Source organism: Methylobacterium nodulans ORS 2060 (assembly GCF_000022085.1).
Classification (GTDB): domain Bacteria; phylum Pseudomonadota; class Alphaproteobacteria; order Rhizobiales; family Beijerinckiaceae; genus Methylobacterium; species Methylobacterium nodulans.
Genome location: NC_011887.1, coordinates 171,122 through 284,926, shown reverse-complemented (window position 1 = coordinate 284,926; position 113,805 = coordinate 171,122). Strand labels below are relative to the sequence as shown.

General features: G+C 65.8%; 103 protein-coding genes and 8 pseudogenes (2 of these 111 only partly in view). 73 read left to right on the top strand and 38 right to left on the bottom strand.

Annotation, left to right across the window (positions count from 1 at the left end; translation table 11 throughout):
- From panB to MNOD_RS39725, 5 genes are all read right to left on the bottom strand, one after another.
- Positions 1-336, bottom strand: the 5' end (the start) of a protein-coding gene (gene panB, locus MNOD_RS39750; protein WP_012631254.1) for a 3-methyl-2-oxobutanoate hydroxymethyltransferase. It extends 576 nt beyond the left edge of the window; only the first 336 of its 912 coding nucleotides appear in the window; its start codon is at positions 334-336; its stop codon lies beyond the left edge, outside the window.
- A 58-nt stretch (positions 337-394) separates the two neighbouring features.
- Positions 395-685, bottom strand: coding sequence for a DUF6166 domain-containing protein (locus MNOD_RS39745; RefSeq protein WP_012631253.1), 291 nt, complete (start codon positions 683-685; stop codon positions 395-397).
- Positions 686-928: 243 nt separating this feature from the next.
- Positions 929-1,315: a hypothetical protein gene (locus tag MNOD_RS39735; protein ID WP_012631251.1), complete on the bottom strand. Its 387-nt coding sequence runs from the start codon at positions 1,313-1,315 to the stop codon at positions 929-931.
- Between the two features lie 225 nt (positions 1,316-1,540).
- Positions 1,541-2,332, bottom strand: coding sequence for a sterol desaturase family protein (locus MNOD_RS39730; protein WP_012631250.1), 792 nt, complete (start codon positions 2,330-2,332; stop codon positions 1,541-1,543).
- Between the two features lie 289 nt (positions 2,333-2,621).
- Positions 2,622-4,034, bottom strand: coding sequence for an MFS transporter (locus MNOD_RS39725; protein ID WP_043754025.1), 1,413 nt, complete (start codon positions 4,032-4,034; stop codon positions 2,622-2,624).
- Between the two features lie 166 nt (positions 4,035-4,200).
- On the opposite strand from MNOD_RS39725, the gene MNOD_RS39720 reads away from it, so the two are divergent.
- Positions 4,201-4,953, top strand: coding sequence for a GntR family transcriptional regulator (locus MNOD_RS39720; protein ID WP_012631248.1), 753 nt, complete (start codon positions 4,201-4,203; stop codon positions 4,951-4,953).
- A gap of 175 nt (positions 4,954-5,128) precedes the next feature.
- Positions 5,129-5,320, top strand: a pseudogene (locus MNOD_RS45305) (transposase); the annotation flags it as partial.
- 128 nt (positions 5,321-5,448) lie between these two features.
- Here MNOD_RS45305 and MNOD_RS39715 read toward each other — a convergent pair.
- The 7 genes from MNOD_RS39715 to MNOD_RS39685 all read right to left on the bottom strand — a co-directional run bounded on the left by MNOD_RS39715 (position 5,449) and on the right by MNOD_RS39685 (position 12,722).
- A complete protein-coding gene (locus MNOD_RS39715) occupies positions 5,449-6,444 on the bottom strand; it encodes a branched-chain amino acid ABC transporter permease (RefSeq protein ID WP_012631247.1) in 996 nt (331 codons plus the stop codon).
- A 42-nt stretch (positions 6,445-6,486) separates the two neighbouring features.
- Complete coding sequence (locus MNOD_RS39710) at positions 6,487-7,374, bottom strand: branched-chain amino acid ABC transporter permease (RefSeq protein ID WP_043754015.1); 888 nt, start codon at positions 7,372-7,374, stop codon at positions 6,487-6,489.
- 3 nt (positions 7,375-7,377) lie between these two features.
- Positions 7,378-8,112 (bottom strand): ABC transporter ATP-binding protein, encoded by a 735-nt coding sequence (locus MNOD_RS39705; RefSeq protein ID WP_012631245.1) that lies wholly within the window; start codon positions 8,110-8,112, stop codon positions 7,378-7,380.
- Positions 8,105-8,890, bottom strand: coding sequence for an ABC transporter ATP-binding protein (locus MNOD_RS39700; RefSeq protein ID WP_012631244.1), 786 nt, complete (start codon positions 8,888-8,890; stop codon positions 8,105-8,107). Before MNOD_RS39700 ends, MNOD_RS39705 begins: the two co-directional genes overlap by 8 nt.
- A 98-nt stretch (positions 8,891-8,988) precedes the next feature.
- Entirely contained in the window at positions 8,989-10,581 is a 1,593-nt protein-coding gene (locus MNOD_RS39695; protein ID WP_012631243.1) for an acyl CoA:acetate/3-ketoacid CoA transferase, read from the bottom strand.
- Positions 10,578-11,321: an enoyl-CoA hydratase/isomerase family protein gene (locus tag MNOD_RS39690; RefSeq protein WP_012631242.1), complete on the bottom strand. Its 744-nt coding sequence runs from the start codon at positions 11,319-11,321 to the stop codon at positions 10,578-10,580. The genes MNOD_RS39695 and MNOD_RS39690 overlap by 4 nt, the downstream gene beginning before the upstream one ends.
- Positions 11,322-11,396: 75 nt before the next feature.
- A complete protein-coding gene (locus MNOD_RS39685) occupies positions 11,397-12,722 on the bottom strand; it encodes an FAD-dependent oxidoreductase (protein WP_012631241.1) in 1,326 nt (441 codons plus the stop codon).
- A 145-nt stretch (positions 12,723-12,867) separates the two neighbouring features.
- On the opposite strand from MNOD_RS39685, the gene MNOD_RS39680 reads away from it, so the two are divergent.
- A complete protein-coding gene (locus tag MNOD_RS39680) occupies positions 12,868-13,542 on the top strand; it encodes a GntR family transcriptional regulator (RefSeq protein ID WP_012631240.1) in 675 nt (224 codons plus the stop codon).
- Positions 13,543-13,570: 28 nt separating this feature from the next.
- On the opposite strand, the gene MNOD_RS39675 is transcribed toward MNOD_RS39680, so the two are convergent.
- Positions 13,571-14,722 carry an acyl-CoA dehydrogenase family protein gene (locus MNOD_RS39675; RefSeq protein ID WP_012631239.1) on the bottom strand — a complete coding sequence of 384 codons (1,152 nt, stop codon included), beginning with the start codon at positions 14,720-14,722 and terminating at the stop codon, positions 13,571-13,573.
- A 36-nt stretch (positions 14,723-14,758) separates the two neighbouring features.
- Positions 14,759-15,979: an ABC transporter substrate-binding protein gene (locus MNOD_RS39670; protein ID WP_012631238.1), complete on the bottom strand. Its 1,221-nt coding sequence runs from the start codon at positions 15,977-15,979 to the stop codon at positions 14,759-14,761.
- A gap of 182 nt (positions 15,980-16,161) precedes the next feature.
- Between MNOD_RS39670 and MNOD_RS39665 the strand changes: the two genes are divergently transcribed.
- Positions 16,162-16,668 carry an enolase C-terminal domain-like protein gene (locus tag MNOD_RS39665; RefSeq protein WP_083786747.1) on the top strand — a complete coding sequence of 169 codons (507 nt, stop codon included), beginning with the start codon at positions 16,162-16,164 and terminating at the stop codon, positions 16,666-16,668.
- A 70-nt stretch (positions 16,669-16,738) separates the two neighbouring features.
- Positions 16,739-17,806, top strand: a complete 1,068-nt coding sequence (locus MNOD_RS39660; protein WP_012631237.1) for a dihydrodipicolinate synthase family protein — start codon at positions 16,739-16,741, stop codon at positions 17,804-17,806.
- A 180-nt stretch (positions 17,807-17,986) separates the two neighbouring features.
- On the opposite strand, the pseudogene MNOD_RS45300 reads toward MNOD_RS39660, so the two are convergent.
- Positions 17,987-18,091, bottom strand: a pseudogene (locus MNOD_RS45300) (transposase); the annotation flags it as partial.
- 545 nt (positions 18,092-18,636) lie between these two features.
- Here MNOD_RS45300 and MNOD_RS39655 point away from each other — a divergent pair.
- The 15 genes from MNOD_RS39655 (at position 18,637) to MNOD_RS39585 (ending at position 31,220) form a co-directional block, all read left to right on the top strand.
- Entirely contained in the window at positions 18,637-20,526 is a 1,890-nt protein-coding gene (locus tag MNOD_RS39655; RefSeq protein ID WP_012631236.1) for a methanol/ethanol family PQQ-dependent dehydrogenase, read from the top strand.
- A gap of 67 nt (positions 20,527-20,593) precedes the next feature.
- On the top strand, positions 20,594-21,439 hold the full coding sequence (gene moxJ, locus MNOD_RS39650; RefSeq protein ID WP_012631235.1) for a methanol oxidation system protein MoxJ: 846 nt from the start codon (positions 20,594-20,596) through the stop codon (positions 21,437-21,439).
- A gap of 62 nt (positions 21,440-21,501) precedes the next feature.
- Positions 21,502-22,110, top strand: coding sequence for a cytochrome c(L), periplasmic (gene moxG, locus MNOD_RS39645; RefSeq protein ID WP_012631234.1), 609 nt, complete (start codon positions 21,502-21,504; stop codon positions 22,108-22,110).
- Between the two features lie 93 nt (positions 22,111-22,203).
- Positions 22,204-22,503, top strand: a complete 300-nt coding sequence (locus MNOD_RS39640) for a methanol dehydrogenase [cytochrome c] subunit (RefSeq protein WP_012631233.1) — start codon at positions 22,204-22,206, stop codon at positions 22,501-22,503.
- 133 nt (positions 22,504-22,636) lie between these two features.
- Positions 22,637-23,668 (top strand): AAA family ATPase, encoded by a 1,032-nt coding sequence (locus MNOD_RS39635; RefSeq protein WP_012631232.1) that lies wholly within the window; start codon positions 22,637-22,639, stop codon positions 23,666-23,668.
- Positions 23,665-24,516 (top strand): DUF58 domain-containing protein, encoded by an 852-nt coding sequence (locus MNOD_RS39630; protein WP_012631231.1) that lies wholly within the window; start codon positions 23,665-23,667, stop codon positions 24,514-24,516. The genes MNOD_RS39635 and MNOD_RS39630 overlap by 4 nt, the downstream gene beginning before the upstream one ends.
- Positions 24,513-25,460: a hypothetical protein gene (locus MNOD_RS39625; protein ID WP_012631230.1), complete on the top strand. Its 948-nt coding sequence runs from the start codon at positions 24,513-24,515 to the stop codon at positions 25,458-25,460. The genes MNOD_RS39630 and MNOD_RS39625 overlap by 4 nt, the downstream gene beginning before the upstream one ends.
- Positions 25,457-26,518 carry a vWA domain-containing protein gene (locus MNOD_RS39620; protein ID WP_012631229.1) on the top strand — a complete coding sequence of 354 codons (1,062 nt, stop codon included), beginning with the start codon at positions 25,457-25,459 and terminating at the stop codon, positions 26,516-26,518. Before MNOD_RS39625 ends, MNOD_RS39620 begins: the two co-directional genes overlap by 4 nt.
- Positions 26,515-27,120: a hypothetical protein gene (locus tag MNOD_RS49780; protein ID WP_012631228.1), complete on the top strand. Its 606-nt coding sequence runs from the start codon at positions 26,515-26,517 to the stop codon at positions 27,118-27,120. Before MNOD_RS39620 ends, MNOD_RS49780 begins: the two co-directional genes overlap by 4 nt.
- Positions 27,117-28,121: a vWA domain-containing protein gene (locus tag MNOD_RS49775; protein ID WP_012631227.1), complete on the top strand. Its 1,005-nt coding sequence runs from the start codon at positions 27,117-27,119 to the stop codon at positions 28,119-28,121. Before MNOD_RS49780 ends, MNOD_RS49775 begins: the two co-directional genes overlap by 4 nt.
- 2 nt (positions 28,122-28,123) lie before the next feature.
- Positions 28,124-28,651, top strand: coding sequence for an SRPBCC family protein (locus MNOD_RS39605; RefSeq protein ID WP_043754011.1), 528 nt, complete (start codon positions 28,124-28,126; stop codon positions 28,649-28,651).
- Entirely contained in the window at positions 28,651-29,595 is a 945-nt protein-coding gene (locus MNOD_RS39600) for a YncE family protein (protein WP_012631225.1), read from the top strand. The genes MNOD_RS39605 and MNOD_RS39600 overlap by 1 nt, the downstream gene beginning before the upstream one ends.
- Complete coding sequence (locus tag MNOD_RS39595) at positions 29,592-30,098, top strand: hypothetical protein (protein WP_012631224.1); 507 nt, start codon at positions 29,592-29,594, stop codon at positions 30,096-30,098. Before MNOD_RS39600 ends, MNOD_RS39595 begins: the two co-directional genes overlap by 4 nt.
- Positions 30,099-30,160: 62 nt before the next feature.
- Entirely contained in the window at positions 30,161-30,796 is a 636-nt protein-coding gene (locus MNOD_RS39590; RefSeq protein ID WP_012631223.1) for a response regulator transcription factor, read from the top strand.
- Between the two features lie 67 nt (positions 30,797-30,863).
- Positions 30,864-31,220 (top strand): hypothetical protein, encoded by a 357-nt coding sequence (locus MNOD_RS39585; RefSeq protein ID WP_157091838.1) that lies wholly within the window; start codon positions 30,864-30,866, stop codon positions 31,218-31,220.
- 1,034 nt (positions 31,221-32,254) lie between these two features.
- On the opposite strand, the gene lanM is transcribed toward MNOD_RS39585, so the two are convergent.
- The 8 genes from lanM to MNOD_RS39550 all read right to left on the bottom strand — a co-directional run bounded on the left by lanM (position 32,255) and on the right by MNOD_RS39550 (position 39,699).
- Entirely contained in the window at positions 32,255-32,659 is a 405-nt protein-coding gene (gene lanM, locus MNOD_RS39575; protein WP_012631221.1) for a lanmodulin LanM, read from the bottom strand.
- A gap of 195 nt (positions 32,660-32,854) precedes the next feature.
- The gene (locus MNOD_RS39570) at positions 32,855-33,508 is read right to left on the bottom strand and encodes a response regulator transcription factor (protein WP_012631220.1); all 654 of its coding nucleotides are present in this window, start codon (positions 33,506-33,508) and stop codon (positions 32,855-32,857) included.
- A gap of 28 nt (positions 33,509-33,536) precedes the next feature.
- Positions 33,537-36,014, bottom strand: coding sequence for a TonB-dependent receptor (locus MNOD_RS39565; protein WP_012631219.1), 2,478 nt, complete (start codon positions 36,012-36,014; stop codon positions 33,537-33,539).
- A gap of 273 nt (positions 36,015-36,287) precedes the next feature.
- On the bottom strand, positions 36,288-36,746 hold the full coding sequence (locus MNOD_RS39560; RefSeq protein WP_043753992.1) for a hypothetical protein: 459 nt from the start codon (positions 36,744-36,746) through the stop codon (positions 36,288-36,290).
- A 233-nt stretch (positions 36,747-36,979) separates the two neighbouring features.
- Positions 36,980-37,135, bottom strand: coding sequence for a hypothetical protein (locus MNOD_RS47700; protein ID WP_012631217.1), 156 nt, complete (start codon positions 37,133-37,135; stop codon positions 36,980-36,982).
- Between the two features lie 143 nt (positions 37,136-37,278).
- Positions 37,279-37,995, bottom strand: coding sequence for an NUDIX hydrolase (locus MNOD_RS50435; RefSeq protein WP_341874508.1), 717 nt, complete (start codon positions 37,993-37,995; stop codon positions 37,279-37,281).
- Between the two features lie 43 nt (positions 37,996-38,038).
- Positions 38,039-39,046, bottom strand: coding sequence for an inorganic phosphate transporter (locus MNOD_RS39555; protein WP_012631215.1), 1,008 nt, complete (start codon positions 39,044-39,046; stop codon positions 38,039-38,041).
- Positions 39,047-39,054: 8 nt separating this feature from the next.
- Positions 39,055-39,699, bottom strand: coding sequence for a DUF47 domain-containing protein (locus MNOD_RS39550; protein WP_012631214.1), 645 nt, complete (start codon positions 39,697-39,699; stop codon positions 39,055-39,057).
- Positions 39,700-39,856: 157 nt separating this feature from the next.
- On the opposite strand from MNOD_RS39550, the gene MNOD_RS39545 reads away from it, so the two are divergent.
- From MNOD_RS39545 to MNOD_RS39495, 11 genes are all read left to right on the top strand, one after another.
- Positions 39,857-40,534 (top strand): MgtC/SapB family protein, encoded by a 678-nt coding sequence (locus tag MNOD_RS39545; protein ID WP_012631213.1) that lies wholly within the window; start codon positions 39,857-39,859, stop codon positions 40,532-40,534.
- Between the two features lie 150 nt (positions 40,535-40,684).
- Entirely contained in the window at positions 40,685-40,915 is a 231-nt protein-coding gene (locus MNOD_RS39540; RefSeq protein WP_043753991.1) for a hypothetical protein, read from the top strand.
- Between the two features lie 402 nt (positions 40,916-41,317).
- On the top strand, positions 41,318-42,220 hold the full coding sequence (locus MNOD_RS39535; protein ID WP_012631211.1) for a LysR substrate-binding domain-containing protein: 903 nt from the start codon (positions 41,318-41,320) through the stop codon (positions 42,218-42,220).
- A gap of 102 nt (positions 42,221-42,322) precedes the next feature.
- Positions 42,323-43,843: an FAD-dependent oxidoreductase gene (locus MNOD_RS39530; protein WP_012631210.1), complete on the top strand. Its 1,521-nt coding sequence runs from the start codon at positions 42,323-42,325 to the stop codon at positions 43,841-43,843.
- A 41-nt stretch (positions 43,844-43,884) separates the two neighbouring features.
- Complete coding sequence (locus MNOD_RS39525) at positions 43,885-44,730, top strand: transporter substrate-binding domain-containing protein (RefSeq protein WP_012631209.1); 846 nt, start codon at positions 43,885-43,887, stop codon at positions 44,728-44,730.
- 44 nt (positions 44,731-44,774) lie between these two features.
- On the top strand, positions 44,775-45,521 hold the full coding sequence (locus tag MNOD_RS39520; protein WP_012631208.1) for an amino acid ABC transporter permease: 747 nt from the start codon (positions 44,775-44,777) through the stop codon (positions 45,519-45,521).
- Positions 45,518-46,354: an amino acid ABC transporter permease gene (locus tag MNOD_RS39515; RefSeq protein WP_012631207.1), complete on the top strand. Its 837-nt coding sequence runs from the start codon at positions 45,518-45,520 to the stop codon at positions 46,352-46,354. Before MNOD_RS39520 ends, MNOD_RS39515 begins: the two co-directional genes overlap by 4 nt.
- Positions 46,341-47,123: an amino acid ABC transporter ATP-binding protein gene (locus tag MNOD_RS39510; protein ID WP_012631206.1), complete on the top strand. Its 783-nt coding sequence runs from the start codon at positions 46,341-46,343 to the stop codon at positions 47,121-47,123. Before MNOD_RS39515 ends, MNOD_RS39510 begins: the two co-directional genes overlap by 14 nt.
- Before the next feature lie 290 nt (positions 47,124-47,413).
- Positions 47,414-48,325, top strand: coding sequence for a pyrroline-5-carboxylate reductase family protein (locus MNOD_RS39505; protein ID WP_012631205.1), 912 nt, complete (start codon positions 47,414-47,416; stop codon positions 48,323-48,325).
- Positions 48,316-50,376 carry an NADH:flavin oxidoreductase gene (locus MNOD_RS39500; protein WP_012631204.1) on the top strand — a complete coding sequence of 687 codons (2,061 nt, stop codon included), beginning with the start codon at positions 48,316-48,318 and terminating at the stop codon, positions 50,374-50,376. Before MNOD_RS39505 ends, MNOD_RS39500 begins: the two co-directional genes overlap by 10 nt.
- A 31-nt stretch (positions 50,377-50,407) precedes the next feature.
- Positions 50,408-51,541, top strand: coding sequence for a mandelate racemase/muconate lactonizing enzyme family protein (locus tag MNOD_RS39495; RefSeq protein WP_244424872.1), 1,134 nt, complete (start codon positions 50,408-50,410; stop codon positions 51,539-51,541).
- Between the two features lie 1,016 nt (positions 51,542-52,557).
- Here MNOD_RS39495 and MNOD_RS45275 read toward each other — a convergent pair.
- From MNOD_RS45275 to MNOD_RS39485, 3 genes are all read right to left on the bottom strand, one after another.
- A complete protein-coding gene (locus MNOD_RS45275) occupies positions 52,558-57,321 on the bottom strand; it encodes a hypothetical protein (RefSeq protein ID WP_012631201.1) in 4,764 nt (1,587 codons plus the stop codon).
- A 95-nt stretch (positions 57,322-57,416) separates the two neighbouring features.
- Positions 57,417-58,799 carry an HlyD family type I secretion periplasmic adaptor subunit gene (locus MNOD_RS39490; RefSeq protein ID WP_012631200.1) on the bottom strand — a complete coding sequence of 461 codons (1,383 nt, stop codon included), beginning with the start codon at positions 58,797-58,799 and terminating at the stop codon, positions 57,417-57,419.
- A gap of 3 nt (positions 58,800-58,802) precedes the next feature.
- Complete coding sequence (locus MNOD_RS39485; RefSeq protein ID WP_012631199.1) at positions 58,803-60,569, bottom strand: type I secretion system permease/ATPase; 1,767 nt, start codon at positions 60,567-60,569, stop codon at positions 58,803-58,805.
- Positions 60,570-60,935: 366 nt separating this feature from the next.
- Between MNOD_RS39485 and MNOD_RS39480 the strand changes: the two genes are divergently transcribed.
- The gene (locus MNOD_RS39480) at positions 60,936-61,292 is read left to right on the top strand and encodes a helix-turn-helix domain-containing protein (protein ID WP_012631198.1); all 357 of its coding nucleotides are present in this window, start codon (positions 60,936-60,938) and stop codon (positions 61,290-61,292) included.
- Between the two features lie 527 nt (positions 61,293-61,819).
- On the opposite strand, the gene MNOD_RS39475 is transcribed toward MNOD_RS39480, so the two are convergent.
- Positions 61,820-62,038, bottom strand: coding sequence for a DUF6894 family protein (locus tag MNOD_RS39475; RefSeq protein WP_012631197.1), 219 nt, complete (start codon positions 62,036-62,038; stop codon positions 61,820-61,822).
- Positions 62,039-62,826: 788 nt separating this feature from the next.
- On the opposite strand from MNOD_RS39475, the gene MNOD_RS39470 reads away from it, so the two are divergent.
- The 11 genes and pseudogenes from MNOD_RS39470 (at position 62,827) to MNOD_RS39420 (ending at position 71,651) form a co-directional block, all read left to right on the top strand.
- The gene (locus tag MNOD_RS39470) at positions 62,827-63,777 is read left to right on the top strand and encodes an alpha/beta hydrolase (RefSeq protein WP_012631196.1); all 951 of its coding nucleotides are present in this window, start codon (positions 62,827-62,829) and stop codon (positions 63,775-63,777) included.
- A gap of 468 nt (positions 63,778-64,245) precedes the next feature.
- Entirely contained in the window at positions 64,246-64,785 is a 540-nt protein-coding gene (locus MNOD_RS47690) for a sensor histidine kinase (RefSeq protein ID WP_157091837.1), read from the top strand.
- A complete protein-coding gene (locus MNOD_RS39460; protein WP_012631195.1) occupies positions 64,782-65,402 on the top strand; it encodes an ABC transporter ATP-binding protein in 621 nt (206 codons plus the stop codon). The genes MNOD_RS47690 and MNOD_RS39460 overlap by 4 nt, the downstream gene beginning before the upstream one ends.
- Complete coding sequence (locus MNOD_RS39455) at positions 65,399-66,190, top strand: ABC transporter permease (protein WP_012631194.1); 792 nt, start codon at positions 65,399-65,401, stop codon at positions 66,188-66,190. Before MNOD_RS39460 ends, MNOD_RS39455 begins: the two co-directional genes overlap by 4 nt.
- A 154-nt stretch (positions 66,191-66,344) precedes the next feature.
- Positions 66,345-66,704, top strand: a pseudogene (locus MNOD_RS39450) (rhodanese-like domain-containing protein); the annotation flags it as partial.
- A pseudogene (locus tag MNOD_RS39445) lies at positions 66,695-67,333 on the top strand (chromate transporter); the annotation flags it as partial. The pseudogenes MNOD_RS39450 and MNOD_RS39445, both read left to right, overlap by 10 nt.
- Positions 67,333-67,701, top strand: a complete 369-nt coding sequence (locus MNOD_RS39440; protein ID WP_012631193.1) for a hypothetical protein — start codon at positions 67,333-67,335, stop codon at positions 67,699-67,701. The pseudogene MNOD_RS39445 and the gene MNOD_RS39440, both read left to right, overlap by 1 nt.
- A gap of 40 nt (positions 67,702-67,741) precedes the next feature.
- Positions 67,742-68,704: a DUF1259 domain-containing protein gene (locus MNOD_RS39435; RefSeq protein WP_012631192.1), complete on the top strand. Its 963-nt coding sequence runs from the start codon at positions 67,742-67,744 to the stop codon at positions 68,702-68,704.
- Between the two features lie 110 nt (positions 68,705-68,814).
- On the top strand, positions 68,815-69,432 hold the full coding sequence (locus MNOD_RS39430; RefSeq protein WP_012631191.1) for a superoxide dismutase: 618 nt from the start codon (positions 68,815-68,817) through the stop codon (positions 69,430-69,432).
- Between the two features lie 128 nt (positions 69,433-69,560).
- Positions 69,561-70,469 (top strand): YncE family protein, encoded by a 909-nt coding sequence (locus tag MNOD_RS39425; RefSeq protein WP_157091836.1) that lies wholly within the window; start codon positions 69,561-69,563, stop codon positions 70,467-70,469.
- Between the two features lie 111 nt (positions 70,470-70,580).
- Positions 70,581-71,651, top strand: a complete 1,071-nt coding sequence (locus tag MNOD_RS39420) for a Cj0069 family protein (protein ID WP_012631189.1) — start codon at positions 70,581-70,583, stop codon at positions 71,649-71,651.
- Between the two features lie 384 nt (positions 71,652-72,035).
- Here MNOD_RS39420 and MNOD_RS39415 read toward each other — a convergent pair.
- Positions 72,036-73,002, bottom strand: a pseudogene (locus tag MNOD_RS39415) (integrase core domain-containing protein); the annotation flags it as partial.
- 123 nt (positions 73,003-73,125) lie between these two features.
- On the opposite strand from MNOD_RS39415, the gene MNOD_RS39410 reads away from it, so the two are divergent.
- From MNOD_RS39410 to MNOD_RS39385, 8 genes are all read left to right on the top strand, one after another.
- On the top strand, positions 73,126-74,460 hold the full coding sequence (locus tag MNOD_RS39410) for an IS1182-like element ISMno8 family transposase (protein WP_012631188.1): 1,335 nt from the start codon (positions 73,126-73,128) through the stop codon (positions 74,458-74,460).
- 117 nt (positions 74,461-74,577) lie between these two features.
- On the top strand, positions 74,578-74,694 hold the full coding sequence (locus MNOD_RS50910; protein ID WP_083786744.1) for a DUF2933 domain-containing protein: 117 nt from the start codon (positions 74,578-74,580) through the stop codon (positions 74,692-74,694).
- Positions 74,672-74,797, top strand: coding sequence for a hypothetical protein (locus MNOD_RS50225; protein WP_012631187.1), 126 nt, complete (start codon positions 74,672-74,674; stop codon positions 74,795-74,797). Before MNOD_RS50910 ends, MNOD_RS50225 begins: the two co-directional genes overlap by 23 nt.
- 72 nt (positions 74,798-74,869) lie before the next feature.
- A complete protein-coding gene (locus tag MNOD_RS39405; RefSeq protein ID WP_012631186.1) occupies positions 74,870-75,259 on the top strand; it encodes a hypothetical protein in 390 nt (129 codons plus the stop codon).
- Positions 75,260-75,407: 148 nt separating this feature from the next.
- Positions 75,408-75,740 carry a FixH family protein gene (locus tag MNOD_RS39400; protein WP_244424890.1) on the top strand — a complete coding sequence of 111 codons (333 nt, stop codon included), beginning with the start codon at positions 75,408-75,410 and terminating at the stop codon, positions 75,738-75,740.
- Positions 75,737-77,197, top strand: a complete 1,461-nt coding sequence (locus MNOD_RS39395) for an efflux RND transporter periplasmic adaptor subunit (RefSeq protein ID WP_012631185.1) — start codon at positions 75,737-75,739, stop codon at positions 77,195-77,197. Before MNOD_RS39400 ends, MNOD_RS39395 begins: the two co-directional genes overlap by 4 nt.
- Entirely contained in the window at positions 77,194-80,367 is a 3,174-nt protein-coding gene (locus MNOD_RS39390) for an efflux RND transporter permease subunit (protein ID WP_012631184.1), read from the top strand. Before MNOD_RS39395 ends, MNOD_RS39390 begins: the two co-directional genes overlap by 4 nt.
- Positions 80,368-80,388: 21 nt before the next feature.
- Positions 80,389-80,868 carry a DUF411 domain-containing protein gene (locus MNOD_RS39385; protein ID WP_012631183.1) on the top strand — a complete coding sequence of 160 codons (480 nt, stop codon included), beginning with the start codon at positions 80,389-80,391 and terminating at the stop codon, positions 80,866-80,868.
- Positions 80,869-82,033: 1,165 nt separating this feature from the next.
- Here the strand turns inward: MNOD_RS39385 and MNOD_RS39380 are convergent.
- A pseudogene (locus tag MNOD_RS39380) lies at positions 82,034-82,213 on the bottom strand (DUF188 domain-containing protein); the annotation flags it as partial.
- 497 nt (positions 82,214-82,710) lie between these two features.
- Between MNOD_RS39380 and MNOD_RS49765 the strand changes: the two are divergent.
- Positions 82,711-85,830: a GAF domain-containing protein gene (locus MNOD_RS49765; protein ID WP_012631180.1), complete on the top strand. Its 3,120-nt coding sequence runs from the start codon at positions 82,711-82,713 to the stop codon at positions 85,828-85,830.
- Positions 85,823-85,960, top strand: coding sequence for a response regulator (locus tag MNOD_RS47660; protein ID WP_157091835.1), 138 nt, complete (start codon positions 85,823-85,825; stop codon positions 85,958-85,960). The genes MNOD_RS49765 and MNOD_RS47660 overlap by 8 nt, the downstream gene beginning before the upstream one ends.
- An 840-nt stretch (positions 85,961-86,800) precedes the next feature.
- On the opposite strand, the gene MNOD_RS39370 is transcribed toward MNOD_RS47660, so the two are convergent.
- The 4 genes from MNOD_RS39370 to MNOD_RS39360 form a co-directional block, all read right to left on the bottom strand.
- A complete protein-coding gene (locus MNOD_RS39370; protein ID WP_012631179.1) occupies positions 86,801-87,340 on the bottom strand; it encodes a YciE/YciF ferroxidase family protein in 540 nt (179 codons plus the stop codon).
- A 179-nt stretch (positions 87,341-87,519) separates the two neighbouring features.
- Positions 87,520-89,163, bottom strand: a complete 1,644-nt coding sequence (locus MNOD_RS39365; RefSeq protein ID WP_012631178.1) for an alpha-amylase family glycosyl hydrolase — start codon at positions 89,161-89,163, stop codon at positions 87,520-87,522.
- Positions 89,164-89,378: 215 nt separating this feature from the next.
- Complete coding sequence (locus MNOD_RS45265) at positions 89,379-89,597, bottom strand: DUF2934 domain-containing protein (protein WP_012631177.1); 219 nt, start codon at positions 89,595-89,597, stop codon at positions 89,379-89,381.
- 276 nt (positions 89,598-89,873) lie between these two features.
- The gene (locus MNOD_RS39360; protein ID WP_012631176.1) at positions 89,874-90,113 is read right to left on the bottom strand and encodes a hypothetical protein; all 240 of its coding nucleotides are present in this window, start codon (positions 90,111-90,113) and stop codon (positions 89,874-89,876) included.
- Positions 90,114-91,460: 1,347 nt separating this feature from the next.
- On the opposite strand from MNOD_RS39360, the gene MNOD_RS45255 reads away from it, so the two are divergent.
- The 6 genes from MNOD_RS45255 to MNOD_RS39330 all read left to right on the top strand — a co-directional run bounded on the left by MNOD_RS45255 (position 91,461) and on the right by MNOD_RS39330 (position 97,079).
- A complete protein-coding gene (locus tag MNOD_RS45255) occupies positions 91,461-91,943 on the top strand; it encodes a response regulator (RefSeq protein WP_012631174.1) in 483 nt (160 codons plus the stop codon).
- A complete protein-coding gene (locus MNOD_RS50905) occupies positions 91,918-92,667 on the top strand; it encodes a PAS domain S-box protein (RefSeq protein ID WP_157091833.1) in 750 nt (249 codons plus the stop codon). Before MNOD_RS45255 ends, MNOD_RS50905 begins: the two co-directional genes overlap by 26 nt.
- Positions 92,668-93,078: 411 nt before the next feature.
- Positions 93,079-94,095: a M23 family metallopeptidase gene (locus tag MNOD_RS45245; RefSeq protein WP_012631172.1), complete on the top strand. Its 1,017-nt coding sequence runs from the start codon at positions 93,079-93,081 to the stop codon at positions 94,093-94,095.
- 159 nt (positions 94,096-94,254) lie between these two features.
- On the top strand, positions 94,255-94,377 hold the full coding sequence (locus MNOD_RS50220) for a hypothetical protein (protein WP_280113521.1): 123 nt from the start codon (positions 94,255-94,257) through the stop codon (positions 94,375-94,377).
- 889 nt (positions 94,378-95,266) lie between these two features.
- Positions 95,267-96,292 (top strand): calcium-binding protein, encoded by a 1,026-nt coding sequence (locus MNOD_RS39335; protein WP_012631170.1) that lies wholly within the window; start codon positions 95,267-95,269, stop codon positions 96,290-96,292.
- Between the two features lie 247 nt (positions 96,293-96,539).
- On the top strand, positions 96,540-97,079 hold the full coding sequence (locus MNOD_RS39330) for a DUF2243 domain-containing protein (RefSeq protein ID WP_012631169.1): 540 nt from the start codon (positions 96,540-96,542) through the stop codon (positions 97,077-97,079).
- Here MNOD_RS39330 and MNOD_RS47655 read toward each other — a convergent pair whose 3' ends face one another.
- Both MNOD_RS47655 and MNOD_RS39315 read right to left on the bottom strand, forming a co-directional pair.
- Positions 97,080-97,439, bottom strand: coding sequence for a hypothetical protein (locus tag MNOD_RS47655; protein WP_043753960.1), 360 nt, complete (start codon positions 97,437-97,439; stop codon positions 97,080-97,082).
- Between the two features lie 336 nt (positions 97,440-97,775).
- A complete protein-coding gene (locus MNOD_RS39315; RefSeq protein ID WP_012631168.1) occupies positions 97,776-98,822 on the bottom strand; it encodes an IS110-like element ISMno22 family transposase in 1,047 nt (348 codons plus the stop codon).
- 161 nt (positions 98,823-98,983) lie between these two features.
- Between MNOD_RS39315 and MNOD_RS50900 the strand changes: the two genes are divergently transcribed.
- Both MNOD_RS50900 and MNOD_RS50895 read left to right on the top strand, forming a co-directional pair.
- Entirely contained in the window at positions 98,984-99,235 is a 252-nt protein-coding gene (locus tag MNOD_RS50900; protein ID WP_043753958.1) for a hypothetical protein, read from the top strand.
- Positions 99,236-99,237: 2 nt separating this feature from the next.
- A pseudogene (locus MNOD_RS50895) lies at positions 99,238-99,522 on the top strand (ATP-binding domain-containing protein); the annotation flags it as partial.
- 128 nt (positions 99,523-99,650) lie between these two features.
- Here the strand turns inward: MNOD_RS50895 and MNOD_RS39300 are convergent.
- On the bottom strand, positions 99,651-99,923 hold the full coding sequence (locus tag MNOD_RS39300; protein ID WP_012631167.1) for a DUF2312 domain-containing protein: 273 nt from the start codon (positions 99,921-99,923) through the stop codon (positions 99,651-99,653).
- A gap of 1,706 nt (positions 99,924-101,629) precedes the next feature.
- Between MNOD_RS39300 and MNOD_RS39285 the strand changes: the two genes are divergently transcribed.
- On the top strand, positions 101,630-102,784 hold the full coding sequence (locus MNOD_RS39285) for a sensor histidine kinase (RefSeq protein WP_244424889.1): 1,155 nt from the start codon (positions 101,630-101,632) through the stop codon (positions 102,782-102,784).
- A 153-nt stretch (positions 102,785-102,937) separates the two neighbouring features.
- Complete coding sequence (locus MNOD_RS39280; protein WP_012631163.1) at positions 102,938-103,312, top strand: response regulator; 375 nt, start codon at positions 102,938-102,940, stop codon at positions 103,310-103,312.
- A 285-nt stretch (positions 103,313-103,597) separates the two neighbouring features.
- Here MNOD_RS39280 and MNOD_RS45220 read toward each other — a convergent pair whose 3' ends face one another.
- On the bottom strand, positions 103,598-104,185 hold the full coding sequence (locus MNOD_RS45220; protein ID WP_012631162.1) for an NAD(P)H-dependent oxidoreductase: 588 nt from the start codon (positions 104,183-104,185) through the stop codon (positions 103,598-103,600).
- 179 nt (positions 104,186-104,364) lie between these two features.
- Here MNOD_RS45220 and MNOD_RS49755 point away from each other — a divergent pair.
- Positions 104,365-104,857, top strand: a pseudogene (locus MNOD_RS49755) (IS6 family transposase); the annotation flags it as partial.
- A 40-nt stretch (positions 104,858-104,897) separates the two neighbouring features.
- Here MNOD_RS49755 and MNOD_RS39270 read toward each other — a convergent pair.
- On the bottom strand, positions 104,898-105,599 hold the full coding sequence (locus tag MNOD_RS39270; protein ID WP_012631161.1) for a GntR family transcriptional regulator: 702 nt from the start codon (positions 105,597-105,599) through the stop codon (positions 104,898-104,900).
- Between the two features lie 487 nt (positions 105,600-106,086).
- Between MNOD_RS39270 and MNOD_RS39265 the strand changes: the two genes are divergently transcribed.
- From MNOD_RS39265 to MNOD_RS39225, 9 genes are all read left to right on the top strand, one after another.
- Complete coding sequence (locus MNOD_RS39265) at positions 106,087-106,953, top strand: isocitrate lyase/PEP mutase family protein (RefSeq protein WP_012631160.1); 867 nt, start codon at positions 106,087-106,089, stop codon at positions 106,951-106,953.
- 11 nt (positions 106,954-106,964) lie between these two features.
- Entirely contained in the window at positions 106,965-107,648 is a 684-nt protein-coding gene (locus MNOD_RS39260) for an isochorismatase family protein (protein ID WP_012631159.1), read from the top strand.
- Positions 107,649-107,724: 76 nt separating this feature from the next.
- A complete protein-coding gene (locus tag MNOD_RS39255) occupies positions 107,725-108,879 on the top strand; it encodes an ABC transporter substrate-binding protein (RefSeq protein ID WP_012631158.1) in 1,155 nt (384 codons plus the stop codon).
- Between the two features lie 35 nt (positions 108,880-108,914).
- Positions 108,915-109,883, top strand: coding sequence for a branched-chain amino acid ABC transporter permease (locus tag MNOD_RS39250; protein WP_012631157.1), 969 nt, complete (start codon positions 108,915-108,917; stop codon positions 109,881-109,883).
- 2 nt (positions 109,884-109,885) lie between these two features.
- Entirely contained in the window at positions 109,886-110,767 is an 882-nt protein-coding gene (locus tag MNOD_RS39245; protein WP_012631156.1) for a branched-chain amino acid ABC transporter permease, read from the top strand.
- On the top strand, positions 110,767-111,525 hold the full coding sequence (locus MNOD_RS39240) for an ABC transporter ATP-binding protein (protein WP_012631155.1): 759 nt from the start codon (positions 110,767-110,769) through the stop codon (positions 111,523-111,525). Before MNOD_RS39245 ends, MNOD_RS39240 begins: the two co-directional genes overlap by 1 nt.
- Before the next feature lie 4 nt (positions 111,526-111,529).
- Positions 111,530-112,213: an ABC transporter ATP-binding protein gene (locus tag MNOD_RS39235; RefSeq protein ID WP_012631154.1), complete on the top strand. Its 684-nt coding sequence runs from the start codon at positions 111,530-111,532 to the stop codon at positions 112,211-112,213.
- A gap of 3 nt (positions 112,214-112,216) precedes the next feature.
- On the top strand, positions 112,217-113,608 hold the full coding sequence (locus tag MNOD_RS39230; RefSeq protein ID WP_012631153.1) for an MmgE/PrpD family protein: 1,392 nt from the start codon (positions 112,217-112,219) through the stop codon (positions 113,606-113,608).
- Positions 113,605-113,805, top strand: partial view of an FAD-dependent oxidoreductase gene (locus tag MNOD_RS39225; RefSeq protein ID WP_012631152.1) — the 5' portion only. Its footprint extends 1,170 nt past the window's final position; 201 of the gene's 1,371 nt are visible here — the first part of the coding sequence; its start codon is at positions 113,605-113,607; the stop codon falls past the right edge of the window. The genes MNOD_RS39230 and MNOD_RS39225 overlap by 4 nt, the downstream gene beginning before the upstream one ends.

Sequence of the window (113,805 nt, the reverse complement as noted above, 5' to 3'; positions counted from 1 at the left end):
CACGGTGTTGTAGCTCTGGTAGGGCATGCACCCGAGCACGAAGGTGTTCGGAGTTCCCCGCCGCACGGCCTGCGCGTGGAGGACCATCATATCCATAGTCGCCGGGATCGTGCTCGGATGGCCATGAGCGACCATCGCAAGGCTATCGCCGACCACCGCAACGTCGACGCCGGCCATCTCAGCCCAGCGGGCTGAGGTGTAATCCGGGACTGACATATAGACCATCTTCTCACCTGTCCGCTTGGAGTTGCGGATGTCGGTGATGGTTCGTTTTTCTCTCCTGCCGGCCCCATCGGCCGCAAGTGCTTTCACACTGGCCGTCGTCGTTGCCCCCATGGCTTCCCCTCGGTTCCCGTCATGCGATTGTGTGAGGTATCCGGTACGTCGCTTCACCTCACAGCGTGCGCAACACGCGATCGATGTCGGCGGAGGTCATCTCCCACTCGTTCTGAAAGTTGGCCACAACGGTTCTCATGAAGCCGTCCTGGAGTCTGGCCGCCTCAGCCGGGTCGCCGAGGTGATCAACCAGGATGGCGTAGGCCAATTGAGACGGTTCGGGGCCTTCATAACTCCACTCGAAGCCGTTGCGTGAATAGCACTTCGTGCTGGTCTGATCGTCGAGTGGTTCGCCATCGACCGTCACGACAATGCCATCGATTGTGCGATCTCCCGTGTAGACCTTCATGACCGCCGTGCCCCCGACAGCTGGTGCCGCGGCGTACGCCCGTCGGAGCGGTTCCGCATGACCTCAGGGAAGATCCAGAGGCTGAAGACCATGAACGGTCCCAAGAATGCGACTGCGCGCTGCGGACCGATCTGCCCGAGGTAACCCATGTAGAACCAGCCCGCCACGGCGGCTAATGCCACAGCGATTGACAGACCGAACTTGATCCTGAATGGCATATAACTCCTCCTACGCTTTCGTTATTTACAGGCTGAACACGTTACCTACGGCCTGGAGCGCGCCGAGCGTTGCACCGAAGCCGGCGAGCACGATGGCGAGACCGGCCTGACCGTCGCGCCACTTCGTCGGCCAGACGTTGAACAGTCCGGGCGCGAACAGGAACGCGAAGCCGCCGACAATGACGAGGCTCGTCCAGCGCAGGTGCTCAACCCCATACGCAACGCTTCCAGCGCCGAGGGCCACGAGCAGCAGCAGGTTGATGCTGAGCAGGGCGAGGCCGAGTGGGCGCTTGAGATCAGGACGCGTCTCCAGCGGAAAGGCGCCGGTCAACACGTAGAAGCCGAGGCAGGTCACGCCTGCGAAGATTGTGAACCACAGCAGGGCGACCACGTTGGGTTCGACCATATCCATTGCTGCACCTCTCAAGGGGTGGTGGCGACCGGTGCGGCGCCACCGGCAGGTTTGTGAGAATGATCTGGCCTTATACCAACGGTCATTTTCAATGACCGTTGGTTCCACTCTCGAATTTTCGCCAAGCCTTGGGTTTGGTGTCGACAATTCGAGATGGGTCAACGGCCCGATGCGTGAGCATGCGCGCCAGCACTTAGCTTACGTCAGCAGTCTGGGCCGTTGATATTATTCGGCGGGCTGCATGCAGCCCTGCGCCGGGGCTCCCGGAGTACGGGAGGTTTTGCGCATGTCCTTCTTGACGAAGCGGGTGTCGTACCCGTTGAAGAGCGTGCCCAGCAGGCCGCGATCAAGGTCCGACGTTCCGAACAGCCAGTCCATGATAGGGAAGGTCAGGTTCATGTTGCGCTCCATCATGATCGATTGGTCATGGTGGGCCGTGTGATGCCGCCGGTTCGTGTTGATGAGCGGCATGTTGCGCACGAACCAGTTCTCATCGACGTGACAGCAGAAGTGCATGAACTCGTAGATCAAGTAGATGCTGGTCGTGGTCGTGATGAACAGCCATCCGACATTCGGCGTGAACAGGTTGCCGAGCACGATCGCGCCGGGGACCGACATCAGGGTGAAGGTCGCCAGGGCGTAGGGCGGGAAGAACGTCACTCGGTAATCGCGGTGATCGGCGAACCGCATCTCGTGATCGGTGAAGAATTGATGATGCTGGAGCGTGTGCCGATTGTAGACCGCGCGGGCGATCGGATTATTTGAAGGGCGATGCATGACATACCGGTGCAGCCACCACTCGAAGAAATTGCAGAACAGGAACACCACCGGGACAGTCAGCCACTCTAACCAGGTCACGCTGTGCAGGTTTGAAATATAAATATAGAGAGCTGTCAGACCAATCGTGTAGATGATAGCGATGTGTAAGAAGCCATTGTACCAGCCGGCGACACGCTGACGGTAGTTGGCGCGGTAGTTCCGCTGCCGTTCTGACATGTTGGTGACGGCAAGTTCCATCGTAGGCTCCCTTGGTTCGGTGGTGTCCGCGAGGGCCGAGTTGCGGCAGCAAGTGGCCCTCTGGATTTGGACGAGGCGAGCGGTGCCGCGTCCTCGTAAGCGATCAGTTCAGATGCATCGGACGGCTGCGCCATTTCGCGCCGGACACGTCCTGCGGGCGGATCGGCGTTGCCATGCCGTGCCCCCGTTTCCCTCTAATATACCCGTGATATATCACAGCGCAAGCGAGAATGCCCATGGCATCCAAAAATTCAGGAACGCGGGCGGGCCCGCGTTCCTGCGTCTCGCGCTAATGGGAGATCGCTTCGAGCGATTTGCCCTTCGTTTCGACGCCGAGGATCGCCACCGCCGCGGCGGCGATCACGAACGAGCCGCCACCGAGCGCGAAAACGCCGCCCTGACCGAGCACCGGAAGGATCACACCGATTGCATAAGGCCCGAGGAGTGAACCGACGCGGCCGATTGCGGACGCGCAACCTGCACCCGTGGCGCGCGCACGGGTCGGGTAGAGTTCGGGCGTGTAAGCGTAGAGCACGGACCACATCCCGAACAGGAAGAACTGCATCACCAGGCCGAAGGCGATGAGCCAGCCGAAGGACGGGGAGTGCCCGTAGAGGTAGGCGGCGATGGCGCTGCCGAGCAGCATCAGGACGGCGGTCGGCTTGCGGCCCCAGCCCTCGACCAGAAGAGCCGAGCTGATGAAGCCGGGGACACCAGCCAGCGAAATCAGGATCGTGTAGCTGACCGACTTGGTAACGCTGTGTCCGGCCTCCTGGAGCAGCGCACCGAGCCAAGTGGTGAGGCCATAGAAGCCGAGCAGCGCGAAGAACCACGTGAGCCAGATCATCACGGTCCGGCTGGCGTAGCCCGAACTCCAGAGTTCCAGGAACGAGAAGCGGCGCTCGCCCTGCGCCTGCGCCGGCAGGGGCTGCGGCTCGGGCAGAGGACGGCCGTCGAGGCGCGCCCGGACCTTCGCCTCGATGTCAGCGAGCACACGGTTTGCCTCATCGAAGCGCCCGCGATCGGCGAGCCAACGGGGCGATTCGGGCACGAACATCCGGACGACGAACAGGAACAGCGCCGGCACTGCCTGGGCCAGGAAGACCGCCCGCCAGCCGAACGTGCTCAGGAGGACGAGACTGAGGAGGCCGGCCGCGATGAAGCCAAGCGGCCAGAATCCCTCCAGCACGGCGAGATAGCGGCCGCGCTTCGCCGACGGCAGGAACTCCGAGACGATCGCCAGGGCGACCGGGAACTCCATGCCCATGCCGAAGCCGAGGAGCAGGCGGGCGTAGCCCAGGGCCGTGGAATCGGGTGCGTAGGCGCACCAGACGCTGCCGAGCCCCCAGAAGATCATGCTCACCTGAAAGACGAGCTTGCGGCCGAAGCGGTCGGCCAGCATCCCCGAGATCCCGGCCCCCAGGAACATGCCGACGAAGCTCATACTGGAGAGGAGCCCAGCCTGCGCGGTCGAGAGCCCGAATTCCGTCCGGATCGAGCCGAGCAGGAAGGTGAGTGAGCCGAGGTCGATCGAGTCGAAGAACCACGCGGTCGCGATGATGATGAAGATGGTGCGCTGGAACCCGGTCATCGGCAGGCGCTCCAGCCGTGCCGCGACCATCGCAGCCGAGCCTTGACCTGCCACCGCGGTCGCCGCGCCGAGTACCGGCGTGTCGGCGGGAAGTGCCACTTGCCCTGCCATCGTTTGCCTCCCTGACAGTCTTGTGCTGCGTGGTCAGCATGATGCATACGGCTGGGATGCACAAGATATATCACGCGGGTTTCAGGCCGGCCGCAGGTGTGCAGCAGCCGTGCGCCCCCCATATCTGCGTGGTATGAAGAGGCCTGACGAAGCTGATGGACCGCTGATGAATTACATCGCCGGCAAGCCGCCCGCAGTGCGCCCTGCAAGGCGTAGCAAGAAGCCCAATCACAAGGGAGCTTCCGCCGCCCCGCTTGACCCTGTCGAGCAAGGCGAGATCCAGGATCTGTCTCTGGCGGAGCAAGCCTACCATCAACTCGAGGAGTTGATCACAACTCTCGCCCTGCCACCCGGAACGGTTCTTGCAGAGCAGGGCCTTGCCCAACGCCTTCAGATTGGCCGGACGCCGATCCGTGAGGCCCTGCAGCGTCTGGCACGTGACGGCTTGGTCGTGGTGATTCCTCGACGCGGCATTCTCGTCTCGGAGATCAACCTGCGTACGCAGCTCCGCCTGTTGGAAACGCGACGGGTGCTGGAGCATCTGATTGCTCGACTTGCCGCCGAACGTGCCACCGCTGAGGAGCGTCGCGCCTTCGCGGAGATTGCCGCGAACATGCGCGCGGCCGCAGATGCCGCCGATGACATCGCTTTTATGCGTCTGGACCGGCAGTTCAACGAGCTTGCTGCCGCTGCATCACGGAATGAATTTGCTGTACGCTCCCTGAACTCGATGGCTGCTCTGTCAAGACGTTTCTGGTATCAGCATTACAAAGAAGCGGCGGATCTGCCGCTTGCGGCGAATCTTCATGCAGAGGTGTGCGAAGCCATTGCCAAACGCGACGTCAAGGCCGCGGGAGAAGCGTCCGACCGTCTGATGGATTATATCGACAGCTTTGCTCGAAAAACCCTGGATACATGACGAATGGCGCAGGGCATTGTCTGCTTAACTGACCAAAATTCACGCAATGAAGTGAATTCACTCCGAATGATCATGCCCGAAAACCCCAGTCGATTACATTGCTGGTATTACGGTCTGCCGTCGCTTTAACGTGCTGCGCGGGCTTGCGTGTCCCGCCTTCACGCGACGGCGAGCCATGCTGAGCGACACGCAATGGGCGCTTCTGGAGCCGCTGATCGAAGAGGGCCGGCCCACGGGCAAGACCCCGCCCGAAGATCTGTGCCGCACCATCTCGGCCATCCTCCGGCGCCACAAGAACGGCGCCAAGTGGCGCGCCATCCCGGAGGATCTCGGTCCCTGGTGGCGCGGGGCCCGGATCTTCGTTCGCGGGGGGCCCGGGCCGGCGTGTGAAAGCGCCTGCTCAGCCGCCCGCTTCGAGAAACCGCCTCAAGCTTCCTCGGCGTGCTCCGCCTCGCTACAATCGACTGGCTCAAGTGACGACAGGCCGCAATGCGTTTAAAGCGGCTTCTTGAGCATCCGCGCGCAGAGGCCGACGATGCCCTCGCGGAACAAGATCACGCAGATCACGAACACCACGCCCTGGATGATCGTCACCCAGGCGCCGAACTGCGCGAGGTAGTTCTCCATCGCCACGATCACGAAGGCGCCGATGATCGGCCCGAACACCGTGCCCATGCCGCCCACCAGCGTCATCAGCACCACCTCGCCCGACATCGACCAGTGCACGTCGGTGAGCGAGGCGAGCTGGAACACGATCGCCTTGGTCGCCCCGGCCAGCCCCGCCAGCGTGGTCGAGAGCACGAACACCGCCAGCTTGTACTGGCTCGCCCGGTAGCCCAGCGACACCGCCCGCGGCTCGTTGTCCCGGATCGCCTTCAGCACCTGGCCGAACGGCGAGTGGATGATGCGGTAGATCAGCAGCAGCCCCAGGAAGAAGATCAGCGCCACCAGCGCATACAGCACCCGGTCGTCCGCCAGGCTGATCACCCCGAACAGCTGGCCGCGCGGCACCGCCTGGATGCCGTCCTCGCCGCCGGTGAACGCCGCCTGCAGCGAGAAGAAGAACACCATCTGGGCCAGCGCCAGGGTGATCATCGAGAAGTAGATGCCCTGGCGCCGGATCGCCAGCGCCCCGAACACCAGGCCGAGCAGCGCCGCGGTGAGCGTGCCGGCCAGGATCGCCAGTTCCGGGCTCAGGCCCCAGACCTTGGCGCCATAGGCCGCGATGTAGCTCGCCATGCCGAAATAGGCGGCATGGCCGAAGCTGAGCAGCCCGCCGTAGCCGAGCAGAAGGTTGAAGGCCAGCGCGAACAGCGCGAAGCACAGCACCTTCATCAGGAAGACCGGGTAGAGGATCAGCGGCAGCACCGCGAGCGCGACCGCGATGCCGATGAACACCAGGCGGTGGAGCGCCTTGGTGTCGCGGCCCTCCGGCAGGGCGCTGGCGATGGGGGTGGCGTCGTCGGGCGCCGTGGCGGCGGAGTGGGCCATCTCAGGCGGTCCTTGCGGGAGCGGGAAGCGGAGGATGCAACATCAGGCGGTGCGTCCGAACAGGCCGGCGGGCTTGACCAGCAGCACCAGCACCATGATGACGAAGATCACGGTCGAGGAGGCTTCGGGGTAGAACACCTTGGTGAGGCCCTCGACCAGGCCGAGCGTGAAGCCGGTGACGATCGAGCCGAGGATCGAGCCCATGCCGCCGATCACCACCACGGCGAAGACCACGATGATGATGTCGGCGCCCATGTTGGGGTTGACCGAATAGACCGGGGCGGCGAGCACGCCCGCGAAGGCGGCGAGCGCGACGCCGAAGCCGTAGGTGAGGGTGAGCAGCAGCGGCACGTTGACGCCGAAGGCCTGGACCAGGGTCGGGTTCTCGGTGGCGGCGCGCAGGTAGGCGCCGAGCTTGGTCTTCTCGATCACCAGCCAGGTGGCGAGGCAGACCACGAGCGAGGCGACCACCACCCAGCCGCGGTAGTTGGGCAGGAACATGAAGGGCAGGCGCTGGCCGCCCGACAGTTCGGCGGGGATGGCGTAGGGCAGGCCCGAGACGCCGTACTGGTTGCGGAACAGGCCCTGGATGATGAGGGCGAGCCCGAAGGTGAGCAGCAGGCCGTAGAGGTGGTCGAGCTTGTACAGCCGCGCGATCAGGAGCCGCTCCAGGATCACCCCGAACAGGCCGACCGCGAGCGGGGCCAGCAGCAGCGCCCACCAGTAGCCGATGCCGGCGTAGTTCAAGAGCATCCAGGCCACGAAGGCGCCCATCATGTACTGGGCGCCGTGGGTGAAGTTGATGATGTTGAGGAGCCCGAAGATGATCGCGAGGCCGAGCGACAGGATCGCGTAGAACGAGCCGTTGATGAGGCCGAGCAGCAGCTGTCCGAACAGCGCCTGCAGGGGTACGCCGAAGATCATGGTCATGGCTCAGACGCCCAGGTATGCGTGCAGCTTGTCGATGTTGGCGTCGAGCTCGGCATTGGGGATCATGTCGATCACCCGCCCCTGCTCGACCACGAAATGCCGGTCCGCCACCGTCTGGGCGAAGCGGAAGTTCTGCTCCACCAGCACGATCGTGTAGCCCTCGCTCTTCAGCCGGGCCAGCGTGCGGCCGATCTGCTGCACGATCACCGGCGCAAGCCCCTCGGTCGGCTCGTCGAGCAGGATCAGCTTGGCCCCCGTGCGCAGGATGCGGCCGATCGCCAGCATCTGCTGCTCGCCCCCCGACAGCTTGGTGCCCTGGCTGCCCGCGCGCTCCTGCAGGTTCGGAAACAGCGTGTAGATCTGCTCCACGCTCATGCCGCCGGGCTTCACCCGCGGCGGCAGCATCAGGTTCTCGTAGACCGACAGGCTCGAGAAGATGCCCCGCTCCTCCGGCACGTAACCGAGACCCAGCTTGGCGATGCTGCGCGAGGCCATCCCGATCGTCTCGGTGCCGGCGTAGCGGATCGAGCCCTTGCGCTTGCCGAGGATCCCGATGATCGCCCGCAGCGTCGTGGTTTTGCCCGCGCCGTTGCGGCCGAGCAGCGTCACCACCTCGCCCGGCCGCACGTCGAAGCTGACGCCGTGCAGCACATGGCTCTCGCCGTACCAGCCCTCCAGCCCCTGGACCGCGAGCAGCGGCGCCGCGGCCGCGGATGTCGTCAGCGCCGCCTCAGCCATGTCCGGCTCCGATATAGGCCTCGACCACGCGGGGATCCTTCGAGACGGTGGCATAGTCGCCCTCCGCCAGCACCTGGCCGCGGGCCAGCACGGTGATGCGGTCGGACAGCGAGGCCACCACCGAGAGGTTGTGCTCGACCATCAGGATGGTGCGGTTGGCCGAGACCCGCCGGATCAGGGCGGCGGTGCGGTCGACGTCCTCGTGCCCCATGCCGGCCATCGGCTCGTCGAGCAGCAGCATGGCGGGATTGAGGGCGAGCGTGGTGGCGATCTCCAGGGCCCGCTTGCGGCCATAGGACAGCTCGACCGCCGGCACCTCGGCGAAGTCGGCCAGGCCCACCGCCTCGATCAAGCTGAGCGCCTCGTCGTTGAGGGCGCGCAGCACGCGCTCGGAGCGCCAGAAGTCGAAGGAATCGCCGCGCTGGCGCCGCTGCAGGGCGATGCGGACGTTCTCCTTGACGGTCAGGTGCGGGAAGACCGCCGAGATCTGGAAGGAGCGCACCAAGCCGAGCCGGGCCACGTCGGCGGGCTTCATCCGGGTGATGTCGCGGCCGTTGTAGCGGATCGCGCCGGCGGTGGGGGTGAGGAACTTGGTGAGCAGGTTGAAGCAGGTGGTCTTGCCGGCCCCGTTCGGGCCGATCAGCGCGTGGATCGTGCCGCGCTCGACCCGAAGCGCCACGCCGTTCACGGCGCGGAAGCCCTTGAATTCCATCGTCAGGCCTTCCGTGGCCAGCACGATGTCGCGATCGTCCGGCGCTGCGGCCCTCGCAGGCTGCATCGAAACCTCCCTGTTACCCGGACCCGCCGTCACGCGGGTCTCGTGAGGCTGGATCACCCTTCGGCGACCCAGCCCCGTTCAGCTCTCGCAAACGGATCTCAGCCCGCGAGGGCGAGCTGCATCCGCTGGTGGAACAGCGCCGCATCCATCTCGCGCAGTGACTCCGAGATGCGCGCGGGCGCGAACTCCATCTGACCGAGCACGTCGCGCTCGACATCGATCCCGGGGGCAATCTCGGTCAGGACGAGGCCCTCGGGGGTCATTTCGAACACCGCCCGTTCGGTCACAATCAAGGCGGTCTGTCCGCGTTCACGCACGCCGGCGCCGACGTCGTAGGTAATGCTCTCGACGCAGCGCGCGAACTTCTTGACCTTGCCTTCTTTAAGGACGCGCGTGCGCCCGTCCTCGTAGGCGATCGACAGGCCACCCGTCGTCATGGTGCCGGTGAAGACGAGCCGCTCCGCTCGCTCGGCGATGTCGATGAAGCCGCCGGCGCCGGGATTGGCCGCGCCGAAGCGGCTCACGTTCACGCGGCCCTTCTCGTCGAACTGGGCGAAGGCGAGCGCCGCGAAGCGGCACAGGCCGCCGTCGATCACGTCGAACTGGGTGACACCATCGAGGATCGCATCGGGGTTCACGTTGGCCGAGAACTGCCAGCCCGACATGACGACGCCGCCATAGGAACCGTGCTCGGTGGTGAACCACCAATCCTTGATCGCTCCGTCTTTGAACAGGCCCTGCTCGTTCATGACGAGAGGGATGTCGGCCGCTGCCCCGAAGCCGAAGATCGACAATTCGTGGCGCCGCACCTCCTTTGCCGCCCGGGCGGCGATGACCTTGTCGGGGCCCATCTCGGGCCGCGGCAGCTGCGAGAGGGGGATGCGCGTCCCGCTGAAATAGGACGGATCGTAGGGCACGCCCGTCGTCATCATCATGTCCTCATCGACGACGACGGCGTCCACGAACATGCCGGGCACGCGGACGGCGCTCGCCGGCCGTTCCCCGTGCGGCACGATCCGCCGGACCTGGGCGACGACCCGGCCGCCGCAGGCCTTGCAGGCGAGCACCAGGGCGAGGCTTGAGGAGGTCAGCGGCTCGTCCTCGAAGGACAGGTTGCCCTCCTCGTCCGCCGACGAGGCCCGCACGATGGCTGTGTCAATCGGCCAGGTCGGGTAGTAGAGCAGCCGCTCGCCGTCGAGCTCGATCGCCCGCACGAGGTCCTCGGCCGCCTTCGCGGTGAACTTGCCGCCGCCGAGATCCGGGTCGATGTAGGTGCCGAGCCCGACCCGGGTGATGTAACCTGGGCTTTTGCGGGCGACCTCGCGCAGCCAGTGCATCGAAGCGCCGATCGGCCAGGAATAGGCTTCGATCCGGTTCTCGCGCACGAGCCGCATCAGCTCGGGACGCTTGCCGGTGACCGGGTCCACGGGATTGATGAAGGAGCCGCTGACGATCCGCTTCATCAGCCCTTCCTGGGCGACGTGATCCATCCCCTTGATGCCTTGGGCATCCCCGGTCCCGCAGGGAAAGTAAAAGGTCAGGTCGCGCGGGGAGCCCGTCTCGCGGAAGCGGTCACCCAGGGCCTTGAGAATGCGGTCCGGGGTGATCCAGCCGATCACGCCGACAGAGGCCACCGTCGAGCCATCGCGGATGGTCTCGACGAAGCGGGCGGCATCGACAATCTTGGTCATGACCTCACCGTGAAGCGCGCGAGGGTGGCCTGGGCCGAGGCGGATTCGCAGTCGCGCGCGAACATCCGCGACGCGACGTTGTCGAGCCGTTCGGCATCGGCCATCACGAAGGGCTCGAAGAAGCGCTTGGTGGACGTCACCGCCTCGGGGGGGAGCTTGGCGAGCCCCTGCGCGACGGCGAGCGCCCGGTCGAGGGCGCCGCCCGCTTCGGCAGTGTAGTCGGCAACGCCGAGCCGCAGAGCCTCCCGGCCGTCGATCGACTCCACCCCCCAGGTCAGGAGCCGGGCCCGCACAGGCCCGACGCGGGCGAGCAGCGCCTGCAGCCCCCAGACCGGCAGCCAGCCGTTGGTGACCTCCGCGAGATGCCAGCGGGCATTCTCGGCGCTGACGACCACGTCGCAGGAGACGGCCAGGATGAAGCCGCCGCCGAGCGCGTAGCCCTCGACCGCCGCAACGACGGGCTTCGTCAGGAAGCCGATGCTGCGGGCAACCGTAGCGGTTTCGGCCTCGTGGTCGCACATAGCGGGGATCGAGAGGCCCCCGAGTTCCTTGAGATCGCTCCCCGCGCAGAAGGCCGGTGGCGCCCCCGTCAGCACGATCGCCCGCACGCTCTCGTCCGCATCGGCGGCGCGCAGGGCCGCCGACAGGGCCCGCATCGATTCCGTCCCCAGCGCGTTGCGCCGTGCCGCGCGATCAAGCGTCACGATCGCGACCGATCCCCTGGTCTCCGATCTCACCATGGTCCAATCCTCTTTAAGCGCCGCGTCCTGCAGGGCCCCGTTCCACCCTCGAATCCGCAGGCGAATGCCGCGCGCTCAGTCGAGCGCGGCCCCGTCCCGGTTGAGCAGCGCGCGCAGGTCGGCTCCCGAGATCGACCGGGTCGAGACCTTGTCCTTGACCGCGATCGCTGCGGCATGCCCGACGGCATGGCCGTAGGCGAAGCACTGCGCGGTGACCCGCGCCGAGGCGACGGCCTCGTGCTCGGCGGAGAGGCAGCGGCCCGCCGCCAGCAAGCCCTCGCCACGTTCCGGCACGAAGCAGCCGAAGGGCACCTCGTAGTAGTCGTTGAGCAGCCACTCGACGCGGGGCTTCTGGCCGGCATGCAGCTCGATCGGCCAGGGCGAGCGGGCAATGCCCTCGGGACTCTTCGCGCCCGAGACGACATCGGCGTTCATCAGGCGGGACCTGCCCGACATCTGCCGGGTCTGGCGGACGCCGACCTGCACGCCGGTGTCGTTGACGAAGGCGCTCTCGCAGCCGACGAGGTTGTCGCGGAAGAAGCGGGCGTATTCGCGCATCTGGCGCCGGCCCTCGAACTCCGCGTCGGTGAAGTCGAGCCAGCGCAGCGTATTCAGCTCCCGCCCGTCCGGCCCAAGCACGCGCGTGCAGTTGCACAGAAGCTCGCCGGGCCGCGTCGTCGGGAACAGCCAGATCTTGGCGCGCGGCAGATGGTACTCGCCGAGATTGTCCTTGCGGCGGATCAGCTCGGAGATCCGCTCCGGCATGATGGTGTCCTCGCCGTATTCCGCCTTGAAGCGGTCGACGTCGACGCCCATCAGGCGGAAGATCATGGTCGGGTTCTGGACGGTGCCGTTGTCGCCGATGAAGGAGGGAAGCCCGGCAAGGGCGACCACGTCGGCATCGCCGCTCGCATCAACCACGACGCTCGCGCGGGCATCGATGGGGCCTTCCTTCGTCCAGATCTCGAGCCCTTCGACGCGATCGCCCTCGCACAGGGCGCCGACGGCGACGGCGTGGAAGATCACCTCGATCCCCGCCTCGCGCAGGAAGCTGTCGGCCGTCTCGCGCCAGATCAGCGGATCGTGCACGCGGGTATAGGTCTTGCCGTAGGGCATCGGTGCACTGAGCCCCCCGAGACCGTCCAGACGGCGGCAGAACTCGTCGGCGAAGCCGAACACCACCTGCTCGGGTGGCGCCTGGCGATCATCGGTCGCCGCGTAGAGGCCGCAGACCGTGCCCGAAAGGCCCGCCACCGCGCCGCCGCCGCAGAAGCCGTAGCGCTCGACGAGCGTCACCTTGAGGCCCTGGCGCGCTGCCGTGACGGCGGCGGCGACACCCGCGGCCCCGCCACCGACGATCAGGACGTCCGACTGCAGCCGCATCCGGTCTCGACGGTCCATGCGTTCCTCCTCGACAACCGTTATGACACCGGTATATCGGTGGTGTACCGGTACTGATGGCCCCGGCCGCTGTCAACCGCGTTGTGTTGGCATTCAAGTTTCGCTCGTCTACGAGATCCCAGACCGAGCTGCGTCGAGGTCCCCGATGCTGAACAAGACCCCCTCGATTTCCCAGGCCGATGCGGCCTATTGCCGAATCGAGGAGATGATCGTCACACGTGAGCTCGCTCCCGGGCAGATGATCTCGGAGAAGCGCCTGAGCGAGCAGCTCGGATGCGGCCGCACGCCGCTGCGGGAGGCGCTGCAGCGGCTAAAGCTCGAAGGTTACGTCGAGATTCACGCAAGCCGCGGCATCCTGGTGGCGCCCATCGACGTCATGCGGCAGCTCGATCTCCTCGAGGTGCGCCGCTCGCTCGAGGACCTGATGGTACGGCTCGGCGCCGAGCGTGCGAGCGCGCCCGAGCGCGAGCACCTGCGGGCGCTGGCCCGCGACCTCCAGGACGCCGCTGCGGCCAATGACCGAACCGCCTTCCTACGACTGAACCGCGCCGTTCATCACGCGCTCTCCCGCGTCTCGCACAACGAGATGCTGGCGAGCACCATCGCCGTGGTGCACGGCCAGTCGCGGCGCTTCTGGTACTCGCAATTCGAGGGACAGGGCCTTTTTGAGCAGGCCGCGCGCTTCCACGGCGCGACCCTTGAGGCGGTTGCGGGCGGCAATGCCGACGAGGCCTCCCGCCACGCGGCCGCCTTCCTCGACTTCCTGGAGACGCTGACGCGCAACGCCATCGAGCGACGCGCGGCCTATGCGCGGTCGTGAAGTCTGCACCTGCGGCACGGGACAAGCCTCAGCCGACGTGCTGGAGAAGCTCGCGGGCGATGACGAGGCGCTGGACCTCGCTGGTGCCCTCGACGATCTGAAGGACCTTGGCCTCGCCCATCAGCCCCGAGACCTCGTAATCCTCGAAGATGCCGTAGCCGCCATGCACCTGCACGGCGAGATCGACAATCTCGCCCGCCATCTCGCTCGCGAAGAGCTTGGTCATGGAGGTTTCGAGGCGGAAGGGGCGGCCCGCATCGGCCAGGCAGGCGGCGTTGCGGACCATCAGCTCGGCGGCATGGATCTGCGTCATCGCATCGGCCAGGGGAAAGGTCAGGCCCTGGTTCTCGAAGATCGGCCGGCCGCCGACCCTGCGATCGCGGCCGTAGCGCGCCGCAAGGCCGAGGGCCTTCCGGGAGAGGCCAAGGGCGGCAGCTGCGACCAGGATGCGGCCGAGGCTCAGCGTCGTGAGGATCTGGCGAAGTCCCTCGCCCTGGGCACCGACCATCAGGCGGCCGGGGATGCGGCATTCGTCGAAGAACAGCTCGACCGAAGGAGCGATGCGCCAGCCGACCTTTCGTCCGGCCTTGCCGACCCGGAAGCCCGGCGTGCCCACCGGCACGACGAAGGTGGACAGGCCCTTGGCCCCCTTGTCCGGGTCGGTCACGGCGACGACCGCCGAGAGCCCATGCAGGTCGGTGCCGGCATTGGTCGAGAAGACCTTCGAACCGGTCAGGATCCAATCGTCGCCGTCGCGCACCGCGCGCGTGCGGGTGCTCGCCACGTCGGAGCCGCCATGCGGTTCGCTAACGCCGAAGGACGCGATGCAATCCCCGCGGCAGAGCGGCGCGAGCCATTCCCGCTTCAGCGCATCCGAGCCGAAACGGGCGATGACGCTCATCGGCGCGGAGTTGCACAGATAGATCGCAGCGAAGCCAGGCTCTACTTCAGCGAGAGTTTCCGCGACGATCGCGGCGCCCCGGGTGCCAAGGCCACCCCCCTCGTAGTCCGGGTCATAGGCCGTTCCCATGAAGCCCAGCCCCGCGAAGGCGCGCACGAGATCGGACGGGAACTCGTGCTGCTCCACGAAAGGCGCGATCCGGGCCTTGAGTTGCCCCTGGGCAAAGGCCTCGACCGCGCGCTTGAGGGCGCTCTCGTCGTCCGTGAGGTCGTTGAACATGCCGTATCTCCTGAGAGGGACTGCGCCGGCGCGGCGTCAGTTCTCGGCGGTCCAGAGGGCGCAGCGCGACTCGGCCTTGGAGGTGGCGGCCTCCTCACCGGGAATGACCTTGACGAGCTTGTAATAGTCCCACGGATACTTTGACTCTTCGGGAGTCTTGACCTGGACGAGGTACATGTCGTGGATCATCCGGCCGTCGGGCCGCACATGGCCGCCCTTGGCGAAGAAGTCGTTGATCGGCGTCGCCTTGATCTGCTTCATCACGGCCTCGCCCGCATCGGTGCCGGTGGCCTTGACCGCATCGAGGTAGGTGGTCACCGCCGAATAGTCGGCCGCGTGCAGCAGCGTCGGCATGCGGCCCAGCTTGGCGAAGTACTTCTTGGCCCAGGCACGGCTTTCGTCGTTGAGGTCCCAGTACCAGCCATCTGTCATGAACAGGTTCTTGGCGACCGGCAGACCGAGCGAATGCACGTCGGTCAGGTACATGTTCATCGCGACGATCTTCATCGTATCCGAGATGCCGAACTCGTGCGCGGCCTTGATCGAGTTGATTGTGTCGGCGCCGGCATTGGCGAGCGCCAGCGTGTCCGCGCCCGAGCCCTGCGCCTGCAGGAGGAAGGATGAGAAGTCGGAACTGCCGAGCGGGTGCTTGATCGAGCCGGCGACCGTGGCACCCTTGGCCGTGATGACGTCGCGGGTGTCCTTCTCGATCGACAGGCCGAAGACGTAATCTGCCGTCAGGAAGTACCAGTTCTTGCCTCCCGCGGCGACGATCGCCGAACCGGTCCCTTTGGACAGGGAAACCGTGTCGTAGGCGTAGTGAATGGTGAAGGGTGAGCACTCCTCGTTGGTCAGCCGCGAGGAGGTCGAGCCGATGGCGATGAAAGGCTTCTTGCGGTCAGCGGCGATTTTGGCGACCGCGAGCCCAACCGAGGAATTCGGCCCTGCGAGCACCATGTCGACACCGTCGCGGTCGATCCATTCCCGGACCTTGGCCGAGCCGATATCCGCCTTGTTCTGGTGGTCGGCGACGACGAACTCGATCTTCTTGCCGGCGACGGTGCCGCCGAAATCCGCGATCGCCATACGGATCGCCTCGGCTCCGCCGGGGCCGTCGGCATCCGCGTACATGCCGGACATGTCGGTGATCAGACCGATCTTGACGGTGTCGTCGGAGATCTGGGCCTCGGCCGTGCCGGCGAGCGGCAGGCTCAGCCCCAGCAACGCGAGCGTGGCGCAGAGATGGCGTCTGGTCATGGTTTCCTCCTGCAGACTGTCTTGTCGTGGATCCCGGGTTGTCGGCTGGTGCGGATTGCCTTCCGCTTCATTCCAGCCCCGGTCAGGACATCCGTTGTCGAACCTCGGCCGCTCCAGCTCGTGTCGAGCCTTGAGGGCCCGTTCTGCTGCTCCCGGATGGATTCGCCTGGGCACCATCCGCTATGCGACCGATATATCGGTGTGATATCGCTAGAGCCGCAGCAGCCTCGTGTCAACTACCCCCGAAATGCCCGGCACCGGAGGTAGTCCCGGCACCGGGACCGATCGGCCTGATTCGCCACCTGCTTGACCTCGGCCAGTTGCGGGAACTCATCCAGGTCGGGCGGATCGGCACACCGATTATCGATGTGACCTGGGACGGTGGACCGACCTTCGCCAAGAAGGTCGCCACCGTCGCCGAAGCCTTTGCCAAGCCGGTGGCGTTCCACGACTGCTCGGGCCCGGTGACGCTAGCGGTCTCGACCCATCTCGCGATGGCCTGTCCGAACGTCGTCGAGCAGGAGATCACTCGGGGCTTCTACTACGGTTGGTATCACGGATGCGTGGATCAGTTGCCCCCGCTCGAGAATGGCTTCATCCGCCCGCCCGAGGGGCACGGTCTCGGCCTCTCTCTGGCTGCTGACATCCTGACCCGGCCGGACGCGATCCTGCGCACGACGGAAGCCTGAGATTGGCGACAGACCCCTCGTCCTCTACACATCGAGTAACACTGGCGGGATCAGCAAGGATACGGCAACCATGCCTGCAGACCACAATTTTCCAACCGACCGCACGAAGCTTGCGCGCCTGCTATTCCCGGCTGGCGTTCCGATGCTCTGGTCGCCGACTCTGGTGTTCTATGATGAGGCAGGCCGCATCGACCGCGACCGCCAGCTCGCGCATCTGGCCTTCATGGCACCTCACGTGAAGGGCTATCTCGTCCCTGGCTCGACCGGTGATGCATGGGAAATGGATGATGCCGAAGCTCTCACGGCGCTGGAGGTGGCAATCCCCTTTGCTGTGCAACATGGCCTGGATCTTCTCGTCGGTGTCCTTCGCCCGACGACCGATGCCATGCATGCGCTGATCGACAAAGTCCTGCATTACCTTTGCCGACGCGCTGGAACACATTCGGTCGCCGATGCCTTCGCGGCGAGTCACGTCCGCGGGCTCACGATCGCAGCACCGACCACCGACACGCCTCTCTCGCAAGACGCCATCGGCGCGGCGCTTGCGCCTGTGTTTGAGCTTGGGCTGCCAATCGCTCTTTACCAGCTGCCGCAGGTGACTGGGAACACGATGACACCGGAACTGGTTGCTGGGCTGGCGGAGCGCTTTCCGAATCTGCTCCTGTTCAAGGACAGCAGCGGCAGGGATGAAGTGGCGCTGTCAGGCCGAATGCCCGCAGGAGTGACGCTCCTGCGCGGCGCCGAGGGCGACTATGCTCAATGGAGCAAAGCACATGGTGGCGTGTATGACGGCTTCCTGCTCAGCAGTGCCAACGCCTTCCCGGCCCAGCTCGCGACAGTGCTCGAACATCTCCAGCACGGGCGCATTGCAGAAGCTGAACGGTGCTCGGCGGCCATTTCGGCAGCGGTTGCCGACGCTTTTGCGGCCGTCGTCGAGGTGCGGCAGGGCAATGCATTCACGAACGCGAACAAGGCTCTTGCTCATATCATGGCCTATGGCCGTGACGCGCTCGAAGCACCGCCGCCGAGGCTCTATGCCGGCGGTCATCTTCCGCACTCGACCCTGAAAACGGTTATGGAGTCCCTGACCCGCAATGGGCTCCTACCCGGACGCGGTTACCTTGAGAACCGTGGGTGAGGCTGAACACCGGTCTCAATCGCAACAAGGTCTATTCACGCAAGCATGGAACGAGACCGACAGAGGACAAGAGGTTGAGGATGTTGCTTCTGAGAAGCAACTTTGGGAACACCGTCACTGGGAAAGCCGGCCAAACAAGCCGTCGTCGTGCCGGCGGCTGAAGGCGCCATAAGCCGTTTAGCGCGGCGGCAGATCCTTGGGGGTCAGCCGCCAAGCGATCCCGCCTCGCAGGACGTAAAAGACCGCGCTCAGGATCTCGCGAGGCGTCCAGACGGGCGGTCGGCCTTGACCCGCCAGAAGGCTGTTGCTCGACAGACCTCGGAAGCTCCGCTGCATACCAGCTGGCCAACCTTGCAAAAGTCCAAGCGCTGCCCTTCGAGAATGTGCGCAGCGACAGCCGGAAACTGTCCTATCGGCACGTTGCCCTCATAGAGCACCGCAACGAACTCGGCGCCGACTCTGTCCGCGAACCGCTGCAAATGCTTGGTGTGTTTGTTCTCTAATCCGGCAGTACTTTCGACGCAAGGGCACGCATTGCGGTCTGTTCGCCAGCGTCGAGACGCTGATCCGGATCCTATGAAGGTGCGCGTGCGATAAATTGCCAAATTATCCCAGCATGAAATTGAAATTGTCCTACAGACACCCACTGCCAGGTGACGTATGAACGAGAGCATCTTGAGCATTAATAAGTGATTTTTAAATCTTATGAAGCACATATAATAAAAATCATTAGGAAAATACACAAACATCACGGTTCCAATGCTTCTCGATGCGTGAACAGAAACTGCTCCGCGGCTGTGTGGGCGGGGATATGCAGATGGGAGACGCACATGCTGGGTAAGATTGTGGTTCGTTGTCGGACGGGGGTGTCAGTGGCTGCCCTGGCGGCGCTGCTGCCGCTCGCCGGCCCTTCGGCGCTCGCGAACGACAAGCTCGTCGAGCTGTCGAAGAGCGACGGAAACTGGGTGATGCCCGGGAAGAACTACGACTCCGACAACTACAGCAAGCTGAAGCAGATCAACGCCGAGAACGTCAAGAACCTGAAGGTGTCGTGGCAGTTCTCGACCGGACTGCTGAACGGCCACGAAGGCGCGCCGCTCGTCGTCGACGGCACGATGTACGTGCACACCTCGTTCCCGAACAACACCTTCGCGCTCGGCCTGGACGATCCGGGCAAGATCCTGTGGCAGGACAAGCCCAAGCAGAACCCGGCGGCGCGCTCGGTGGCCTGCTGCGACCTCGTCAACCGCGGCCTCGCCTATTGGCCGGGCGACGGCAAGACCCCGTCCCTGATCCTCAAGACGCTGCTCGACGGCCACGTCGTGGCCCTCAACGCCCAGACGGGCGAGACCGTCTGGAAGATCGAGAATTCCGATATCCGGGTCGGCTCGACGCTCACCATCGCCCCCTATGTGGTCAAGGACAAGGTGATCATCGGCTCCTCGGGCGCCGAACTCGGCGTGCGCGGCTATCTCACCGCCTACGACGTCCGCACGGGCGAGCAGAAGTGGCGCGCCTACGCCACGGGTCCGGATTCCGACCTGCTGCTGGCCAAGGACTTCAACATCCACAACGCCCATTACGGCCAGAAGGGGCTCGGCACCTCGACCTGGGAGGGCGACGCCTGGAAGATCGGCGGCGGCACCAACTGGGGCTGGTACGCCTATGACCCCGGCACCAACCTGATCTATTTCGGCACCGGCAACCCGGCGCCCTGGAACGAGACCATGCGTCCGGGCGACAACAAGTGGACGATGACCATCTTCGCCCGCGACGTCGATACCGGCGAGGCCAAGTTCGGCTACCAGAAGACGCCGCACGACGAGTGGGATTACGCGGGCGTCAACGTGATGATGCTCTCGACCCAGAAGGACCGGAGCGGCAAGGAGCGCAAGCTGCTGACGCATCCGGACCGCAACGGCATCGTCTACACCCTCGACCGCACCAACGGCGACCTGATCTCCGCCCACAAGATCGACGACACCGTCAACGTCTTCAAGACCGTCGACCTCAAGTCGGGCCTGCCGGTGCGCGATCCGGAATACGGCACCCGGATGGACCATCTCGCCAAGGACATCTGTCCCTCCGCGATGGGCTATCACAACCAGGGCCACGATTCCTATGATCCGGAGCGCAAGCTCTTCTACATGGGCATCAACCACATCTGCATGGATTGGGAGCCCTTCATGCTGCCCTACCGCGCCGGGCAGTTCTTCGTCGGCGCGACGCTCAACATGTATCCGGGCCCGAAGGGCGACCGCCAGAACGCCGAGGGCCTCGGCCAGATCAAGGCCTACGACGCCATCACCGGCAAGTTCAAATGGGAGAAGATGGAGCGTTTCGCGGTCTGGGGCGGAACGCTCGCCACCGCCGGCAACGTGGTCTTCTACGGAACCCTGGACGGCTTCATCAAGGCGCGCCACTCCGACACGGGTGAACTGCTCTGGAAGGCGAAGCTGCCCTCGGGCGCGATCGGCTATCCCGTTACCTACACCCACAAGGGCACCCAGTACGTGGCGATCTACTACGGCGTCGGCGGTTGGCCGGGCGTCGGCCTCGTCTTCGACCTGCAGGATCCGACCGCCGGCCTCGGCGCGGTCGGCGCCTTCAAGAAGCTCGCCAACTACACCCAGATGGGCGGTGGCGTGACCGTGTTCTCCCTCGACGGCAAGGGTCCCTACGACGACCCGAATACCGGCGAGTACGTGGCGGCCAACTGATCAGCCAGGGCCGGGCCGTCATCGGCCCGGCCCGTCCCCTTGGGCCTGATTGTCACGGATTGAGAGCATGCTGAGATCCCTCGTCGGCGGGCTCGCCGGCCTGACGGCGCTGGCCGCAGCCGCGGGCGCCGCCCCGGCTACAGCGCCCGCCACCGGCCAGCCGGCCTTGCGCGTCTGCGCCGCCGCCAGCCAGCCGCCCCTGTCCCTACGCGACGGCAGCGGCCTCGAGAACAAGGTCGCGGCCGCCGTGGCCGCCGCCATGGACCGCAAGGTGGAGTTCGTCTGGTCGGACAAGCCGGCGATCTACCTGGTGCGCGACTTCCTCGACAAGAAGCTCTGCGACGTGATCGCGGGCCTCGACACCGGGGATGCGCGGGTGCTGACCACGCGGCCCTATTACCGCAGCGGCTATGTCTTCATCAGCCGCCAGCAGGACGGGCTGGACGTCGCGTCCTGGACCGATCCGCGGCTCAAGCAGGTGGGCCACGTGGCGGTGCCGTTCGGCTCCCCGAGCGAGGCGATGCTCAAGCGCATCGGCCGCTACGAGGAGGACATGGCCTACCTCTACTCGCTGGTGAATTTCCGCTCGCCGCGCAACCAGTACACCCAGATCGAACCGGCCCGCCTCGTGGAGGAGGTGGCGACCGGCAAGGCAGCCATTGCAGCGCCCTTCGCGCCGGAGGTGGCGCGCTTCGTCAAGGCTTCGCCCGTGCCCCTGCGCATGACCCTGATCGCGGATGACGCAAGCCGCGACGGCCAGAAGATCACGATGCAGTTCGACCAGTCGATGGGGGTGCGCCGTGGGGACGAGACCCTGCTGAAGGAGCTGGAGGCTGGCCTCGCCAAGGCCAAGCCCGCCATCGAGGCGATCCTGAAGGAGGAAGGCGTGCCGACGCTGCCGACCGGCTCGTGATCGAGCGCGCGAGCGCGCCTGCCCCTCGAACCCACCTCCTCGTCATCCAGAAAGTCGCGTGCATGATGAAGCGTTGGACCGCCTTGAGCGCAAGCCTCGGGCTCGTCGTCACCATCACGGCCCTCGGCCCCCTCGCGGGTGCCCTGTCGCCGCGGGCCACGGCGCAGAGCAGCAGCGTCGACCTGCGCAGCGTCGTCACCGGGGAAAAGCTCGACCTCAACGAGGCCCTGCCCGAGGGCCGCGACACCGAGGGCGTCAAGCGCTTCCTCGCCAGCGGCCGCAATCCCTACCTGTTCGACGCCTCCTGCCTGAAGAAGGGCGAGCAGACCTTCCTCGCCGCCTGCTCCGGCTGCCACGGCCATGTCGGCGAGGGCAAGATCGGGCCCGGCCTCAACGACAATTACTGGACCTATCCGCAGGGTACGACCGATGCGGGCCTGTTCTCGATCGTGTTCGGCGGCGCCCAGGCTCAGATGGGCCCGCAATCGCTCTCGCTCACGCTCGACGACATCCTCCAGGCCATGGCCTGGGTCCGGCATCTCTATACCGGGCCGGCGCAGGATGCAGAGTGGCTGAGCGAGGATCAGAAGAAGTCATACACGCCCTACAAGCTCGGCGAGACTTTCCCGGACGATCCGCCCGGGATGTGCCGCGGGAGCGGCAAGTCGTGACCGCCGGACTTGATCCGGGAGCGTCGAGAAGATCGCGCGCCAGCGCGACACGGGCGGCAGCAACCGCCGATCGAACCCAAGGAGGAACACCTGATGCGCATGACACTTGCGGCAGCGGCCATCGCTGCCGGAACGCTCGTCGCCGGAACCGCGCTCCCGGCGCTCGCCTATGACGGCACCAAGTGCAAAGCCGCAGGCGATTGCTGGGAGCCCAAGCCCGGCTTCCCCGACAAGATCGCCGGGACGAAGTACGATCCCAAACACGATCCCAAGGAACTCAACAAGCAGGCAGACTCGATCAAGGCGATGGAGGAGCGCAACCGCAAGCGCGTCGAGGCCTTCAAGAGGACCGGCCGCTTCGAATACGACGTCACCAAGCTCGCCAGCCAGTAATCCGCGCGTGGCGGCAGAAGGCTCTGCCGCCCTCCCGCCGCCGGGTGCCGGCGGCGGGCAACGGTCGTCCGCCCCACGGCGACGCGCCCGGCGCGCGACCAACGCCCGCGGGACGGGCGCGGAGTCCTGAGACATGAACCAGATCCGTCCCGCCGATGCGATGCTGACCGACTGGCGCGAGGCCGCCCTGCGTTTCGAGCGCGAGGTGGGAAAGGCCGTGATCGGTCAGGAGCGGGCGATCCGCCTTGTCACCATCGCGATCTTCGTCCGCGGGCACGTCCTGCTCGAAGGCGATGTGGGCGTCGGCAAGACCACCCTGCTGCGCGCCGTGGCGCGGGCGCTCGGCGGCTCCTACGAGCGCATCGAAGGCACGGTCGACCTGATGCCGGCCGACCTGATCTATCACACCTTCCTGGCTGATGATGGCCGTCCGCGGGTGGAGCCCGGCCCCGTGCTGCGCCGGGCGGAGGATCTCTCGGTCTTCTTCTTCAACGAGATCAACCGGGCGCGGCCACAGGTCCATGCCCTGCTGCTGCGGCTGATGGCGGAGCGCAGCGTCCAGGCCTTCGAGCGCGAGTACCGCTTCCCGCATCTCCTGGTCTTTGCCGACCGCAATCGCGTCGAGCGCGAGGAGACCTTCGAGCTGCCCGCGGCGGCCCGCGACCGCTTCCTCATGGAGATCGGCCTCGAGGCGCCCCGCGATCCGGAGCTGCGCCGCCGCCTCGCCTTCGATCCGCGCTTCCACGACACCGACCGGCTTATCGGCGAGGTCGCCCCGGGCATCCTCGACCACGCCGCGATCGGGGGGATTGCCGCGGCGATCCAGCACGGCATCCACGCCAGCCCCGACCTCGAAGCCTACGTGGTCGCGCTCTGGGCGGCGCTGCTCGATCCGGCCGCGGCGGGGATCCGCCTGCCCGACATCGCCATGGAGGCGCTGGTGCAGGGCGGGGCGAGCCCGCGCGGCATCGCCTTCCTGATCCGGGCGGCGCGGGTGCGGGCCTGGCTCGAAGGCCGCGACATGCTGGTGCCGGAGGACGTGCGCGAGGTTTTTCTCGAGACCATGGCGCACCGGGTCTTCCTGGAGCCGGTCTACGAGATGCGCCGCGAGCGCCTCGTGCCCGAGCTCTGCCGGGCCGTCCTCGCCGCGGTGCCGGTGCCGTGAGCGCACCCGACATTCTCTACCGCCTACGGGACCCGGCAGCCGGTCCCGGACCCGGAGCGCACCGCGCCCGCGACACCGGCGGACCCGGGATTTTTCGCGATCAGGTGCCGTTCTGGCGCCATCCCGATGCCCGGCGGATCGACCTGCGCGCCACCTTGCGCGACCCGTTCGGCACCACGATGGTGCGGCGGTTCGAGCAGCCCCGCGCGGTGGAGGTCTGGGTGCTGCTCGACCTCTCGGCCTCGATGCGCTTTTGCGGCCGGTCCGAGCCCTGGCGCCTCGCGTGCGATCTCTGCGTCGCGCTGGCGCATTCGGCGACGCGGATCGGCGACGCCTTCGGGCTGATCGGCTGCGATGCCGGCCCGCGCGAGGACGTGACCCTGCCGGCGACCCGGCGGCGCTGCGCCGCCGCCCGCGTCACCGCGATGCTCGACGCCGTGGTCCCGCACGGCCGCGGAGCCGCCGGGCTGGTCGCGGCCGCCGGGCGCCTGGCGGGACGGCGCCGGCTGGTGCTGGTGGTCTCGGACTTCCGGATGCCGGAGGCGCAGGTGGCGGCGCTGTTCGACCGGCTCGCGCCGCACGACCTCGTCCCGGTCCTGGTGGATGACGATGCGCTGGGGGCGGATCTCCCGGATTTCGGTCTCCTCGCCCTCGACGACCTCGAAGGCGGCGGAAGGCGGCTGGTGCTGATGCGCCCGGCGCTGAAGGCCCGCTGGCTCGCCCGCGAGGCGGCATTCCGCACGGCGCTGCATCGGCTGGCCCTCGCCCGCGGGCGCCCGCCCTACCGGCTCGCCGGCCGGCTCGATGCGGATGAGTTGTCCCGGCACCTCCTGGGGACGGCCGCATGAGGGGCCGTGCCATCCCCGCGCTCCTCGTTCTGCTCGCCATCCTCACGGCGGCGCCGGCCGCCGCGCAGGTCGGCGACGTCGTGGTGCGCAGCCCGCGGCCCTTCGGGCTTTTCGCTGGCGACCTGTTCACCGCAGAGGTCGAGATCGCCGTCGCGGACGGCCTCTCTCTCGAACCGGCGTCGCTGCCGAAGCCCGGGCCCCTGACCCGCTGGCTCGACCTGCGCGCGGTCGCGGTCACGGCCGGCCCCGTGAAGGACGGCGAGCGCCGCTGGCGCCTGACGCTGACCTACCAGACCTTCTACGTCGCCCTCGACGCGCGCAAGCTCGAAGTGCCGGGCTTCCCGGTCACCTTTGCGGCACAGACAGCCGCCGCGCTCACCACGGCGAGCGCCGAGGTGCCGGGCTGGCCGGTCGGCGTCTCGCCCCTGCGCGAGGTGCAGCCGGCGCCGGTGGATGATCCCGCCGATCACATGCGCCCGCAGGCGCCCGCGCCGCGCCGTGATCCGGGGCCCGCTACCGTTGCGGCCCTCGGCCTCTCCGCCCTCGCGCTCGCCGCCCTCGGCCTCCTGGCCCATGACCGGGCGTGGTGGCTCTTTCGCCGCCGCCCGGCCCGCGCCTTCGCGGCCGCCCTGCGGCAGCTGCGCCGCCTCGCCCGCTCGCCGGACCCGGACGCCGCCTATCGCGGCGCGCTCCTCGCCCTGCACCGGGGCCTCGACCGGACCGCCGGGCGCCGGGTGCTCGCCGATGATCTCGGCGCCTTCCTGGACCGCCACCCCGTCTACCGGCCGCTGGCGCAGCCGCTGGCGCGGTTCTTCCAGGCTTCGCGCGAGACCTTCTTCGGGCGGGACCCGGCCGGCGCGCGGGCGGCCTGGCCCCTCGCCGAGGCCGAGACCGTGGCGCGCCGGCTCGCCGCCGTGGAGCGCATTGCGGAGCGGCCCGCATGAGCCTCCTCGCCCGCCTCGCTGCGACGACGCCCGACCTGCTCTGGCTGCTGCCGCTCGCCCTGCTGCCGCTCCTCGGCCCGGCGCTGCGCCGGCACCCGCTGCCCGCCGCCGCGATGGTGCCAGCCGACGGCCTGTCGCGCGCGATCGGGCTTGGCCTCACGCTCGCCGGCATCGGGGCGATCGGCTTCACGCTCGTCGCCGTAGCGGGGCCGTTCCTGCGCGGCGAGCGGATCCACCGCACCGGCACGGGCGCCCAGGTCTCGCTCCTCATCGACCGCAGCGGCAGCATGAACGAGAGCTTCGCCGGCCGGCAGCCCTCCGGTGCGGAGGAGTCGAAGGCGGCGGCCTCGCGCCGGCTGCTGGCCGAGTTCGTCGGCCGGCGCCCGCACGACCAGGTCGCGGTCTCGGTCTTCTCGACGGCGCCGATCGCCGTGCTGCCGATGACCGACCGCTCCGAGGCGGTGCGGGCCGCGATCCGCGCCATCGACCGGCCGGGGCTCGACGCCACCAACGTCGCGCGGGGCCTCGGCCTCGCCCTGTCCCAGTTCGGTGCCGGCGCGAGCACCGGGCGTGTGCTGCTCCTCGTCTCCGACGGGGCCGCCGTGATCGACCGCCGGACGCAGGACACGCTGCGCGCCGCCTTCGCGCAGCTGCGCCCGACCCTCTACTGGCTGTTCCTGCGCACGGCGGGCTCGCCCGGGCTCGCCGACCGGCCCTCCGGCGAGGACACGCCTCAAGCCGCGCCCGAGCGCCACCTCGACCTGTTCTTCCGCGGCCTCGGCGTGCCCTACCGCGCCTTCGAGGCGGAGAGCCCTCAGGCGGTGGAGGAGGCGATCCGCGAGATCGACCGCCTCGAACGCCACCCGATCGCCCTCGTCGAGGAGCGGCCGCGGCGCGACCTGACCGGGCTCGCCTACGGGCTCGCCGGCCTCTGCATCGGGATCCTGCTGCTCGCCAAGCTGATCGAGGCGGATCTCGCCGCTCCCTGCCGGGCGTCGGACGCAGCCGATGTCGTGCGCGCCGGATCGGCTCCAGCCGACGCGAGGCGTGTCGCATGATCGCTTCCGGCTTCCCAGCTGCCCGGCGGCCGGGGCTCCGGCCGATCTGGCTGCGCCTGCGCTCCCCCCTCCTGCTGGTGCTCCCCGGCCTGCTGGCGGCGGCGGCGCTCGGCGCGGTCGCCCTCGCGTGGCGAGACATTGCCGCCAACCGCACCATCGCGGCCCTGGAGGCCGGCAAGGACGCGGCCGTTGCGTCCGGTGCGCTGCCCGAGGTGCTGCTCGCCCGCATCCGCTTCCTGGCCCGGCGCGAGCGGTTCGAGGAAGCCGAGCCGCTCACCGACGCCCTCGACCGGCGCGGCCCGGCCCGGCTCCGGGGCGAGGCCCGGCGCGTGCTGGGCGATGCCCGCCTGCGGCAGGCCTTCGGCCGGCTGGAGGCCGGGGACCTCGAGAAGGCCGGCCCGCTCGTCGTCCTCGCCCGCGAGGCCTATCGCCGGGCGCTCACGCTGCGACCCGACGACTGGGACGCCAAGTACAACCTCGACGTCGCGTCGCGCCTCGTCCGGGACTTTCCCGAACGCGGCCGCACCGAGGGCGAGGAGATGCCGGCCGATCCCAGGAAGATCTGGACCGACATTCCGGGCCAGCCACGGGGGCTGCCGTGACCGGGCGCCTCGCAGCTATCCTGCGCGCCGGCCTTCGCCGCCTGCGCAGCGACCCGCACGGCCGGCTGCTCGCCGGGGCGGCCCTGCTCACCGGCCTCGCTCTCGCGATGCCGCCCGTCGCGCTGACCCGCAGCCGGGTCGAGGCGCTGGTGGTGGTGGATATCACCGGGAGCATGAACACCCGCGACTATGCACGGGACGGCCGGCCGGCGAGCCGCCTGGAGATCACTAAGGCCGCCCTGCGGTGGATGGCGGCGGACCTGCCCTGCGGCTCGCGCCTTGGCCTTGCCCTGTTCAGCGAGCGGCGGGTCTTCCTGCTGTTCGAGCCGGTCGAGGTCTGCGCCGATTTCGCGCCGCTCGACGGCGCCATCGCGGGTCTCGACTGGCGCATGGCCTGGGACGGGGACAGCCGGATCGCCGCCGGGCTCCACCGGGCGATCGCGCTCGCGGGCGAACTCGGCAGCGATCTCGCCTTCGTCACCGACGGGCACGAGGCGCCGCCCCTGCCGGCGGGCGGCCCGCCGCCCTTCGAGGGCCGGGCAGGCGCGGTGCGCGGCGTGATCCTGGGGACGGGGGGCTACGGCCTGTCGCCGATCCCCCGCTACGACGACCGGGGGCGCGAGACGGGCTTCTACGGCCCCGGCGACGTCCCGCACGAGAACCGCTTCGGCCCGCCGCCGCCGGATGCCGAGACGCGGGAGGGCTACAATCCCCGCAACGCGCCCTACGGCGCCCTGCCGGCGGAGGGCAGCGAGCACCTCTCCTCGGTGCGCGAAGCCTATCTGCGGCGCCTCGCCGGGGAGACCGGCCTCGCCTACGCGCATCTCGCCGGGCCGGACGGGCTCGCGGAGCCGGTCACTGCCGCTGCGACGCCCCGGCCGGTCCGGGCCGTCGTCGACCTGCGCCCGATCCCGGGCGCCCTCGCGCTTGCCTGCCTCGTCGCCCTGTACGGCCTGCTGCCGTGGCGCGATCGGCGGCGCCTTCAGTACGGAAAGGTATGAGCATGCGTCTGTTCGGAGCAGCCCTGATCCTTGGTCTTCTCGCGACCCTGGCTCCGGCCCACGGGCCGACGCCGCAGAAGATCGAGGCCTCCACGGCCATCGCGGCGCCGCCGCAGAAGGTCTGGGCCGTCCTCGGCGATTTCGGGGGGATCGGCGGCTGGCACCCGGCGGTGGTGACGAGCGAGGGATCGGGCGGGACCGCGAACGGCGCCACCCGCGCGGTCACGCTCAAGCGGGGCGGCGTGCTGCGGGAGAGCCTCGACGAGTACGATGCGGGGCGGATGACCTACTCCTACCGCCTGTCCGAGCCGGACCTCGCGGCGCTGCCGGTCTCCTCCTACTCCGCCACCATCGCGGTGACGCCGGACGGGGCGGGGTCGCGGGTGGCGTGGTTCGGCCGCTTCTACCGGGGCGACACCGGCAACGAGCCGCCCGAGGAGCTGAACGACGCGGCCGGGCGCGCCGCCATGAAGGCTTATTTCGAGACCGGCCTCGCGGGCCTGAAGGCCAAGGTCGAGGGCGGCTCGTGATGGGCCGGCGCTTCGCCGCCCCCGTTGTCGCGCTCCTCGCGGGCACGCCCGCCGCCGCGCCGGCCCAGGCCGGGGATGCCTATGTGGTGAGCCAGGAAGGCGGGGTGGTGACGCGCATCGACGTGGCGGCCGGGCGTGTCGCCGCGATGATCCCGGTCGGACCCGGACCGGCCGGGATTGCGCCGGGGCCGGACGGGCGGCTCTACGTCACCCATCCGGACCATCGCCTGATCAGCGTGATTGACGCGGCAGCCGGGCGTGTGGTGGCGCGGCTGCCCCATGCGGGGACTCCCTTCGGGATCGCGGTGGCGCCGGCCGGGGATGTCCTGTTCGTGGGGGACTGGGTCCGGCACGAGGTGGCGCGGCTCGACGCGCGCACCGGCGCCCCGGTCGGAGCCCCGGTCCCGGTGCAGGATCCAGCGGGCCTCGTCCTCGACCGGGCTGGCGGGCGCCTCTACGTGGCCGAGCGCGAGCAGCGCCGCGTCGTGGTCATCGACGCCCGCGCGCTGCGGGTCCTCGGTGCCGTTCCGACGGGGGAGGGCCCCTTTGCCCTCGCGCTCAGCCCGGACGAAACGCGCCTCTACGTCGCCAACGTGCGCAGCCGCGACCTGACCGTCATCGACACGGGCACGCTCCGCCCGCTCGCCACCGTCGCGGTCGGGCCGATGCCCTACGGTGTCGCGCCGACGCCGGACGGACGCTTCGTCGTAGTCAGCAACCAGCAGGCCGGGACGGTCTCGATCGTGGACGCGGCGACGCTCGCGGTCGCCGGCGAGGTGGCAGTGGGCCGCTATCCCGAGGGCGTGCTCGCCGTGGCGGCGGATCGGGTCGCCGTGGCCAACTGGTTCTCGGGGGATCTCTCGCTCGTCGATCCGGCCGCGCGCCGTGAGGTCGCGCGCCTCGGCCTGGCGGAGGGGCCACGCAGCCTCGCGGGCGCGCCGTGAGACGCGGGGCGCAGCTCGCCGCGGCCTGCCTGCTCTTGTCCGCCTGCGGCGAGGCAGGGGAGGGGGGCTCGCAGCCGGCCACGGTGGTCGCCCGCCACGATGCGGGGGCGATGCCGGCGTGGCTCGCGCCCGACGACCGCACGGATCCGGCGCTCTGGCTCGCCGCCCGCGCGGCGGGCCGGTTGGTACCGGCGAAGGATCCGGCCGTGGCCCGGCTGCGCGCGGCGCTGGCGCGGGCCGCGCCGCGCTTCATCAAGGATCCCCGAATGATCGCCAACCGCACCGCACAGGTGCTCGACATGCTGCACGCCGCCGGCTTGCCCGGAGAGGCCGAGCCGATCCTCGACGGCCTCATGGGGATCGCCGCCGCGGCCGGCGCCCGTCAGCTCTACGGCTCGCTGGGCCAGCACTACGTCAACACGAGGATTGCGGGAGCGGCACATCGAGACGCAGTGGATCGTCTCAGCACCAAGTACGCACCCCAGAGCCTGAAGCAGCCGTGATGATGGCCGCCACGCCAACCCGAATGCGCTCCAACCGAACAGCGCGGCAGCGGGAGGTGAACATGTCCGGGAGCGTTCTGATCATCGACGATCATCCCGTGGTCCTGCAGGGGTGCCGGGTTGTCCTGGAGGATGCCGGGCTCGCGACGATCCACGTCGCCACCGGCGTGGAGGAGGGCTACCAGAGCTTCTACCGCAACCGGCCCGGCCTGGTGGTGGCCGACCTGACTTTCCAGGACAGTGGCCTCACCGGTCTCTCGCTGATCCGGCGGATCCGCGCGCTCGAACCGGCGACTCGCATCCTCGTGTTCAGCATGCATGACGACCCGGTGATCGTCGCCCGCGCGCTGGAGGGCGGCGCGATCGGCTATCTTCTCAAAGATACTCCCTCGGTCGACTTTGCCACTGCCGTCGCACGGGTCCAGGCCGGCGAGCCTTACATCGATCATCGCCTCGCAATGAAGGTGGCAATCCTCCAGAGCAGCCAGCGAGTGAGTCCGCTCTTGGCCCTCACCGGACGAGAGTTGCAAATCTTCTTGCTTCTTTCGCGAGGTAAATCTTACGAAATGATCGCCAAATACCTCAGTCTGAGTTATAAGACGGTGGCTAATACGTGCTCCAGCATGCGGCGCAAGCTCGGAGCCGAGAGTCTTTCTGAACTAATCCGCCTTGCAATCAGGCACCACAGCCAGAGCTGATCCCGAGTGAAAAGGTCCGATTCAAGGCACTTCAATCTGCGACATATCTAAACAGGGAGATGATTTCGTGGTGCGGCTCGCCATAACAGTCTTGATATTTGGCTTTTTGACAACTGTCACTACAGTCGCAGGGGAATCACTCGGGCCGAGTTCCGCGATGAGTGACGCCGCCATCAAGCTCTCGGGCCTCGTGCGGTTCGTTGCCGAGGATTGCCCGGATGACAAGCCCGATTATGATCGGTTCCGGCAAGTGATGATGAGCCTTGGCATCGATCTTGAGGCCCTTTCGAGTGGGGCATATGTGATCAAGTCTATGAGATACACCGAGAAGTACAAAGAAAATCGCCAGATAAACTGCAAACTGGCTCACGAAAAATTTGGAAAAGAAGGTAATGTAATTCCCGGTCTGCTAATTCCTAAATAAGGGTTAATCTCTATCGCCTGCTGCCGTCTCTTGGAGAGCTTGCAAAATCTTACCCTCGAACAAAAGGGAAGATCCGCAGTGGAAATCGACATCGAATTCACGACGCGAGTTCATAGAAAGAGATGCGCTCTGTAATGCAACTAAACGACAGATGCATTGAAGAGGTCCGACCCGGAACCTCCATAGCCGTCGTTGCAGCCGTGCCGCGGCTGTCCAATACCATCTACGCCAGGCGGGTCGATCTGCCGGATGGCACAGTCTTCACGGTTGTTTGGTCCATTGTAGTTCTCGTGTCCAGCTGGTGAAACCATGGTCACAGGAATTCGCTCGGTACCGGTTGGAAGGGTCCTTGCATCTGGAAGAGGTTGCGGTGCTGCGGTTTCGACGCTCCGGCGCAATCCCAAGATCGCCCAATCGTCTGTGATGTGAAGGGCATCTGCTCCAGGTTGAATGCCAAGATGCAGACTGCCTGAGTCTTGCCCTGGCAGGACAGGATCCCGGCTCCTGCATAACGGTCAAACTCCTCACCGGACATAGGCCGCCTTCCATAGTGAGGATACAGCGCGGACAGGCGAATATTATACGATAGTGAAGGATTGCATATTAGCATAAGCAAGGATGAGAGTGCCAGAGCTGCATACTTGTTTTCATTATATAGCTTCTTGATGTTCTATATTTCTGAAAACTGTATTTTTATATTTCAACCATCAGCGCGTTACTAAAATAATAAATAATTTATCATATGGAACGGCGGAAATGTCGCCGTGATGCGCTTAGATCTCTTAGCTCGTCGTTGGCCAATCGAGTGGCGGGGGGTGGCATGGATGAAGAAGCGGCGAAAAACCGACGCCCATGCGTGGCGGAGGGTCTTCGAAAGTAGCAAGCGCTACGGCCAAGCCGTAGCGCTGCATGCGGCATAGCTCTGGCGCGCTTGCACGCGTCAGTCGGCAGGCTCAGCGATGGAGCCGAGGACGCGATGCCGGACCGTCAGTCGAGCAACCCGGCACCATCGCGCGAGACGATGCTTACTGGACTTACTGGATGAGCTTCAGCAACGCCTTACCCTTGCTGGTCGACAGCTCCTTGGCATCGACGGTGCCGTCGCCGTCAGGATTGGCAGCCTGGAAGGCCGCCTCGACCAGGGCGAGGTACTCGGCCTGGTCCAGCGTGCCGTCCTTGTCCGGATCAAGCGCCTTGAGCTGCTTGGCCGAGACACGGCCCTTCAGCTCCTTGGCATCCAGGGTCCCGTCCTTGTCCGGATCAAGCGCAGCGAACAGCGCCGTGGCGGCTGCTTTTACCTCGGCGAGATCGAGGGTGCCGTCGTTGTCGGGATCCATTGCCTTGATCGCTGCCGCCGGGCTGGCGGCGAGGACCGGCGCGGCGGGCATCAGGCCCAGCATGGCGGTGAGGACGGCAGCTGTCCGCAGGGCGGAGGTCATCGATAGCTCCTGTCGTTGGGGACGCATCGCGTCCCGGCTGCATGCAACCAGCAACGTGGAGTCCACATGGGCGCCGGATCATGCAGCGGCAAGCGGTGCAGACGCCGCGGCAGTGCACAATCGCCTCTGAGCTGGGCTGTTGCAGTGCGGCAAAGCCGCACGGGGCCGGGCGCACGCGGGCGCTGATGCAGCGGCTCAGGGGAGGTCGGCAGCCTGCCTAGCGACGATGGCATCCCGATACCGGATCGCGAAACGGACCATACCGGCCTTGTCGGGGACCTGAACCTGCCGGCCGATGGTGGCCACCTCGTTGGCGATGGTTTTCACGCTCAGCAGCAGGAGGTCAGCAATCCTGCGGTAGGTCTGGCCACCGGCCAACAGCTGAAGGATGCGCAGCTGGCGCCCGGTCAATCGGTCGAGCGGATCGGCCGGCGGTGGAGGGGGCACCGCCAGGGCGAAGGCCAGGTCGGGATTGAGGTAGCCCTTGCCGCTCAGAACGTAGCGATAGGCTTGTGCGAACTCCTCCAGGCCGGCGGTCTTGCAGACGTAGCCGAGGGCGCCCGCCTGCAGGGCCTGACGGGCAACGGGAGCCTCGTCGTACATACTGAACACCAGCACGCGTGGGGCAGGAGGGCGGCTGCGCAGGCGGCGGATCAGCGCTAGTCCGCCCAAGGGCGTCCCGGGAAAGGCCAGGTCCGTCACCACGAGGGTCAGCGCAAACTCGCGGGCGAGGCGTTCACCCTCGGCCGGACTGGTCGTCGTGTGCACGGTGATGCCCGTGGGCGCGAGCAGCCTACGGAGCGTGTCGAGAACGATCGGGCGATCGTCGATGATCAGCACGCCGGTCATGACCGGCGCAATCCGCCTCAGCCGGGGCTCACCAGGTCACGCGCATGCCGCCATAGACCGAGAGCGGCTGGATCAAAGCGGTGGTGCGCGGGTCGTTCAGTGCGTAGCGGTTGGCGAACAGCTCGCCCGGCTCCGTCCGCTCCAGGAAGGTGCCGAAGTTCGGCACGCGCGTGTTGAACAGGTTGGTCACCAGCGCGAACACCTCCATGTTCCTCGTCAGCTGCACGCTCGTGTTCAGGTTGGCGATCGCATAGGCCGGCAGCTTGCGGTTCAGGTTCGACTCGTCACCCCGGAAGTACGACGATGAGAACGCCGCCACGTTCAGGCCGAACTTCCACTGCGGCGTGATCGCGTACTCGAAGCCGGCCTTGATCTGGTGCTCCGGCACCAGCGGCAGCTTGTTGCCCGGCCGCACCGTGATCAGCCCGTCATCGGCCAGCGGGTTGTTGGGCGAGGACAGGTCGCCGCGGAACTGGAAGGTGGCGTCGATCAGCGCGTAGTTGGCGTAAAGCCGCAGACGCTCGCCCACATACTCCGCCGCCACCTCGATGCCCTGCCGCTGCGTCGCCGGCACGTTCACGAAATAGCCCCGCGCCGCATTGCCGGGCACCGCGATCTGCAGGATGTCGTTGGTCAGGTCCGTGCGGAAGAAGCCGAGCTTGTAGGTGAGCAGGCCCCCCTCGGCGACGTCCGGCACCGTGCCGCGGATCCCCGCCTCGTAGGTGTGTGCCTCCACCTGCTGGAGCGGCGGGTCGGCCACCAGCGAGTTCGGCAGCAGGCAGGGCCGGTTCGGGTTGGCGCAGGCCAGTTCGAGCGGCGTCGGCGCCCGGTTCGATTCCGAGTAGCCGCCATACAGCGTCAGCCAGGGGAAGAACCGGTAGGTCAGGCCCGCCACCGGGTTGAGGCGGGTGAAGAAGTGCGTGCCGGTGACATCCGGCGAGAACCCGGTCAGGTCCTGGGTGGAGATGCGCGCGAAGTTCAGCCGCGCCCCGGCGGTGAGCGAGAGCTGATCGGTGACGTCGAAGGTGTCGAGGGCGTAGAGGCCCATGTAGAGGTTCGAGCCGATCACCTGGCTCGGCGCGACGCCGAGCGCCGCGGCGGTGCGGATCGGCCCGGTGCCGAGCCCGGGGATCAGGCCGTAGGTCGGGTTGTTCGGGTCGGTGGTGACGCTCAGGTCCGGGTTGATCACCCCGAGCGTGCTCGCCGACTTGAAGGTGTAGGAGGCCGCATCGATGCTGCCGCCGAGGATGAAGGTGTTGGCGTGATCGAACACCCGGTCGCGGTTCGTCGCCTGCAGCGTGCCGCCGTAGCCGGTCGCCTCGGTGCGGACCGTATCGTGGGTGCCGTACGGGATGCCTGCCCGGAAGGGGATCGGCTGGCCGTTCGGCCCCAGGATCAGGAACTGGTTGCGGAACTGCGCCTGGGTCTGGCCGGGGGCGGGCGAGAACCCGTCGTCCTCGAAACAGAGAAAGCCGCGGAAAGAGGAGCGCGTGCTGCAATTCTCGAAGTTGCCGTCGTTGCCGTCGACCACGAACTGGCTGAAGCGGCGCACATAGGCGTTGCCCGCGAGGTCCCAGGTCGGGGAGAGGTTCACCTTGCCGGTGACCTGGATCTGGCCGGCCTCGGTGTCGATGGTCTGCGGGTTGGTGAAAATCGCCCGCTCGGTGAGGCGCTGGAGATCGACCGGCGCGGCGGAGGTGGCCCCGAAGAAGGTCTTGGCGCCCGAGGCGATGAGGTGGAACTCGGAATCGGGCGTGCGATGGCCGATATCGGCATAGACGCGGCCGATCTCGGAGGGCGACCTGAAGCGCCAGCCGTCGTCCTTGAGGCCCTCGCCGGCGAAGTAGAAGCTCCAGGGCCCGACCACCTCGCCGTATTGCAGGGTGCCGAGGATGCGGCCGTCCGAGCCGCCCATCACCGAGACTTCCTGGCCCTGCCAGGTGAAGCCGTTCTTCATCGCGATGTTGACCGCGCCGCCGAGCGCGTTGAGGCCGAAGATCGGGTTGCCGGTGACGAGGTCGATGCGGTTGATGGCGACCTGGGGGATCAGGTCCCAGTTCACGACGTCGCCGAAGGCCTCGTTGATGCGGGTGCCGTTCTGGTAGACGGCCAGCCCCTGGGGCGCGCCCTGGAGCGGGGAGGCGTCGAAGCCGCGATAGGTGAGGGTCTGGCGGAAGCTGTTGCCCTGGCCGTCCGAGAGGCTGACGCCGGGGGTGGTGCGGGCCAGCGTGAAGGTGGGGTCGAGGGTGGCGCGGTCCTGCTCGAACTGGCGCGCGGTGACGGTCTCGGCCGTGAACGGCACCTTGGAGAGCGGCAGCGCGCCGCCGGCGGCGCCGGTCTCGGCGCGGGCCGCACCGCCGGCTCCGCCGACCGGGGTCACCGGAACGACATCGATCTGCTCGAGGGCGATGGTATCGCCCTGCGCGGCGGCGCGACCGGCCAGCCCCACGGCCCCGCACGGCACCAGGATCGTCGTGACCAGAAGTCCGCGACGCAGCGCCACCATTGTTCGCTCCCCCAACGCATAGAAAATTCCTGGACCTGGCAAGACCTAGCTTGCTGCTGAGGGGATACGAAAGCCGCGGTTCGGCCGCAATCCGCCGGTTAGTTTGCGGCCACGCTTGACATTGACTTCTTCGCAGAACGCAGGTTTGTGTAACAAAATCAACACAGACCTTCGGGAACACTGCGTAACGACCGCAGGATTATTTGGAAGTGGGTATTGCCAGGTGTTCCCACGTGCCCGTCAGGAGGATGCCGTATCGCACTGGGTAGGGGCTCAGCCCCCAAGACTCTCCGGGCCGGCATGTATCTGCCGGACGTAGGGGGCGTGGTTACAGGCCTTCACCAGCACCGAGACGGCCGGGGCCACGGCGGGCAAGGCCGCTGCGAGCGGGGGGAGCGGCGCGGGATCGACCCGCGGGAGCCCGCGCTCCTCCCGCCAGAGCGGCCAGATGCAGGCGGTGTCCGGCACCACGCGCCCGAGGTCGACGGACTCGCGCTCCATCTCGTCCCAGAAGGCGCACAGCCGCTCCCGGCCCCAGAGGTAGTGCTGGCCGAGGCCCTGGGCGACGTCGGCGCGCCCGAGCCGCGCGGCCTGGGCTGCCTCGCGGGTGGCGTTCCGCTCGAAGCCGAGATGCTTGTAGTGCCAGAGCACCACCGCATCGCGGGCGGGCAGCAGGAGGTCGCCCTGCGGCTCGGCGGCATGGCGCCCCGGGCCGAACCCGGCCTTGCGCAACGCCTCGGGCTTGAACAGGCGTGCTCGTCGATCGCCGCGACCACTGTCCAGTCGGCCGTGCCGCGGCTCTCCTTCCAGGCCTCGTTCTGCATCGCCCGGTGCGAAAGCACGAGACGCTTGCTGCATGACCTTGACCCTGGATGACGGCAAAGTTGCCCCGGTCGCTCCCGAACTTCCGGCCGTGCGCCTTGGCCGCCTGGAGGGCCGTCTTGGTCCAAGGTTCTGGGCTGGTCTCAGACGGGAGTGGCGGTCCAGATGGGTGATTCGGCCCACGTGATCTTCCACTTCGCCCTGGGCGAGACGTCCTGAACCGCATTCGGGTGGAATGCCACGATGCACGTTCCGCGGGCCTGTCTCTTCAGCTTGAGAGCAAGGGCGTTCAGGATCATGGGCCGGCTCCGGGACGGAGGTGGCAAGCTGGGCAGGTATGCCTCACGACCCGTGAACGCGCTCGCGTTTGCGACAGGCCCCTCCTGCAGGGACTTTGAGGCTTCGACAGCTCCTCCTGAGCCAGAGGTTGGGCTTGTCGGTGTCAATCAGCCTCCCGCACAACGACCTGAAAGGGCCACAGCGGTCCCGACTGAGTCTCTTGAACCTTGAGACACAAGCGGGCAACAGCGGTCGCCATGTCAGTCTTGCTAGGACTGATCACAACTTCTGAAGATAAAGTCTTTCCAGACTTAACAACTGATATCTCGACTCTGGCATCTACTATTTTATTTTCTACTACAGGGCCGGCACGCGCTTTTCGAGCTAGAGAGGGCGCTGTGCCAGGCCACGTCGCCGGACGTGCGAGATCCCGGATCAGTGATGCCAGTTCCGGCTCCTGGAGCAGCACGGTCGCTGCCTCGCTGCCGACCCACTGCATCTCGCGCTGTCCCTTCTCGCGCCAAGTCTCCAGCTGTTCGGTGACGGTGAGGACATACACTGCCACCCGGCAAGGATCGGTGCGGCCGTCCGGCTGCCGCTTGTCATAGGTGTAATAGCCCGCAGGCTTCTTGCTGATGCGCCCTATGACGCCGGCTTCCTCGCGTGCCTCGATGGCAGCTGCTTCGTGACCCTTCATGCCCTTCATCGGCCAACCCTTTGGCACGACCCAGCGCTTGGTTTCTCGCGAAGTCACCAGCAGCACTTCCAGGCCAATATCTTGCGTTAGGCGAATCGGCAGGGCTGCCACCTGCTTCAGTAATTTGGGAAATAGCGCCTTCTTCACCGCTGCCTTGGCCTGAGGCTTCTTCTTTAACTTCACCTGGGGCTTCTTTGATTTGGGCACAGGTGCAGACTCGCAGCTATCAAGGCAGCAGAGCGGTGAGCACGTAAGCGCCCGCCCCGATCGCGGCCGCGGCCGGCAGGGTGAGCACCCAAGCCACCACGATGTTGCTCGCCACGCCCCAGCGCACCGCCGAGGTGCGCCGCGCGGCGCCGACCCCGATGATCGCCCCCGTGATCGTGTGCGTGGTCGAGACTGGCACGCCGAGCCAGGTGGCGGCGAACAGCGTCAGGGCCCCGCCCGTCTCGGCGCAGAATCCCTGCATCGGCGTCAGGCGCGTGATGCGCGAGCCCATCGTGTGCACGATGCGCCAGCCGCCGAACAGGGTGCCGGCCGCCATCGCGGCCTGGCAGGACAGCACCACCCAGAGGGGCACGTGGAACTCGCGCCCGAGATGGCCCTGGCTGTAGAGCAGCACCGCGATGATCCCCATCGTCTTCTGCGCGTCGTTGCCGCCGTGGCCGAGCGAGTAGAGCGAGGCGGAGACGAACTGCAGCAAGCGGAAGGCGCGGTCGACCGCGAAGGGCGTCGAGCGCACGAACAGCCAGGAGACGATCAGCACCAGCAGCAGGGCGAGCAGGAAACCGAGGAGCGGCGAGAGCACGATGGCCGCCGCCGTCTTGCCGAGCCCGCCCCAGACCACCGCCTGCCAGCCCGCCTTCGCGACGCCCGCTCCCACGAGGCCGCCGATCAGGGCGTGCGAGCTGCTCGATGGGATGCCGAGGATCCAGGTGAGCACGTTCCAGACGATCGCCCCGGAAAGCGCCCCGAAGATCACCCGGGCGTCGACGAGACTCGCGTCGATGATGCCGGTGCCGAGCGTCTGGGCCACGTGCAGGCCGAAGAACAGGAAGGCGATGAAGTTGAAGAACGCTGCCCAGAACACCGCGTAATGAGGCCGCAGCACCCGGGTCGAGACGATTGTGGCGATCGAGTTCGCTGCGTCGTGCAGGCCGTTCAGGAAGTCGAACAGGAGCGCGACGGCGATCAGGCCGGCGAGGATCGGGAACGCAAGCGCGGCGTCGGACATCGCCGCTCCTATACGTTCTCGATCACGATGCCGCTGATCTCATTGGCGACATCCTCGAAGCGGTCGACCGCGTCCTCCAGGTGGCCGAGGATCTCGCTGCCGACGATGTAGGCCATGGGGTCGGTGCGTCCGTGCGTGAGGTAGAGGCTCTTGAGGCCCTGCTCGTGCAATGCGTCGGAGCGGCCCTCCACCCGCACCACCTGCTCGGTCAGGGCCGCGAGGCGGGCCGCGTGGGTGCCGACCTTGTGGAGCAACGGGACGGCCTCGGCGGTGAGCTTGGCGGCCTCCAGGATCGTGCCCCCCATCTCGCGCATGACCGGATCAAACTCACGCAGCTCGAACAGGGCGATGGCCTTGGCGGTGCGGTGCATCTGGTCGATGGCGTCGTCCATCGACTGGATCAGGTCCTTGATGTCGCCGCGGTCGAACGGCGTGATGAAGCTGCGCCGCACCGCGAGCAGCACCTCGCGGGAGATGTCGTCGGCCTCGTGCTCGCGCTCGGCGATGATCTGGCAGTAGCGCGGCACCGCCTCCCCGCCCTTGAGCAGCTCCTGGAGCGCCTCTGCGCCTGCGACGAGCGTGCGAGCATGGCGCTCGAACAGGTCGAAGAAGCGATCCTCCTTGGGCATCAGCGCCCGGAACCAGCCCAGCATCCCGACCTCCGCCACACCGCTCATAGGCACCAACACGACAGCCGGCTAACTTCTCGCATGTGATTGGGTTCGCGCCAGCGTTGCCTTGGGCTGCTATGCTTCGACTGAACCCCTGGTTTCCAGCGGCTGACGGTGACCGTCACCAGGAGAGTGGGCCATGTTGAGCAACATCGAGATTATCGCCCGGCTCGCCCTCTCGGCCCTGCTCGGCAGCCTCGTCGGGCTGGAGCGGGAGCGCCTGCTCTGGGCGGCGGGCCTGCGCACCCACATGCTGGTCGCTGTCGGCGCGTGCCTGATCATGATCGTGTCGGCCTTCGGCTTCTCCGACGTGCTCAGTGAGAACCACGTCGTGCTCGATCCCTCTCGCGTCGCCGCACAGGTCGTCTCCGGAATCGGCTTCCTGGGGGCCGGCACCATCCTGCTGCGCGGCGAGGTGGTGCGGGGGCTGACTACCGCAGCGAGCCTGTGGGCCGTGGCGGCGGTCGGCCTTGCGGTGGGCGGTGGGCTCTACGTCGCGGCGGTCGCCACGACGCTGATCGTGTTGATCATCCTGGCCGGGGTGAAGCCCATCGAGGAACACTACCAGGCGCGGATGCAGACGCGCCCGCTGCGGCTCGTGGCGCGCACAGGCGAGATGTCGATCGACGTCCTGCAGGAGGTCACGGGCGAGCGCTCGTCGCGCATCAAGCAGTTCGTGGTGCGCCAGTCCGGCTCGGAGGGGCTCGACGAGGTCACGGTGACCTTCGTTCGTCTGTCCCAGCGCAGCATCGAGGCAATCGCTGAACGGTTGCGGCAACATCCCGGGGTGATCAGCGTCGAGACGGACGTCAGTTGAGCGCTCGTGCTGCAGGAGGCATGAGAGACTGCCCGGCTGCATTGCGCTGGCTCATGGGCTATGCTGGCGCATGGGCGACGTCATCCGACCAGATTTCCGCGGCAAGATCGGTGGGGCGAGCGGCAAGAGCCTGCCCCCCTGATCGAGGTCTTGCGCCCTGTCGGCGAAGTCGACGGCATCGGGGTCTTTCTCGCCCGTCACCCGAACCGGAAGGACGACCTGTTTGAGGTCGTTATCGGTCCGGCGAGTTGCAGCGAGTGCGAAGTCGTGGCCACCCTGCCGACCACCCGTGCGGGAAAGACGGAGGCCATCAGGATCAGCATGGCGATCCTGCGCACGCTCGACCTGATCAGCAGCATCAACGATCGGCCGCCAGTCTGAGCACCGTCACGAAACCGCCTGACCCGGACGCGCTCCCCAAAGCGCTCAAGGTTGTTGCTGATGGAGGTTTCGCATCCAGACAGCCTCGGAGTTGCGAGATCTCCGACACGCTCGGGGCGGCGTAGATCATGATTGGAGCTGGGGAAGACACTCCGCAGGGGGGCGGCCGCAGCTCCGAGGTGTTCGTGCCGGCCCTACCCGCTCGGCCGGCCAAGCTGCCCGTGGTGGACAGACCTCCTCCCAACTAACATTCCAACCGGACCGAGGGGTGGGAACTGGTCACCAGATGCAGAGCACGGTGGCCGCATCACCGGCGCCTGTACAATGGGTCTTGTGGTGGGGAGTTGTGCAATCCCGTGCGATAACAGTCCACAAGATCGGAGCAATCTCAGGTCAAAATCAATGAAACTTCTTTACCTTGCCGCTTTCCGCGCAGTTATGTTGACAGGGACGGTGAGCGCGGCTGCCGAGGTCTTGGGGCGGAGCCAACCCGCAGTAAGCCGCCTGCTCGACAAGCTGGAGGCAGAACTCGGTGCGAAGTTGTTCGAACGCAGGCGCGGGTTGGTCGTGCCGACACGCACCGCCCAGCTTCTGCTCGACGAGGTGGAGCGGGCCTACGTCTCGTTGGAGTCGCTCAAGACCTTCGCTTCCCGGGTCGCCGAGGGCGAAAGCAGCCGGATCTCGGCCGCCGTGCTGCCAGCCCTGGGACTGAATTTCATCCCCGCCACCCTGGCAGCCTTTGCACGGGAATGGCCCAAAACTCGGGTCCTTCTCAACGTTCAGATGTCCGTGCAGGTGGAGGAATGGGCGGCTGCTCAGCAAGTCGATTTCGGCTTGGCGGAGATGCCATTCAAACGTTCCGGTTTCCGCACTGAGATCTTCAGTGATCAACCTTACCTGCTCGCGGTTCCGCGGGATCACCCGCTTGCTCAGCGATCTCAGGTTGGGCCGTCGGACGTCCGAGGGGTGCCGTTCATCGTGGGATCGTCATTCACAGCGATGGGACAGTTGCTGGCTCAGGCTTTCAGGACATGCGGTGTGCCGCTGGAGGCACAGTACGAAGCCCCGCTTTCGATGACCGTCTACGAATTGGTCAAGCAAGGCGTGGGTATCGGCCTAGTGGATCCGTATACCGCCCTGAAGCAACTGGACAGCCGCGTGCAACTCGTACGCTTTGTGCCGACAATACCTTTCAACGTCGCGCTCCTGCGCCCTGAATCCCGTCCAGCCAACCCTGCTGCAGACGCTCTGCTGGATTTTTTGGCCTCGGAACGTGATCGCTTGATGTCGGGCTTTCCGGGCTGAGCCCGATATGCGTAAGTCGCATAACGCTCCACGAACATTCAATTTTGCGCATTTCGCTTTCCGAGGTTAGCTCTGGCAGGTCGTCGGTTTTGAGGAAGGGCAGTGGACACTCACTCACGGCGAGACGCGAAGGGTGACAGCCGCTACGACGTCGTCATTATCGGTGGCGGCATCAATGGCACCAGCGCGGCGCGCGAACTGGCTGCGGGCGGGTACAAGGTTCTGCTCACCGAGATGTCGGATCTCGCCAACGGTGCGTCCAGCCGGTCATCGAGAATTCTGCATTGCGGATTGCGATACTTCGAGACGGCGCATCCGGTTCGGACCTTCCTCTCCTCACCCAGGCGACTTGCCGGCGCCATGACCATGGCGCGCGCGGCGATGCAGGCGCGAGCCGAGCTCAGCGATCTGAAGCCAGACAACTGCAAGCCTTTCACGATGTGCTTCCCCCTTTACAGCGACGGTGACGTCAAGGGGTGGCATCTCGATCTGGGGTTCGGCCTGCTGAAGCGCCTCGGTCCGGCGCGGCCGCCGCTCGACTACCGGCGCATCACGCGGGATTTCGACCAACTCGTGCCCTTCGCGGGTGATCTGCGGGATCGGGAAAGCCTCCGCTCCATCGCAACCTACCGCGAATACATCATCGACTCGCCGGATCGGCTCTGCGTGGAAGCCGCCCTGGAGGCCGAGCGCAACGGCGCGGAACTGCGCCTGTTCACGAAGGCCGGGTTTGCGGGGCGGTCAGCGGACGGACATTGGCTCCTGCAACTGTCGAGCGATGGCGGCACGGACTTGGTCGAGGCGCCCGTCGTGCTCAACCTCGCCGGGACGTGGTCCGACGGCGTCATCGCCGGGATCGTCGACGAGCCGCGATCACCGCTCGTGACAGGCACCAAGGGATCTCACATCGTGGTCCGCCTGCCGCAGCGATACGCGGGTCATGGCATCGCCTGTCTGCATCGCGGTGGAATGCCCTTCTACTGTCTCCCGCTGGATGGCGACCTGTTCTACTTCGGTCCGACCGAGACAAAGTATGACGGCGATGCCGGCGACGCCGTCGCCACTGATGACGACATTTCCTTCCTGCTTGAGGAAGCCAATTTCCTGCTTCCCGGGTTGGGGCTGCGGAAGTCCCACGTCGAGTTCACGTGGGCCGGTGTCCGACCGCTCGGCTTCGATGCCCGGCAGCCGATGGGACGCCGGATCCGCGAAATTCACGATCTCGCCGATCGCGGCATGCCGGGCGTCTTCGCGATGACCGCGGGCCCGGTGATGTCACATCTGAGCGCCGGCCGCGAGCTTCGCGACGTGGTCGCGCGAGCGCTCAAGCCTTCGGGACAGCCACGCGCGCGGCGGCCCGGGACGCCCTCTTCCAGACCGCGGCCGGATCCTGCCCAAGGGAGCGCGGCATTGCTGCGCCACGCCGTCATCGCGGAACACGCGCGCGACTTGAAGGGCATTCTTTACACGCGCACCGGGATGGGATGGGGACGTCACCTCGACCGCGACACGGTCCAGTCGGCAGCAGAGGCCGTTTCTGACCTCTTGGGATGGTCTCAGAGTGATGTCTCGGCGCAGGTCGAAAGCTTTTTACGCTACCAGAATTCCAGGTTCGCGCGGTGAAAAAGGAATAGACTGTCGAGTGGGAGGATGGAGGACGAGACATGATGAAAGGCAAGCTGATGAAGATGGCAGCCGTCGCGGCTGCGGTGCTCGGGGTTGCGCTGGGAGCGGCTCCGGTGAGGGCGGCCGACGGCCGCCTCAAGGACATTCTCGATCGCGGCGTGGTCCGGGTCGGGGTGCAGGGCGCCTTCAAGCCTTGGGCATTTCCGGCGCCCGATGGAACCCTGCAAGGGATCGAGCTCGATCTCGCCAAGAGCGTGGCCGACACGCTCGGCGTCAAGCTCGAGCCGGTGATCATCACCTCGGCCAACAGGATTCAGTTCCTTCAGCAGGGCAAGATCGATCTCATCATCGGGGGCATGTACGACGCCACCGATCGCCGCAAGGTCGTCGGGATAATCGAGCCTGCGTACTGGTCGTCCGGACCGACGCTGCTTGCCAAGAAGGGAGCGATCAAGGACTGGAAGGATATCGCCAACAAGCCCGTGTGTGGCAAGCAGGGCAACTACTACAATAAGCAGGTTCAGACTGAGCTGCACGCCAACTTGATTGCCTTTGCCGGGAACACCGAAGGGAAGGAAGGTCTGCGCGCGGGCAAGTGCATCGCCTGGCTCTACGATGACGTCAGCATCATGGCCGACCTCGCCCTGCCAGAGTGGGAAGGTTATGAGATGCCGGTCCCGGTGCTCTACAACAACCCATGGGCCGCTGCCGTCCCGCTCGACGAGCTTAACAGGGGCTGGGGTGCATTCATGGCCGGTATGGCCTACCGCTGGCAAGCCGAAGGCAAACTCATCGAGCTCGGAAAGAAGTGGGGCGTAAATACGTCCGACTGGTTCGTGCAGCAGCAACAAAAACTGCATTGGGATACCTCATATCTCAAGTAAATGAGGCCGCTCGAGATTTTCATTTTGCCTAATGGGGTGTCGAGATGCTAGAGATCATCGGCCCATTCTTTCGAGGAATGTACGAGCGTACGGGGATGAATTTCAACATATTCTACGATCCGTATGAATATGGCCGTTTCGTCTCGGGCGCCTCGACAACCCTGCAGCTGATTTTCTGGTCGTTGTCGCTATCCCTGGTGATCGGCGTGCTCGGTGCTTGGGCCCAGGGCGCCAAGTCTCCGGCGCTGCGGGTGGGGGTCGGCGCCTACATCCAGGCGTTCCGCAACACCCCTCCGATGATCCAGCTGCTGTTTTTCTACTTCGGCCTCGGGGCTTTCACCCCTGCTATCGACATGGGCGGCTACTCGCAGCCGGTCGTCTCCTCCTTCGCCTGGGCGGTTATCTCCCTGGGCATATTCGGCGGTGCGTTCAACGTCGAGATATTCAGGGCAGGCATCGAGGCCGTGCCCGACTCAACTCTCGAGGCGGCCGAAAGTCTCTGCTTTTCGCGTTTGCAAACATATCTCTACATCACGCTGCCCTTGGCGTTCCGCATCAGCTTGCCGGCCTTGACCAACAACCTGGTGAGCCTCGCGAAAACGACATCGCTTGCGTACATCATCACGGTTCCGGAGATGACGTACGTCCTGAACCAGGTCTGGTCCGACAACCTGAACGTCCCGGAGATGATGCTGGTGCTGTTCGGATTTTACATTGTCGTCGTCACGCTCCTGGCGGCCGGCCTGCACGCGATCGAACGCAAGCTCGTTCTTCCAGGATACGGCCAATGAGACAGCCGGCATTTCAGCTGAACATGGCGCGTCTCCGGGAAGGGCAGTTTCTGAGAGGCCTCCGGGCGGGACACGTCATCCTCTTGCTCCTGGCCCTGGGGGTTTCCCTTGCCTTTGCGGTGAGCCGTTCGTTCGTGCTCGGCTCTGGGCCCACGGCGCTGACCACTCTCCTCGAATGGTCCCCATTCATTCTGCAGGGCTTTGCCTTGAACTTGGCCATGAGCTTTCTCGCGATGGCGATGGCCACAATCCTCGGGACAGGCCTCGGTCTGCTGCAGATCAGCACGATTTCGGCCGTCCGGCTGCCCGCGCGGTTCGTCACACATCTGTTGCGCAACTCGCCGTGGCTGGTGATCCTGTTCTTGGTGACGTACTTCATGCCCGTCGAGATTCGTCTGCCGCACGGGTTGAGGGTTCCGGTTCCCGACTGGAGCAAGGCCACCCTGGCTTTCGCGTTGCCGGTCATGGGAAACATCAGCGAGATCCTGCGCGGCGCAGTCCGATCGATCCCGTCGGGGCAATGGGAATCGGCCGAAGGGCTCGCGTTCACCCGGGCTCAGACCTTGCGGTACATCATCCTGCCGCAGTGCGTCCGTCGCTGCATCCCTCCGTGGATGAACTGGTACGCGATGCTGACGCTGTCGACGCCGATGGCTTCGATCTTCAGCGTGCACGAGGCGGTCGCCAACGCTCAAGCAGGCATGGAGGCTGCCGGCTCGCGCCCGGAGCTGTTGCTGCCGTTTTACTTGTTCCTGCTGTGCTTATTTTTCCTCTACATCTACCCGATTGCTCTTTGGACTCGTAGGCTGGAGCGCAGATATGTCGTTGGCTGATCGATCCGCTGCTGAGGAAAGCCAGACCTGCCTGGGTCATCGCGCGATCGTCTCACTGCGCAACGTTCACAAATCGTACGGCGCCTTCGAAGTGCTGAAAGGCATCAGCCTCGACGTGCGCAAGGGCGAGGTCGTATGTATCATTGGCCCCTCGGGCTCCGGGAAATCGACGCTGATCCGTTGCATCAATGGCTTAAGCGCGATCCAGAGCGGTTCGATCACCGTCGACGGGCAGGAAGTCAACGACCCCAAGCTGGACAAGCTCGCCCTGCGGAAAAAGGTCGGCATCGTCTTTCAGCAGTATAATCTTTTCCCCCACAAGACGGCCCTGGAAAATGTCATGATGGCGCCGCTAAAGGTGCTCCGGGAGCCGAGGGCCCAGGTGGAGGAGCGAGCCCGCGCCCTCATCGCCAAAGTCCGTCTCACGGGGAAGGAGAACGCCTATCCGGGACAGCTGTCGGGCGGCCAGCAGCAGCGCGTGGCCATCGCGAGAAGCTTGGCGATGCGACCCGATGTCATGCTCTTCGACGAAGTCACCGCAGCGCTCGACCCTGAAACGGTCAAGGAAGTGTTGGTGACAATAAAGGAGCTGGCAGCTGAAGGAATGACATGCATCCTCGTGACCCATGAGATGGGATTTGCGCGCGAGGTCGCCAATCATGTCTACTTTACGGACGGCGGCATCATTGTCGAGCATGGAAAGCCCGATCAGTTGTTCAAAAATGCCAAGGATCCTCGAACCAGGCAGTTCCTAAGCCAAGTTCTCTAGACAGAATAGGTCCGATAGCTGTTCGGGTTCTTTAGGGTAATTTCAACACGCGCATCCGTGCCGCCGGCGCTCCCGCGTGATCACCTCTCCTCTCACGGGCCGGGCGCGGCGCCATGCCTAATCACAGGAGGAGGCGCTCGAACGCACGGGGCGCCGGTGATCTGGACAGCAAAGTTGTCAGGCTTCGCCCGGCGGCATCCCCGCAGTGAACACTGCCCCGCCGCTCGTGGCGGGGCGTCCCGGGCGCTCGCGTCCCTCGATCGAGCGCCCTGACCCACGAGGTTTGATCCGTGAAACCCAGCGCCCGGCCCCTTGATCCCGCGCCGACCGTCGGCCTGATCGGTCTCGGCCGGATCGGGATGGTGTTGCTCGCTGCCCTCCGCCGCTTCGCACCGGAGACGCGCGTGATCGCTGCGGGACGCGATCCGGCGCGGGTCGCCGCGGCCACGGCGGCGTGGCCCGGTGTCGAGGTCATGGACTCCGAGCGCCTGGCGGTCCACGCCAACGTGGTTGTCCCATGCCTGCCTCCGGAGGCCTACCGCGACGGCGTGTCGGCGGTCGCCCCGCACATGCGGGCGGACGCCGTCCTGATGAGCGTCACCAATGCCGTGCCCCTGCCGGACCTCGGGTGCCGGTGCGCCCGTCCCATCGTCAAGGTGATCTTGTCGCCCGCGCATGCCGCTGGGCGGGGCGTGTGCCTGGTCACGCCCAGTCCCGGCGCCGGACCTGAGCAGGTCGAGCGCATCTGCGCCCTGCTCCAGCGCTTCTGCCGGCCGGTCCTGGCCGATCCGGCGGACGGCCGCATCGCGTCCAATCTCGCCGGATCCGCGCCCGCCATCTTGGCCGCGTTCTGCTCGGCGTTCCTGGAGGCCAACGCCGCCCGGGCGCGCGCGTTCGGGCCGACGGAGCTGCGTGCCATGATGACGGAGTCCGTCGCGGCCCTAGCGGCCATCCTCGACGAGGGCTTGAGCTTCGAGGACGTCGTCGCGCGCACGGCCACGCCCGGCGGCACGACCGAGGCCGCGATCGCGGCCCTGAACGCCGAGGCGCCCGCGCTCTGCGGGCGATTGGTCGACGCGACGTTCCAACGTGAAGCCCAACTCCTCGCTATCCCGCCTCGCACACGAGACCGGCCGCACGCTGGATCGGCGTGCAAGGCCGACCCGTCCGACATTCCTTCCGGAGAGCTCCCATGCCGTTAGTCGAAGCGATCACCGGGCCGGCCGCCATCGCGCGCGATCCTCTGCTGCAGCCGCTGCGGATCAAGAACCTGGTCTTGAGGAACCGCGTCATGAGCACCAGCCACGCCTCCGGCCTGGAGGAAGGCGGAATGCCCAAGGAGCGGTACCAGCTCTATCATCTGGAGAAGGCGAAGGGCGGCATCGGCCTCAGCATGTTCGGCGGCTCGTCGAACGTGGCGCCCGATAGCCCCAACATCTTCCGTCAGCTCAATGTCGGCACGGACGAGATCATCCCCTGGCTGCAGCAGTTCTCCGCGCGCATGCATGCTGAGGGCGCGGCGCTGATGGTGCAGATCACGCATCTCGGTCGCCGCGGCGAGCCGTATGCCGACAAGTGGCTGCCGACGATCGGACCTTCGGCGATGCGCGAGACGCTGCACCGCAGCTTTCCCAAGGAGATGGACGAGCACGACATCAGGCGCGTCGTGAAGGCCTACGCGGCCGCCGTGCGCCGCTGCAGGGAAGGCGGGCTCGACGGCGTCGAGACCCTCGCGGGCGGGCACCTCATCGGCCAGTTCCTCTCCCCCTCCACCAACCGCCGGACGGACAGGTACGGCGGCTCGCTCGAGAACCGCTGCCGCTTCGGCCTCATGGTGTTCGAGGAGATACGGAAGGAGGTCGGCGACGACTACATCGTCGGCATGCGCTACGTCATCGAGGAGGGCGAGACCGGCCTGACGATGGGTGATGCCATCAAGGTGGCGCACATCTTCGAGCGAACCGGCATGCTCGACTTCTTCAACGCCATCGTCGGCCGCATGGACACCGAGCGGGCGCTCGCCGTGGACAACATGCCCGGCATGGCCTCACCGATCGCGCCCTGGTTGCGGCAGGTTGGCGCCTTCAAGCGGGAGGTTGGACTTCCGGTGTTCCACGCGGCCCGGATCTCCGACATCGCGACGGCGCGCCACGCGATCCGCGAAGGTCTCCTCGACATGGTGGCGATGACCCGCGCCCACATCGCCGACCCCCACATCGTGCGAAAGATCGAGGCCGGCCAGGAGGACCGCATCCGGCCCTGCGTGGGCGCGACCCACTGCCAGTCGCCCTACCGGCCGCACTGCATCCACAACCCCTCCACCGGGCGCGAGAGTCAGCTCCCTCATGAGATCGCCCGATCGGAGCGGGCCGGCCGCAAGGTGGTCGTCGTCGGAGGCGGGCCCGCCGGCCTTGAGGCGGCCCGGGTCTCGGCCTTGCGCGGGCACGAGGTCGTGCTGTTCGAGGCCGCCGCCAAGCTCGGCGGGCAGCTGCTGCTGAGCCAGCGTGCGAGCTGGCGGCGCGACGTCATCGGCATCGTGGACTGGCGCGTCGAGGAGATCCGCCGCTTGGGCGTGCGGGTCGAACTGAACCGCTACGCCGAGGTGGACGATGTGCTCGCCGAGAATCCGGACGCGGTCGTGGTTGCCACGGGTGGCGTGCCGGACATCGACTGGATCGCGGGTGCAGAGCACTGCGACAGCGTCTGGGACGTGATCGGCGGGACCACCCCGCTCGCCGCTGAGGTCATCGTCTATGACGGCACAGGCCGCCACCCCGGCCCGCAGGCGGCCGAGCTCGCGGCGCAGGATGGCCGCAAAGTCCAGTTCGTTTCGATTGACGCCCAGATCGCGCAGGAATTGACCTATGCCGAGCGCATCATCTGGAAGAAGCGCATCTACGAGCTCGGCGTGCCGATGACCTTCGACCACGAGATCGTGAAGGTCGAACGGCGCGGCAACCGCATCGTGGCGACCTTTCGAAACCTGGCCTCCGAACAGCTCACCGAGCGCATGGCCGATCAGATCCTGGTGGAGCACGGTACGCGACCGGCGGACGACCTGTATCAGGCGCTCAGACCACACTCCGCTAACGACGGTGTCACCGATATCGACGCGCTCCTGGCGGGGGAGGCGCAGCCGCTGACCTGGCGTCCCGAGTTGCGCATGGAGCTGCACCGGGTCGGCGACGCCGTCGCCAGCCGAAACGTGCACGCGGCGGTGCTCGACGCTCTGCGTCTCTGCAAGGATCTCTGACGGCATGAGAGTGAAGCAGGTTCGGATCTACGTGGTCGAGAGCGGCGGCATCAGGCCGGTCATCCTCGAGATGACGACCGACGACGGTACAGTGGGACTGGGCGAGGCGGCGGTTGCCTACGGTCTCGGTGGAACGGCGGCGGCCGCCATGATCAGGGAGCTCTGCGAGCGCTGCGTCATCGGCCGGGACCCGTTCCGGGTCGAGGCCATCTGGACGGAGATGTACGACTGTTCCTTCTGGGCGAAGGGCGGCGGTCCGATCGTGTTCGGCGCGATGAGCGCGATCGAGCAGGCCCTGGTGGACATCAAAGCGAGGGCGCTTCGCGTTCCTGCCTACGAGTTGCTCGGCGGGCGCGTTCACGATGCGTTGCGGACCTACGCGAATGGCTGGTACTTCGGCTGCGCGGATCTGGCCGATCTGCCGCGTTTCGCCGAGGCGACCGTGGCGGATGGGTACGATGCGCTGAAGCTCTACCCCTTCGCCACGATCCTCGAGACCGGCAGGTTGCGGCACCCATCACGCCGCGGGACGTCCGACGGTGACGTGCGCCGGCGGGCCGTCGCAGCCGTCGCCAGCGTGCGGGCCGCCCTCGGACCCGGGCCCAAGATCATGCTGGACTTGAGTGGCGGTCTCACCCCTGACGAGACGATTCGCTTCTGCCGCGAGGTCGAGGAATTCGACATCACCTACGTCGAGGAGCCCGCAGACCCGTTCGACCCGCATGCCTTGAGCAAGATCGCCAGCGGCATCTCCCAACCGATCGCGGTCGGCGAACGCATCTACACGCGCTATGGCTTTCGGGACCTGCTCGCCGGGAGAGCCGTCGATATCCTGCAGCCGGACCTCGGCAATACGGGCGGCATTCTCGAGGGCCGCAAGATCGCCGCGATGGCGGAAGCATATGGTGTGAAGGTCCAGCCGCATGTCTGTGCGAGCGCCCTCTCCACGGTGATCGCGATGCATTTCAGCGCCGCCACGCCCAACTTCTACATGCAAGAGCATTTCCCCTACTGGGATCGCATCCCGGGCTACACCCAGGTGCTGGAGGACCCGATCGAGCCGCAGGTCAAGGCTGGGACGATTCCGGTGTTGGATGCGATCGGGTACGGCGTAACGCTCCGCAACAGGAGCCTGCTCGATTGCCTTTGGACTGAGTGTCGATAGGGTTCGATGAGCCCTCTCATTGCAGGCATCTATCAGATTAACAGCCTCGCATCGTGCGGGTATTATCCTTTCTAACAAGCTATAATCCTGGATTGAATGCAATGCAGCAGATGACTATTTCCGACCGTTATCGCTGAACACCGCCGATCAATCGTACAGCCATACCCTGACCTGAGCGCGGCCTCCCGGATTTATCGGCTATGATAATCGGCGTCACACCCGCCAGCGATTCAGAGCCTGGCAGCCTGGCAGCGGGAGCTTCGTTCGTCTGGAATGCCGGCCACCTGCTCACCAGGCTGCTGCGACCACCTTCTGCCGCACTTTAAGTTCAGGCCTTCTTTCCAGTCCTGCGCACAAGCTCAAGAATTCGTTCGCGGATGTGAGCGCGGATCTGAGACGTAGCGTTATCACGAGGAGGAGTTTCGTTAGGTACGCTCGGCTTGCCAGCACCAGACATGGCGTTGAACTCCTTCCTCCTGCGCGAGGACACTCTTGAATGCCACCTCGTCCTCAGCCGGCACATAACCGTCCGGTCAGATACGAGGTCGTCGTTGCTCCCCATCTGCCTGACCAAGAAAGGCGCCTCAGACCTTGATCGCCATACAGCAACGGCCTATTATGGATTCACTGTACACCGGCGAGGCGATGGAAATCAAGCCGCAATGGCGTTCCACTCACAGGCTCTGCAGTGTTCCGGCTCGAAGAGGGCCGGGAGGCCGAACGCTGGTGCACTGACGCCTTCGAAAGGTACAAGGAGCAGCGCGAATTGCCTTGCAACCGCAATTGCTTAGCGAGCCTCCGTCTGAAGCTTTCGTCCGCGTCTCTGCACTAGAGCGGTGCCCGGTCATGTCGCGACGGCCAAGTCGTCCTCGTAGCTGGCTGCAGCGAGGTAGTGACGGTTGGTGCGGTTCTCAAATTTTTGCCAAGCCTCTGGTTCGATATCGACATTTTGACGCAGGTCAATGGCCCGATATGTCAGCATATTGGGCCATTGGTATTATTCTCTTAACAGACAATCAATGGAAGTCGGGATTGTGAAACAGGGTATGATGGTGCACAAGGCCTACAAGACCCACATCTGTGTGCATGACTGACTCTGGTGGCGCATGGCTCGGTGCCGGATGACTTTGATGTACGTTGCCCGGGGCGAACACAAGGTTGCCGTCCCCGTCGACTTCAGCGTTCACGAGGTCTGTTTGAGCTTTCGTCTTGGCAACAAGTGAAGGCTGATTGTCTTGCACTCCCGCTATCAGGGTCGAGGCAGGCGGAAGCGTGACACCGCTCGGCTGCACGGGTGAGCTTGAACCTGTTGCATCTGAAGGCTGACTTGACGCGGCCGGATGTCCGAGAGTAGCTGCAGCCGCCCCACTGTGATCTGCGTTTGATCTTGTGATATCCGCCTGCGGATGGCTCACATCGGCTGCTGTGATCTCAGAGCTCACCCCGCCCGGTGTGGCTGGCGGGGCATCCGCCTTCGGTGTGGCTGGTGAGGTCACCGCCTTTGTGCCGTCCACCTGCGGATGGCTCACATCGGCTGCTGTGATCTCAGAGCTCACCCCGCCCGGTGTGGCTGGTGAAGTCACCGCCTTTGCGGCGTCCACCTGCGGATGGCTGGCAGTGGCTGCTGTGACCTCAGAGCTCACCCCGCCCGGTGTGGCTGGTGAAGTCACCGCCTTTGCGGCGTCCGCCTGCGGATGGCTGGCAGTGGCTGCTGTGACCTCAGAGCTCACCCCGCCCGGTGTGGCTGGTGAAGTCACCGCCTTTGCGGCGTCCGCCTGCGGATGGCTCACATCGGCTGCTGTGATCTCAGAGCTCACCCCGCCCGGTGTGGCTGGCGGGGCATCCGCCTTCGGTGTGGCTGGTGAGGTCACCGCCTTTGTGCCGTCCACCTGCGGATGGCTCACATCGGCTGCTGTGATCTCAGAGCTCACCCCGCCCGGTGTGGCTGGCGGGGCATCCGCCTTCGGTGTGGCTGGTGAGGTCACCGCCTTTGTGCCGTCCACCTGCGGATGGCTCACATCGGCTGCTGTGATCTCAGAGCTCACCCCGCCCGGTGTGGCTGGTGAAGTCACCGCCTTTGCGGCGTCCACCTGCGGATGGCTCACATCGGCTGCTGTGATCTCAGAGCTCACCCCGCCCGGTGTGGCTGGTGAAGTCACCGCCTTTGCGGCGTCCACCTGCGGATGGCTGGCAGTGGCTGCTGTGACCTCAGAGCTCACCCCGCCCGGTGTGGCTGGTGAAGTCACCGCCTTTGCGGCGTCCGCCTGCGGATGGCTGGCAGTGGCTGCTGTGACCTCAGAGCTCACCCCGCCCGGTGTGGCTGGTGAAGTCACCGCCTTTGCGGCGTCCGCCTGCGGATGGCTGGCAGTGGCTGCTGTGACCTCAGAGCTCACCCCGCCCGGTGTGGCTGGTGAAGTCACCGCCTTTGCGGCGTCCGCCTGCGGATGGCTGGCAGTGGCTGCTGTGACCTCAGAGCTCACCCCGCCCGGTGTGGCTGGTGAAGTCACCGCCTTTGCGGCGTCCGCCTGCGGATGGCTCACATCGGCTGCTGTGACCTCAGAGCTCACCCCGCCCGGTGTGGCTGGTGAAGTCACCGCCTTTGCGGCGTCCGCCTGCGGATGGCTCACATCGGCTGCTGTGATCTCAGAGCTCACCCCGCCCGGTGTGGCTGGTGAAGTCACCGCCTTTGCGGCGTCCACCTGCGGATGGCTCACATCGGCTGCTGTGATCTCAGAGCTCACCCCGCCCGGTGTGGCTGGTGAAGTCACCGCCTTTGCGGCGTCCACCTGCGGATGGCTGGCAGTGGCTGCTGTGACCTCAGAGCTCACCCCGCCCGGTGTGGCTGGTGAAGTCACCGCCTTTGCGGCGTCCGCCTGCGGATGGCTGGCAGTGGCTGCTGTGATCTCAGAGCTCACCCCGCCCGGTGTGGCTGGTGAAGTCACCGCCTTTGCGGCGTCCGCCTGCGGATGGCTCACATCGGCTGCTGTGACCTCAGAGCTCACCCCGCCCGGTGTGGCTGGTGAAGTCACCGCCTTTGCGGCGTCCGCCTGCGGATGGCTCACATCGGCTGCTGTGATCTCAGAGCTCACCCCGCCCGGTGTGGCTGGTGAAGTCACCGCCTTTGCGGCGTCCGCCTGCGGATGGCTCACATCGGCTGCTTTCACCTCAGGGCCCACCCCGCCCGATGTGGCTGGCGGGGCTTTCGTCTTGGCAACAAGTGAAGGCTGATTGTCTTGCACTCCCGCTATCAGGGTCGAGGCAGGCGGAAGCGGGACACCGCTCGGCTGCACGGGTGAGCTTGAACCTGTTGCATCTGAAGGCTGACTTGACGCGGCCGGATGTCCGAGAGTAGCTGCAGCCGCCCCACTGTGATCTGCGTTTGATCTTGTGATATCCGCCTGCGGATGGCTCACATCGGCTGCTGTGATCTCAGAGCTCACCCCGCCCGGTGTGGCTGGCGGGGCATCCGCCTTCGGTGTGGCTGGTGAGGTCACCGCCTTTGTGCCGTCCACCTGCGGATGGCTCACATCGGCTGCTGTGATCTCAGAGCTCACCCCGCCCGGTGTGGCTGGTGAAGTCACCGCCTTTGCGGCGTCCACCTGCGGATGGCTGGCAGTGGCTGCTGTGACCTCAGAGCTCACCCCGCCCGGTGTGGCTGGTGAAGTCACCGCCTTTGCGGCGTCCGCCTGCGGATGGCTGGCAGTGGCTGCTGTGACCTCAGAGCTCACCCCGCCCGGTGTGGCTGGTGAAGTCACCGCCTTTGCGGCGTCCGCCTGCGGATGGCTCACATCGGCTGCTGTGATCTCAGAGCTCACCCCGCCCGGTGTGGCTGGTGAAGTCACCGCCTTTGCGGCGTCCGCCTGCGGATGGCTCACATCGGCTGCTGTGACCTCAGAGCTCACCCCGCCCGGTGTGGCTGGTGAAGTCACCGCCTTTGCGGCGTCCGCCTGCGGATGGCTCACATCGGCTGCTTTCACCTCAGGGCCCACCCCGCCCGATGTGGCTGGCGGGGCTTTCGTCTTGGCAACAAGTGAAGGCTGATTGTCTTGCACTCCCGCTATCAGGGTCGAGGCAGGCGGAAGCGGGACACCGCTCGGCTGCACGGGTGAGCTTGAACCTGTTGCATCTGAAGGCTGACTTGACGCGGCCGGATGTCCGAGAGTAGCTGCAGCCGCCCCACTGTGATCTGCGTTTGATCTTGTGATATCCGCCTGCGGATGGCTCACATCGGCTGCCGTGACCTCAGGGCTCACCCCGCCCGGTGTGGTTGGCGAGATCACCGCCTTTGTGGCGTCCGCCTGCGGATGGCTCACATCGGCTGCTTTCACCTCAGGGCTCACCCCGCCCGATGTGGCTGGCGGGGCTTTCGTCTTGGCAACAAGTGAAGGCTGATTGTCTTGCACTCCCGCTGTCAGGGTCGAGGCAGGCGGAAGCGTAGCAGCGCCCGGCTGCACGGATGAGCTCAAACCTCTGTCGGACCGAGGCGCCGAGATGAGCGATGCATTCGGATCCGAAGTGCCCTGGAGCGCTGTTTGCGTTGCGCCCTGATAATGACTTTGGGAGCCCGAATCCGCTGTTGATACAGTCGAAGCGCTCGCCTGCTTCGCCTCCACACCGCCATCAGCAGCGCTCGACCCATCTTGTGTTGCGCCCTGATGATGGTTTTGGGAACCCGAATCCGCTGTTGATACAGTCGAACCGCCCGCCTGCTTCGCCTCCACACCGCCATCAGCAGCGCTCGACCCATCTTTCGGATGACGATCGGTGGATGACAATCCGGCCGTGGTGCGAGGATTGCCTGCCTCGACACTCCTCAAATAGCCGTGGCCTTCAGGCTCCAAGATTGCAAGCTTAACCGCTGTCACCAGCTTCAGAGGCTCAGAACCGTCTAGGCCAACGTCGGGTCGGCTCTGATGAATCGCGCCAATCTGCTCCGCCCCTAAGGGCGCCGCGTCTTTGCGCCTTTGACCCTCGATGTCGGGGGCGAGGGCAGACGCGCGCTGAATGGTCAGCTCCTCCGCGTGTCTGCCGCCGGCTGCTGGAATGGACGGCAGCGACACGTCGCATTGCGCCAGTTGATCCGTGGTATTGCTCGTCTGCTCGGTCAGGAGCAGCTCCGGATCTGACCTCATCTCGAAACCATCGTCTGCGACCGCTTTCGCGGCGAACATCATCGCCGAGAACACGATTGCTTCGATCTGCCTACGATGATCGCCTTGGTCATGGGCCTCGCCCGAACTTCTCGACTTCGACGGCAGAGGGTCCACCACCGGCACCACCTGATCGCTGGGACCGCTGGCAGCCATCGGAGCCGATGGCACAGATCCACTCGATTCGATGTCCTGGAGCTCGCTGGCGAAGGCGTCTTCGTGTGAAAGGGTCAACGCCGCGGCTGCAACGATTGCTGCCAGCAGGGCTGCCGGATGAACCACGAGCTTGGTGCCGGCCGCCGCTTGCGGGATGGGCAGAAGGGCCGGATATTGCGCCGCGATTTGGTTGAGAAGGGCGCGGAAGTCAGCACCACGCATTGGGTGGTCCAGCGCCTCGGAGGCAACCACATAGCTGCCGTCAATCCTGGCGAAATGCATGATCGCGTCGCCGTCCGGCCGGCAGAAGACGAACCAAGGTTCTGCCTCATCACTCAAGCCCTGCTCGCTGGTGATCCGCATCCCGGCACGGATCAGCGCGGCCTCGACCCGATAGAATTCGGCAAGTTCCTGCTGGGACCAATCTCCTTGGGTCGTTGGAGCAGGCCGGAAGAAAGAGATAACCGCGCCCATGGCGACCTTACTCCCAAGGCCCAATCGTCCACTTGGCCGGCGTGGGCGCACCACGGCGCTCAACTCGCGGCCTCGGCTTTTGGGCTGAATCGGATCTAACGCTCATGGAAGGCGTGCCCCATCGCGTCGAACAAGGGTGCGACCATGTAGTCGAGTGCTGTTCGCTCACCGGCCGAGACGACAACTTCGGCTGGAAGCCCTGCCAGCAAGCGGTGCTTTATGTCATTCGGAACCTGGTGCTCGTCGATCTCGACGATACCGGAAAAGTAGGCCTGCTTCGTCGTGTCGTCGATCAAGCGGTCGCGTGAGACGGTCTTGAGCGTCCCGAATATCGCCGGGGTCCGGCGCGTCTGGAAGGTCGGGAATTTGACCTCGGCTCTCATCCCCGCATGAATCGCTTCCAGATCATTGGGCGAGAATTGGACGCTGATCACAAGCCTGTCGCTCGTCGGGACGATTTCCATCAGCGGCTCTCCCGAACGAACGACCTGCCCAATCGTGTAGACCTTGAGACCTTGAACGACTCCGCTGTGCGAGGCGCGGATCTCATGTCGTCTGAGTACATCCTGGGCGACGAGGAGCTTCTCGCGAAGCTCGGCAATCTTCTGGCGTGTTTCCAGCAGTTGCGCAGTAGTGACTTCCTGCATCTTCTGCTTGAGCTGCGTAATCTGCATTCCGGCTTCGCCGATGGCGTTCTGCGCCTTGGCCGTCTCCGCCACTGAGCGTCCGATCACTCCCTCGAGCCGCGTGCGCTCTCGCTCCATGACAAGGAGCCGTGAGAGCGGGATGAGACTCTTCTCGCGTAGGCTGCGGAGGCCCTCAAGCTCCTGGTTGATAAAGCCCACCTGTGCCTGGACCGAGGCTTTCTCGACCGCGAGCCCCACCATTTCGGTCTTCAACTGCTTCACTCGAGCGTCGATGAGATCGAGCTGAGACTTTAGAGACCTTTGTCGCTCCGCCAGTTGGATCGTCTGGTCCTTGATCATGCGGGCAATTGCGGGCTCGTTCCGACGCGCGATGAGTTCCGGCGGCAGTTCCAGTTCGCTTGCTTGATTCTGTTCGGCTCGGAGGCGTGCCTCAAGGATCAGGGCGGCATCGAGCTGCGTTCTGAACAGATCAGCGCTCGCACGGGATTGGAGAGGATCGATGCGCAGGAGGACGTCGCCTTCCTGAACGCTCTGGCCGTCCTTCACCAGCACCTCCAGGATCATGCCGCCCTCGAAATGCTGGACGATCTTGCGGCTGCTCTCCGCGACGATCACGCCGGGACTGATGACGGCCCGATCGAGGCGAACGACAGCCGCCCAGCTGCCCATGACTCCAAATGTCGCCAAGATAACGGCGTAGCCCGCAATTGCGTACCGCCGCCAGCTGGTCAGACCAATCAAGCTTTGCTGCTCGCCTGCGGCGTCTGGCCGCTCCCCGACAGAGTGGGATGGTCGAGCTGCGGGCAGTGTTTCGGCGGACCAGATCGTCATGGCTCAGCCCGCTGATGCTCGCTGCCGGTCAGGGAGCCGACGGCCGACAACTCCGTCCGGACCCGTGGCCGATACAAGGGACGCGGCGGGCTTCGGGCCAGCGACCTGCGAGAGGATCTGCGCCGCCGCACCGAAGGCTTGAACGCAGCCGCCATCCATCACGAGGACCTGATCAGCTTCGATGAGGATGCTGAACTTATGGGTCACGATGATGACTGTCGCTCCCCGGCACTTCAGCCCCGACACCGCCTGCATCAGGGCTGCCTCACCCGCCTGATCGAGGCTCGCATTCGGCTCGTCGAGCACGACGAGGCTTGGATTGCCATACATGGCTCGGGCGAGTGCAATGCGCTGGCGCTGTCCGCCAGACAGCCCATGCCCCCCGACCCCGATCCTGGTGTTGTACCCGTCCGGGAGGCCCTGAATCAGCGTGTGACAGCCAGCTTTCTGAGCCACCTCGATGATCGCGGCCTCGTCTTCCACCGCGAAGCGCGCGATGTTCTGTGCCACGGTGCCATCGAACAGTTCCACGTCCTGCGGCAGATAGCCAACATGGCGTCCGAGCGCCTGCGGGTCCCAATGCCCGAGCTCCGAGCCATCGATCCGTACCGTGCCGCTCAGGAGTGGCCAGACACCTGTCAGAGCTCTGGCAAGGGTCGTTTTTCCCGCAGCGCTGGGACCGATGACGCCGACCACACTCCCAGGTTGCAGCCGGAAGCTGACGCCGCGCAGAATGGGCGTTGCGGTGCCGGGCGCCGCCACCGACACGTTGTCGGCCTCGACCTGCCCTTGCGGCCGAGGGAGGATCATGCGGTGCGGCTCCGGTCCCGCAAGAGAGACCAGATCCGCCAGACGGCGGTAGCTGGCCCGGGCTGCAGTGAAGCCTTTCCAGTTGGCGACGATCAATTCGATCGGAGCCAGCGCGCGGCCGATGATGATCGAGGCGGCGATCATTGATCCCGCGGAGATCTCCCTATGAATGGCGAGATAGGCGCCCAGGCCGAGAACCATGGTCTGCAGGAACATGCGGACGAACTTCGTCGTGGCGACGATGATGCCGGCCCGGTCACTGGCACGGGCCTGCAACAGCAGCACCTCGTTATGGCGGGAGCGCCATAACTCGCGCAGAGCGGCGAGCATGCCCATGGATTGGAGCACTTCGGCGTTCCGGAAGGTCGCTCGGGCTTGTTGTCCGGCTGCATTGGAGGCTTGGTTCGCTGCGTCGAGCGAACGCCGCGTTGCAACCTCGTTGATAAGCGTCAGCCCGAGGATCACGGACCCGCCCACCAGGGCCATCCACCCGAACCAAGGATGCAGGATGAAGCAGGCAAGGAGAAAGATCGGGGTCCAAGGCGCGTCGCAGAAAGCCAGGAGGCCGCTGCCCGTGAGGAACTCGCGCAGGGTGTCCACGTCGCGCAGGGCTGTCTCGTGTCCTGTGCCAGGCTTGCGCAGAGTGCTGCAATGCACTGAGTCGAAAATAGGACCTGCGATCCGCTGGTCGAAAATCATCCCGCCGCGGACCAGGATGCGCGAGCGAAGCATTTCGAGGATCGAATAAACAGCGAGGGCGAAAGCAGCGATGAGTGTGATGCCGAAGAGGGTCGCCTCGTTACGACTTGCCAGCACTCTGTCGTAGATTTGCAGCATATATAGAGGGCTGACAAACAGCAGGATATTAGCAAAAAAACTGAATATGAACGCGGTCACGAGCATCGGCCGCATGGACCGAATGCCATTTGTTAATGCCGACGACGCATTACTGCTGATCATGCAGACACCTCACCAGGATGCTGCCGCAGGACAATTGCGATATATTCGGTTATGGCATCCCAAAAAATTGCTTTTGTTTATTTCAATGAGTCCAAAACGCCAGCCCATTGGCCAGCGTTCGCCCCAAGCAGATCGTCTCGTTCCGAGCGCGGCTTCCTGTGAACGACCTCCAGCTTGGCTGTTTAGCCGGTCCCACCCTTTCACTATCGATGATAAGGCATCTTGAATCCATTCCAAGCGCTGAATCTGCGAAGAGGGTATTGCGCCGGGGGAGCGATCTGGACATCGGCCTGAGCCAGGTCTATATGTATATCACTGTACAGGTCGAAACAGCGCGTTCAGAGTTCGCAAGGAGGCGCCTTCACCGTGTATGCTCATCACCAACGTCTGGATTCAGAGGAAGTCCAGGGACTGCGCCGAGAAGGCGGACGGTTCCTAAAAGATCTGCGAGAGGCGCGCGGCCTCTCACAGCGGCAGCTCGCGACGTTGGTGGGTGCCGAATACTATACGTTCATCTCTCAACTCGAGACCGGCCGCGGCCGCATCCCCCCAGATCGGTATCGCGCTTGGGCTGAGGCGCTGGGCATTGAGGTCCGGCACTTTGTCCAGACTTTGATGCGCTTCTACGATCCATTGACCTATGAAATCCTGTTCGGAGCGGAGACGGACGCGGAACACTTACAGGGCGATGCCGACCGTCCTCAGAGAACGACAGGAGGCTAAGTCGCTGCAGCTCTATGGTGCCTGCCGCAGTGCCGGTGAGTTTGGAGGACGGCCGCGGTGGCGAAGCGAGCCAGACCCGAGGATGCCGCCGCAAAGCAGCTACGGGCAGACGTGCTGATCTCACAAGATCAAAGCATGGCGGAGGCGATCCATACAATCGGTCCGCATTGATGGTTATCGCAACACTGAAACAGTCATCAGTCCTGTTGATACTTTGATAACTTACAATGCGCGATAATTGCGCGCGGATAGAGCGGGGCGATATTCGACATCCCGGCACGAGGAAAGTGATAATTTGTTTCGATAGTCCACTTCCGTAATCGCACTTCCGTGAAGATCGCCCTCCGGCAGCATGGCCGCTATCGAGACGTCGAGGATCGCTGCGCGACGAGTCCGCGGCATGGGTCTCAGTTTTGGCGCCGGACTGGCTGTTCCTTTCCGAGACGGCGTTCTTTCGTGTTCGGCATGCCCTGCGGGTCGGAAGGCGGGCAGGTGTGGCGGCGGGACAGTCGCCGCGGCCTGCTCGCCTACACGATCGGGATCGTGGCAAGGACCGTATCGGCCCCGGTACGAATGACGAGTCTCCAACCCTCTTCGAGGTCGGTCAGCTCGCCGCTGGCGCTCATCTCCTCCAGCGCAGCTTCGGCTTGCTCGAGGGCGTCAGCCAAGTCGTCCGCCTCAACGCCCTCGTTGTCGCGGATGGTGGTGAGTCCATCGGTGAGGTCGAAGTAGAAGCGCTGCACCACGTGCCCCTCCCTCACGCGCGGATCACGAGGCGAGCATGTAACTTCCCAGCTACTTAGTAAATCAAGCCTCTCATTCGCTCGCTACAACATTGGATACGTACGCATCGTGCACAATTAATCCTGCTCCAAGCAGCGGCGAGTTTGCTACTCTTTTGATCACCCGATATGAAAAAAAGAGGTAAGCTGCATACCCACAAAGCTGGGTTCATCCCCTTGAACAGGGTGGGCCACACGCTATTTGGTTGAGCTCATTCGCTCTCTAGTGGGAGTGACCTAGCAATGATAGCCTTATCAAATCCTGAACATGACTGCATAGATAATATATCTTCCGACAAACGAGATGTAGTTCGAGCTCATGTCATGAAAATAATCAGTAAAATTGCGGTCTTTCAATCTGATAAAAAGGATTTTCAGCACCCCAATAGCTCTGAAAGCAACACCTCTCCTCCGACGGATATTGCGTAAATCGGCTGTCGAAGGACCGCAAGACACTCGACAGCGAGGTTGGGCCGTCCTGGGCGCCTGAGCCAAGGAGGAAGCCTCCACTCACAAGCCCCGTGCCGGTCTCCGTCGAAGCTCGCGTGGTTGCGTTGCTGGGCCGCGAGGAGCCCCGCGACGCCTCGCCGCCCGACAGTCGTCGCCAGAACAGCCAAGCCCCACGACGCCCAGAAGGCCGATAGATTGGGCGTCGACCGGCGCCCCGCGCGGACCGGCTTGGAATGCTTCCGAGCACTTCCCGGAGGCAGCATAACGCGCTCGATAGGCGTTGAGATGCAAACGGTAATGGCATGCTCGCAATTCATTCAGACGTGCTGGATCTGCTCCGATTGATCCGGGAGTCCGGAAACCCGCCCCTTGAGGCGCTCCCGCCTGAGCAGAGCCGGCGCTTGTATTTGGCAGGCCGCCGATCGCTCCAGCCGCCTCCTGACCAGGTGTCACTGGTGCGCGATCTGCATGCACCGTCACAGGATGGTCCCGTACCCCTGCGCCTCTACCGCGGAATGGGAACCGCGGATGACGCTGTGCTGCCCTGCCTCCTCTACTTGCACGGCGGAGGCTGGGTCGTAGGCAGCGTCGAATCACATGATGGCGTGTGCCGTCAGTTGGCCAATCTCACTGCCGGCTGCGTCATTTCGGTCGAGTACCGCTTGGCCCCCGAGCACCCGTTCCCAGCTGCTGTCGAGGATGCCGCTGCGGCTCTGACCTACGTGGTCGCACAGGCCGAGAGCTTGATGATCGACCCTGCCCGGATCGCAGTCGGGGGTGACAGCGCCGGCGGCAATCTCGCGGCGGTTCTCGCTCTCATGGGGCGGGATGGTGTGGTGCCGCGGACCGTCTTCCAGGCCCTGCTCTATCCCGCCGTGGACCTGACTATGACGAGCGACGGCTATCGGCGCGTCACAGAGGGCATGCCGCTCACGGCCGCGACGATGCGCTACTTCGTCAGCCACTACGTACCCCATCATCCGGAGCGGTTGGACTGGCGCGCCTCTCCTTTGCGGACCACGAGCCTGGCAGGAGCACCGCCTGCCCTGGTCCTGACCTGCGGTCATGACCCACTCTGTGAGGAGGGCAGGCTCTATGCCAAACGGCTTGAGGATGAGGGCGTACCGGTCACGGCCTTGCACCTGAGTGACCAGACCCACGGCATCTTGACCATGGGCAAGATCATTCGCGCTACCGCGAGCACTCTCACCTTCATGGCGCACGCATTATGCGATGCGTGGACTGCACTGTGAGGTCAGCCTTGCGCAAACCGGCACCCTGTAGAGTCGGCGGCGGAGGCGAACCCGTCTACGTTTACGCTTTCGCTTCGCCGCCTGAGCAACTCTTGATCCGGGCTATGTCACTTTGCCTAGCATGGCTTTGACTGGAGCTCCCATGTGCGGAGCGCGGCGTATTTGGCTGCATCAATGCTCGTTCGGCATTGGTCCATTCAGGCTTTGAGTTGGACCTCGCGCCATCTGAGCCATCAGTCGAACCGACTCTGAACGGGTGAGAATGACTGGTATTGTTGAAAAACTCCGTGAGGCCCTGCGGGGCCTCTACATGTAGTGGCCAGCGCCTTGCGCCGCATCAACCAATTATATGCTTGGGTCTAGCAAAGAACTCCAAAGCGAGTTTTTCAACAATATCAGTCATTCGCCGCCTGTTGTTTCGAAACGGCTCTTGTGTGCGCAGACGGTCCCGCGCCTATGGATGGACCGGTGCCTACGCGCTGGCGCGCCGCGCGGCCCGACGGGCGCTCGACAAATGGCAACGTCTCAGAGCCGGAGTTCACGCTGCCCGAGACATCGAGGATGCGGCGGCTTGCCTGTTGTGGCCGTATCCAGGGGGTAGGATATGACAAACTGGCAAAGCGGCCGCGTCCGGATGCGGCCCACGTCCGCCGGCGCAGTCATGCATGTGGTTTGGACCAGTTGTTCGGTGGGCGCTGGCGGGCCGCGTTCGGCCCGGTCGGCCTCACGGCGAGCGTGTGCGAGCTCGGTGATTTCTACGCGACGATCGCCGAGAAGAAGCGCATCACCTTCACAGTTGCGGCCGAACTGACGATCGTTCACGGAGACGGCGAGCTGCTGTTCGAGACAGGGGGCAATCTCATTGACAATGCTGTCAAGTTCACCCCCGCGGGCGGGCGCGTCTCGCTCACACTGCCGTCGCAGGATGGTGCGCATCGCCGCTGTCTCGGCAAGACGGTCCGCTGTCGGTGCGAAGGCAGAGCCTCGCCGGGCCCCGACCTGCCATGAGGTGTGACCGCGATCGGGGACTGCATATCGAGGACCTGCGCAGCGATCTGGCGGGGCCTTTCGATCTCGTCGTGCCCAAGGGGCAGATCGTGACCATCGCCGGCCCGTCCGGCTCGGGAAAGAGCCTGTTCCTGCGCATGATCGCCGATCTCGACGTGAATACCGGGCGGGTCCGGCTCGACGGGCGGTGGCGCTCCGAGATGCCGGCTCCGGAGTGGCGGCGGCAGGTCCCCTACGTCGCCGCCGAGCCAGGCTGGTGGAGCGACGCGATCGCCGATCACGTCGCGCCGGAGCACCGGGCCGCAGCCGAGGCGCTCGCCGCACGTCTCGGTGTCGGCGCACGCCCCTTCGCGGGACTGGTCGCCAACCTCTCGACCGGGGAACGTCAGCGCTTGGCCCTGGTCCGCGCCCTCGTGCGTGAGACGCCGGCCCTTCTCCTCGACGAGCCCACCGGGCCTCTCGATCCGGTTTCCACCACGGCCGTCGAGGCGCTTCTGCGGGAGCGTGCGGCAGCCGGAGCGATCATCCTGATGGTCTCCCATGATCCCGGTCAGAGCGAGCGTCTGAGCGCACGGGCCCTGCGCATGGCGGCGCGTCGGCTGGAGGCGGTGCCATGACCCCGATCACCCTCAGCGCCACCGACCTCGCGCTCGCGGCGTCGCTCGTCGTCCTGGATGCGGGCCTCTCGCTCGCCCTGCGCCTCAACCTCCACCGCCAACTCGTGCTGGCGGCCGCGCGCATGGTCGTTCAGCTGATCGGCGTGGGGTACCTGCTGCGCTTCGTCTTCGCGCTGAACGATCCGGTGGCGACGCTGCTGCTCGTGCTGGTGATGAGCCTCGTGGCCGCCCGGGAGGTCGCCGCGCGGCCCGAGCGGCGCTTCCGGGGCTTTGTCACGCTGGCGATCAGCCTCGGCAGCGTCCTCGTTGCCACCCTGGCGACCGCCGGCCTCGCCCTGTCGACGGCGATCCGCCCGACGCCCTGGTACGATCCCCGCTACGCCGTCCCGCTCGCCGGCATCGTTCTGGGATCGGTGCTCAACGCGGCCAGCCTGACGCTCGACAGCCTGCTCGGAGGCGTGCGGCGTGAGCGCAGCGCCATCGAGGCCCAGCTCGGGCTCGGCGTGCCGTTCCGGCAGGCTGCCGCGGGCCTCTTCCGCACGGCCGTGCGCCGCGGCCTGCTGCCGATCATCAACCAGATGTCGGCTGCGGGCATCATCACGCTGCCCGGGATCATGACGGGCCAGATCCTGGCCGGAATGGATCCCGTCGAGGCGGTGAAGTACCAGATCCTGCTCCTGTTCCTGCTGACGGGCGCGAGTGGCCTCGCGGCGCTGGCCACGGCCGGTCTTGCTCTTCGCTGCCTGACGGACGACAGGCAGCGCCTGCGCCTCGACCGCCTCGCGTGAGCCTTACGGTCCGGAACCTGCACGGCCAACGCCGCGGCTGCCGCTTGACATCGCGCGCCGCGAAGGTCTTTTCTCCCACTATCGGGAAGCGATCTCCCGACGAGGCTCCGGCTGAAGAATCGCGTCCAACCTGCATTCTCTGCAAGGACGCGCCATGCCTGAGCCCAATTCCATCCCTGTCGACAAGCTCGCTCGTCTCCTCGGCACCCCCGGCTGCCCGGTGCTCCTCGACGTCCGCACCGACGAGGACTTCGCCGCGGATCCCCGGCTGATTCCGGGCGCCATGCGCCGCCCCTGGGGCGACGTGGCAGCCTGGGCCGGCGCACTCTTCGGCCGCAATGCCATCGTGATCTGCCAACGCGGCCAGAAGCTCAGTCACGGCGTCGCTGCCTGGCTGCGGCAGGAGGGGGTGCCGGCCGAGGTGCTGGAGGGCGGCACCGATGCCTGGCATGCGGCCGGCCTGCCCATGGTGCCGGCCGACAAGCTGCCCGCCCGCGATGCCCTGGGCCGGACCAGGTATTTGGCCACATCGCCGTGTTCTTCTCCAAGATGGCCATGGTGACGTTCGGCGGCGCCTACGCGGTGCTGGCTTATGTCGCGCAGCAGGCGGTGGAGCATTACGGCTGGCTGAAGCCCGGCGAGATGCTCGACGGGCTCGGCATGGCCGAGACCACGCCCGGACCGCTGATCATGGTCACGCAGTTCGTGGGCTTCATGGCCGCTTTCCGCGCCCCCGGTTCGCTGCCGCCGCTCGTCGCCGGGACGCTCGGGGGCCTGCTGACCACCTGGGTGACCTTCGTGCCCTGCTTCCTCTGGATCTTCGTCGGGGCTCCTTACGTCGAGCGCCTGCGCGGCAACCCGGCCCTCGCCGGCGCGCTGGCGGCCATCACCGCGGCCGTGGTGGGCGTGATCCTCAACCTCGCGGTCTGGTTTGCGCTCCACACCATCTTCACGCAGGTGCGACCTGCTGTGGCCGGCCCTCTCCGGTTCGATGTGCCAGTGCTCGCCAGTGTGAACCCCTTCGCCCTGGTCCTGGCGCTCGCGGCCGCCGTGGCCGTGTTCCGGTTCAAGGTCGGCATGATCACGACGCTCGCGGCCTGCTCGGCCGCGGGCGTGGCCCTCCACTTAGCGGGGCTGGTCTGATGCGTCCCTGGCATCGCGGGCTCTGGCAGGGCGGTGCGGTCCTGCTGTTCAGCCTGGGGCTGGCCCACCCAGCGCCGGCCGCAGAGACATTTCGGCAGCTGACCGGGCCGCAGATCCGCGCGCGTCTGACCGGGAAGGAGGTCACCGACGAGGTGCACTGGGCCTACCGCTTCGAGCCAGGCGGTCGATTGCAGACCGTGTCCATGGGGCGAGCCCGCACCGGCATTTGGCGGCTCCAGGGCGACGCGCTGTGCCTGAATGCCGATCCCTGCCTCCAAGTCTGGATGGCTGGCACCCATGTCGAGTTCCGGCGCGACGGCGCCCTGCCCGAGGAAGGCGTGCTGCAGGCGCCGGCCCGGCGGCCGTGATGCCGGCCTGACACGAAACCTGGTCACGAAGGAGATGACCATGCGCCGACAAATAGCTTCTCTTTTCGCATTGAGCCTGGTGGCGCTCGCGCCGCCCGTGCAGGCAGCTGAGACGTGGCAGCAGGCGATCGCCACCGGCCTCGGCAAGCCCGGCACGGAGATGCCGGGCGGGGTCTACCGCGTCAGCCTGCCCCGCACCGATCTGGCGGTGACGCTCGACGGCGTGTCGATCAAACCCGCGCTGGCTCTCGGCTCCTGGCTGGCCTTTCGGAAGGCCGGCGAGAACCAGGTGATGGTGATGGGCGACCTCGTGCTCACCGAGGACGAGGTGAACCCGGTCATGACGCGCTTGGTCGAGGGCGGCGTGGAGATCACGGCCCTGCACAACCACCTGTTGCGCGCCTCGCCCAACCCCCTCTACATGCACGTCTCGGGACATGGTGAGCCTGAGACGCTCGCCGCGACGCTGATGGGGGCGCTCGGCGCGAGCCGCACCCCGTTCGGCGCCGAGACGGCGACCGGCACGCCGCCGGCCGGCCACCCGGGCCCGGCCTCGGCCGGGGCAAGCCCGGCGCCCGCGCGGGCCACAGCTTCGGACCAGGCGCAGCCCCTCGACACGGCGGCCATCGAGGCGGCGCTCGGGCGCAAGGGCAAGCTCAACGGCGGGGTCTACGCCGTCAGCGTCCCGCGCGCGGAGACCCCGAGGGACCACGGGATGGATGTGCCGGAGGCGATGGGCTCGGCCATCGCGATCAACTTCCAGCCGACCGGCGGCGGCAAGGCGGCGATCACGGGCGACTTCGTGCTGACCGCCGACGAGGTGAACCCGGTGATCAAGACGCTGCGCCAGAACGGCATCGAGGTGACGGCTCTGCACAACCACATGCTCGGCGACGAGCCGCGGCTGTTCTTCATGCACTTCTGGGCCAACGACGACACGGCCAAGCTCGCCAAGGGGCTCGGCGCAGCGCTCAAACACGTCAAGGTCGCGTCGGGCGGCTGAGCCAGCACGCAAGGGTCGGCTCGGCCGCCCTTGCCCTCGCAAGCAGGCACATGACGAGAGGACTGGTTGCCCTCGGCGATCACGCCTGCGCTCGGTCAGAGGAGGTCAGGATGACGTACGCCATAAAGCCGCTCGGCTGCGATCCAGCTCGGATCAAAGGCATGTCGGAACGGCTGATCGTCAGCCATTACGAGAACAACTACGGCGGTGCCGTGAAACGGCTGAATCTCATCGAGGAGCAGCTTGCCGGGCTGGATTACGAGACGACGCCCGGCTTCGTGATCAATGGGCTCAAGCGCGAGCAATTGATCGCGATGAATTCGATGATCCTGCATGAGCTGTTTTTCGGCGGCCTTGGCCAGGAGAGCGAGCCGGGACCGGTCCTACGCAAAGCGCTTGCCCGCAGCTTTGGTTCATTCGAGCGCTGGCGCTCCGAGTTCATCGCCATGGGCAAAGCTCTGGCCGGCGGTTCCGGATGGGTGCTCCTGTCCTGGTCGCCCCGAGACGGCCAGCTGGTCAACCAGTGGGCCGCCGACCACGCGCACACGCTGGCGGGGGGCGTGCCGATCCTGGCGCTCGACATGTACGAGCATTCCTACCAGATCGATTACGGCTCCAAGGCCGCGACTTACGTCGACACCTTCATGCAGGCGATCCGCTGGGAGAACGCGGACCGGCTATTTTTCAGTTTAAGGGAAGGTGAACGTACCACAATGACTCCGGGTTGATTCCGCAATCTCCAAAAGGGGGCTGACCTATGTTGCCGAAGCCTTTTGGATCCGCTCTCGTTCGCACAGCGGCAGGACTCCTGCTTGCCGTGCAGCTAGCGCCAGGACGGGCGGCCGACACCGCGCCAATGCTGCTCGATCAAAAGATCCCGCTCGGCAATGTACGCGGTCGCATCGACCACCTTGCCTTCGATGCAGCTCGGCATCGGCTGTTCATCGCCGAGCTCGGCAATGACAGCATCGGAATAGTCGACGTCAGCGACGGCAAGCTCGTGCACCGCATCCCCGGCCTCCATGAACCGCAGGGCATCGCCTACCTGGCCTCCAACGACACGGTGTTCGTAGCGAACGCAGGCGACGGTACCGTTCGCTGGTACAACGGCTCGGATTACGCGTCGCTTGGAGCCATGAGGCTGGGTGAGGACGCTGACAACATCCGGCTCGATCAGCGCACGGGGCAAGTCATCGTCGGCTATGGGCAGGGTGCAATCGCGGTCCTTGCTCCCGATGGCACGAAACTGGAGGAGATTCGGCTCGCCGGACACCCCGAATCCTTCCAGCTTGGTCCCCAGGGAAGCCAGATCTACGTCAATGTGCCGGATGCGCACGAGATCGCTGTGCTTGATCGCGACAATGGCCGCCAGATCGCGCACTGGAGCCTGCCGTCCGCCAGGGCCAACTTCCCGATGGCTTTGGACCCTTCAGGCGAGCGGCTCCTGGTCGTTTACCGGAAGCCTGCCCTCCTGGCCGTCTTCGATATCAAGGACGGGAGCGCGCTCGCGCAGGTCCCGACCTGCGGCGATGCCGACGACATCTGGGTCGATCGAAAGCGCCGGCGGATCTACATCAGCTGCGGGGAAGGCGCTCTCGATGTCCTGCAAGAAGAGGGGCGGTCCTATCGCGAGCTCGCTCGCATCCCAACCGTGTCGGGGGCACGGACCTCGCTGTTCCTGCCCAAGCTCGACCGTCTGTTCCTGGCCGTGCGCGCCAGCAATCGCGAGGGGGCGGCCATCTGGGTGTTCCGGCCCGCCGACTAGCAGTGCCGGGGTTTCCGTTAGGCTGATCGCCCACCTTTCCTGGCGCTCGGATCAGGCAAAGCTGACTGTTCATTTGAGATGCCGGTCCACTTGTCCTCCGGGGCAGCACTCATGTCCGATACCAATCCGCATCCGTTCAAGATGGCTATTGTCTGGTGGGGCGACGCCGAGGAGCGCGCCGCTGCGCGACCGGAGACGAGCCGGCTTAAGGCGATCTTCGCTGCTCTGGAGCGGCACGGGATCACCGCCGAGCCGGCGGTCTGGTCGGACGCGCTCACCGACAAAGTTCGCGCCCAGCTGATGAGCGTCGATGGTGTGTTGGTCTGGGTGAATCCGATCACGACACCAGGCGGCGAAGGGCGCGGGGTGCTGGATGACCTCCTGCGGGAGGTGGCCGCGGCCGGCATCTTCGTCAGCAGCCATCCGGACATCATTGCCAGAATGGGCGTCAAGGAGGTGCTCTACCGGACCCGTAAGCTGGGTTGGGGGACGGACACTCACGTCTACGGGACCTACGTCGCGTTCAGAGCGGAGTTTCCTGAACGGGTGGCCACGGGTCCGCGGGTGTTGAAGCAGAACCGCGGCAACGGCGGGCTCGGGGTCTGGAAGATCGAACGTGCAGCCGGCGTGGACGTCGTCGTTCAGGAGGCCTGGGGCAGCCGCCGCGTGCGCACCATACCGCTCGATGTCTTCATGGAGGAGCGAGCGGTCAATTTCACGGCCGCTGGCACGCTGATCGACCAGCCGTTCCAGGCGCGGCACCTGGAGGGCATGATCCGCTGCTACCTGTCCGGCGACCAGGTGGTAGGGTTCGGCCATCAACTGGTCCGAGCTCTCGCTCCCCCCGAGGCCGGCCCGGCCGGACCCCGCCTCTACTTCGGGCCGGACGATCCCAGGTTCCAGCGCTTGCGGGGCCTGCTCGAACAAGAGTGGACGCCGCAGATGGCTCATCTGCTGGGCCTCGGCCTGGGTGACCTGCCGGTGATCTGGGACGCCGACTTCCTGCTGGGTCCGCAGACGCCCACCGGCGAGGACACCTACGTGCTCTGCGAGATCAATGCGAGTTCTGTCTTTCCGATCCCAGATGAGGCCCCCGAAGCTATCGCCAGAACAACATTCCGCCGGCTTGAAGCAACCCCTCGATCACGAGCAAGCCACAGTAGCACCCAAGCAGATCAATGACTACGTGACAGCGGGTTTTTCTTTGAACCTGGGATAATTTGGCAAACTTCTCTACACTTGCGATCAACAAAAGCGTCATTTACCGGATGTGCCAGGGCGCCCAGGACCAGTCCGACGTTGATCAGTGCCAGCAGGATCAACTTAACGATCGGCCATTCTGGATTTGTGCCACTGATGCAAATCCAGATTGACTTTGTCTCGACCCCTGCCTGATTATACAATCTCCAGTTTGAACTCCACATTGTTGCATCCCCAATGGAGATGACGGCGCGAACCGGCGCGTTCGCTCCGCGCGCATCCGAGCCGCGTCGACCTCGACCTCCAGACCGACGAGTACGGCGTACGGCAGTGACGCTCACCCCCACGCAGCGCGACAACGACCTTGTATGGTCCTGGGATGAGATGGTGCGGGTTGATTTTGAAGCGATCTGGGTCCTGGGTCCAGGCTTGGCAGATGGCCTGAAACGGTGTCCTCCACTTGAGCGACTTGTGGTGCTTGGCGAAATTGCAGGCCGTGACAAAGGCCAAGACATGCGCCTGCAGGCTTTAGTGGAAGATCTTGACGGTCGCATCCTTGATCGTCCGGTTCATGCGCTCGGCCTGACCGGTGGTCCCAGGATGGTCGGGCTTGGTCAGCCGATGCTCGATGCCGCGCTCGATGCAGACGCGGTCGAAGATGGGCGGCCCGAGAAAGCGCCGGCTCGGTCCGGTCCTCTTCTTGGGCAGGTCGGCGAAGGCCATGCCGTTGTCGGTCAGCACCGTGTGGATCTTGTAAGGGAAGGCCGCCACGATATTCCTGAGGAAGGTGGCCCCTTCCATCGTGCCGGCACAGTCGTGGAACTCGACATAAGTGAACTTCGAGACCCGGTCGATGGCCAGGACCATGACCAGCTTGCCATCGGCATGGCGCAGCTTGCAGCTGTGCACGGAGCCGATCGCGTCAGTCTTGAACCGCTTGCGTGCCTCGGCCGTCTCGGCGGCCGGAAGGCGGGAGATGCCGTGCCGGTGCAGGCAGCGATGCAGGGCCGAGCGGCTGAGACGGGGGATGGTCTCGCGCAGGCAGCCGAGGACAGCGTCGAGAGGCAGCAGGGTCCTGCGCCGGAACTCGACGATGATGGCTTCCTCGGCCGGGGTCAGGACCGTGCTTCTGGGCGCCTTCGAGCCCATCGGCGCATCGGCCGCCGTCCCATTCCGGCCGCGCCACTTGGCGACCGTCTTCGGATTCAGCCTGTACGGGGCGGCCAGGGCGCGGCTCCTTTCTTGCGACGCTTGGAGCTCGGCGCGTCCTTCGACGGGCTCAGGATGAGGCACGCGGCGGCGTACGGGCGCTGCCGTGAAGAACTCCTGCCACCGTGCATCCTCCGCCTGACGCCTCAGCGCCGATGATGCACCATCACACTCCGGGACTGCACAGCTAGGAGCCTGTCCGAGTAAGCGTCTCGACGGCGGGGCGCGGAGGTGATTCACTCGGCCCATGGCCAAGGTGTTTCGCTCCTGGGATGTCGATCAAGGCTGGCTGCTGCCGCCCTCGTTGCATGAGTTCGTGCCGCCCGGGCATATGGCGCATTTCGTGCGCGACACGGTGCGCGAGGCGCTCGATCTGTCAGCCATCCTCGACACCTATACCGAGGAGCGCGGCTATCCACCCTACCATCCCGGCATGATGGTGGCGCTCCTGCTCTACGGCTACAGCCGCGGCCTGTACTCCTCGCGCCAACTCGCCCGCGCCTGCGAGGAGCGGGTCGACGTTATGGCGGTGACCGGCCTGAACCGGCCCGACTTCCGCACCATCGCCGAGTTCCGCAAGCGTCATCTCGCGGCGCTGTCGGACCTGTTCGTGCAGGTGCTGCGGCTGTGCCAGGCGGCCGGGCTGGTGGGCTTTGCTCATGTGGCGGTGGACGGGACCAAGCTGAAGGCCAATGCCTCGCGCCACAAAGCGATGAGCTACGGCCGGATGAAGACGACCGAAGCGGCCTTGGCGGCCGAGGTCGAGGCGTGGCTTGCCCAAGCTGCCGAGATGGATGCCGCTGAGGACCGCGCGCACGGAATGGATCGGCGCGGCGACGAGACGCCGGACTGGATGGCCGACAAGCAGCGGCGGCTTGCTGCGATCCGCGCCGCCAAGGCCGCCCTGGAAGCCGAGGCCGCCGATCCGCCCGCCCCTGAGGACGAGAGCGGGCCGGGCGCCTCGTCGGGCATGCGTTGGCAGGGGCGGCCCCTGCGCGGCGAGGACGGCGGCCCACCCGACCGGGCACAGCGCAACTTCACCGAGCCGGACAGCCGGATCCTGCCCACCCGCGACGGGTTCGTGCAGGGCTACAATGGCCAGATCGCGGTCGATGCGGCGCATCAGGTGATCGTGGCGCAGCGGCTCGTGACCAACGCAGCCGACTATCGTGCCCTGGTGCCGCTGATCGACGACGTCTCTGCTCATCTCGGACGCAAGCCGCGCGAGGTCTCGGGCGATGCCGGTTTTGCCACCGAGGCGAACCTGACGGCGCTCCAGGCGCGTCGGATCCGGGGCTACCTGCCGCCCGGCCGAGCGCGTCACGGCGAGGCCCATGCGGCTGGACGGCGCAAGCTGACGAAGATGCCGCTGATGAGCGCGATGGCTCAGCGGCTGAAGCGGGCTGGGCGCCGGAGCCGCTACCGCCTGAGAAAGCAGGTGGTCGAGCCGGTCTTCGGGCAGATGAAGCAGGCCAGAGGTTTTCGGCAGTTCCTGCTGCGCGGTCTTGAGCAGGTCCGAGGCGAGTGGGCGATGATCTGCACCGCCCATAACCTCCTGAAGCTGGCGCAGGCCGCGCGCTAAGCCTGTGGCGCGGAATCCATCCGCCCAGATCTCAACCTCAATCCCAACGCATCAACCCGTTACTCGGACGGGCTCCTAGTCATCCTCGCCCTTGCCGCCCTCGGCATCTATCTGTTCATGGCGCACACTGGGCACGTGCTCAGCGCCCTGCCGTACCTGCTATTGCTCGCCTGTCTGCTGATGCACCTGTTCATGCACCACGGTCCCCGCCATGATGCACGGCGCGATGGCTGATATGGGTGGGATGATGGGCAGCATGGCCATCTTCGGCCTGCTCGTCCTTCTTCTCCTGATCCTCGCGATCGCCGCCCTGATCAAGTTCCTATTGGCACGCTGAAGCGCTGCCACGGTGCACCCGCGCCACCACCGCTCTTTTCGCGGCGACCAGGCTGTGCGATGGAAAGGCGTGATGTTCTGGAAGGCCCTCATGCGGCTGCTGGCAACCCTTGCGGTCGTCAGCCTGGCCCTGGCCCCGGTGACCACCTCTGTCGCGGCCGCCGCACCGGGCATGTCCGCTGCCATGGTCGATCACGCTGTGGACCCAGCTGAGCCGATGGACGGCATGGCCGCCACGGCCATGGACGACATGCCGTGCTGCCCGCCGGCCAAGCCCGCCATGCCGGACTGTCAGAAGGGCTGCCCGCTGGCCGCCCTGTGTCTGGCTAAATTGGCTCCGGCCCTGCCCGCTGGTATCGGTGTGCCCATGCCGGTGGCGGTCGCTCAGACCGCGCCGTGGTGGGTGTCTGCGGCGTTCCGCAGTTTGGCCCCGCCGCCACCGTCCGAACCGCCCCGCGCCTGAACCCGAGACTGCCGGCCTCTTTTGAGCCGGCTGATCCCGCGCGCCTGCGCGCGGCTGTCCTCGTGTTCAGGAGACCTTTTGCCGTGACGACACCTCCCTTCTCGCGCGCGCCGCCTCGGCCGCGCTGCTCGGCTGCGCCCTGATCGGCGTGGCTCGGGCCGACATCAAGGACTACGAGTTCCAGCTCGTCAAAAACGAGGTCAAGCAGGGCGACGCCACCCTCGACGTGCGGCTGGTCGACAAGCGCACCGGCAAGCCCGTGCCGGACGCCGTGATCTTTGCCAAGCGCATCGATATGGCGCCCGACAGCATGGAGGAGATGACCTCCAAGATCGAACAGCTGCCGTCGCCGGAACCCGGCATCTACCGCTTCAAGGCCAAGCTCTCGATGGCCGGCGGCTGGCGCCTGTCGCTCGGAGCCAAGGTCCAGGGCGAGACCGGCACGGTCGAAAACAAGCTGGTGCTCAAGGCTGTCAAATGAGCAGGTCGGCCTGGCTGGCCGGGACCCTCGCCGCATTGGCGGCGGGGGGTGCCGGCTATTGGGCCGGGCACGGGAGCAATCCCGCGCCCGCGCTCCTCGACCGTGCCCGCACGGAATTCGCCCTTTGGCTGCCGCCGGCCGCGGCCCCGCCCCCGGCAGCACCCGCACCCGCGCCGCGCGGCCCGGTGGTCTACTACCAGGATCCGGATGGCAGGCCGGCCTACAGCCTGGAGCCCACCCGCACGCCGGACGGCCGGGCGTTCCGGCCCGTGCACGCCAGCGAGGACATCCATTTCGAGACGGACGACATGGAGGCCGATGGCCCCGCCGATCGTCCGCCGGACGCCCCGGCCGGTGGGGAGAAAAAACGGATCCTCTACTACCGCAACCCGATGGGCCTGCCGGACACCTCGCCGGTGCCGAAGAAGGACTCGATGGGGATGGACTACCTGCCCGTCTATGCGGGCGAGGACACGGACGGCAGCGCCGTCACCATCTCGCCGGGCAAGATCCAGCGCACTGGCGTGCGCTCTGAGACGATCGAGCGCCGCGTGCTGTCGCAACCGGTCCGCGCGCCCGGCACCGTCGAGGAGGATGAGCGGCGGGTTTCGGTGATCGCCACGCGGACGGACGCCTTCGTCGAGACGGTCGAGAGCGTCACCACCGGTGACCATGTCCACAAGGGCCAGCCGCTGCTGCGCCTGTTCTCGCCCGAGATCAACGCCGCCGCGGCGCAGTATCTGTCGGCCATCGGCTACGAGGGCGCTCGCCGCCGCCTGGAAAACCTGGCGATCCCGCCCGAGGTGATCGATGAGATCGAGCGAACCCGCAAGGTCCCGGCGGCGATCACCTGGACGTCGCCGCGCGACGGCGTGGTGGTCGAGCGCAATGTTTCGGACGGCATGCGCGCGCAGGCCGGCGCCGTGCTGTTCCGAATCGTCGATCACAGCCGGGTCTGGGTCCTGGCCGATGTGCCCGAGCGCGATCTGGCTGCCGTGGCCGAGGGCCAGCGCGCCATTGTGCGCGCCCGTGCGTTCCCGGACCGAGCGTTCACCGGCACGGTGACGCGGATCTATCCGCACCTGTCGACGGGCACGCGCACCGCGCGCCTGCGCATCGAGCTGCCCAACCCCAACGGCGACCTGCGCCCGGCCATGTACGCGGATGTCGAGATTACCACCGGCAGCGACGCACCGGTGGTCGCCGTACCCGATGATGCGGTGATCGACACCGGCACGCGCCAGGTGGTCATTCTCGACAAGGGCGAGGGACGATTCGAGCCGCGCGAGGTCAAGGTCGGCCGCCGAGGCGACGGCTATGTGGAGATCCGCGAGGGTCTGCAGGCCGGGGCCCAGGTGGTGACCGCGGCCAACTTCCTGATCGACGCCGAAAGCAACCTCAAAGCCGCGCTGCAGAGCATGGCCGCGGCCACTCCCGCCCCGGAGGCCGCCCGATGATCGCGCGCCTGATCGGCTGGTCCGCCCGCAACCTGGTGCTGGTGCTGATCGGCACCGTGTTTGCCGTCGCCGCCGGCCTCCATGCCCTGCGCACGCTGCCGTTGGATGCCATTCCGGACCTCTCGGACGTCCAGACCATCGTCTACACCGAATATCCCGGCCAGGCGCCGCAGGTGGTCGAGGACCAGGTCACCTACCCGCTGACCACCGCCATGCTGACGGTGCCGAAATCCAAGGTGGTGCGGGGGTTCTCGTTCTTCGGGGTGTCGTTCGTCTACGTGATCTTCGAGGACGGCACCGACCCCTATTGGGCGCGCTCGCGCGTGCTCGAATACCTCAGCACCGCCGCCAGCCGCCTGCCGGCCGGCGTGACGCCCGGCCTGGGGCCCGACGCCACCGGTGTCGGCTGGGTCTACCAGTACGCGATCCTGGCCAAACAGAAGACGCTGGCCGAGCTGCGTTCGCTGCAGGACTGGGTGGTGCGCTTCGGCGCCTCCCGCGCCGAGGGCGTGGCCGAGGTCGCCAGCGTCGGCGGCTTCGTCAAGCAGTACAACGTGGTGGTCGATCCCAACCGCCTGCGCGCCCTGGGCCTCCCGCTGACGAAGCTGCGTGAGGCGATCCGGGCCAGCAACACCGATGTCGGCGGCCGGACGGTCGAATTGTCCGAGTTCGAGTTCATGGTGCGCGGCCGGGGCTATCTCAAAAGCCCGGCCGACCTCGAGAACATCGTCCTGAAGACCGAGGGCGGCACGCCGCTGCGCTTGCGCGATGTCGCCCGGGTCGAGCTCGGTCCCGACGAGCGGCGCGGCCTGACCGAGCTCAACGGCGACGGCGAGGTGGCCGGCGGGATCATCCTGCAGCGCTTCGGCGCCAATGCCCTCACGGTGATCGAGAGCGCCAAGCAGCGCCTGGCCGAAATCGCCCACAGCCTGCCCGCGGGCACCGAGATCGTGCCGGTCTACGACCGCTCGCAGCTGATCGACGCCGCGATCGAGACGCTGAAAAGTACACTGATCGAGGAAAGCCTGATCGTCGCGCTGGTCTGCGTGGTCTTCCTGTTGCACCTCAGGAGTGCTCTGGTGGCGATCCTGATGCTGCCGGTCGGCATCCTGATGGCCCTGGGCGCCATGCGCTTCCTGGGGATCGGTGCCAACATCATGAGCCTGGGCGGCATCGCCATCGCGGTCGGCGCGATGATCGATGCGGCGATCGTGATGATCGAGAACGCCCACAAGCACCTGGAGCGGGCGCCGCCCGACGCGCCGCGCACGCAGATCCTGATCGACGCGGCCGGCGAGGTCGGTCCCTCGCTGTTTTTCAGCCTTCTCGTGATCACGGTCTCGTTCCTGCCGATCTTCACCCTGGAGAGCCAGGAGGGTCGGCTGTTCGGGCCGCTGGCCTTCACCAAGACCTTTGCCATGGCCGCCGCAGCGCTGCTGTCGGTCACGCTGGTGCCGGCGCTGATGGTGGTGTTCGTGCGCGGCAGGATCATCCCGGAGCACAGGAACCCGCTCAACCGCCTGCTGATCCGGCTCTACCGGCCGGTGATCCGCGGCGTGCTGCGCGCGCGCCTGCTGACCATCCTCTTGGCCGTGGTGGCGCTTGGCGCCACCGTCTGGCCGGCCCGCCAGCTCGGCTCGGAGTTCATGCCCGAGTTGAACGAAGGCACCCTGATGTACATGCCGACCACCCTGCCGGGCGTGTCGATCACCAAGGCGGCCGAGCTGCTCGCCACGCAGGACCGGATCATCAAGAGCTTCCCGGAAGTGGCCTCGGTCTACGGCAAGGCCGGCCGGGCGAACACGGCGACCGATCCGGCCCCGACCGAGATGTTCGAGACGATCATCAATCTGAAGCCGAAAGCCGAGTGGCGCCCGGGCGTGACGCTGGCGAGCCTCAAGGCCGAAATGGATGCCGCGCTGCAGTTTCCGGGCGTGTCGAACGCCTGGACCCAGCCGATCCGCGCACGCATCGACATGCTGGCGACCGGCATCCGCACGCCGGTCGGCGTCAAGATCTTCGGCACCGACCTTGGCGCGATGGAACAGGTCGCCCGCCAGGTCGAGGCGGTGATCCGTGCCGTGCCGGGCACGGCGAGCGCCTATGCCGAGCGGGTGATCGGCGGCTACTTCCTCGACATCACGCCCGACCGGGAGGCGCTGGGCCGCTACGGCCTGATGGTCGGCGACGTGCAGGACGTGATCGCCATGGCCCTGGGCGGCGAGAGCGTCACCACCACCGTCGAGGGGCGCGAGCGCTACACGGTCAATCTGCGCTATCCACGCGCCTTCCGCGCCAGCCCACAGGCGATTGCCGGCGAGGTGCAGGTGCCGTTGCCGGCAGGTGGCACCGTGCCCCTGGGCGAGGTCGCCAAGGTCCAGCTGACCCGCGGGCCGACTTCGATCCGCACCGAGAACGGCCGGCTGGCCGTCTACCTGTTCGTGGACATCAGCGGGCGCGATCTCGGCGGCTACGTCGCCGCGGCCCAGGCGGCGGTGGCGCATGAGGTGAAGCTGCCGCCGGGCATGAGCCTCCAGTGGAGCGGCCAGTTCGAGTACCTGGAGCGGGCCGAGGCGCGCCTGCGGATCGTCGTGCCGCTGACCCTGCTGGTGATTGTCCTGCTGCTGTACCTCAACTTCCGCCGCCTGACCGAAACCCTGATCGTGATGCTGTCACTGCCGTTTGCGCTGGTCGGCGGCGTGTGGCTGCTGTGGTGGATGGGGTTCAACCTGTCGGTGGCGGTGGTGGTCGGCTTCATCGCCCTGGCGGGCGTCGCGGCCGAAACCGGGGTCATCATGCTCGTCTATCTCGACCATGCCCTGGCCGAGGTCCGGGCGGTGCGCGACAAGGCCGGCCAGCCGCTCACGCGGGACGACCTGCGCCAGGCCATCATGGTCGGCGCGGTCGAGCGCGTGCGCCCCAAGATGATGACCGTGGCGGCGATCATGGCCGGGCTGCTGCCGATCCTGTGGAGCACCGGTGCCGGCTCGGAGGTGATGCAGCGCATCGCCGTGCCGATGATCGGCGGAATGGTCTCCTCGACCGTGCTGACCCTGGTGGTGATCCCGGCCGTCTATGCCCTGATCAAGGGGCGGGGCCTGCCCCGCGCGGCTGGGACTGCAGCGCCACCGGCGGTTGCCGCCCAGTCCTACCGCCACGCCGCTGAGTAACGTTCTGCCTGGAGTGCTGTGATGATCTCTCGTCCGCCCCTCACCCGCCGGACCCTGCTGGCCGGTCTGGGCAGCCTGGTCGCCGTTGTGCCGCTGCGTGCCGCCGCGGGGAGCTTGCCGCGGGTCGCCGTGACCAAGGACCCGAACTGCGGCTGCTGCGAGGCCTGGGTGGCGCACCTGCGCACGGCCGGTTTTCCGGTCGCGGTGACCACCGGCCCGGTCGCGCCGCTCAAGGCCACACTGGGTGTGCCGCGGGCGCTGGCGTCTTGTCATACCGCCCAGGTTGGGGGCTACGTGATCGAGGGCCATGTCCCTGCCGAGGCGATCACCCGGCTGCTCACCGAGAAACCCGCCGCCACCGGACTTGCGGTGCCCGGCATGCCGATCGGCTCGCCCGGCATGGAGGTCGAAGGCATGGACCCGGACACCTACGAGGTGGTGCTGTTCGGGCCCGCCGGAACGCGCACCTTCGCCCGTTACCGTGGCGCGACCCTGCTCTAAGCAGCCATCCGCAAGCCCTGGTAATGGCGGGGCGATCCAAGGCGCCCGCACGGCGTGCGCACGCATCAAGGGGGCCCATGGGCCCCCTGGTCGTTCCATTCGTCCGCCGGATCGGTTCAGAAGTGATGATGCCGGCGATGATGGCGGTGTCCCCCATACTGCACCTGATGCAGCATCTCGGGCTCCGCCTGCGCCGCCAAGCCGGCGGCCCCGCTCAACGGTGAGGCCTGAGCGCTAGAGCGCTCCCCGCCGAAGTGGATACCGGTTCGGCGTGAGGGAGCGCGAAAAATCAAAGACTGAAGAGCCGTGGCCGTTTCAACCGAAACGGGCACGGCTCTCGTCGAGAACGCTCCCGCGAACGAGGCTGTAGCGGCCACCGCAAACGCGAACAGCAGCGGCAGAGATCGTCTGAATATTCCACTCTCCCTTGAACGCCTGCCGCATGCATTTGGCAGGTGATCATCGGAGCTGTCTGGCCGAATGCCAATGCGAGATCCCATATAGGCAGTCAAATAGATACATTCTGTCAAGCTTGATCATAGTCTGGCTGGTACTGTCATCATGACTTGTTATACCGGAGGTCTGATGTCTTAAAACGCACATTTCCGCTGCTAATCTGAGCAAATACTGGACGCGCGGCCGAGCACGCGTTGCCGCGGCCGAAAAACAAGCTGCGCCCGAATGTACAGAAAACGATGGGAAATCTTACACGCGGATTGAATCGTGCCCGGCGCTCCAGCCCCCAAGCCGCCCGTGTCAGGAAACCCTGTCAGGAAATCAAAGGTCTGGAAAACGCTCGCAACCGGACATTCCTCACATGCACCGCGAAGGACCGCTTGGGGTCATTCTCTTCCGTTCAGCGGGATGTTGCCGGTGACGCTGCATTGGAACGACGCGACGCCTTGGAGAAGCAGGGGAGGGGATCCGACGGGTCGTTCAGGTCCTGCTGGCATAGAACTGCATCCAAGCCGAGGGTGTTCGGCAACGTGCCAGTGAACTAAACCGCTTCCGCGGTAGGGCGTTTTGCAAGCAGTTGGCGTGATTGGCCCGGCGAGGCCTGTCTGAAGATCGCGGGGTCCACCTCGTCTCGGACAGGAGCCCCTCATGGGATCGACCACCACCATCTTCCCGATCGTGGTGGCCGGCGGCCGTGCCGTCGATGCGTTGCGCTCGATCGCTGTTGCACCACGACACGCTCGATCCAGGGCTCGCGGGGCAGGTTCATGAAGCTGTTGGCGACCATGAAGACGTGCAGCCCGTAGCGTGCGGCGACCCGGTAGACCTTGTCCTTCACCGAACAGGCGTCTGCGTCGACGAAGATCGCAATCTGATCAGGCTGGCTCATGGCTGCCCTTCCAAGCCGGCAATAGGGTCATCTCCCAGTCCGCTTGGCCATCCTAGAGGCTGCTTTCGGCCCACTGCCGAACCCCAGAGAGTATGCGATTAACCGGCGCCCTTGGCGCATCTGAGCCATTTGTGCGCCACGCCGCGAGCCGGGGGCGCTGGAAGAACGTCCAGGCGGGCGGCACTGCTGCTGAACCAGGATCGCATGATCCAGAAGTGGGCCGGCATGACCATGGACAGCAACGACCACACTGCAGGATTGCGGGAGTTGCGGGAACCGGAACCCGATCACTCGCGACAAGCCGCACGTGTCTGTCGAACGAGACAATTGATAGGCGCGTGTCCGTGGAACATCCGGAATGTGGATCTTTACACGGACGCGCTAAAGGAACCACTTTGACCTGAAGCGGTCTTTCGGGTGCCCGGTGTCAGCACTCGATCTCTTCGGCGATCTGCGCGTTATACGGGTGTTTTTCGTCGAGCATTCCGGGAGGCGAAATGCTCAGTGCCACCCGTGGCGATCTCCCCATCGGGGTTGATGACGTCCTCATCACGGCGGAGCTGGCCAGCCGCCCCTCCCGCACGCCCGACTATGAGGCGGAGAGCCGGGCGCTCGGCCTGTTGGCGCAGGAGATGGCCACCAACCCGGACCGCGTGCTCCAGAGATGCGCCGAGCTGGTCATCGAGCTGTGCCACGCCGACTCGGCCGGCATCAGTATCCTCGAACCGGGCGGCACGACCGGCATCTTCCGCTGGCACGCCGCAGCAGGCAGGTTTGCGGCTAACCTGCACGGGACCATGCCGCGGGAGGCGAGCCCCTGCGAGACCGTCATCGCCCGCAACAGCGTGCTCCTGTTCAACGAGGCGGAACGGTTCTTCCCCGACCAGCGCCGTGTCGTGCCGCCCGTCTACGAGAGCCTGCTCGCCCCTTGGCAGCTCAACGGGAAGCCCATCGGCACGCTCTGGGCGCTCAAGCACACGCCCGAAGGACGGTTCGACGCGGAGGACGCGCGGCTGCTGCAAAGCCTCGCTCGCTTTGCCTCCGCGGCCTACCAGATGACCTCTGCCCTGAAAGAGGCCAAAGCTGGGCGCGAGGAGCTGGAGTGGCGGGTGGCGGAACGGACCATCGCCTACTCCCAGGCCTACAATGCAGCGCAGACCAGCGAGGCGCGCCTGCGGGCGGCGCTGGAGATCGAGACGGTCGGCGCAATCTATCTCGCCCCCGAAGGCCTGATCATCGATGCCAACGGTGCCTTCCTGGCGATGGGCGGCTACAGCCGTGCGGACCTGGAGGGGGGCCGCCTCACGTGGCAGACGCTCACCCCGCCGGAATGGATGGCAGCCTCCGAGCGAGCTTTGGCTGAGCTGAAGGCGACCGGGCAGAGCCCGCCCTACGAGAAGGAGTATTTCCGCAAGGACGGCTCGCGCTGGCACGCCCTGTTCGCGGGCAAGCTGCTGCCGGATGGCTTGATCTTCGAGTTCGTGCTCGACATCACCGCCCGCAAGCAGGCCGAACAGGCCCTCGCCACCGAGCTCAAGGCAATGACGCGGCTGCATGAGCTGAGCCGGCAGGTGGTCAACGGGGCCGGGCTGCAGGCGGCGCTCGACGCGATCCTGGACGCGGCCATGGACCTGCACGGCGCCGACTTCGGCGACATCCAGCTTTATGATGAAGAGACCAGGACGCTGCGCATCGCCGCCCAGCGCGGCTTCGGGCAGCCGTTCCTCGATCACTTTGCCGAGGTTGATGCCGCTGAGGACTCCGCCTGCGGCGTCGCCCTGGCTCGCCGGGAGCGGGTGGTGATCGAGGATGTGGAGCAGGAGCCGGCCTTTGCTCCGAGCCTGGAGGCGGCGCGTGCAGCCGGCTATCGAGCGGTGCAGTCGACACCCCTGTTCACGCCCACTGGCGAGACGCTTGGCATGCTCTCCACCCACTTCCGCCAGCCACACCGCTTGTCCGATCTCGATCTCAGGCTCATCGACGTCTACGGCCGTCTGGCGAGTGACACCATCGCATGGATGCGCGCCGAGACGGCCCTGCGCGAGAGCGAGGCCCGGCTCGCTCATGAACTCGACGGCGCCCGGCAGCTCCAGCGGATCAGCTCGGAGCTGCTCCCGGAACAGCGCCCGGCGGCCCTCTACGAGCAGATCCTGGATGCCATGATGGCGGTCATGGGCTCACAGGCCGCGAGCATGCAGATCCTCGATCCGGACACGGGAACCCTGAAGCTCCTGGCTTGGCGAGGCTTTCACCCGGACGCGGCGGCGTTCTGGGATCGCGTCGATTCCAACTCCGCGAGCACCTGCGGCGAGGCGCTGAAGACGGGCCGGCGCACCCTAGTCAGCGACATCGAGAGCTGCGGGTTCATGGCGGGAACCAAGGACCTCGAGGCCTACCGCCGCTCCAACCTGCGCGCGGTTCAGTCGACCCCCCTGATGTCTCGCACCGGGCGCGCGCTCGGCATGGTCTCGACTCACTGGCGGGAGCCCCATGAACCAAGCATCGATGACTTCAGCCGCTTCGATGTGCTGACCCGACAGGCCGCCGACCTGATCGAGCGGGCGCAAACGGAAGCGGCTTTGCGCGAGAGCGAGGAACGCTTCCGCCAGTTCGGCGAGACCTCGTCGGATCTGCTCTGGATCCGAGACGCCGATACGCTTCGGTTCGAGTATCTCAACCCGGCCTTCGACACGATCTACGGCGAGTGCCGTGACAGGGTCATGGGTGACAACACCATCGAGCAATGGGCCGAGTTGACCCATCCGGACGACCGCAAGCAGGCGCTGAACACCCTCGACCGCCTCCGCAGGGGCGAGTTCGTCGAGCACGAGTTCCGGATCGTGCGGCCCTCTGACGGGCAGGTGCGTTGGATCCGCGACACGGACTTTCCGCTTTTGGACGTCGCGGGCCAAGTGCAGCGGATTGCCGGCATCGCCAAGGACGTGACGAAGCAGAAGGAGACGGCCGAACGGATGAAGGTGCTGGTGGCCGAGCTCCAGCACCGCACCCGCAACCTGATCGGGGTGGTGCGCTCGACCTTCGACCGGACGCTCGCCAAGAGCTCTTCGCTTGACGAGCACCGGGACGCCTTCCACGGCTGCCTGGCGGCGCTGGCGCGGGTCAATGGATTGCTGTCGCGGCTCAATGAGGGCGACCGGATCAGCTTCGACGAACTCCTCCAGGCCGAGCTGGCCGGGCAGGGAGTGATGGATCGCGAAGAGCACGGGCCGCAGGTGACCCTGGCGGGACCGAAAGGCGTGCGCCTGCGCTCATCAACCGTGCAGACCCTTGCGTTGGGTCTGCACGAGCTGGTGACCAACGCCGTGAAGCACGGGGCGCTCTCCCAGCCTGAAGGTCGACTTCTCGTACAGTGGTGTGTGATCCACGGAGATCACGGCGAGCCGCGCTTGCGGGTGGAGTGGCAGGATAGCGGCGTGCCCGTAGCCCTGTCGCCCGAGGGGCAGCCGCCGCGGCAGGGCTACGGGCGTGAGCTGATCGAGCGGGCACTGCCGTACCAGCTCGGGGCCGAGACGGCCTACGAGCTCACGCCTGACGGCGTGCGCTGCACGATCACGCTGCCGATCTCAACACGCCAAGTGGAGATTGTGGATGCCTGACCTTCAATCTGCTTCGAGCCTGCGGAACCGGCGCATCATGGTAGTCGAGGACGAGTACTACATCGCCGACGACCTGCGGCAGACCTTCGAGGCGAGCGGCAAGCCGGCGGGTTCGATCCGAGTTACCTGATCTCGCAACAGCCAGCCTGAGGGCAGGACGCAGTCTGGCCAAAGTTGAACCCTCTCGAGGGCGGCCCGGAGATCGTAGCCGGGCGGCAGACCACGGATTCCGGTGTTGCGGGGCCCCAACTCGCGCAACACAGCGAACCAGCCGTAGCAGGCCACACCCTCTGCGAGCGTGGGATCGAGGCGCTCGTGTAGAAATGACGGGAGCTGGTCATCAGAGACGTGCCACTCGACCATGTCGGCCACTGCTCCGAGGTGCGCTCGGGCGACCTCGACCGGCATCGAGTTCAAGGAGACGGCATAGGCTGCGTGCGGCCCGAAGACTTGGCGCGCTCCGAGGACGGAGAGGCGCAGGGCCTCAAAGCCGCGGCTGTTGACGTGGCCGATTGTCCATCTGACCCCGACCTATTTGCCGAGATCTTCCTGCCTTATCGGCACCATCCACTTGCACCTAGCTGAGACCGTGGTGCTAAATTCGTTGTCGCATCCGCAATCGGGCGTTATTCACCTGTGAGACATTCAAAGTTTTGACAGGCCCGAGGCAGGCAGCGCACTTCCCGTGCCTTCTACGGTCCGACAGGACCAGGACGAGTTTGCCTTCGGTCGGGTCAGAGCAATCGCGCTGCCGCCAGAGGCTCTCCACGCCAAGTCCGAGGCATGTGTGAGGCAATCGCTGAACGGGGGGATGACCCGTTGCCGACCTTCGAGTGTGAGAGCCGAATGTCCGGTTGCGAGCGCCCCCCGGACATTCGGCTTTGGGATGAAGTTAGAGCGCGCGCAAACCAGGCGGTCATCAGGCAAGGGGCTGAGGCGTCTGGTTCAGCGCCCGAGCCGACTTTCCAACTCACGCCTCCTTGCCGCTTTTGCCCTGAGCGCCACCACCCTGTGTAGTTCCCGTTGCTTCAACGTTGATGCGTTCGGCGATCTGCGTGAGCAACTGGTCGGTCTTCTTCTCCTCCTGCAACGTCTCATCCAGCAACTTGGCGGCGTCCTTGTAGCCGAGCTGGATCGCCCAGGTCTTGAGCGTGCCGTAGCGGGCAATCTCGTAGTGCTCGACGGCTTGGGCGCAGCCGACCAGCACCGCATCGGCGGCGGGGCTGTCGCCGAAATCCTCCAGATCCTCTTCCATCTCAGCCGTCAGCCCCTGCATCGCCTCGCAGGTCTTGCCGCGGGCCGGCTTGCCGATGAGGTCGAACACCTCCTGCAGGCGCTCGACTTGGTTCGCACTCTCCTCGGCATGCGTCTCGAATGCCTGTCGCAACTCTTCGTTTTCGGCTGCTTTGGCCGAATTCTTCAGCGCCCGGACGGACTGCCGCTCAGCATAGTACACGTCCCTCAGCGTCTCATAGAACGCATCCTGCAATGTCTTCGGCTTAGCTGCCATGGGCATCTCTCTGGCGAAATTGGCAAACACGAGGCGCTGCTTTACCAGCCGCGCGGCGTGGTCTCATCAGAACGCGCAGGGCGGGTCGAAGGTCCCCATGATTGTCGGTGTGGGCACGTTGCGAGGCGAGGACCCTGCTCGGTCCCCTGCCGCCGGATGAAGGTGCCCCGGTGGGCGCATCAGCCGTCCTCGGCCGCGATGATCACGCCCTCATGCGGAGATAGCCGGATGCAGCCGTCGATCCGCTCGCCGTCGCGGTCGAGGACTGTTCCGAGGACGACCCGACCGCGGCAGTCCAAGGTCGGCGCCACGTCCGAGGCGCTGAGGTTCAACGCTATGACGAGCCCCGACCCGTCGAGCCAGCGCGCGTAGGCGAGCACGCCGCCTTCGCTCAGGATCCGCCGGTAGCGGCCGGCCTGCAGCTCCGGCCTGTCGCGCCGCAGGCCGGTGAGCCGCCGGTACAGCGCCAGCAGCGAGCACGGATCCTCCTCCTGCTCGGCCACGGTCGATCCGAGCGGCAGCGGTCCCGTTGGCAGCCACGGCTCGCCGGTGGTGAAGCCCGCACCCGACTCGGGCGCCCAACGCAAGGGCACCCGGAACGGGTCGCGGCTCAGGCCGTAGCCCGGCACGCACCGCTCGAACGGATCTTGCCCCAGCGCAGGCGGCACCGGGACGTTCTCCATCCCGATCTCGTCACCTGCGTACAGGATCGGCGTGCCCGGCAGCGTCATGAGCAGCATCGCGGCGACCCGCGCCTGCTCGGGGCCGAGGCGGCTGGCGATCCGGGGCTTGTCGTGGCTCCCCAGCACCCAGTCGGGCCAGGCGCTCTCCGGCATCGTGTCGAGGAAGGCCTGGACTGCACGGCCGACGGCGTCCGGCTTCCAGGGCACCTCCAGCAGACGGTAGTTCAGCGGCAGGTGGAGGCGCGGCTCGTCCTCGCCGTAGAAGCTCGGCAGCTTGTCTGGAGTGGTATCGACCTCGCCCAACAGCACGCGATCCGGGAACTCGTCCACCACGCGACGCAGTTCGGTCAAGTAACCGCGGGTGACCGCCTGGCTGTCCGTCCGGGTGCGCCGGAAGCGCTCGGGGCGCGGCGTGTCGCCGTCGAAGTCCGGGTTCGGCGGCTCATCCCGAAGGAGCGCGTCCTCAGCCAGGACTGCGGCGGCATCGACGCGGAAGCCGTCGACGCCGCGTCGCAACCAGAAGCGCATCGCGTCGTGAATCGCCGCTCGGACCTGAGGGTTGCGCCAGTTCAGGTCCGGCTGCTCGGGCAGGAAGGCGTGATAGTAGGACTGGCCGGTCGTGGGATCGTAGGCCCAGGCGCTGGCGCCGAACCGGCTGAGCCAGTTGTTGGGCGGCAGAGGCCCGGGAACCGGATCCGCCCAGATGTACCAGTCGCGCTTCGGGTTGTAGCGGGAGGACCGGCTCTCGATGAACCAGGGGTGCTGATCCGAAGTGTGGTTGGGCACGAGGTCGAGGATCAGGCGGATGCCGCGGTCGTGCAGGGCCGTGAGCAACCGGTCGAAGGTGGCGAGATCGCCGAAGCAGGAGCCGACGCCGGTGAAGTCGGCGATGTCGTAGCCAGCATCGAGCAGGGGCGAGGGATAGATGGGCGTCAGCCAGACCGCCCCGATGCCGAGCCGGGCGAGGTAGTCGACGCGCGAGAGGATTCCGGCGAGATCTCCGATGCCGTCGCCATTCGAGTCCTGGAACGATGGCGTGAAGATCTGATAAATGACCTCCTGCTGCCACCATGGTCTATCTGCCGGTGAATGAGCATCATTCAAGCGTGACCGATCGAGTTTGTCAGCAGTCTCTCTCATCAGCTCTATCTGCGCAGGCCCGCAGCCGGACCATGGCTGCACCCGGGACCAACTGCTGGCGAGGCGCTTAGTTCGAGCCGATATGCCAAAATTTCGAGTCGGGGCTTAATGTAGGTTATCAGCATAGCATAGATTAATTGGCGCGGGCTCAGTAGCTTTCCGCGTGCCGACACCTTGAAGGGGGTAAACCAGACTACGTCTGCAGCCAAGCGGTTTCAGCACGACGAATTTGGAGCCTGGTTCGAGGCTGCGCGTTCATCCGCAGGGCCAGCGTCACTGGCATCGCGACGTTTAGCCTCTCGTTCTGCCCGGAGTTCACGCTCAGCAAGCAGCCAGAATTCAACCTCAAACCCACTCGGGCAATGATTGCGCTCCCAGATGTCGTAAGCGCGCGTCCTGATTTCTTCAATGCTGATCTCGCTAGCAGGGGCCATCTGAATTTCCTCCACTACGTCCAGGCCGGAGGCACATGAGCAGCGGCCTTGTCACTCTTTAGGTCTCCGACGGATGGCCTCATGGCGGGTAGACTAGGCCGTCCATCTGGAGTTCGCTGATCGTCGCCCTCCAACTCGTCCTCGGGATTGCGGTGCTTTGGGTCCGATAACCCGGACAACGCTCGTCTGGATCGGCCTTGCAATCATAGCACTGGCGGCAAGCTGGATCGTGATGGTAATTGGCTCACGCTAAAAGCCGTCGGTCCTTCGGCCGCGTTACCCGTTCAGCGCATAGAAGAGATAATAGCCTGACACCGCTGTCGCCTCTCTCGCAGCCTTTGCCTTGAAGCCAGCCGGGGTCGAGTCACTGGCAGAGACCGTCCCGGCATACTCCCAGGCCTCCTCCCAGGCCTCGCTTTGGACGAAGGTCGGTACTGGCCGATCCTGGCGGACGGCGCAGCACAGGGCGGGTTTCCCCTTGCGACGAAAAAGATTGTAGGCCTCCAGCAGCGGCATGCTGCCTCCTCTCTGCAATCATGCATGCCACCGCAAAGCATGGAGAGAACGGGGCGGCATCTACATAGAACAGTCTCGGCCGTGAAGAGGTTGCCGGATCGTACCTCAAGCTTGATGGTTCTAAGCTCAGGATTGAAGTGGCTCCGCTTGATGGGCGAGGCGCTCCGCGCGTCCCGTCTCCACGGAGCGACGGCAGGTCTCGCCAGTCCCACGCCATGCTCTCTCGCATGGCTAGACGACGTTGAGGTGACGCCTTGCCGAAATCAGATTGGGACCGCCTTACCAGGCTTGATCCTCAGCCGTACAGCAAGCTTATCGGAGAGGTGGCCACATAGCTCCAGATCCTCGTCAGCGCCGATAGCAGCCCTTGCTGCATCGAGTGCGCCCGAGGCATCGCTTGCTCTCACGGCGTAGACACGAAAGCAGGCACTATGCTGTGAGCCCACCGCAACTGTGAAAGCTTTTTGTTTCTTCTTACGCATTGCCGGCCTTACTATTAGCCAAATTGGACTGCGGCGCTGATTCAAGGTTGCAGCGGATATCAGTCTGCTTCATTGCCCGTAGTCTCGACATCACGAGGATCGGGAACATAGTCGCACCAAGCGCAACGGCCTTGGGGAGCGACAACCGCTATGTTCCTCTGCGAGCAGAGAGGGCATACATGTAAGATAATTCTATCCCCCATCAAGGAAGCGCTACCGCGTCCCCTGAAGGTAATGCTCGAACGCATTTCAAATTCTGACACAACCAGTACTCCGTGACGCCACTATCGGACGGAACTACAACGGGGTGAGTGGCTCGATTGTTTCACAGGTTGCTTGTGAGCATTGCCATGATTGGATTGCACCCAAAAATTGCTGCTGCGGTCTGCGGCATGCCTAACACGCTCGTTGAGCGCCGCGGTGTTCTGCCGCAAGACGAGAGAAAGAGATGGAAGCCCATACTCCTCCACACCAGCTCTGAGCCCCCTGCTTGGGCGCCCAACATGCCTGCGCAAATCCCAGCCGAAACATCGGAAAGGCTCTGGCTCCCATTTGGCATTCATCGCAATTAAGCAGGGCTGGTTGTGAATTGAATAGACGCTGCCATCTGCCATAAGAACATTGATAATCTGTCATGGTTCCATTGGCATCGACGTCGCGAGCCTATCATGGATTAATTGTGAGGAATCCCCGATATTTTTGTCCACTCCCCGGAACAGCGAAAGCGCTTCGGCTACCCTGTGGTGACAAAGCCGCTCGACGGCAATCATGGCCGTGGCGTCTCAGTTGGACTCGCGAGCCCTGAGGAGGTTGCCGAGGGCCGTAAAGGGAAGAACATGGCAAGCACACCAGATCGATAGATCTTGTGTACCGGCGAGTTCTGGTAGTTGAGGACGAGTATCTCCTCGCTTATGACCTAGCCCGGGCTCTCCAGAAGCTCGGCGCCTTCGTGGTGGGGCCGGTACCGGAGCTGGAGCAAGTATTAGCGCTACCCGCCGATGAGCCGATGGACGCAGCTGTACTGGACGTCAACCTGAAAGGCCAGTTCGTCTTCCCCCTCGCGGATGCTCTGAGGGAGGATGGCGTGCCGTTCGTCTTCGCCACAGGCTACAATGAGTCCGCCATACCGGGCGCCCACAAGGATGTGCCTCGTTGGGAGAAACCGTTCAAACCAGAGGACCTCACCAGAGCTTTGCCGGAGATCGTGCAGCAATCGAAAGAATGCTGCTGGCGAAACCGCAGGGAAGATCCTCCTGAGCGCGGTTCCCTGCTGCTGCGTGCGAAGCGAAGCAGCAGGCATGGCTGCACCCTCACAGACGTAAATGCAGGCGGTAACCTGCCCCCTTAATGTCACGGCACGATCGAGAAGCATCAAATCCCTGGCGGACGGCATGGTCGTCGTCCGCCATCTCCGGGCGGACCCGCGCATGGGCAGCGATCTAGGCTCCTCCCCGCAAGACCTGCTGGCTGACGAGGCTGAGCTGTTCCAGATCATCGTCGAGAGTGCCCTCGATTTCGCGATCTTTACCATCGATGAGAGCGGCATTGCCACCAGCTGGAACACGGGTGCCGAGCGCCTTCTCGGTCTCGCCCGCTCCGAAGCCATCGGCGAAAGCGCCGACGTGATCTTCACGCCGGAGGATCGCGCAGAGGGCATCCCTGAGGCCGAGCGGCACAAGGCCCCAGGCCGAGGACGAGCGCTGGCACCTGCGCAAGGACGGCTCCCGCTTCTTGGGGTCAGGGCCTTCTCCTGCCGCTGCGCGATGGTGTCCCGGGTTTCGCCAAGATCATCCGCGATCGCATTGAAGCTTTCGAGGCCGAGCAGCGGCTCCGGGAGAACGAGGAGCGCTTCCGCCTCCTCGCCACCAGCATCCCGCAGCTCGTCTTCCGCAGCAAGGGCGACGGCAGCCGCACGTGGGGTAGCCCCCAATGGGAAGACAACGCGAGAGTTGTGCCAGCCGCCTACGCCGCCGTGTCGCGTCAGGAGAAGCCGGTCGACATCGCGGCCCTCGCCGCTGAGCTCGCACGGCACGCCAAGTCACGCTGATGGCGGGCAGTCCACCGGGCACTAAGTATTAGTGCAAGCAAACACTGTTAAGCTGGAACTCTGGCCTCTGGTAAGGATTTTCCTACTGTCAGACCCCATGCTGACGGTTTACGCAAGCCATAGCAACTACCCTAGTTTGGCAATCCGTTGTCTCAGGCGCCCGGCAAGGGATCTCCCCTTCGCCGGGCGTTCTGCTATTCGCGATGTTGCGGGCCTTGCAGTGGAGCTCAGGCGCCTCTCACGGTGATGGTGCCGCTCCTGGCAGCCGCCTCGAATGACATCTCACCACCACCCGGACGCGTGAGAATGACCCTGCCATCCACTCTCTTGGCTGATCGCCCGGAGCTGAAGGTGACACTCAGGGCTGCCACTGGTCCACGATGGCCGAGGCGCCCTCGCGATTGGCCATGATGCCGCTCGCGCTATTTCGGTTCTCATGCGATCGGTACTCCGAACGGCTCTGTCCATTCCGATACTCCTTGCGGAGGTCTCGGTAGCCCGCGCCGAGGGCATTTCGCTGCGTCTGCCTCTCGCCTGCGAGCCAGGGCACACCTGCTTCGTGCAGCACTATGTGGACCATGACCCCTCACCCGGCATACGCGATTACGCCTGCGGGTCACAGACCAACGATGGCCATGATGGAACCGACTTCCGTCCCCCTACCCGCGCTGCCGAAGCCCGGGAGGTTGGGACCGTTCTGGCGGCAGCCTCAGGTCGCGTGCTGCGGACCCGCAATGACGTGCCTGACGTCTCAGTACGTGAGACCGGGCGTGCTGCTGTCGCCGGTGTCGAGTGCGGCAATGGCCTCGTGATCGCTCACGCTGGGGGCTACGAGACGCAGTACTGCCATCTCGCCAGGGACAGCCTGAGGGTACGCTCTGGGGACGTGGTGGCTGCCGGTCAGCCTATAGGCCAAGCTGGTCTGTCTGGCGCTACGGAGTTCCCGCACCTGCATTTCACCGTCCGCCAGCACGGTAAGGTCGTCGATCCGTTCGCCCCTGGTGCCACTACAGGCGCCTGCGACGCGGAGGCGAAGCTCGTCAGTGCTCTATGGGACGAGGTAGCCCGAGGTCGTTTGGTCTATCGAGCGGGCACGGTGCTGAACTCGGGCTTTGCGGGTGGCCCCGTGAGTATGGATGCTGTTGAGGCAGAAGCGACTGAGGCCGCAGGACCGAATGCGGATGCACTGGTGGCCTGGGTTCGAGCGATCGGCCTTGCGCCGGGGGACGTTCAGCAACTCAACCTTACAGGGCCGGACGGTAAGGTGATCATTGAGCGTCAGGAGCCGCCCTTGGTGAGGCCACGGGCTCAATCTCTGCTGTACGCTGGGAAGAAGCGTCCACCTGAGGGATGGCTTCCTGGGACCTATACGGCGACGTTCAAGGTGATGCGATCAGGTTCAGCGGCCATAGAGCACACGTTCACGGCGATGCTGCCAACTCAGGTGCCGTAGCGAGGCCGTTGGCAAAGCGTTGGTTCGGGCGGCAGTCACACCAAGAATGCTCCTTCCTGTGCTACTGCGGGCAGTAACGGCTAAGACTGCGCGTCCTACCGCCGCAGGTGCTTTGCTCGCAAGGTGAAGCTGAAACAGTCTCATCCAAGGGCGAGTTGGGTGACCCGCATCGCCCTCGAAACCGAATCCGAAGACGGCATGCTGGTGTTTCGAGACGACACGCTTCTCGCGGTTGTCACTCAGCTTCGCAATTCGGTGCGTGAGGAGTTCGCGGGCCGTTAGCTCATCGAAGCAGAATTCTGGCCTTGCTCACGGACACCATCCCAGGTGTTCGATACTGCTGAGGGCGCAATGCAGTGGGTGAGATACTGTCTCGAAGAGGATTCCGTCATTTGGGAGCATAAAGCTGCGGCTTAGTGACAAAGGCAGGATGTTGAGGCTGCCGCGGCGGCGGTAGCGGGCTCATCTGGGAATGGAAGCGGGTCGCCCGTCTCTCACGAAGGTTGAGCATAGCGGGACAGGGCGGCGCTCACGTGCTTACGTGCTCGTCGCAGGCGCGGCGAGGGTTGAGACCGCGCGGCATCATTTGACCCATATCAGCAGCACGGCTGCGGTGAGGAATAGGGCAACCAAGAACCCAACAATCACGGCCACCAAACGGCGCCGGCGGCTTCTGTGCTCGCCATTGCTCATCGCACGTCCACTCTCGCCAGCCGGTTCGCGGTTCGCACCGCGATGCGCCGCCACGCCGCTGACCTCGTTTCAGCAACTCTCACCACGCGCCCCGGGCTTCGGCTCGGGGCGCTTTTCTGCGCCTGGAGCCTCATCCAGCCAGGGCACATCCCGGCCGACGGTACCCGCTGTCGAACACAGGCTAGAAGCTGAACAGCAAAGCGCCCGGCGGAGGGTTAGGACCTTGCCGGATGTCTGCCATGGCTACTCATAGGGGGTGATCTCTAAACGCCCCATCGTAAAGCATCGTTCCAGGCCAGTTCGCCGAACCTGAATGCGACTGAGTTCGGGCAGCGCATCAAGTCAATTTGTGCTGCGGTGCATATAAAAACTGCTAAATTCATGGTTACATATGTAAGTCTCCATCCATACCAAAATGCGCGTATGGAACATGGCCCATTTGTTCCATGTTGTTCATGGTCCTTGTTGGGAGGTGCTCATGGCGATCATCAACGGCACACCCGGACCGGACCAACTCGTCGGAACGAACGGGCCGGACCTCATCAATGGCTTGGCAGGTGACGACATCCTGCTGGGGCTAGCGGGCAATGACGAGATCAATGGTGGACCTGGTTTCGACCGCATTGACGGCCAGGATGGAAACGACATTCTAGACGGTGGAGATGATGTCGATTACATCGCTGGTGGACTTGGCAATGATACGATTTATGGACGAGGCGGTGCCGATCAGCTGATCGGCGAGGCTGGCGACGACCTGATCTTCGGCAACGAGGGTGACGACTACGCTGCCGGCAATCCCGGCAACGACATCCTGTACGGGGGAGACGGCAACGACTTCTTCGTTGGCGAGGCAGGCTTCGACTATGTGAGCGGCGACAACGGCAACGATTTCGTCAAGGGGGGCGACGACGACGACACCGTGCTCGGCGGCACTGGCGACGATCTCGTCGAGGGCGATCTCGGCAACGACTTCCTCGACGGTGGTGCCGGACGGGATGTGCTCTATGGCGATGCGGGCAACGACCGCATCCTCGCGGGATTGGACGACGATCAAGCGCTCGGCGGGCTCGGTGACGACGTCCTGTTCGGGGAGTTCGGGAACGACTTCCTCCGCGGCGAGGACGGCAACGACTTCATCGGCGCGGGGGCCGGCAACGATGATCTATCGGGCGGCGCCGGCAACGACGCGCTCTACGGCGAGGCGGGCAACGACCTGCTGTTTGGCAATGCCGGCAACGACGAGCTCGTGGGCGGCACCGGCTCCGACACCTTCGGGTTCGGCCGCGGCGACGGCCAGGATCTCATCCGCGATTTCGTGACGGGCGGGCCTGAGCGGGACGTGATCGCCTTCAACGGCGGCGTCTTCACGTCCTTCGCCGCCGTCCAGGCGGCGACCCAGCAGGTCGGCGCCGACGCGGTGATCTCTTACGGCGCGGGCGACACGATCCGGCTGCAGAACGTCCAGGCCTCGAGCCTGACGGCGGCCAACTTCACCTTCAGCTGAAACCTCGGTCTCGAAGGCGGGCGCGATGCGCGCCCGCTGATATCAGCCCGCCCGGCACACCGCCGCGGCGGGCTTCGTCGTTTCAGCCCTCCTCATCCGGCCAGGGCACGTCCCGCCCGACCTGACACATGGTACCCGCTTTCAGAAGCCGTTCTCGAAATTCGCCATTGGGCATCCGGGAACACCCCTGCTGCGCCGACACATGGTGTCAGGAAGGTCAGGTCGTCACCATCGTCGGGAGGGGGCCATGGATGGAAGCGGCAGCCGGCATTCGCGCGGTCCAACCGCGGCGGCCATTCTGTTCGGGCTGGGTCTCGGCGGCTTCTTCGATGGCAGCGTGCGGCACCAGATCCTGCACGGGCCCCACATGCTGACAAGCGCCGGCTACCCGGCCGACAGGGTTGGGAACTTGAAGGCTAACACGCTCGGGGACGGCCTCTTTCACGCCAGCACGTCTCTCGTCACATGGGCCGGCCTGTTCATCCTGTGGCGCGACGCCCGGCAGAACCACATCCGCTGGTCGGGGCTTCTCCTCCCGGGTGGGATCCTGATGGGCTTCGGGATCTTCAACCTCGTGGAGGGCACGGTCGATCATCACCTGCGTGGTCCTCACCAGGTGAACCAGACGGTCCCGCGCGAGACATGGATCTACTGGGATGGAGGCTTCTTGCTCTGGGGCGCTGCGATGCTGATCGGCGGATGGGCTATGCTCAGGCAGGGTCAAGCCAGCACGAGAGCAAAGGCGGCCTCCAAGCCCCTTTGGACTGCAAAGATCACGTCAGACTAGCTACCGCCGCGAAGCGCCGCCGGAGGCCGGTAGGCTGGCCTTCGACTGGCGGCCGGGAAGGCCTGCGCGAAATCTTGCGAACCCTGTCCGGAGGAGCTGCTTCGCGTTCCATAAAGCCGCCTTACGCGAAATTTCTGGTTTGCGCGCGCGATCAGGCGCATGATCAGCGGTGCCATGCCCCATGTTTGGACAGAACGCGATCATCTCGCCAAGGCTGATATGGATATCGCCGCGGGCGAGAAGCGCGTGGTCGAGCAGATCACCCTGATCGAGTGGATGACCAAGAAGGGCCAGGACACCGCGGAGGCCGAGAAACTGCTTCGGACCCTGGAACAGACCCTCGAGACGTGGCGCGAGCATCGACAGAACATCCTGGATGCAATCGCGCGCGAGAATGGGACTGAGAGTCCTCTCTTCTCTGATTGGGGTCGTTTAGGTCAAGCTGCTCGTTGTGGTTTCTCCGGCTTGTGTCGCCCCGTGGGTCACACGCTTCTCTTCGCGGTCGGCGCTTGGCCGCCGCATGATGGGGTCAGGAGGGCGAGGCGTCTCAATCTGTTTCACGACCTTGCGGGTTTGCACCCGCAGGTTCTGGACTCTCAACGAGATCGCCAGGCCCATCGTCCCCACGGGAACGATCCGGTTCACCCTTTCGGGTTCATGCGTGGTGTTTTGCCCTCCTGTTTCGCGGTGACGGCGTCATCCTGCGAGCGTGGCACCCTCTGCGGGCTCCTTACCCCAGCGGAACGCGGTGCCGTCGCTCCACATGCGATGGAGGATGACGGCGAGCTTGCGGGCGACCGCGACGCGGGCGCGGGCCATGCCGCGACGCCTGGCGATCTTCATCCCCCAGGCGCGCAGGCTCGACCATTTCTGGCTCCGCACCAGCAGCGTATGCGCCGCCTCGTAGAGCGCGGTGCGCGCGAGTTCGTCGCCGCAACGGCTGATCTTGCCCTGGATGTCGGTCTCGCCGGACTGGTAGCGCGCCGGCGTCAGACCGAGATGGGCGCCGACGTCGCGCGAGCGCCTGAACCGGTCGGGCCGGTCGATCGTCGCCCGGAAGGCAAGCGCGGTGATGGGGCCGACGCCCGGCACGCTCATCAGCCGCTGGCAGACCGCCTCTTTCTTGACGAGATCCATGACCTGCTTCGTCAAGCCGGCGAGTGCGGTCAGCATGCTGGCCAGCACCTCCAGGAGCGGTTCGACGAGCTGCGTCATCAGGGGCACGCCCTCGGCCAGTTCGCGTACGCGGCCGGCGAAGGCTGCACGGCCAGGCGTGCCGAGCTTGAGCCCGGCTTCGCGCAGGATCCCCCGCACCACGTTCTCGATCGAACGCATCTCGTTGAGCACCGTGCGGCGCGCCACCAGCAGCGAACGCCACGGCCGGCACTGACGGCTCTTGACATGGACCTGCCGGAACCAGCCCGTCCGCATGATCTGCGCCAGGGCGCGTGCGTCGTTGCGGTCGGTCTTGTTGGGCATCGTCTTCATCGCGGCATTGGCCTGGCGCGTCTCGATGCAGATCGCCGGCAAGCCCGCCTCGCGCAGGCCGTCGTGCAGCCAGGCCGTCAGCGAGCACGCTTCCAGGCCGATGCGCTCCAGGGGCAGGCCGATCTGGTTCAGCGCCTGCACCAGCGCGCCAGGCTCACTCGCCGCCCGCGCCTCCCGCACGATCCGACCCGTATCGTCGACAACGCAGATCGCGGTCTCTTCCAGCGAAACGTCCAGTCCGGCATAATACTTCACGGCTGCTCCTTCCCGATGCTTGTGGCCGCTCAACACGGACCACGTTCCAACATCCCGAACGGAGCAGCCACCCTCGGCTAAGACCCCAATCACCCCATCTGTCCGATAAGTCATAGAGCGCGTCCAAGGCGCTCTATGACTTATCGGACGGACTCTAATGCGTGTTCCTGAAGGGCCTGCACGCGGCCGAGCGCAGCATCGCCGAGCGGTTGAGCGCGCGAGCAGCAGGCGCACCGCCCTGGCCTGACATCAACCTCGGCAACGCCCGTCCCTGGGCGGAGCAGAAGACGGGCAAGGTGCTCTCCCCGTCTCAGGCCGAGGCGGTGCGCCTGATGCTCGGCGCCAAGCTCTCCATCCTCACCGGAGGACCAGGCGTCGGGAATCCGCCTGCGCTGGTAGAGCGGTTCGGCTAAAAGTCTACCCGTTCGGGGAACTCGACACGCTGGTGCCCGCCTATGCGACGATGATCCACAAGAGCCAGGGGTCGGAGTACCCGGCAGTGGTGATCCCGATCACGACCCAGCACTGGACCATGCTGGCGCGCAACCTGCTCTACACGGGCGTGACGCGCGGCAAGCGGCTGGTCGTGCTGATCGGCCAACGCAAGGCGATCGACATGGCGGTGCGCGGCAGGACCGCGAAATGGCGCTACACAAAGCTCGGAAAGTGGCTGACCAGCTGTCAAGCTCGTCAGCCATGACGGGATCACAATCGGCTCGCGCCATCTCCTCCGAGGAAGGAGGTGCAGCCGAGGACATACCGGCGCGGACGTAGCGACGCGCGAGGCACCGACGCTCGCGCACCTACAAATCGCTCGGTCCGAGTTCTTCAGGCCGCCTGCGCGCTCGGAGTCGGCGTTGGCGCGTCCATGGCGCGCAGATAGACGTCGAGCAGCGTCTCGTGCTCGTCGCGCTCGTCCTGGTCCTGCTTGCGCAGCTTGATGATCTCCTTGAGGATCTTCACGTCGAGGCCGTCGCTCTTCGCCTCCAGGAAGATCTCCTTCTTGGCCTCGGTGAGATCCTTGATCTCCTCTTCGAGCTTCTCGACCCGCTCGATGATGGTGCGAATGCGATCGCCAGGAATACCAGCCGTGTCGCTCATGGTTGCTCCTTCCTCGCTACGAAGGGGCAGCCTCGGGCATCGTCGTAAGCAAGCCGTTAAGTCGTGAACGCAGAGCGAGGGCGGCGAATGTCACGCAGCGCCGGGATGATCCCGTTCCATAGCGTCCAGCGCTCGGCCCCGCCGGCCGGAACGAGGATGCCGGACCGTGCCACAGCTGTGGCCCAGGCTGAAATTGCTGCAGCAGGCGGCGCGAAGGAGAACTCGATCCCTGTCAAGGCGCTGGCCTCGGCGGCGGTCAGCCGAAGGAAGCGATTGCGCACCCAGCCTCGCTGCCTTAACTGCCGCAGGGACTCAGCCGGTGTGATCACCGATCTGCTGCCCGTGACCGCTTGGTCGAGAACCTGCTCCAAGACCGCCGCCTGACATTCACGCGGTGCGACCTGGAAGCAGCCAAGACCCGGCACGTCCACGCCGATCGCGTGAGAGAGGCCGCAGTCGGCGACGCGGTCGGGTGCCAGCGACTTGATGCGCCGGGCTTGGATGTCCGCACAGGCTGCCCGGTGATGTGCGCGATGGTGCCGTCTGCTCGCTCACCAAACACCAAGCTTTCGGGGCTGTCCGGCTTCATCGCGCGCGCTTGGCCTGCACCCAGTCTACCATGTCGTGGTCGCGCAGGGTGCAGGCGGCGTGTGAGCCGGAGAGAGCGGCGAGAGCGCTACCGGCAGAAACGCGAGAGCCGCCGCTTCCAGCGCTGGCCGGGCTTGAGGGGCTGCACCGCCTCCGCACGCGATCGACGCGACCGCGTCACCCGCAATGGGATTGGAGGCGCGGCCGATCTGGCCGGAGTGGCCGGCGTCGGCTGAGGCGCAGGCTCGACCCGGATCGGCGGCTGGGAGTTCGCCGGCGAAGCGGCATTCCGCTTCGACCGCGTGGTCTTGGTGACCTTCTTCGCGCTCGTCACCCGACGCACACGGGGCAGGCGTGGTTCGAGCGTCGGTTCCGGGTCCGGCTCGACGGTGATCGGCTCAGCCACGAGCAGGCTCGGGAGGACGCGTCGGGCCTCGACCTTCTGCTTCTCGGCTGGGCGAGCGCTCACCAAGTTCGAGAATTTCTCGCCTGCGCGGGCAAGTTCGCGGCCGAGGTCAGTTCCGGCCCAGAGCACCGAAGGCGGCGGCGATGATGTCGAAGGCTTGGAGATCTCTTGACCTGCGGGTTGTAGGCGGCTCCGTCCCTTGACCTCCACGGTGAACGGCCGCTGCACACGCTTGCGCGTCATTGTTATCCTGACTGGCTATGACAGCTCGCCCAATCGAACTTCGGCGAGGTTACGCGTCAGATAGGGGGCAGGTTCCTTGTCGTCCAGAGGCCATACGGCGCATGGTGGTTGGCCATGGCTGTGCGAGCGATTCACGCCGGCAGCTAAGGCTTTTCTAACTGAGTTGATCAGCCCGATAACGGAGCTGGAGCCGTCCCGCCGCTCCGCTGCGGCCCGTCTGTCGGCATCGCTGGCCGGCTCTGAGCCTCGCCCCGCTTCGGCCTCCTCGCCGTCCTTCGGTCACCGACACCTCTTCCGCGAACTCCCGGACCGCCCATCCGTCACTCCTGGTCCGCTTGATCGTGCAGGCGATCGTCCGGCGCGAGTGTCGGTCATGCCGGAGGCTGGAATTTGGAGAAAGCGCCTCCCGCGCTTGAACCCCGGACTAAGCTGCGTCGTTGCCGTATATCCAGCGTTAAGGGTGCCGCGCGTGGCAGGTGCGAGTGAATGCGCAGCGTGGGATGAGGAGAAGCGGCTGGCGGCTTTGCGCGCCTACCAAGTTCTCGATACTCCCAATGAGGACGGATTCGACGAGATCGTCCAGTTAGCCGCCCAGATCTGCCAGACGCCAATGGCGGCCATCAGCCTCGTCGAAGACCGCCGACAATGGTTCAAGGCTGAGGTGGGCCTGGGCATCAGAGAAACACCGATCGATGCATCGGTTTGCGCCACAACGGTTCTCGCGCCTGGGCTCACCATAGTGCCGGATATGATCTTGGACGCGAGGTTCGCAACCAACCCTCTGATCGCGAGCTGCCCCTACCTCCGCTTTTACGCGGGAGCACGGTTGGAGACGCCGGACGGGCTGCCACTCGGTAGTCTCTGTGTGCTCGACCGGAATCCGCGACCGGGTCTGAGCAGTGAGCAGGCATCGGCGTTGATGACTCTATCCCGGCAGGTAACAAACCAGCTTGAGCTACGCCGGACAGTGATCGAGCGCGACGAGGCGCTGTCCAGGGTGCGCCAAACCGAGACGCGGCAGCACCTGCTCGTGCGCGAGCTTCATCATCGCACGCGCAACAACCTCGCCGTCTTGCAAGCACTGTTCGGCGTCACCACGCGAGCGAGCGGCAGCGTCGATGAGCTATACCGCTCCTTCGCCGACCGGATCGCCTCTCTCGCCAGGACACAGGCCCTTCTGTCCGACGACTATTGGCAAACTGCACGCCTGCATGACATGCTCGCGCACGAGTTCGAGTGGCACATCAAACATAGGAATGGCCGCGTGGTGCTGGACGGCCCTGAGCTTGACCTCGCCGCGGACCTCGCCGTGCCGTTCGGGATGGCTCTTCATGAACTCAGGTCGAATGCCGAACGCCATGGCGCGCTCTCTTCGGCGGATGGCAAGGTCGAAGTGAAGTGGAGCCTCATCAGGCAGGATGGCAAACGCCTGCTGCATCTCAACTGGTCTGAGCAGGGCGGGCCTCGTGCACGGAAACCGTTCCGGGCTGGCGTGGGCATGAAGATCCAACGAATGCTGGAGGTGCAGTGCGGGGCAGAGGTGAAAACTGAGTTCCTGACCGAGGGGCTTCACGTCAGTATCACGGCCCCGTTAATTGAAGCGCGGCTGGTTCCGGAGTATTAAGTGGCTCCGAAGTCCACGATTCGGACGAACTGGCCCGTGGCGGTGGGCCGAGCTATGGTGAGCTATGTTTGGAAATAATCCGCCACCTGCGGTTTGTGGCGCTTCATTCTGATACGCCCTGACAGAGTCCTGGCGTGAGGTGGAAGAAGTGTCATGACCGGTGAACGCGTGTCGCGCGGCTGTATCCTCATTGCAGAAGACGAAGCCCTGATCGGTATTGAGCTTGCCGACCAATTAGAGCTTCGTGGCTTCGCGGCTGCTGGCCCTTTCACGACCTGTTCTGAAGCCGAACAGTGGCTGCGCTACAACGAGCCGGTTGCTGCCATCCTTGACAACACGCTCGCAGATGGTCCGTGTGACGCGCTCGCCCAAGACCTTGAGAGCCGTGGAATACCGTTCATCGTCTATAGTGGTTACGATCATACGGCATCACTGCCGTCCGTCTTTCAGCGTGCCCCCTGGATCGTAAAGCCAGCGTCCGTCGAAACCGTCCTCGACCACCTGAGCGGGCTGCTCGGGGACAAGTAGCAGTCCGCCGCTCTGACAGATGGTCGAGGTCTCCAGCTTACATGGCAGTCGGTGAACCGTTCAGTAGCCGAGGCCGGAGATTCAGAGCGGACAATCCACTCCACGTCACCGGATCGATATGACGCCGAGCGTGATCGCGGCCAGTAGCATCAGGCCTGTAGCGGACCACCCGATCACCCGCAACGGTCCTCGGATGAAGAACTCACCCATGATCCTCAGATTATCAGTCAGAGTTGCAGTATTGTAATGAATGCCGCCAATACTCAAATGGCTCGCAACTGCTCTTCACTTCCAATTTGATAGACGGACCCGAATTTTGGCGGCAAATCGCCGACGTTTATCATCCGTACAATTGTCCATGCCGGTGAGCGACAGCCATTCGAGCCGACAACGAGGGGCACACAACGTCCGGATAGCCCGCTTGAACACCCGCCAGTCTGGCCAGCCCAATAGCCAGAGCAGCCATCGTGGTGAGCCATATGTCGTTACGACAACGATGCGCTGGATATTCGTCAGTCGGGGTTGAAGGTCATTCGGACCACTCAACCGGAACGCTACGCCGGGCAGCCAAACTCGATCGAACCAGCCCTTCAGCATGGCCGGTGACCCAAACCACCAAGTTGGATACACGAACACTAACGCCTGTGCTTGCCTCAGAGAAGCTACGTGATCGCCAGCGCCCTCCGAGATAGTACTCTCATCGTAGTAAGTTCGGCGCTCCTGCTCACTGAGAACTGGATCGAAACTCTCGGCATACAGGTCACGAACCTCCACCTCATGTCCAGCAGAACTCAGGGCCTCAGCTGCGATCTGGCGAAGCGTGGAGGAGAAACTGTCAGAGCAGGGATGGGAGTAGATCAGCAATACGCGCATGCTTGTTTTGACTCGGCCGATATCTGTCCAGAGGCGGCTTGATCTACGCTGGTTGTTATTGCGAAGCACGTAGATTAGTTGAGCTATGATTTACTGAACCAAAGGAGGGGTGTCTAGCCCAGCGGCATTGTCGCGCGAAGCGATGGCACCCCGGCTCCGGCCGCAGTAGGGCAGGGGGCCTGCAGCCCGTCTCGGACGCCCGCCACCCGTTCCCACCCGAGATCATCCGCCACGCCGTCGGGCTGCATCTGCGCCTCAGCGACCGCGATGCCGAGGAACTCTTGGCCGAGCGCCGCATCTGTGTCGCGTACGGGAGTATCCGGCGATGGGCGATCAAGGTCGGGGCCTGCCTTCGCCCGCACCCTCCGCCGCCGGCGGCCCCGGCCCGCCAGCACCTGGCATTTGGATGCGATGGTGGTCTCGATCCAGGGCCGGCGCCTGCACCTGTGGCGGGCCGTGGATGCGGAAGGCGAGGTGCTCGACCTGCTGGTGCAGCCCAGGCGCGACCAGAAGGCGGCGCTGAAGCTCCTGCGCAAGCTGATCATGAAGCAGGGCTTCGCCCCAGAGAAACTGGTAACGGGCAAGCTCCGCGCCGACGCGGCCGCGCACCGAGAGCTTGGCTTGAGCGCCCAGCAGGAGCAGGGTCTGCGTCAGAACGCCCGGGCCGAGAACCCGAGCCACATTCATTTGCTCATTAAATTTCAAAATTAGTTTACGCTTTATGCTTGCTCCGTGACTTGGATGTTCCTGTGGCCTCGAGGTCGGCCAAGGCGCTGAAGCGCGCGCTGCGGATGTGCTTGCGCATCGCCTCCTCCGCCCGATCCGGATCCCGGGATTGCAGCGCCGCGAGGATCTCCCGATGCTCGGCCAGGGCAGCCTGAGCCCGGCCCGGGCGGGTGCTCGACCGGAGGCGGTGAAGCCGCAGCTGGTAGTACACTTCGTCCAGGAGGAGCTGCTCCAGACGAGGGTTGCGCGAGCTTCGCACGATCGCGAAGTGGAAGTCTTCGTCCGTCGAGACCTGAACGTAGCTCTTTCCGGAGGCGACGTCGGGCTGGCCGGCATGCCGGTCGAGCAGGTTGGCGATCTCATCCTGCTCGCGGGACGTCATCCGCTCGGCGGCGAGCCGCGCCGCCATGCCCTCCAGCGCCTCCCGGACTAGGAAGAGCTGCTCGAGCGTGTCGCGGTCAAACTCGACCACTCGCACTCCGATTCGGGGAGTGCGTACGACGAGCCGGCCTTCGAGCCGGTGCAGGGCCTCCCGCAGCGGCCCCCGGCTGATCCCGAGCTGGCGAGCCAGCTCCGCCTCGGACAGGCGCTCGCCCGGCGCGAACTCGCCCGACGTGATCGCCGCGACGAGCTTCGTGAAGGCCTCGTCGACCAGCGACGTGGCTGCAATCGGAAAAAGGGCGGTCATGCAGTCACCAAGGGTACCGACGCCACGAACTCACGTCTTGTGCAAACTGTCAACATCCGGCTGGGCCCCTTGGCTCACCGCCATGCCGGCGCAAGATCGACGACCTGCCAAGACATCTCCACCGTGCCAGAATGTTGATCGTTGGTGAGAAGGGGAAGGCGCGGCCGTGCTCGAATTTGCACCACGTTCAAATTGCAACAAGGGCAGAGCGCCAGGTCTCTCATCCTCAAAAAAGCATGCCTTCTCAGGAATTTGAAAGCCAAGCGAGGCCGAAATCATGCCACCGGGAACGCGGCAGAGCCGCAGGACTGGTATGATTGAGGTCACGCGCAGACCATCCTGGCGTCACGGATGCGCGACCGACACATCGCAAACTGTTGACAGTTTGCTGAGGATGCACGAACCTGCTCGCGAGAACAGGGCGCCAGTCGCCCAAGAGCGCCGCCGCAAGGGACGGCCGCAGCAAGCGTGAGGACAACGCCCGGTGATGCGAGCCACACAGACCCTGAAATCCATCCTGGCGCGCCGCGAGGCGGTCAGTGTGCCGGGCGCTGCGAACGCCCTGTTCGCCCGCGTCATCGAGGATCTCGGGTTCGAGGCGGTCTATGTGACCGGCGCAGGCGTCGCGAACATGCAGCTCGGCGCGCCCGACATCGGGCTGACCAGCATCACCGAGGTCGCGAGCACGGTCGCGGCCGTGGCCGATGCGGTGGCGCTCCCGATCATCGTCGATGCCGACACCGGATTCGGCAACGCCGTCAACATGATCCGGACGGTGCGGCTGCTGGAGCGCGCCGGCGCCGCCGGAATCCAGATCGAGGACCAGGTCTTTCCCAAGAAGTGCGGCCACTTCACCGGCAAGGACGTCATCCCGCGGGACGAGATGGTGCAGAAGGTGAAGGCGGCGGTCGATGCGCGGCGCGACGGCGACCTTCAGATCATCGCCCGGACCGATGCCCGGGCGGTGGAAGGGCTGGAACGCGCGATCGAGCGGGCGCAGGCTTACATCGAGGCGGGCGCCGATGCGACCTTCGTGGAGGCGCCCGTGTCGGCCGAGGAACTCGGCCGCATCGCCCGCGACCTGAAGGTTCCGCAGGTCGCCAACATCGTGTTCGGCGGGAAGACGCCCGACCCGGGGCGCGAGCGCTTGGCCGAGATGGGGTTCTCGATCGTCCTCTACGCCAACGCGGCCCTGCAGGCGGCCCTGAAGGCCTCCTACGAGGTGCTCGGGGCGCTCAAGCGAGACGGCTCGCTGTCCGCTGTCGCCGACCGGCTCGCCTCATTCGAGGAGCGTCAGCGGGCGGTCGCCAAGGATGAATGGGACGCGCTCGAAGCCCGCTACCGGGCAGCCTGAGGAGGCCGGGGATGGACCGCAAGCCGTGGGACGGCCTGATCTCCGAGGAGGAGCAGCGGGCCTACAACGCCGCCGGGTTCGGCCGTGCGACCGGCCTCGGGCGCCGGCCGGCCCTCCTCATCATCGACGTGCAGTACCGCACGACCGGGACGACGCCGATGCCGTTCTGGGAGGCGATCAAGGAATATCCCACCGCGTGCGGCGACGTCGCCTGGGCGGCGGTGGAGCGGATCGAGCGGCTGCTCGGATTGTTCCGCGAGCGCGGCTGGCCCGTCCTCTACCCGCTCGTCGCGCCCAAGGCGGCCTTCGACCGGGGACGCCTGTCCGACAAGGTGCCGGCGATCATGACCGTCGCCGCGAAAGGCTACGAATTCCCCCCCGAGATCGCGCCGCGCGAGGGCGACATCCTGCTGCCGAAGAAGCATCCGAGCGCCTTCTTCGGCACGCCGCTCACGAGCTACCTCATCAATCTCCAGGCCGACAGCCTCGTGGTGACGGGCTGCTCCACGAGCGGATGCGTGCGCGGGAGCGTCGTCGATGCCTTCGCGTACAACTTCCGGGTCCTGGTGCCCCACGATGCCGTCTACGACCGCAGCGCCACCTCGCACGCGGTCAACCTGTTCGACATGGCCTCGAAATACGCGGACGTGATGTCGACGGACGAGGCCCTGGAAGCCCTGCGCGCGCTGGTCTGACGACCGCCGCCCGAGAGAACCCCTGCGGCGCGGCTTCGCCGCCGGGAAGCGACACCGCCAGAGAGAGAGAGCGACCATGAGACAGAGCGCGCCATCCGTCAGCCGCCGGGCCTTCCTGGCGGCATCGCTCGCGGCGGCGGCCATCGGGCCCGCTCGGGCCGAGGAGGCGCTGCGCTTCGGCATGGCGATGCCCCTGTCGGGCGGTCAGGCGACCTACGGCCAGGACCAGGTCAAGGCGGCCGAGTGGGCCGTGGCGGCCATCAACGAGAGGGGCGGGGTCGCCGGCCGCAAGCTCGAGATGATCGTGCTCGACACCCGCGCGGATCCGCAGGCGGGCATTCAGGCCGCGAACCGGCTGATCTCGGTCGACAAGGTGCCGGTCTTCGTCAGCGCGTGGTCGGCGGTGGTCAAGGCAGTGGCCCCCGTGGCGAATGACAGCCGCACGGTGCAACTCTCGGTCGGCGCGAATTCCGCCGAGATCGCCCGGCTCGGGGATTACACCTACACCACCTTCCCGCTCGCCTCGGTCGACATCACGGCGGTGGCGACCTACGCCGCCAAGCAGATGGGCAAGAAGCGGGCGGCTGTCCTCTACATCAACAACGAGACCGGGACGGTCGCGGCGCAGATCTACCGCGACGTCTTCGCCAAGTCCGGCGGGCAGGTCGTGGCCTACGAGGCCTATGATCCGCGCGCGTCGGATTGGACCGGACCGCTGCTCAAGGTCCGGGCCGCGCAGCCCGACATCGTGCATATCCAGGGCCTCGTCGCCGATACGCCGCAGGTGATCGCGCAGATGCGCCAGCTCGGCCTCACGCTGCCGGTCTCGTCCTATTCGGCGGTCTACAATCCGAAGCTGATCGAGCAGCTCGGCAAGGCCGCCGAGGGCGTCATCGCCACCTCGCTGGCGCCGGGCGTCACCGACAGTCCCGCCGTGGCGGCCTATGTCGAGCGCTGGAAGAAGGAAGTCGGCCGGGAGCCGAACGGCCTGCCCTATACCCAGTATCTCTACGATGCGCCTTACATCGTGGCCGAGGTCTACCGGTCGCTGATCGAGAAGAAGATCCCGCTCTCCGGCGAGAACTTCCGCAAGGAAATGCTGGCGATCCGCAGCTTCGATCTGCCGCTCACCGGCAAGCTCGTCATCAACGACGACCACACGGTGAACAAGCCCGTCTTCCTGATGGAAGTGAAGGGCGGGCGCTGGGTGCAGAAGGCGGTGGTCGAGTAGGGCGCGCTCTGCCGTCCGGGAAGGCGAGGAAACCGATGCTGACCTTCGACATCCTCGCGCAGGTCTTGTGGACGTCGTTCGCGACGTCCACCTACCTCGTGCTCTTCGCGGTGGCCTTCGCGCTCGTGCTGAAGGTCAACCGCATCTTCAACTTCGCCCAGGCCGCCGTGATGACGGTGGCGTTCTACGCCGCGCATGCAACGGTCTCGATGGCGGGCCTGCCCGGCTGGCTCGGCTGCCTCCTCGCTCTCGTCGCGGCGGTGACAGCCAGTGCGCTCTTGGAACTCGTCGGCTTCCGCTCCCTTCGGCGGCGGCGGGCGACGCCGATGTTCGTCTTCATCTTCACCCTGATCGTGTCCGAGATGGTCGCCTATCTGGCGATGCTGATTTTCGGAACGTGGCCGACCACGATCTTCCCGTCGCTGTTCTGGCCCGTGACGCTCGTCGGCAACGTCGCGGTGAGCGACTGGGACCTGCCGGCGATCGCCAGCATGGTCGGTGCCCTGGCGCTCCTGTTCGGCTTCCTGCGCTACGCCCAGACCGGCCGCTTCATGATCGCGGTCGCCGACAACCCGGATCTCGCCGAGCTCTACGGCATCGAGAAGGACCGGGTGTATCTCGCCACCATCGTGACGGCCGGCCTGCTCGTCGGCATCGGCATGTGCCTCTACGGCTCCCGCGCCCAGGTGCAGCCGACGACCTCGATCGAGCTGATGCTGTTTGCGGTCGCAGCGACCATCATCGGCGGAATCGGCAATCTCTGGGGGGCGGCCCTCACCGCGGTGGCGCTCGGCGTGGTGCAGAACGCCAGCGTCCTGTTCATCCCGGCCGAGTGGCAGGGCTTCCTCCTCTACGTCTTTCTGTTCCTCGCCATCGTCTTCCTGCCCAACGGAATCCGCCTGCCGGACCGGCGGCGCGGCCTCGCGCGCCGGATCGCGCGCGTCGATCTCGGCGAAACGAAGCCGGCCGAGACCGCCGCGGCCTCGGGTCGGGGAAAGGCTTGATCATGGATTATCTCTTCACCCTCGCCATCCTGATCGGGCTGAGCATCGCGCTCGCGTCGAGCTTCAACCTGATCATCGGCTATGCCGGACTGATCTCCATCGCTCACCCGGTCTTCTACGCGATCGGCGCCTACGTCTCGGCGCTGCTCGCCCGCGACCTCGGCGTTCCGGTTCCGCTCGCGATGCTCTGCGGTGCGCTCGCTGCGGCGGCAGCCTCGGCGGCCGTCGCCCTGCCGTCCCTGCGCGTCTCGGGCGACTACCTGCTGATCGCCAGCATCGGCTTCCAGCTCGGCGTCCTCGAGGCGATCAAGAACATCGCCGTCACCGGCGGGGCCGGCGGCCTGACCAACATCCCGCCGTTCCTCGTCCACGAGGCGGGCCGCGGCGCCTACGTGGCGCTGGTGCTCGGCTTCGCCGCCCTGACGGTGTGGCTGAACTGGACCATCGCGCACGGCCCCTACGGCCGGGCCTTGAGCGCAATGCGTGACGATGAACTCGCCTTCGCGGGGCTGGGACGCAATGCAGTGTCCATGAAGGTCGCCGTGTTCGCCTTCGGATCAGCCGTCGCGGGCCTCGCGGGCGCCCTCTACGCCCACTACTTCCGCTTCGTCACCCCGGAGCAGTTCGAGATCCTGCAATCGGCTGCCCTGCTCACCATGGTCGTCGTCGGGGGCATCCGCACCACCTGGGGGCCGGTCCTCGGCGCGGTGCTGCTCCAGGCGCTGCCCCAGGCGATCACCTTCCTCGACCTGCCGCCCGCGCTGCTCGGCCCGCTCCAGGGCCTCATGTTCACCGGCCTCGTCCTCGTCTTCATGTTCTGGCGGCCGCAAGGGCTGATCGCCGCCGGCGACGCGTGGCGCCCCTCGAAGCGGGAGACCGCCTGATGACGCCGGTCCTTGAGATCGCCGGCCTCGACAAGCGCTTCGGCGGGATCGTCGTGGCGGACGGCATCGACCTGACGCTCCCGGCCGGGCGCATCGTCGGGCTGATCGGGCCGAACGGCGCCGGCAAGACCTCGCTGTTCAACCTGATCTCCGGAGTCTTCCCGTCCGATGCGGGCACGATCCGCCTCGACGGGCAGCGCCTCGACGGACTGCCGATGCACCGCCGCGCCGGCCTCGGCCTCGCCCGCACTTGGCAGAATCTCCGGCTATTCCCGTCCCTGTCGGTCCTCGACAACCTTATGGTGGGGCCGCGCCGCTACCCGGGCGACCGATTGCTGCGCCTGGCCCTCGATCCATTCGGGGTGCGGGCGCAGGAGGCCGAGACGCGCCGGCGCGCCCGCGAGATCCTGGAGCGGACGCGGCTCGCGGCGGTCGCCGCGACCCGCGCAGCCGACCTCACCTTCGGCCAGCAGAAGCTTGTCGGCGTCGCCCGCGCCCTCATGAACGACGCCCGCTGCCTTCTCCTCGACGAGCCGATGGCTGGGGTCGAGGGGCAGGCCTACGAGGTCATGCAGCAGGTGGTGCGGGACGTGGCCGCGGGCGGCGTCGCGGTCTGCGTCGTCGAGCACAACGTCGCCTTCATCCGCGACCTCTGCGACGAGGGGGTGTTCATGTTCGCCGGCAAGGTGCTGGCGCGCGGACCCGTCGCCGACCTGATCGCCGATCCGCGCCTGACCGAGCTGTATTTCGGGACCTGAGACGATGCTGGAGATCCGTTCGCTCTCGGCCGGCTACGGCACGCTCACCGCCCTCGACGGCATTTCCGCCCGGCTGTCGGCGGGTGCCCGGCTCGGCATCTTCGGCCATAACGGCGCCGGCAAGACCACGCTTCTGCGCTGCATCGTAGGGGCTCACGCGGCCCGCGCGGGCGAGGTGGTGTTCGACGGCGAGCCCGTCCGGCCCGGCAACGTGCCGGCGACGATCCGGCGCGGCATCGCCTTCGTGCCCCAGGGCCACAACGTCTTTCCCAACCTCACGGTGGCCCAGAACCTCGCGACGGCCGGCCTGCTGTTCGACCGCGGCTTCGTCGGCGAGGTGCTGAAGATCTTTCCGCTCCTGGAGGAGCGCCGCAGCCAGCGGGCCGGATCGCTCTCGGGCGGCGAGCAGCAGATGCTGGCTCTCGGCATGGCGCTGATGACCCAGCCGAAATGGCTGCTCCTCGACGAGCCCTCGACCGGCCTCGCGCCCGTCATCGTCCGCAACGTGATGAGCCAGCTCGCCAAGGTCAACGCCGCCTTCGGGACCGGTCTCATCATCGTGGAGCAGAACGTGCCGGCGACCCTGAAGGTCGTCGAGCACTGCCTGATCCTGAAATCCGGCCGGACGGTCTTCGAAGGCACGGCCGAGACCCTCTCGGCCAAGCCCGATCTCTGGGAGTGGTTCTGAGCCATGAAGGCGCGACGCGACGCCGGCCTGCGGGCCCGGACTGCGGAGGCCGCCCGCGCCCTTGCCGCTTGGGCCGCGGAGGCCGTACGGGGCGACCTGCCCGACGCCGTGCGGGACCGGGCCGCCCTCATCCTGGCAGACGACCTCGGGGCGATGGTCGCGGCGGCCGACGAGCCGCCGGTAGCGCGGATGCGCGCCGTGCTGGCGCGCTCCTCCGGCGTGCCGGAGGCGACGGTCTTCGCGCCCGGCGCGCCCCGCCTCGACAGGGCCTCGGCGGCGAGTGCGAACGGTCTCGCGGCCACGTGGTGCGAACTCGACGAAGGCTATCGCGGGGCGCCCTGCCACGCCGGCGCCTACGTGCTGCCGGCGCTGCTCGCCGAGGCCGAGGCGCGCAGCGAGACGGTCTCCGCCGTGCTCGCGGCCCTCGCGGTCTCCTACGAGATCGCGGTGCGCTGCGCCCGCGCCTTCCCGTTCGAGACCATGACGGTGCACCCGCACGCGGCCTTCGCGACGATCGGAGCCGCGGCCGGAATCGGGCTCATCCGCGGCTTCGATGCGGAGCGGCTCCTCGACGCGGTGTCGGCCGCCGCCACCATGGCGTTCGCGGGCCCCTACGACCACGCGATCGAGGGCGCGCTGGTGCGCAATGCCTGGACCTCCGCGGGCGCCTGGATCGGCCTGCGCGCGGCCGACGGCGCGGAAGCGGGGATCGCCGGGCTGCCCGAGAGCTTCTACGACGTCTTCGCCGGCGCCTTCGGCACCGGCTGCGTGCCGCAGGCGCTGGCGGAGGGGCTCGGGACCGATTGGGCCGTCCTCGGCGGCTATCACAAGGTCTTCGCCTGCTGCCAGTACGCGCATGCGGCAATCGAGGCGACCCTGGCGCTCCGCCAGCGGTTCGCGGGCTGTCGGCCGGAGGAGATCGAGGAGATCGTCGTCGAGACCCATCCGCGGGGCCTCACCCTGACGAATGTGGAGCCGGCGACGGTGCTGGCGGCGAAGTTCTCGATGCCTCATGCCGTCGCGGCCTCGGCCATCACGGGGACGGGAGGGCAGGGCGCTTTCGACCAGCGCACCCTCGACGATCCACAGATCGCGGCGCTGCGCCGACGGGTACGGCTTGAGGCCCTTCCGGAGATCGGTCCGCCGCCGCATGACCGGCCCTCCCGCGTGACCTGGCGGCTGCGCGACGGAGCGTGGTTGACGGAGCTGTGCGAGAGCGCCCGTGGGGGAGCCGACCAGCCCTTCGACACCGGCACGATGCTTGAGAAGCTTCGCGAGACGACCCGGGGCTTTCCCCGGATGGCGTCCTGCCTCGGCGCGATCGTTCAGGGCGGGCGCGGTGCGGCGCCGTGGCGGGACTGCGTGGCCGAGATGACGAGTGAGGTGGTGCGGTGAGCGAGGACGATCTCGATATCCTGGTGATCGGTGCCGGCGCCTGCGGGCTCGCTGCGGCGGTGGCCGGGCACGATGCCGGCGCGAGCGTGGCGGTGATCGAGAAGCAGGAGCGGCCCGGCGGCAACTCCTCGCTCTCGACCGGCTCGGTGCCGGCGGCGGGCAGCCGTTTCCAGCGCGAGGCCGGCATCGACGACGAT

Bases quoted from the DNA above. Each gene is read 5' to 3' on its own strand.
- MNOD_RS39745 (WP_012631253.1), bottom strand. From the start codon at position 685: ATGAAGGTCTACACGGGAGATCGCACAATCGATGGCATTGTCGTGACG.
- MNOD_RS39735 (WP_012631251.1), bottom strand. From the start codon at position 1,315: ATGGATATGGTCGAACCCAACGTGGTCGCCCTGCTGTGGTTCACAATC.
- MNOD_RS39730 (WP_012631250.1), bottom strand. From the start codon at position 2,332: ATGGAACTTGCCGTCACCAACATGTCAGAACGGCAGCGGAACTACCGC.
- MNOD_RS39725 (WP_043754025.1), bottom strand. From the start codon at position 4,034: ATGGCAGGGCAAGTGGCACTTCCCGCCGACACGCCGGTACTCGGCGCG.
- MNOD_RS39720 (WP_012631248.1), top strand. From the start codon at position 4,201: ATGAATTACATCGCCGGCAAGCCGCCCGCAGTGCGCCCTGCAAGGCGT.
- MNOD_RS39715 (WP_012631247.1), bottom strand. From the start codon at position 6,444: ATGGCCCACTCCGCCGCCACGGCGCCCGACGACGCCACCCCCATCGCC.
- MNOD_RS39710 (WP_043754015.1), bottom strand. From the start codon at position 7,374: ATGACCATGATCTTCGGCGTACCCCTGCAGGCGCTGTTCGGACAGCTG.
- MNOD_RS39705 (WP_012631245.1), bottom strand. From the start codon at position 8,112: ATGGCTGAGGCGGCGCTGACGACATCCGCGGCCGCGGCGCCGCTGCTC.
- MNOD_RS39700 (WP_012631244.1), bottom strand. From the start codon at position 8,890: ATGCAGCCTGCGAGGGCCGCAGCGCCGGACGATCGCGACATCGTGCTG.
- MNOD_RS39695 (WP_012631243.1), bottom strand. From the start codon at position 10,581: ATGACCAAGATTGTCGATGCCGCCCGCTTCGTCGAGACCATCCGCGAT.
- MNOD_RS39690 (WP_012631242.1), bottom strand. From the start codon at position 11,321: ATGGTGAGATCGGAGACCAGGGGATCGGTCGCGATCGTGACGCTTGAT.
- MNOD_RS39685 (WP_012631241.1), bottom strand. From the start codon at position 12,722: ATGGACCGTCGAGACCGGATGCGGCTGCAGTCGGACGTCCTGATCGTC.
- MNOD_RS39680 (WP_012631240.1), top strand. From the start codon at position 12,868: ATGCTGAACAAGACCCCCTCGATTTCCCAGGCCGATGCGGCCTATTGC.
- MNOD_RS39675 (WP_012631239.1), bottom strand. From the start codon at position 14,722: ATGTTCAACGACCTCACGGACGACGAGAGCGCCCTCAAGCGCGCGGTC.
- MNOD_RS39670 (WP_012631238.1), bottom strand. From the start codon at position 15,979: ATGACCAGACGCCATCTCTGCGCCACGCTCGCGTTGCTGGGGCTGAGC.
- MNOD_RS39665 (WP_083786747.1), top strand. From the start codon at position 16,162: ATGCGACCGATATATCGGTGTGATATCGCTAGAGCCGCAGCAGCCTCG.
- MNOD_RS39660 (WP_012631237.1), top strand. From the start codon at position 16,739: ATGCCTGCAGACCACAATTTTCCAACCGACCGCACGAAGCTTGCGCGC.
- MNOD_RS39655 (WP_012631236.1), top strand. From the start codon at position 18,637: ATGCTGGGTAAGATTGTGGTTCGTTGTCGGACGGGGGTGTCAGTGGCT.
- moxJ (WP_012631235.1), top strand. From the start codon at position 20,594: ATGCTGAGATCCCTCGTCGGCGGGCTCGCCGGCCTGACGGCGCTGGCC.
- moxG (WP_012631234.1), top strand. From the start codon at position 21,502: ATGATGAAGCGTTGGACCGCCTTGAGCGCAAGCCTCGGGCTCGTCGTC.
- MNOD_RS39640 (WP_012631233.1), top strand. From the start codon at position 22,204: ATGCGCATGACACTTGCGGCAGCGGCCATCGCTGCCGGAACGCTCGTC.
- MNOD_RS39635 (WP_012631232.1), top strand. From the start codon at position 22,637: ATGAACCAGATCCGTCCCGCCGATGCGATGCTGACCGACTGGCGCGAG.
- MNOD_RS39625 (WP_012631230.1), top strand. From the start codon at position 24,513: ATGAGGGGCCGTGCCATCCCCGCGCTCCTCGTTCTGCTCGCCATCCTC.
- MNOD_RS39620 (WP_012631229.1), top strand. From the start codon at position 25,457: ATGAGCCTCCTCGCCCGCCTCGCTGCGACGACGCCCGACCTGCTCTGG.
- MNOD_RS49780 (WP_012631228.1), top strand. From the start codon at position 26,515: ATGATCGCTTCCGGCTTCCCAGCTGCCCGGCGGCCGGGGCTCCGGCCG.
- MNOD_RS39605 (WP_043754011.1), top strand. From the start codon at position 28,124: ATGCGTCTGTTCGGAGCAGCCCTGATCCTTGGTCTTCTCGCGACCCTG.
- MNOD_RS39600 (WP_012631225.1), top strand. From the start codon at position 28,651: ATGGGCCGGCGCTTCGCCGCCCCCGTTGTCGCGCTCCTCGCGGGCACG.
- MNOD_RS39590 (WP_012631223.1), top strand. From the start codon at position 30,161: ATGTCCGGGAGCGTTCTGATCATCGACGATCATCCCGTGGTCCTGCAG.
- lanM (WP_012631221.1), bottom strand. From the start codon at position 32,659: ATGACCTCCGCCCTGCGGACAGCTGCCGTCCTCACCGCCATGCTGGGC.
- MNOD_RS39570 (WP_012631220.1), bottom strand. From the start codon at position 33,508: ATGACCGGCGTGCTGATCATCGACGATCGCCCGATCGTTCTCGACACG.
- MNOD_RS39565 (WP_012631219.1), bottom strand. From the start codon at position 36,014: ATGGTGGCGCTGCGTCGCGGACTTCTGGTCACGACGATCCTGGTGCCG.
- MNOD_RS47700 (WP_012631217.1), bottom strand. From the start codon at position 37,135: ATGATCCTGAACGCCCTTGCTCTCAAGCTGAAGAGACAGGCCCGCGGA.
- MNOD_RS39555 (WP_012631215.1), bottom strand. From the start codon at position 39,046: ATGTCCGACGCCGCGCTTGCGTTCCCGATCCTCGCCGGCCTGATCGCC.
- MNOD_RS39550 (WP_012631214.1), bottom strand. From the start codon at position 39,699: ATGCTGGGCTGGTTCCGGGCGCTGATGCCCAAGGAGGATCGCTTCTTC.
- MNOD_RS39545 (WP_012631213.1), top strand. From the start codon at position 39,857: ATGTTGAGCAACATCGAGATTATCGCCCGGCTCGCCCTCTCGGCCCTG.
- MNOD_RS39535 (WP_012631211.1), top strand. From the start codon at position 41,318: ATGAAACTTCTTTACCTTGCCGCTTTCCGCGCAGTTATGTTGACAGGG.
- MNOD_RS39525 (WP_012631209.1), top strand. From the start codon at position 43,885: ATGATGAAAGGCAAGCTGATGAAGATGGCAGCCGTCGCGGCTGCGGTG.
- MNOD_RS39520 (WP_012631208.1), top strand. From the start codon at position 44,775: ATGCTAGAGATCATCGGCCCATTCTTTCGAGGAATGTACGAGCGTACG.
- MNOD_RS39515 (WP_012631207.1), top strand. From the start codon at position 45,518: ATGAGACAGCCGGCATTTCAGCTGAACATGGCGCGTCTCCGGGAAGGG.
- MNOD_RS39510 (WP_012631206.1), top strand. From the start codon at position 46,341: ATGTCGTTGGCTGATCGATCCGCTGCTGAGGAAAGCCAGACCTGCCTG.
- MNOD_RS39500 (WP_012631204.1), top strand. From the start codon at position 48,316: ATGCCGTTAGTCGAAGCGATCACCGGGCCGGCCGCCATCGCGCGCGAT.
- MNOD_RS45275 (WP_012631201.1), bottom strand. From the start codon at position 57,321: ATGGGCGCGGTTATCTCTTTCTTCCGGCCTGCTCCAACGACCCAAGGA.
- MNOD_RS39490 (WP_012631200.1), bottom strand. From the start codon at position 58,799: ATGACGATCTGGTCCGCCGAAACACTGCCCGCAGCTCGACCATCCCAC.
- MNOD_RS39485 (WP_012631199.1), bottom strand. From the start codon at position 60,569: ATGATCAGCAGTAATGCGTCGTCGGCATTAACAAATGGCATTCGGTCC.
- MNOD_RS39470 (WP_012631196.1), top strand. From the start codon at position 62,827: ATGCTCGCAATTCATTCAGACGTGCTGGATCTGCTCCGATTGATCCGG.
- MNOD_RS39460 (WP_012631195.1), top strand. From the start codon at position 64,782: ATGAGGTGTGACCGCGATCGGGGACTGCATATCGAGGACCTGCGCAGC.
- MNOD_RS39455 (WP_012631194.1), top strand. From the start codon at position 65,399: ATGACCCCGATCACCCTCAGCGCCACCGACCTCGCGCTCGCGGCGTCG.
- MNOD_RS39440 (WP_012631193.1), top strand. From the start codon at position 67,333: ATGCGTCCCTGGCATCGCGGGCTCTGGCAGGGCGGTGCGGTCCTGCTG.
- MNOD_RS39435 (WP_012631192.1), top strand. From the start codon at position 67,742: ATGCGCCGACAAATAGCTTCTCTTTTCGCATTGAGCCTGGTGGCGCTC.
- MNOD_RS39430 (WP_012631191.1), top strand. From the start codon at position 68,815: ATGACGTACGCCATAAAGCCGCTCGGCTGCGATCCAGCTCGGATCAAA.
- MNOD_RS39425 (WP_157091836.1), top strand. From the start codon at position 69,561: ATGCTGCTCGATCAAAAGATCCCGCTCGGCAATGTACGCGGTCGCATC.
- MNOD_RS39420 (WP_012631189.1), top strand. From the start codon at position 70,581: ATGTCCGATACCAATCCGCATCCGTTCAAGATGGCTATTGTCTGGTGG.
- MNOD_RS39410 (WP_012631188.1), top strand. From the start codon at position 73,126: ATGGCCAAGGTGTTTCGCTCCTGGGATGTCGATCAAGGCTGGCTGCTG.
- MNOD_RS50910 (WP_083786744.1), top strand. From the start codon at position 74,578: ATGGCGCACACTGGGCACGTGCTCAGCGCCCTGCCGTACCTGCTATTG.
- MNOD_RS50225 (WP_012631187.1), top strand. From the start codon at position 74,672: ATGATGCACGGCGCGATGGCTGATATGGGTGGGATGATGGGCAGCATG.
- MNOD_RS39405 (WP_012631186.1), top strand. From the start codon at position 74,870: ATGTTCTGGAAGGCCCTCATGCGGCTGCTGGCAACCCTTGCGGTCGTC.
- MNOD_RS39395 (WP_012631185.1), top strand. From the start codon at position 75,737: ATGAGCAGGTCGGCCTGGCTGGCCGGGACCCTCGCCGCATTGGCGGCG.
- MNOD_RS39390 (WP_012631184.1), top strand. From the start codon at position 77,194: ATGATCGCGCGCCTGATCGGCTGGTCCGCCCGCAACCTGGTGCTGGTG.
- MNOD_RS39385 (WP_012631183.1), top strand. From the start codon at position 80,389: ATGATCTCTCGTCCGCCCCTCACCCGCCGGACCCTGCTGGCCGGTCTG.
- MNOD_RS49765 (WP_012631180.1), top strand. From the start codon at position 82,711: ATGCTCAGTGCCACCCGTGGCGATCTCCCCATCGGGGTTGATGACGTC.
- MNOD_RS47660 (WP_157091835.1), top strand. From the start codon at position 85,823: ATGCCTGACCTTCAATCTGCTTCGAGCCTGCGGAACCGGCGCATCATG.
- MNOD_RS39370 (WP_012631179.1), bottom strand. From the start codon at position 87,340: ATGGCAGCTAAGCCGAAGACATTGCAGGATGCGTTCTATGAGACGCTG.
- MNOD_RS39365 (WP_012631178.1), bottom strand. From the start codon at position 89,163: ATGAGAGAGACTGCTGACAAACTCGATCGGTCACGCTTGAATGATGCT.
- MNOD_RS45265 (WP_012631177.1), bottom strand. From the start codon at position 89,597: ATGGCCCCTGCTAGCGAGATCAGCATTGAAGAAATCAGGACGCGCGCT.
- MNOD_RS39360 (WP_012631176.1), bottom strand. From the start codon at position 90,113: ATGCCGCTGCTGGAGGCCTACAATCTTTTTCGTCGCAAGGGGAAACCC.
- MNOD_RS50905 (WP_157091833.1), top strand. From the start codon at position 91,918: ATGCAGGCGGTAACCTGCCCCCTTAATGTCACGGCACGATCGAGAAGC.
- MNOD_RS45245 (WP_012631172.1), top strand. From the start codon at position 93,079: ATGCGATCGGTACTCCGAACGGCTCTGTCCATTCCGATACTCCTTGCG.
- MNOD_RS39335 (WP_012631170.1), top strand. From the start codon at position 95,267: ATGGCGATCATCAACGGCACACCCGGACCGGACCAACTCGTCGGAACG.
- MNOD_RS39330 (WP_012631169.1), top strand. From the start codon at position 96,540: ATGGATGGAAGCGGCAGCCGGCATTCGCGCGGTCCAACCGCGGCGGCC.
- MNOD_RS47655 (WP_043753960.1), bottom strand. From the start codon at position 97,439: ATGCTCGCGCCACGTCTCGAGGGTCTGTTCCAGGGTCCGAAGCAGTTT.
- MNOD_RS39300 (WP_012631167.1), bottom strand. From the start codon at position 99,923: ATGAGCGACACGGCTGGTATTCCTGGCGATCGCATTCGCACCATCATC.
- MNOD_RS39280 (WP_012631163.1), top strand. From the start codon at position 102,938: ATGACCGGTGAACGCGTGTCGCGCGGCTGTATCCTCATTGCAGAAGAC.
- MNOD_RS45220 (WP_012631162.1), bottom strand. From the start codon at position 104,185: ATGCGCGTATTGCTGATCTACTCCCATCCCTGCTCTGACAGTTTCTCC.
- MNOD_RS39270 (WP_012631161.1), bottom strand. From the start codon at position 105,599: ATGACCGCCCTTTTTCCGATTGCAGCCACGTCGCTGGTCGACGAGGCC.
- MNOD_RS39265 (WP_012631160.1), top strand. From the start codon at position 106,087: ATGCGAGCCACACAGACCCTGAAATCCATCCTGGCGCGCCGCGAGGCG.
- MNOD_RS39260 (WP_012631159.1), top strand. From the start codon at position 106,965: ATGGACCGCAAGCCGTGGGACGGCCTGATCTCCGAGGAGGAGCAGCGG.
- MNOD_RS39255 (WP_012631158.1), top strand. From the start codon at position 107,725: ATGAGACAGAGCGCGCCATCCGTCAGCCGCCGGGCCTTCCTGGCGGCA.
- MNOD_RS39250 (WP_012631157.1), top strand. From the start codon at position 108,915: ATGCTGACCTTCGACATCCTCGCGCAGGTCTTGTGGACGTCGTTCGCG.
- MNOD_RS39245 (WP_012631156.1), top strand. From the start codon at position 109,886: ATGGATTATCTCTTCACCCTCGCCATCCTGATCGGGCTGAGCATCGCG.
- MNOD_RS39240 (WP_012631155.1), top strand. From the start codon at position 110,767: ATGACGCCGGTCCTTGAGATCGCCGGCCTCGACAAGCGCTTCGGCGGG.
- MNOD_RS39235 (WP_012631154.1), top strand. From the start codon at position 111,530: ATGCTGGAGATCCGTTCGCTCTCGGCCGGCTACGGCACGCTCACCGCC.
- MNOD_RS39230 (WP_012631153.1), top strand. From the start codon at position 112,217: ATGAAGGCGCGACGCGACGCCGGCCTGCGGGCCCGGACTGCGGAGGCC.